This is a genomic window from Yeosuana aromativorans, assembly GCF_014646655.1.
GTDB lineage: Bacteria > Bacteroidota > Bacteroidia > Flavobacteriales > Flavobacteriaceae > Yeosuana > Yeosuana aromativorans.
The window spans coordinates 190,077-305,419 of the sequence record NZ_BMNR01000001.1; the positions used below are offsets into that span (position 1 = coordinate 190,077).

Sequence of the window (115,343 nt, forward strand, 5' to 3'; positions counted from 1 at the left end):
GTCTGTAAGTGTATCAAATTTCAATTGCACGTTTAACCCTCTTGATAAGCTTTTAGAGGCTCACGAAGAAAACAAAAAACTCTATGAACGCTTATTGCAAGCTGAACAAGATAAAATTGAATATTTAGAAAAGCTTTTGAAAGAAAAATAAATTTGCCTGATTTATATACTATTTAAAAAGGGAATCATTTAAAACGGCTCCCTTTTTTATGTTTTAAACTTTGATGGTTGTGATTTAAGATTTCAACTGGAACAGTTGCCTTACCTCAAGATGGATCCGTTCAAAATTCGCCTGTATCTCGGCATCATTGTAACGGTGTCTCGGTGGTGGCAACTCCCGGGTTATGTTTGGCATTTTAAACCGTACCTTACGATCCTTTCCATCTGCAAACGAGATGAACTCACCTTCCCTTAACCGAAAGAACACATCAGATCGTATCTTGCTGACCTCCTTCTCCCCGGTGCTGATCCTGGCATCAAAGTCCAGACTGTTCTGGCTCTTGCTGATCGTGGTCGTGGGTTTCTTGACGATCTCAAAAAAGCGCTCATAGTACTTGGCGGTGTCCGGGTCGTTCGCCTTTCCAAAGAACTGGTAGGACAGGTTGCTCAGTATGGCACGGCTTGCCTTGTCACCGTACATCATATCGTTCTGGGTCTTGTCCTGCATCACATACACCGTTGAGATATCATAGCTGCGCAGGGTCGCCGGGATTCGGTGCATATTGAGCAGCCTGATGGTGGGCGCCTCCTCAATAAGGATAAAAGAGCATTCCCTGTGCCTAACGCTCATCTGTTTGGTCATGGTATGGATGATGGTGGCGATCACAGGGGAATAGGCCGTTTCAAATTTAGGGTTGTTCACGATGGAGACCACGGCGGGATTTTTTGGGTCGTTGATGTCCAAGGGCACTTCATCCGCAGAGAGCGCCATAAAGATGCGCTGCGTGCTTATCTTCTTCAGGGCATTTGCCAGTGTGCTCATCACCCCTGCCGTTTGGCGTTCCGAGTCCCTTCCCGAGATAAAGGCATCCGCCATGGCCTTGGAAGTATAATCAGAGCTCAAAAAACCAATGAGGCTATTGGCATCCAGATATTGGTAAGTGGCTATCAAATGGGGAAGCGTACAGTATTTGGGGTAGGCCGTCTTCAGTTTCCAGATAAGACCTCCCAATAGGCCTTCCACGGCATCGTTGAAGAACTTGGAAGAGCCCGCCGGGTTGGATTCCCGTTGTTCCAATAGGTTCTCCAGCAGCACCCTGGAAACCTCATTGACACTTTCCTCGTCCTCCATGTACCTCGGTGCAATGGGGTTCACCTTGGCATAGATGTCATCAAAGGAGATGATATGGAACGGGCGGCCGGATTCCTTAAAAAACGGGAACGCCATTTCGGTGATCTCAAAATGCTTGTAGTCATGGATGAGCCCACAAAACTGGTGCTCTTGAAAATGCCTTAACACATTGTAGACCACCGATTCGGTCTTGCCACTGCCGGCGGATCCAATAACGGAGATCCCCCTGCGGACGTTCTGGAGCCTTATCGAGCCGTTCTTTACCTTGATCTTCATGGAATACCTGCGTTCTGTTTTAGGTTGTTCCCAAACTGGATTTACCATAACAAAGAGCAGGTTATTGATAAATATAGTGGGCAATAGCCATTGACCCAATAGTTTCATGGACAGGTCCGGGTGCATGAGGTAGAGCAGATAGCAAATCACCAGGAGGCATCCTGAATTGAACCCATATGCATACCGCACATAGCGGAAGTTAACGGCCATCAAAACGGTCATGGAGAGATAGATACTGATTGTTAAGGTAAGTGGTGTCATATGATTGCTTTTTTAAATGCCGATGGAGCCAGCGTCCCTGGCCACATCGATGGTTCTTTTCAGTTGTTTGAAGGCCTTTAGGGCCAATTGCACTTGGTTCGTTGGGATATTAAGGTTGGGAACATGCATGCCGGACTTGCCCATGATCTTGAAGGCCGCGCTCTTTTCGTTTGTTGGCAGTGACATCAGGTGGGCAAAGAACCTGTAGGTGTCCTTATTGTACATTTTATGGGCATTGTAGCTTTCCACAAAGTTCCGCTCGTACTTGAACAGGGTGTCAAAGGTCCTCTCCGCCTTTTCAAAAAACCCATCACGGTCAAAGCCCCGCTTGACAGGGCTGCCGTTCAGGATGGCCTCGGAGGCCTTGTGGGAACTCCCCGGGGACAGGCTCAGCGTATTGGTGGCGTCCCTACGGCTGACAATGATATGGACGTGGGTCTGTAGCCCCGGTTTTTTCATCCCCTGCACAACCATTTGACCACTGACTTTATGTGGCGCCCCTGCCCTCAACCTGTCAATGGTCTTTTGGATGGCTTGGTCATTGCCCTCCAGTTCCCCTCTTCTGATCTTCACCAGGTCATGTTCCAGTTTGACGATCTCTTTCCTAAAGGGTTGGTTCTCCTTGATCTCCTTGTCAAAACCCTTATAGGTACGTTCGTACTCGATCTTGGCATAGTATTTTATGCTGTCCACGGATACGGGGACATCCCTGTAAAAGGAACCGGCGTAGTCCTTCATGGCCTCCCTGACATACTTCCGCAGTTTTTCGGGATCATTGCCTATATGCTCCAGTTCCCTTTGGCTTGGGCTTATGGTGAGGGAATAGAACTTGGGCTCATTTTTTCTGAGCTTGGCGGTATTGCCATCGATATCCTTGGTGACATGCTTGGGGGACACGTGGTCGTTGTACTGGTCAAAAAAGTGCTCCTGGAGCTCTGGTTCTTTGTCCCTGTTTTCTTTTTCAAGGTAGTCCACAAAGTCACCACAGCTTTTTGAAAATGTTTTGTCCAGATGTTGTTTGGTAATGGAGATGTACATGGTTATGCGTTTTTGATTTTTTCTTTAAGCGCTTCATAGTCCTCCAAGGCCATGTCCAAATGGAGCCTGGGCTTGCCAAAACTGCTTTTCACGATTCGTATCTTGGAAAACAGGATATCCTCAAACTGCTGTTTTGTTTCTCTTAGATCCCGCTTGAGCGCGTTCTTTTCCTTTCTCAGTTCGATGGCTTCCAATGACGTGGCAAAAAAGGGGTCATTTGCTGGCTTGTTGCTCCTTTTGACCTCTACTAGCCGGGGCTGTTTTTGTTTGGCAGGTGTTTTCTCGAACAGCAATTGTAGCATGGCCGTGGTGGGCCTTGTCTGGTTCTTTTCGATGTCCTTTACAATGGATACCAGGCCATTGATCCGTTTTTTGATGTTGGCCTCCAGGGTCCGCGCATTGGGTCCCAGGGTCTCCTTTGGAGATATCTCATTGTAAAGGAAAAAATCCAGCATGGTGTCCAGAGCTTCCGTATGGGTCTTAAAGAACCGTTTGGAGAACTCCTGAAATCGCTGTACGGTTTTCTTTTTGAACCGTATGTTACCGAATGTCTTCATTGTCGATTTGTTGCCTTTCATCCGTTTTGCCGCAAATTTTTGTCTGTTTATGCGGCCTTTAGGGGCATTTGCCGCAAATTTTGATTTTCTAATTCAGCTTATTCAAAACACATTTATTTTAAATAACTGATTTACAGTTATTTATAAAAAATCAAATAACGCAATGCCGCTTTAGCGCATTGCCCTCTTGCTATTCATTTTCGTCCAGCTCGCTGGACAAATTTTTCAAAGCTACCCGATCAAAAAATCGGCTGCTTTCTTTCTGTTTTGGCTTCGCTGAAACCCCAAGGTTACCAGCTCTTTTAAAGTTATTGGTTTAGATGTTAAAACTGAAATGCGGAATGGTCTGAAATGGTTCGCTTTGGAATCGCAAAAAATGGTTTTTTCCAATGTTGCGAATTTGGACGTCAGATTTTCAAAATGGTCTTGGAAAATTTGCAAGAAAAAAGACCTTCGAAATTCAAAGGTCTAGTTGCGTTTTATTTTGGCTTTCCTCAAATATTGAACACATATTGGTACGTGTAAAGGTTTTTGATGGCTTCTTCATCCAATAATGCATCATAATCCACATGGTGCTCTTTGGCGTATTGTTTCAAATCATTTCCAAACCTGTTTTCAACATCTTCCTTGGATATTGAAAACAAACGGTTTTGGGTTTCTTCATCGAGGTTGTTATAGTTCAAATAAACCATGGTTCCAATTTTTAAGCTATAACAGTCCGTTATCTGAAAAGCTGTAATAGTCTCCATTTGGAACAACAATGATGTGGTCCAATACTTTCACGTCAAAAAAAGCAGCTGCCTTCTTTATTTTTTCGGTAAGCTGTTTGTCCGCTTCACTGGGCATCAGTTTCCCGCTCGGATGGCAGTGGGATAAGATCACGCCCACCGAAAGAGATTTTAAAATGACCGCAAATAAAATGCGTATGTCCACCAATGTGCCTGTAATACCCCCAGTTGATAATTGATAAATGCCCTTGATTTTATTGGAGTTGTTCAATAACAGCACTTTAAAGGATTCCTGTAATGCAATGGTGTTTTTATCCCATGTTTGAAAAAGCAGTTTTCCTGCATCTGCAGAACTTTTGATGGCAGGGGATTTTGAAAGGGCGATGTTTTCTTTGTAGCTTATTTTTATTTCATTAACTTTACTTTTCATTGTTATACTTTTAAAGGTTAATAATGAAAAGAGGGCACACACTAATTGAAAACTGGTTTTTGCGCCCTCTTTATTTTTGTTTAATGGTCTGTTTTTGAAGTATTATTTTTAGCATCCAATAACAACACTTCATTGACAACGATTTCAGTAATCGTGCGTTTATCTCCCTGTTCGGTTTCATAAGAGCGTGATGTCAATTTGCCCTCAACGGCAATCTCTTTGCCCTTTTCCAACATGTTTCCCAATGATTGAGGCTACCTTGCCCCAAGCCACCATATTGTGCCAGTCCGTTTCTGATTGCTTTTCCCCTTTGGAATTTTTAAAATGCTCATTGGTCGCCAATGAAAATCTTACTAATACTTTGCCATTGTCCAAAGTTGTCATTGTTGGGTCTTGCCCAACGTTTCCGATTAACTGTACATGGTTCTTTAATGTTCCCATAATTAAATTGATTTAGCATCTACTAAAAAGTAGATTGGATTAATATTCAGTGATTTACTTATTGTATCCAGAAGCGTTTTTCTTTTTTGATTTTTTTAGTGCCACTTCCTTTTTGGATATTTTGATATGGTTTCATGATCTGATATTTTGATTTACTTCCCGTAGAGCCTTCAGCTGTTATCTTTTTTTGATGCTTGGTGCGGTCCAATATTCAGGCTTGGTAAGACGTATAAAAAAGGGGCGTGTGCGCCCCTGGCTTTATGCCGTTGTCCAAGAATGAATGTTGTTGTTTTGCTGTCAAAAAAAGTAGGACAGTGATAGCTCGGAAGTGGATTGAAAAACTATGTGAAATTTAAAATGTCAGGAAGTGGGACTCAATGGAATGATGGAATTCCGATGAAGCGGACTTAAGCTTAAAATTTGATAATGAGTTCTTTTCCATGAATGGGTTTTACGGCATGTAGTAAGAATGGGCTGAACGAAGATGAAAAGGGTACTTATCAAAAATGAGTATGCTTAAAAAGAAAATTCACATCAATATAGGTAAATGCAAATAGCAATTATTATGATTATTGCAAAAAATGGTCAAAATGAAGATTCGTGTCATTTTGTCATCTTATTTAATTTAATTAGTTGATTTAAATAGAATTACAAGCGAAAAAAACCCTTAAAATATATAAGGAACAATATTTGATGTACTAAAAATCTGTATAAAAATAAAGGAACGACATGTCAGACTTAACTAACCAAGAATTCCCCAAATTCATATCTAGCACACCTACTGGTGATGATATTTTTGAAGGTCAATCTCAAGAAAAAATATCAAGTACAATATTTAAGTTAATTAAGGAAAAGTCTCTTACTAATAATGTAATGGGGTTGGAAGGTAAATGGGGGTCTGGCAAATCCAATGTTATAGAAAACTTAAGAGGAAAATTTGATAATTGTGATTTAAATTATGACTTCTTTACTTATGATGCTTGGGGTCATCAAGAAGACCTTACTAGAAAAACTTTTTTAGAAGAACTAATTTTTCAACTAAAAATCAACGATAGATTTAATGAAAATATCGACTGGGAAGAAGAGCTTAAAAAATTACTTGCAAAAAAGTCCACAAAAAACACCTATAAATTTCCAAAAATCAAATTCTATTGGATACTCATTACAACTTCAATTCTCTTGTTCTCTTTTTTTGACATAGTCCATGAAGACTTTCTTTCATCAATGGACATTATTAAAAGTTATAGCAATCCAAAACTAAAGCTGTTTTTAGTAAAATATCTATTTCCGGCAATCCTATTTGTTTGGGGCATAGTTGAACTATTTAAAGGATATTTCGAATATGATAAGGATGAAAAAACAAAGAGTTTGAAATGGAAAGAACGTTTAAAAAGGTTATTCTATGTCTTTAGTGGCAACGATATAGAAACTGAAGAGCTTGAAAATATTTTTGAAGAGGAACCCTCCGTTAGACAGTTTAAAGTTTATTTTGAAAAAATCATAAACGATCTTAAATCAGAAGGCTTGATTATTGTTTTTGACAATATGGATAGACTTTCACACAGTACTAAAGTCTTATCATTATGGTCATCAATTTATACCTTTTTCTCTGAAGAGAAAAAAGCAAATGTTTGGGTTATTATCCCCTATGACAAAGAACATTTATCAGGTCATTTTGGAGAAGGAAATAATGAAGATATAAAAACAGATAATTTTATTGGAAAAACATTTTCAACAATTTTTAGAATCTCTCCTCCAGTACTCTCCGATTGGAAAAGGTTCTTTGACCTTAAATTTAAAGAAGCTTTTGGATCGATATATAATGATGAAGAAATTGAATTTATTTCCTCATTATATGAAATAGTATTCGACCTAAAAAACCGAAGGCCTAGAGATATTATTACGTTTGTAAATAATCTTGTATCTCTTTCTCTTCAACATAATTCATCTGTAGACATAAAATATCTAGCTTTATTTCTGCTAAGAAAAAAAGAAATTTTAGAAAATCCATTGACTGCTATTTCAACTAAAAGTTTTATGCAAGGTGAAAAATATCTTTTTATGGATGAAAAAGAATTAGAACAGAATATTGCATCAATCGTATATAATGTTGACAAAGAAAAAGCCAATGAGGTTCTCTTAAGAAACAGCATTGAAGATATGTTCATAAGACCTGACTTAGAGGTTTTAAAACAAATAAAGGATCATAGTGATTTTAAAACTTATCTGGATAATGTCATTCAGAAATCGGATTTCTCTCGTTTCATGTGCCAAAACGTTTCGTTAATCTTAGAGGAAGTAAAAGACACTTTAGGACAAACAACTATAAGAGGATATTGGGAAAAATTCGCAAATAGTATTGACAATAAAACTGAAAGTGAATTTATTACTTTCAAGGATTGGCATAAAAACACATTATTGAATGTTTCTAAGAAAACAGGATTAAAATTATCTAATCGTATTGTTCAGACGTCATTTGAAAATTATAAACAGAAAAAATCAACGGATTACTATGTTACGATACATGATTTACTTGATTTTATAAAGAAGAAGTCTTTGGATATAAATCCAAATGTGAAAAATATGGAATTTTCTCCTACTGATTTCTTAAGCTATATTGATGACTTTTCTCATTTTTCAAAAAATGTTTCTTTACAAGAAATGAATATTTCTTCAGATCTAAAAGAACTGGACGATTATTTCATACATGCCGAAACAGGAATGATTAATGTAACTCACGAATGGTTACATGTTATTGATTATTTAATAAAAAAAGATAAAAAGGTTTATAAATTCAATGATCTATCAAGAAAAATTGAAGAACAAATCCCATTGATTGCTTATAACAAAAAAGATGATATCGATAAAATAGTTGAAATTTTGAAAGTTCTAAATGGGAAAAAAGAACATAAGGCTTTTGAAACAAATTTTCTAAATAACTATTTGAATACCTACGGAAATGAAGATGACGGGGTATATTTTAATATTATTGCTAATTACATTAGCTTATTAGGTGCTACAACTCCAACAAATCAATATTTGCTTGTTGAATTGAATAGGATAGACAATTCGGACAAGATTGCCGAAATCATTCAATACTATATTAATTATGGAGATCTATTAAAAATAATAATTGATAGCGGTAGAAATTATGCCTTGCTTAAAGAGCTAGCAAAGAAATTAACGACCAATTCTTATGGATTTACCCAAACTCTATCCTCTCTATGGGTATATGAAAATATAGGTAGGTTGCAGGACAATTTGTTTAATAAAGATATTGAGATTTTTTTAAGTTCGTTTGAGGGTTGGAGCCAACATTTTCAAAAGAGAATTACTGATAAAAATGTATTTGATATTGGAACACCAATAATCGACTTAGTTTATGATTTTGGTGTTGAAAAGTTTAAATCTTTAAAACACTATTATGAAGTAGCTTCAAATAAACTAAAAACTCTAGATGAAGATACTTGGGCGGCAAACTTTAGTGAACCTGACCATAGCGTTATGTCAGCTTTAGATTGTTTTATGACCAATGGTTTACTAAACACTTCAATTACTAAATCTCCAGCATTCATGAGTGCCTATGAAAAATATTTAAAGAATATTTCTAAAAGAGAAATAGATGTGCCAGCTAATAAGGATTTTTGGAATGGATTACTAGAAAATGATTGTTTAGACAATAGAAAACTTAAACGAATTTATAATGATATTTTGGATTTGCTCCTTGATAATTCTGAACTTGATATTTCAGAAATTATGTTTTTTAGTTATGGCCTTTTTAATTATGCTACAAACATTTCAGAAACACATAAAGCAGATGAGTTCATTAGAAAAATTATTCTTCCAATGGAAGATAACAATATACTAATAGAAACATTTCCAAATCAAATAATTAAGGTGATAAATTCAGCTTCGTCTCAATATCATCAAGAATTATATGATTTATTAATCAAAATAAATGATATTGTTCGATCAAGCTCCATCAATTTAATAATTTCAAAAACAAAGCTTAAAGAACTAAAGGAATCAATAATTGAAAAAGAAAGTGAAAATGAGATACACGAAGAATAAACTCCTTAAATAAAATTAAAATTTATCTTAAAAACCATTTCTCATGAGTAAACAAAGCTCAAAAGATAACAAATAATTGCAATTCTTATTTTAAATATGAAAAAAGCATTATTCTGTACCTATTCTGTACCCATTGAAAATAAAAAAGGGTCTCAATCTCTTGAAACCCTTGTTATTCCTAGTAGCGGGAACTGGACTCGAACCAGTGACCTTCGGGTTATGAGCCCGACGAGCTACCTACTGCTCTATCCCGCGATATTGGACTGCAAATATACAATCCTTTTTAATTTCTACAATAGGAATTTTCAAAAATATTATTGCTCAATGCTATCCGCCTGAAAATGTATTAATTCTAAATCTTGAAATTGAACTGTTAGTTCTATTGGATTACAACAAACCTCACAATCCTCAATATATTTTTGACTTGGTAAGGTGTTATCTAATAACATGGATATGGTTTCCCAACAATACGGACACGTAAAATGATGTTCTAGCATACTAGTGTAAACAAAAAAACAGGCAACATAGTATCTTGTTGCCTGTTTTTTTGTTTATAAACTCTAACTAAATCAAACTATTCTTTTTCTAAATCCATTGTAGCTGTAGCACTATCTAACTGTAATTTCATTAAGCTTGGTGGATTTTTACCAGATATACTAATGTAATCCTGATTTAATTTATTATCACTGACCATTATGGTATTTAACTTGGTTAAATTCATAAACTCCATTGGCACATCACCAGTGAGTTGATTGGTAGATAATATTAATTCTTGAAGATTTGTTAATTGTGCTATCTCAACAGGAATCTCTCCATCTAATTTATTATCCATAAGACTTAATTTTTCCAATTTTGATAAGGCATAAATTTTGTTTGGAATATGGCCTGTTAAATAATTACTGCCCAATAAAAGTTCTTTTAAATTCGTTAAATTCAATATGGCTTCTGGAATTTCCCCAGAAAACTTATTGCTATATAATTTCAAGGATTCTAACTTTGTTAACTCACCAAGCTCAGCAGGGATATTTCCTTCAAAACCGTTCATGAACAATTCTAAAGAAGTCAGTTCATGTAAGTTTTTAATTGTATTTGGTAAGGTTCCTGTTAATTTATTAAACCCTAAATTCATTTTCTTAAGATTAACCAAATCACCTATTTCATTGGGCAAAGCGCCTTGTAGATTGTTAAATTGCAAATTTAATTCAACAACTTTATCATCTTTGATTTTTATGCCATACCAAGAATCTTCTGATGCTGTTAAATCCCATGTAGAATTCCACTCACTTCCGTTTGTTGAGTTGTACAGAGCTATTAAAGCTTCTTTTTCTTTAGGGGAAATATTGGCAAATGAAAAATTTGTTACCAAAAATAAGGCTACTACGTAGTAAATAGGTTTCATGTTGAATAAATTTGGGATTAATTCACTTACGAAATTAGACGAAAAGAGGATTAAAAACTATTTTATTCGATGAAATGCACAAAAATTTAACAAATACTAATCGGTGAACTGCTCCATTTCAAGCTGTATATTTTCCCATTTTTGCATTAGTTCCTGCAAAGTGCTTTTCTTTTTTTGGTAATGTTCAAAAAAGTTGGGCTTAGAAGTTACTTCTGTGTAGTTAGTTTCCAATGAAAAATCAATCTCCTTAATCTCCTTTTCCAACTGATTTATTTGTGCTTCAACATTGCTCAATCTGTTGTTTAAGGATTTTAGTTTTTTTTGGTCCTCATAGGATTGTTGCTTCTTTTCTTTTGGAGTTTCCTTAATAACATCGCGTTTTTCTACTTCTCTTAAATTGAGCACGTTACGCTGCTCTAAATAAAAATCAATATCCCCCAAATACTCTTTAATCTTATGATCTTTAAACTCATACACCTTATTGGTCAACCCTTGCAGAAAATCACGGTCGTGTGATACCAAAACCAAGGTTCCTTCAAACTTAATCAAAGCGTCTTTCAAAACTGCTTTTGATTTAATATCCAAATGGTTTGTGGGCTCATCCATGATCAGCACATTGAAAGGCTGTAACATCAACTTTGCCAAAGCCAAACGGTTGCGCTCTCCCCCTGAAAGCACTCGAACATATTTTTCCACTTCGTCGCCTCTAAACAAAAATGAGCCTAAGATGTCTCTAACTTTACTTCTATTGGTTTCATTAGCGGCATCAATCATGGTATCCAAAACCGTTTTATTGCCGTCCAAATATTCCGCTTGATTTTGGGCAAAATATCCTATTTGCACATTATGCCCTAACTTGAGATGCCCGTCAAACTTAATATCTCCAACCATGATTTTGGCCAAAGTGGATTTCCCTTGTCCGTTTTGCCCTACAAAAGCGGTTTTACTGTCGCGTTCAATGACTATGTCAATATGCTTTAAAACATGATTGTCTCCATAGCTTTTTGAAATATCATGGGCTTCAACCACTACTTTTCCAGGCGTAACAGACACTGGAAACTTAAGGGTCATGACGCTGTTATCATCTTCATCAACCTCTATTCTATCAATTCTGTCCAGTTTTTTAATAAGCGATTGTGCCATGGTAGCTTTTGAAGCTTTGGCCCGGAATTTCTCAATCAGTTTTTCAGTTTGCTCAATTTGTTTTTGCTGGTTTTTTTGCGAAGCCAATTGCTGTTCTCTTATCTCTTGCCTTAAAACCAAGTACTTGGTATAGGGCTTAGGATAGTCATAAATTCTACCTAATGAAATCTCTATGGTTCTATTGGTTACATTATCCAAAAACATTTTATCATGCGACACAATAACAACAGCACCCGAATAATTCTTTAAAAAACTTTCCAACCAGATAATGGATTCAATATCCAAATGGTTGGTGGGCTCATCCAGTAATAAGATATCATTGTTTTGAAGCAGTAGTTTTGCCAACTCAATGCGCATGCGCCAACCTCCAGAGAATGTATCGGTGAGTTTATCAAAATCTTTACGTTGAAATCCTAACCCTTGAAGAATTTTTTCGGTTTCACCTTGGTAGTTATAACCGCCCAAAATTTCATATTGATGATGGTATTCATTTACATCAACCATTAATTGGTGATAGGCTTCACTTTCGTAGTCTGTTCTTTCGGCCAATTGCTTGTTGACCTCCTCAACCTTGGCTTCTATGTCCTTTATTTCAGTAAAAGCCTCATATGCTTCTTCAAGGACAGTTCTTCCAAAATCAAAATCTATATCTTGCTTTAAAAAACCTATTTTCAGTGTTTTATCTGAGGCAATCTGGCCAGAATCCGGTTCCAGTTCCCGTGATAAAATTTTGAGCATGGTTGATTTACCTGCACCGTTTTTACCAATTAACCCTACCCTATCACCATTGTCCAACTTAAAGGTAATATCTTCAAAAAGATAATCACCTTGAAATGAAATTGATAAATTATGAATGTTCATCATAGAAATGTAACTTAAATTACAGAACCTTATTATTAAAAACTTACTTTTGCCCGTAATTGAGAATGCAAAAGTACACTAAATTATATGTTTAAAAAAGGAACCGCATTATATAGTATTTTAACTGGAAATTGTCCGAAATGTCATGGAGAATCCATGTACACTTACAAGAACCCTTATGATTTGGGAAACACGTTAAAAATTAATGAACGTTGCTCAAAATGCAACACGAAATATCGTTTGGAACCGTCGTTTTTTTATGGCGCCATGTATGTAAGCTATGCAGTAGGCATTGCTTTTGCCGTTGCCGCTTATGTTATTACCAACGTAATTTTTCAGGCGAATTTGAAGATAACATTTATAGCGATTGTATGCACGTTGGTTGTTTTTATGCCCATTATTATGCGCCTTTCCAGAAACATTTGGATTAATATGTTTATACATTACGATAAATCGGCTGTTAAAAAATAATTCCAAAAAACACGTAATTAACTGAATCGAGCTATATCTATTTCTTTTTCCAGAGGAATTCCAAGGGCTATCAACTTAAAAAGTTGGTCTGCTACATACGGCCCAATCATGACACCTCGTGTTCCCAGTCCATTGAGCACAAACATATTTTTATAAATACTATGCTGACCAACCAACGGCCGTCTATCTTTTACCGTTGGACGAATGCCTGCCACTTGGTCTACAACTTCAAAAGAACATGAAATCAATGTTTTTAGTTTGCCTAAAAGTTCTTCTTTGCCTTTATCTGTAACAGTATTGGAGGTATCATTCCAATCATAGGTAGCTCCTACAGTATACAAATCGTTACCTAACGGAATTAAAAACACAGGACCTTTTAAAACAAAATCAACTTTTAAATCTGGAGCATGAATAGTTAATAATTCCCCTTTTGTTGGCACTAACGGCAAGGACTTAAAAAACGGGTTTTTATGAACTCCAAACCCTTCAGAAAACACAATGTATTTTGACTCAATAGACTCATAAAAAATGGTTTCATCATTTACCTGTAATGCGTTATACTTGAATTCATCTTCATAAAACAAATTGTTTTTCAATAAATACGTTTTATAAGTTTCTATCAAACACTTAACATCAATCCTACCTGTTTCTAAGACTTCACCAAAACCAAAAGGTGCTTCAATATAAGCGTTTGTATTCTTAATGAGGTTTGTTGAGAGCCATTCAGAAAGTAACGGTTTATCTGAAGCAGTAAACCAATCGTTTTGTTCTTCAAGAGATGAAAATTTTCTGTAAACAGGAATCTTGTGGTCTAGTTTTACATCAAATTCAGCTTCCAAATTTTGGTACATTTGCAAGGCCATTTGTAATTGCTCCTTACTTTTCCAAACTGGCGTAAAACGTTTTAAAACAACTGGATTGTAGAGTCCTCCAGCAACTGTTGAAGATTGTTGTGATTTGTTATCAAAAACCACAAATGACTTATTATGGGCTCTTAATTGCTCACAAAAACTAATTCCTGCTAAACCGCATCCTACAATAATAAAATCTACTTGCATTGTAAAGCGAAGATACACTAATCAAATACAATAAAAAAGCGCCCAATCTTTCAATTGGGCGCTTTGAAATTATTTATTTGATGACATTAATATGTCCACATGTCAAGTTCAAAATCCCTGATTTTATCTTTGATTCTTTCAGATTCCAACAGCTGCATTAATGCATTGTGTGTTACGTACTCATTGATTTTTCTATCACCTTGTACATTTTCTTCTTTATAAATAACACCATGAAAACGTCTTGAGTTAAGAATATGGTCATATGAAAATGGCATATTACTGTTTTCATTATTAAATGCTTTTGCCTCGTGCAAAACGTTTCTGGCATCAGGCAAGAATACCCAGAAAAGCTCTACTAAATCTGGATTATCAGTATCAATGAAATTCACATCGGGAGCTACAGGAGCTATTCCAAGCAATCTATATTTCATCTCAGATTGTCGCTTATCAAAATACCAAAGTCCTTTGATACGATATTCCTTGATGTCCGCAGCGGTAATATCCCTTCTGTTAATGTATTCAGCTGACAATTCTTCACCAGCATTGATTTGTTCAATACCTAGTTCTGTTGTGTCTATTTTAACCAAAGCCGATTGAATATCGTTTAAGGTACGCTTTGATGTAAAGTAAGAATCATCATAAATGTTTTTTATTCTACCATTTTTAATGTTCTTGATAAGTACATCATATAAGGATCTTCTGTTTTTTCCAATATTGTTTGTGTCAATTGGATAATATAATGGAAAATTAACGCGTTCATCAAGAACGATTTTTTCCCATGTCATTTTAGAATACAAAATATCCCTATCATCAACATAACCATATTCCAAAGGTTTATCATTGTCAATAGCCTTTTGTGCAGCTGTTCTAACTCCAATTTCCTCTGGACTTTTAGCATTGAGTATATTGGCTTGTGCAAATACACCTGATACTGCAAAAACAGTTGTAACGGTTAATAAAAAACTTTTCAATTTCATGTGTCTATTTTTATTATTATTCAATTGTCACATGTTACATCCATATCTTCTTATTTAGCTAAACATAAACTAAATTAAAGCTATGGATGTTTCATCTGTTATACATTTTAATTTGTCAGCTCAATAAATACTGGCGATACTTTTTTAAGTATAACGCTAACACCTTTGGCTTTTGCTTCGATATCAAAAATTTGAACACCAGAACCACGTTTGGCTTTGCTCAGAGCTTGTTTGGCTCTTGCATCAAGCTTGCTGCCATTTACTTGAATGGTTGGCTGCCCTGGCACTTTAAATTTGAATCCTGTTACTGTTAACGGCAACTCAAAATCAAAGTCATCAAATTTAGCTCCAATAGTTGATATTTCAAGACTGTTACGTTGCATACTTAAAGATCCATCTTCACCTCTCACAGTTCCTGTTGGTTTAGGCAAATCCTTAATTCTGAAAGTAGCATTGTCACTTACTGTTTGTCCGTCAATTTTACCAGTAACATTGATTGTTACCTCTCTACCTTTGATCATGGTAGCATCCATAACATAGCTGCTTCCGCTTACTCTACTTAAGCCTTGAGCAGATGCGCTAACATTGTTATCAGCTATACCAGCAAATGAAATGGTCATCGGGTTTTTTACACCACGGTAAACCACATTCATCTTGTCAGCAGAAATAGTGGCTGCATTAGGTTTAGGTATAGTTGCGAATGAACTAGATACTGGTACTTCAACTTCTTTCCCATCTTGGGCAAATATTAATTTACCTTCAATTTTATGTTCTCCAGGATTACCTGAATTCACTTTTAATTTGACTTTTCCTCCTACAAAATCATATTGATTTTCAGTAAGTTTTCTGCCATCTAAAGTCAACTCAACTCTGCTTGGTTTTGTGGTTTCATCAGTTCTTCCTAAAACTATTTCTCCATCATACGTTTCTCCATTAAAATAAGCAGATTTATCAGCTCTAAGGAGCGTTGTATAGTTGGTCATTGACACTTCACTGGTAAGCGTTCCTTTTAACATGGTTGACATCACTTCAGATTCTGTAGTTTTAATATCAGATTGTAGTTGTGTCATTTTTGTCAATGATGCTACCAATGGGAATCCCTTGTAATTATGGTCTAGCCATCCTACGGTACCAGCCCCTCTTTTTACAGGATCTGTAGCAAATTTAGCTTGAACATCTTTTACAACGTTTGCCATTTCTGGATTGTCTTTTAAAACTTCTGCCACACCCTCTCTAAAGGTTTTCATTTGTTTTAAAAACTCTTGTCCGTCTGGTTTTATGATGTCTCCTTTAAAGAAATGCTCATCAAGATAATCACCTTTATCCATGATTTCATAATCTGTAGGATCATCGATTTTAGCGGTCATTTTACTTTTCAAATCATCTAAATAAGCATTGAAATTATTTGCCAATTCTTTGATTTGACTTGCTTTATCCTTTAAAGGTTCATACTTCTCAGGCTGGTCATTAGCCTTTTGAACTAAACCGGCCATAAAAGCGGTATTGCGTTCAGCAGCAGCTTCATTAGACTCGGTTAGTCTTTCGTTCATTAATCCGAAGGCTGAAAGCACTTCTTTTGACATATTTAATGCTAGCATAGCTATAAATATCAAATACATCAAATTGATCATTTTCTGTCTGGGTGATAAATTTCCTGATGCCATGGCTAATTAGGTTTTTGGTTAATTATTAAAATTTGGGTAAAAACCATAATTAGTTTTTGTTCATTGCAGAAAGCATACCACCGTAAACACCATTTAATGATGATAGGTTTGATGCTAATGATTTCATTTGCTCTTTAAGTTTAGCGGCATTTTCTACAGATTCTTCATTAATGGCAGCTTGACGATTAATGCTTTCTAATTGCACTTTATACAAGCTGTTTAACGATTCCATTTGGGCTGCTGCCAATGATAATTCTTCACCATATTTTTTAGTGGCTTCAATAGAATTAACAGTTGGTTGCATACTTTTTGCCGCACCTTCAAAGTTTTTAATGCTATCGCCTAAACTAGCCATTAGCTCGCCATCTATTTTGGCTTCTTTTAATAATTCATCTAATTTTTTTGATAGTAGACCTTGGGCGTCTTTAGCTTCTTTTTTCTTGTTGGTAGATTCTCCACCAGCTAATTCTGGGTAAACAAGTGACCAATCTAATTCGTTGTCAACTGGTTCAAATGCTGAAATAGCAAATATTATTGCTTCTGTAACTAGACCTATGGTTAACATCACGTTACCTGTTAGAAATCCAATTTCAAAATGAATGATTTTAAATAGGGCTCCAACGATTACAATTGATGCTCCTAATCCATAAGCTAAATTCATAAACTTTTTGTTTGCTCTTGACTGTGCCATAATTTTCGGTTTTTAATTTAAGTAAAATACTTAAGTAGGTTAATTAATAGTATTAAATTGTTGTTATTTATTCTTTGCGTTTTTTGTTACTTGTGTCCCCATATAGTCTTGTACCGTTCTAAATCCTATGTAGCATCTTGCAGAATCTGCATACTCATAATCTCTTGAACTGACTTGTAAAAAATACGCAACGTCTTTCCACGATCCTCCACGAACTACTTTCCGTTGATTATCGTCATCGTTTAAACTTGGATTGACAGTTGAAACATAATCATAGGATGATGGATCATAGGATGCATTTACCCATTCTGAAACGTTTCCTGCCATATTGTATAAATTATAATCATTTGGTTCATATGATTTGGCCTCTACCGTATACAATGCCTGATCGGCTGCATAATCACCCCTCACAGGCTTAAAGTTGGCCATAAAACAACCTCTATCACTCTTGGTGTAATAATCTCCCCAAGGATAGGTTGCTGCTTGCAGACCACCACGTGCCGCATATTCCCATTCTGCCTCCGATGGCAATCTGAAAGAATTTACCAAGGCAGCGCCTTTTCTGGATTTTTGATATGAGTTTTTATATAACGTTCTCCATTGGCAAAATGCTTTGGCTTGTTTCCAAGTCACCCCAACTACAGGATAGTCACTGTAGGCATCATGCCAGAAATAATCATTGTGCATGGGCTCATTATATGAATATGCAAAATCGCGTATCCATGTAGTTGTATCCGGATATACCTCAATTTGTTCTTTGATTAAAACATCTTTTCGTTTTAAGTTTCTGTTTTTTGCAGCCTTTTGAATATCCATATAGGTATATTGAAACTTGAATTTGTTAACGTCCCAAGTACGTTGGCCGTTGTAAGACTCTTCAATAGGCAGGTGCATGGTATCCATAACTTCTGCATAATACATGTCTGGATAGTCATCGGTATCAAAAATCAAATCAACATCATGATTTAGTTTTCTTCCCTCATATCCAGTAGGACCTAAACCTGTATAGTTTTCAAACATATACTTTTCATAAACAGACATGTTTGCGGTATCTGCATCTTTAAAAGCAAATTCACCAATACCTCCATCTTCTTGTGTCATTCCAACCTCATCTGCCAAAATAGCCAATTTAGTTCTGATAATAGAATCTCTTACCCAATTAACAAATTGTCTATACTCACTATTAGTGATTTCAGTCTCATCCATGTAAAAAGCTCTAACAGTCACAGTTTTTGCTGGTGCATCATGCACACCTGCTAAGTCATCATCAGCTTTACCCATGATAAAGGCTCCACCAGGAACCAGTTCCATTCCATAAGGCTTTTCTGGATGCCATTTTTTTCCTTTAACACCAACTAATTCACCTCTATCATTAGAGCCACAACTAGCAAGCAATGTTAATAATACGGTTAATAAAACAAACTTCTTCATATCCATAGAAAACTCGAGGTTAATTATTTATGCTACATTTTGAGAGCGTAAACATATTTATATATTTTTTAAAAAACAACTTTTTTTGAAAAAAAATTACATTTCATCGTAAAAAAACTGCATTTTACCGATGAAATTAGGGTTTTAACTTATTTTTATTTATTTCAGATACAATTCTTTTGAAATGCTTTATACCAACGGTCTGGAACTATATTGTTACAAGCGTCCAGATAATCTTGGTGCATGCAAGGTAATAACGTGTGTCTCTTTAATTTATTATTGACCTCAGTCAAAAAAGGAATCTCAATCCACCAGCGTCCTGTTTTATTACTTTTATAGAATATCAATTCTTGATCGTCAACTAAGGTAATGTATTTTTGATAATTATTTTCATTTGTGAAATCATCATCCTTGACCCTAAAATTAACGCCTTCTATAAAATACCATATTATTTGTGCTATGAGCATGGAAGTTATCTCATCATCTTTTGATGGGCTATATTCATAAATCCCAATTGAGGAAACCTTATTGCTTATCCCTGCGTAACGCGAAATGGCACAAATTTCCTTTCCATCAAATCCGTTGGGAGAATACTTTTGGTTCAAACTCACTTCTGAACTCTTAACTGAATTTAAATCTATGCTAACTATATTAGCATCTCTTAAAACCGGTTCTACAAGGGTGATATCCTTTGATATTTGGCCTAAGCGATAGGATTCAAAATACAGTTTATCCATCAAATCTATTTCTTCCTGTGAATTGAAATAGGTTTGATAACCTACAGTTGCATAATTAAACAAGTTATAAGGCTTATCTAAAATAATCTTTCCAACAAAGCTATTGTTTTTTATAGGCTTGGTGGAATCTCCCAAATCAAATTTGCAGTCTACATTCACCACGTTTACCATGGGTATTATAGCGTCATAAGCTCTGTAATTGGCATACGTCAAGTCTTGGCTACCACCAATAATAATAGGAATGATTTGTTTGTTGATTAATATAGCCAGTGTTGTTTTAAGGGCAAAATAGGTGTCTTCAACCGTTTCACCTTTATTGATGTCACCAAGATCAGCCACAATAGTAGTCCAACTTCCTGGAAATAAGGCATACAATGATTTTCTGATTTCATTTATCTGAAATTCCTCTCCTATATAATTGGAGTCATTTCTGTTTTCCAAAACACCTATGATAGCAATGCCAACTCCTTCAAGGTCTGGCAAACCATTTCGTTTTGAATGGATTCGTAATTTTCTGCCCAGTGCTTGCTGGGAAAGTAATTCGTTATGAGCCAACACCATGTCTGAAACCGGAGACAGAAAATTGAAATTCATCTGTTAATTAGTGTTTATTGTTTTAGAGGTCAGATGCATTGTCCTTGTTAAATATTTAGAATTGCCAAATTAGTAGATAAACATTTCATAACCTACTTCTTTTTAGCTGTGGATTTTTTCTTAGCGGTCTTTTTCTTGGGCGCCTTTTGCTCTAAAAGCGCTTGTGCCTTTTCCAGTGTCATTTTAGACACATCCACGGATTTATCCAGTTCTACTTTTGTCTTTCCTTTGATGATATTATGGCGTCCCCAACGGGCTTTTTCCACACGTATGCCTTCTTCTTCCCAGTTGTGCACTACCTTTTCAATATCCTTTTGGATTTTATTTTCAATAAGTTCAATAATATCACTTTCTGACAAATCATCCCAATCATATTTATTATTGACATTAATAAACATGTTGTTCCATTTAATAAAAGGCCCGAAACGTCCTTTTCCTTTTTGAACGGGTAGGTTTTTATAGGTATAAATAGGCGCGTCTGCTTCCTCTTTTTCTTTTATCAAATCAATGGCATCATCAAGCTCTACACTGAGTGGGTCAACTCCTTTTGGCAGTGACACAAACTTTTTACCAAACCTAACATAAGGTCCAAAACGCCCATTATTCACTTCTATATTTTCACCTTTGTAGGTTCCCAAACTTTTTGGAAGCTGAAATAAATCCATTGCCTCCTCATAGGTTATGGTGTTTAGTTGTTGGTCTGGTGACAAGCTGGCAAATTGAGGTTTTTCATCATCATCCACCGTGCCTATTTGAACCATAGGACCAAATTTTCCTAAACGTACACTGACTTGTTTACCTGTTTTAGGGTCGGTCCCCAAAACGCGTTCTCCAGATTCCCTATCGGCATTCTCCTGAACATGCTCAACTTGCGGATGAAAGTCTTTGTAAAAACTCTTCATCATTTTGGTCCAGTCTTCTTTTCCTTCAGCTATGTCATCAAAATCTTCTTCTACCTTGGCTGTAAAATTATAGTCTAAAATATGTTCAAAATGATTTACCAAAAAGTCTGTCACAATCATCCCAATATCCGTTGGAACCAACTTACCTTTATCAGAGCCTACTTTTTCAGTTAGCACCTTATCCTTTACAGTTCCTTTTTTTAGGGTCAGCTGTGTGTAATTGCGTTCAACACCTTCCACACTACCTTTTTCAACATAATTTCTATTTTGTATGGTTGAAATAGTTGGCGCATACGTTGACGGACGACCAATACCCAATTCTTCCAATTGTTTTACCAAAGAAGCTTCTGTATATCTATATGGAGGGCGGGTGTAACGCTCTGTTGCAGTAATATAATTATTATGGAGTGTTTCATTGGTTTTCATGGCTGGCAACATACCTTCTTGCTCGGCATCTTCATCATCACTACCTTCTAAATACACCTTTAAAAAACCATCAAACGTAATAACCTCTCCATTTGCCGTAAACAAATCTTTATGGTTTGAAGCACTGATTTTAACATTGGTGCGTTCCAATTCAGCTTCACTCATTTGTGATGCAATGGCACGTTTCCAAATCAAATCATATAAACGCGATTGATCTCTATCAATATCAACAGAATGTAATGAAAAGTCCGTTGGCCTGATAGCCTCGTGGGCCTCTTGAGCCCCTTTTGATTTTCCTGAGTAATTTCTCGGTTTGCTATATTTTGAACCAAAAGCACTTTCAATTTCTTTTTGGGCTCCTTTTCTGGCTTCATCAGATAAGTTTACACTATCTGTTCTCATGTAGGTTATTAAACCAGATTCATACAGGCGTTGTGCCAAGGTCATGGTTTTACTAACAGAAAAGTACAACTTTCTGGACGCCTCTTGCTGTAACGTTGATGTTGTGAATGGTGCTGCTGGCGATTTTTTTGCAGGTTTCTTTTCTAAATCGGCTACTTTAAAGGTTGCCGCAGCATTTGACTCCAAAAACTTGTAAGCCTCTTCTTTGGTGGAAAAGGTTTTTGGTAACTTAGCCTTAAACGATTGCCCTGCTTCATTGGAGAACTCAGCATCAATTCTATAGGAAGCAACAGGTTTAAAATCCTGGATTTCACGCTCCCGCTCTACAATTAATCTAACAGATACAGATTGTACACGTCCGGCAGACAGACCTCCTTTTACTTTACGCCAAAGCACTGGAGACAATTCATACCCAACAATTCTGTCTAAAACCCTCCGGGCTTGTTGGGCATCAACTAAATGATAATCTATGTCGCGTGGATTTTCAATGGCTTTTTGAATGGCCGTTTTAGTAATTTCATGAAAAACAATACGTTTGGTCTTTGCTTTGTCCAAATTTAAAGTCTCGGCCAAATGCCATGCAATAGCTTCTCCTTCACGGTCCTCATCACTTGCCAGCCACACCATATCGGAGTTTTTCGCTAAATCCTTGAGTTTTTTTACAACTGCTTTCTTGTCTCTTGAAACTTCATATTTTGGTTTAAAATCACCTTCTACATCAACACCTAACTCCTTTGAAGGAAGATCTGATATGTGCCCAAAACTAGATTCAACTTTAAAATCCTTTCCTAAAAATTTTTCTATAGTTTTGGCCTTAGCTGGTGACTCTACAATTACTAAATTCTTCGCCATACGTCTTTTTTTGAAGGTACAAATGTATATGAAAAAAAGTTTATGTACCTAATTTATAGATTATCTGTTAGCTGACCATATTAAAAAAACCATAATTAAAACCATAAAACGCACCTGTTTTTGAAAAATAAAAGCACTCTAAAAAAACAATAATCTATTCATGGATTTCAACGGTAGTTTCTTCATCAAACCCTACAACTTGTTTGTAAACAAAATACAATGGTAAGTATATAAATGGTGATAAGAACAATGCCCCTATTCCACAAGTCAATAAGGTCAATACAATGACCAATAAATTAGCAACTACAAACAACCCAAAAGAAATCAACCATTTTTTAGTGCCTAATTTAAAACTGATATTTACAATGTCACCTATCTGCATTTCTGGGTTAAAGGCAAACACAATGGTAAAAAACGATATAGGTATAATGGTATAAATCAAAGGTATATAACACAATAAGGCTGATATCAATGAAATTAAAATTACCATAAACGTCAGCATGGTGACCCTGCCAAAATATTTTCCTTTTAAAAAATAAAACAAATCTGAAGCCTTAACTGTTTCGCCTTGGTCAATAGCCCTTAAAATTCTGTAAAAACCTGCATTAAGTGCAGTTTGAAAAACAGTGGCCGCTAAAATGCCCAAAACAAAAAGCACCAAGTAAAAAACAGTAAACCCGGCAAATAAAGAGTCCAAGCCATCAGGCATTTTTCCCTGTTTAGAGTCTGCAATAATCGACATTACAAAGGGAACATACAATACAATAATGAACGGCAAGGTGATAATCAAAATAAAAATTTCCAACAAAAAGCCATACAACCAGCTCTTTTTAAACAATTCCATTGATTTGTCAAAAATATCTCCAAATTCCAACGATTTGGCATCACTTATTTTTTCTGAAATACTGCTAAGATTATTCATTCTTTTTAAATGTTAGTTTGGTTTTGCTAAAAGTAAATACTTTAATAGTTTTATCACAATTTTAATACAATTTTACATCTGACACTTTGTCAGAAAACATAAATTTGTCGTATCTTTGCACACTTATTGACAATAGTTGCTTTCAATAACAATATGGAAAAGATTATAGACGAAAACAAACAAGGCGAATCACTTGTTTTAGAACAAAAAAAAGATAACACTAAAAAACTATTCATTGAAAGTTATGGTTGCGCCATGAACTTTAGCGATAGTGAAATTGTAGCATCTATTCTATCTGATCAAGGCTACAACACCACACAACACCTTGAGGATGCCGATTTGGTCTTGGTAAACACCTGTTCCATTAGAGATAAAGCTGAACAAACCATTAGAAAACGTTTGGAAAAATACAATGCCGTAAAAAAAATCAATCCAGGCATGAAAGTGGGTGTTTTGGGCTGCATGGCAGAGCGGTTGAAAAGCAAATTTCTTGAAGAAGAAAAGATTGTTGATTTGGTTGTAGGTCCTGATGCCTATAAAGATTTACCCAATCTGTTGAGTGATGTTGATGAAGGACGGGATGCCATTAATGTGATTCTTTCAAAAGAAGAAACCTATGGTGACATATCACCCGTACGATTAAATAGTAATGGCATAACCGCTTTTGTGTCCATTACCCGTGGTTGTGATAATATGTGTACATTTTGCGTGGTGCCGTTTACCAGAGGGCGCGAGCGCAGTAGAGACCCACAAAGTATCATAGAAGAAGTCAATGATTTATGGAACAAGGGGTATAAAGAAGTCACTTTACTTGGCCAAAATGTGGATAGCTACTTGTGGTATGGTGGCGGATTGAAAAAAGATTTTGATAAAGCCACAGATATCCAAAAGGCAACGGCCGTTTCTTTTTCTAACTTGTTGGAATTATGCGCCAAGGCACAGCCTAAAATGCGTATACGGTTCTCAACATCCAATCCACAGGATATGACGCTAGACGTAGTGGAAACCATGGCTAAATATGATAATATTTGCAATTACATTCACTTACCAGTTCAAAGTGGCAGCAACCGTATTTTAAAGGAAATGAACAGACAACATACGGTTGAAGAATACAAAGCACTAATTGACAACATCAGACGGATCATTCCAGATTGTGGCATCAGCCAGGATATGATAACAGGTTTTCCAACAGAAACCGAAGCAGACCATCAAGACACCTTGAGCTTAATGGACTATGTTAAATATGACTTTGGATACATGTTTGCCTATTCGGAGCGCCCAGGCACCTTGGCAGAACGAAAAATGGAAGACGACGTACCGCATGAAATCAAAAAAAGACGCCTTGCAGAAATCGTGGCTTTACAACAAAAGCACAGTCAATACAGAACCGAACAGTTTTTAGGTAAGACGGTAGAAGTTCTCATAGAAAAACCATCAAAAAAATCAGATGCACATTGGTCGGGGAGAAACCCACAAAGCACGGTGGTTGTTTTTCCAAAAGAGAATTATAAAGTAGGTGATTTTGTTAATGTAAAAGTAACTGACTGCACCAGCGCAACCCTTATTGGCGAAGCGGTTGGGTATTCAAAAAACAATTAAAACAAAAAATAACCAAGATTATAGAACCAAGAATAAAGATGGTATTTTAAAATCTTGAATATAAAAAAATAATGGAATCAGTTCAAGCCATCAAACAACGTTTCGGGATTATTGGTAATTCTCCCGCGCTTAATAGAGCCATTGAAAAAGCCATTCAGGTAGCACCTACTGACATCTCCGTTTTAGTAACCGGTGAAAGTGGTGTTGGTAAGGAAAGCATCCCAAAAATAATCCATCAATTGTCACACCGTAAACATGGCAAGTATATTGCCGTAAACTGTGGTGCCATTCCCGAAGGAACCATTGACAGTGAGTTGTTCGGACATGAAAAAGGCTCGTTTACAGGAGCCACACAAACCCGTGAAGGGTATTTTGAAGTTGCCAATGGTGGCACAATTTTTCTGGATGAGGTTGGTGAATTGCCTCTAACAACCCAGGTACGTTTATTGCGGGTTTTAGAAAATGGTGAGTTTTTAAAAGTAGGTTCCAGTAAAGTCCAAAAAACCGATGTACGTATTGTGGCTGCCACCAATGCCAACATGTTTGAAGCCATAAAAAAAGAACAGTTCCGTGAAGATTTATATTACCGATTGAGCACGGTAGACATCCATTTGCCACCTCTACGGGATCGTCAAGAGGATATCCATTTACTGTTCAGAAAATTTGCCAGTGACTTCGCCTTAAAGTATAAAATGCCCACCATTAAATTGACTGATGAGGCTGTCCAAGTACTTTTAAAACATCGTTGGAGCGGAAATATCAGACAACTCCGAAACATAGCCGAACAAATATCAGTCTTAGAACAAAATAGAACCATTACCGCAGAAACCCTCAACAGTTATTTACCCACAACAGGCAGCAATTTACCAGCTGTGATTAAACACACAAAATCGGATAGTGACTTTAGCAGTGAACGGGAAATACTGTACAAAGTCTTGTTTGACATGAAAAGTGATTTAAACGATTTGAAAAAGCTCACTTTAGAGCTCATGAAAAAGGGCAATGTAAAAGATGTTGAAAAAGAACACGAAGGATTGATACAGAAAATTTATGGCTCACAAGATGATGAAACGGAGTTTGAAGAAGCTATAGATGATTCTGAATTATTATCTATTCCTGAACACGGCATTGCCCCAAAAGACATCAACAACACACAGGATAAATATCATTTTGCCGAAGAGATTGAAGAAGAAGAGACCTTGTCGTTACATGACAAAGAACTGGAATTAATCAAAAAATCCCTTGAGCGTCACAACGGAAAACGTAAATTAGCAGCCGAGGAGCTTGGTATTAGCGAACGCACACTTTATAGAAAAATCAAACAATATGATTTATAATTTTAAGTTTATCTATTGTATTTACAGTCTCAAAATATGAAAATCACCCATTATATTGTTTTGTTTTTTTCAGCCATATTGGCTGTAGGTTGTGGCGCATACTCGTTTACAGGTGCTTCAATTTCTTCAGACACCAAAACCTTTCAGGTCAATTATTTTCAAAATAACGCTCTATTGGTAGAGCCTGGTTTGGACAGGGATTTTACCAATGCCTTGATTGATTTATTACAGAACCAAACCAATTTAAGCCTTGTAAAATCAAATGGAGACATTGTGTATGAGGGAGAAATCACGCAATATAGAATTTCGCCAACCACGGCAACCTCAGACAACAAAGCCGCACAAAATAGGTTGACCATTGGCGTTAAAGTGCATTTTTATGACAAGCATGACGAGGAAGCCGAGTTTGACCAATCGTTTTCTTTTTATTATGATTACCCCGCAAACGCACAACTTGTTGGCGGTGTGAAAGATAGTGCCATAGCTGAGATTTTTGAACGTATCACGCAAGATATCTTTAATGCATCACTTGCCAAATGGTAACCAATGAACAATAAAAATTTCACATATATACTGCAACATCCAGAAGCGGTTATGGACACCCAAACCGAGAAAGTGAAATCCATCATTGACCAGTTCCCTTATTTTCAATCGGCACGAGCCCTCTATCTAAAAGTACTAAAAAACCAAGAGAGTTTTAAATATAACCAAGAACTTAAAACAACTGCCGCCTATACTACAGATAGGAGTATTTTATTTGATTTTATAACCTCTGATGTATTTCTTCAGAATGAAATTTCAAAATATATAAAAACAAATACGGAGCATTTACATGATTTAGAGGTCACTGTTGAAGATATTTCAGTCAACAAAAAAATCGTGATTGATGAGTCTTCACAACAAGACATCAAAAGCAGATTGGATGCTTTGGACCCTGCATTGTTCCAACCAAAATTTGAACGCCCTAAAATTGCCAGTTTCTCTTTAGACGAATCAGAAAACATTGAATCTGTAACGTCCGAAACCAAAACACAAGAAGCCTCAGCAGAAGATATTTTACATTTAGGAAAACCGTTACAATTTGACAGAAGTGAAAAACATTCCTTTAATGAATGGTTGAAATTAGCCGGGTTTAAAACCATTAAGCGAGATATTGAAAATGACAAACCAGTTGTGACAAATGAAAATCCATCCCAACTGGAGCGCCAGAAGAAATTTGAGCTGATAGATGAATTTATATCCAAAAACCCAAAGATAAACCCAACAAAATCTACAGGGCTCAAAGGCAATCTGGCCAAAGTACAGTTAATACAGCCAGAAGAGCTGATGACAGAAACTCTGGCAAGAATTTATGTTGAGCAAAAAAACTATAAAAAAGCGATTCAATCTTATCGGGTTTTAAGTTTGAAATATCCAGAAAAAAGTAGTTTCTTTGCAAACCAAATTAAAGCAGTAGAACAATTACAAGAACAAAATAATATAGAATAATGAGTACGTTCACCATATTTTTAGCACTAATTGTCATAGTGGCCTTTTTATTAATCGTCGTAATCATGGTACAAAACCCTAAAGGGGGCGGATTGTCATCATCATTTGGCGGTGGCGGAACACAACAAATTGGAGGAGTAAAGAAAACAACCGACTTTTTGGATAAAAGTACCTGGACCTTGGCCGGTTTATTGTTGGCGTTGATTTTACTATCAAATGTTGCCATCAACAGAAGCACTACAACAGCGGATTCAAAAGCTTTGGACCAAGACCAAACAGCGGTTCCAGCTCCACAAGTTCCTGCACAAACCACTAACAATACAGCAACAGTCAAGGATTCTGTAAAGTAATTTTATGCTGTTCAAAATACATTAATGCCAACTTAAATAAGTTGGCATTTTTTGTTACTGCAAGTTTGTCAGTAATCTACTATTGGCACAATTTTAGAAAGATACATCACCTGTTAAACATAATTTAATTAATTAAAAAATTACATAACAAATGAGCTTAAACATTAAACCATTGGCAGACCGTGTTCTTATAGAACCTGCTGAAGCTGAAACAAAAACAGCATCAGGAATTATTATTCCAGACAACGCTAAAGAAAAACCACAACGGGGAACTGTTGTTGCTGCCGGAAAAGGCACCAAAGACGACCCTATTACCGTAAAAGTTGGCGATACTGTTTTATATGGTAAATATGCAGGAACTGAGCTTAAACTTGACGGTAAAGACTATTTAATCATGCGCGAAAGCGATATACTAGCAATTATATAATAGCTGTTAACAATAACACAATTAGATTACTAACCCGCCAATAGCCAATGGCTAAAGGCAAAAAAATAAATACAAAAAAAATGGCAAAAGATATAAAATTTGATATTGAAGCACGTGATGGTTTAAAACGTGGTGTTGATGCATTAGCCAATGCAGTAAAAGTAACTTTAGGACCAAAAGGTAGAAACGTTATTATTGGAAAAAGCTTTGGGGCACCTCATGTAACCAAGGATGGTGTTTCTGTTGCGAAAGAAATTGAACTTGAAGACGCACTTGAAAACATGGGTGCGCAAATGGTAAAAGAAGTCGCTTCAAAAACCAGTGATTTAGCTGGTGATGGAACCACTACTGCTACCGTTTTAGCACAAGCCATTGTTAAAGAAGGATTAAAAAACGTAGCTGCTGGCGCGAATCCAATGGATTTAAAACGCGGTATTGATAAAGCTGTAGCCGCTATTACAAAAGACCTTGAAAAACAAGCCAAAAAAGTTGGCAACTCATCTGAAATGATTAAGCAAGTTGCTGCCATTTCTGCCAATAACGATGACACCATTGGCGATTTAATAGCCAAAGCTTTTTCTAAAGTTGGAAAAGAAGGTGTCATTACCGTTGAAGAAGCCAAAGGTATGGAAACCTATGTAGATGTGGTTGAAGGTATGCAATTTGACCGTGGGTATTTATCACCTTACTTTGTGACCGATGCCGATAAAATGATTGCCGATCTTGAAAACCCTTATATTTTATTGTTTGACAAAAAGATTTCCAACTTACAGGAAATCCTGCCTATATTAGAACCAGTAGCACAATCTGGAAGACCATTATTAATCATTGCTGAAGATGTGGATGGTCAAGCATTGGCTACATTGGTAGTAAATAAATTACGTGGTGGCCTTAAAATTGCTGCCGTTAAAGCGCCAGGTTTTGGTGACAGACGTAAAGCCATGCTAGAAGATATTGCCATCTTAACAGGTGGTACCGTGATTTCTGAAGAGCGCGGATTTACTTTAGAAAATGCCGACATTAGTATGTTGGGTACTGCTGAAACCGTTACTGTTGACAAAGACAATACAACCATTGTAAACGGTGCCGGAAAAGCTGCCGACATTAAAGCTCGTGTGAACCAAATAAAAGCGCAAATAGAAACCACAACCAGCGATTACGACAAAGAAAAACTGCAAGAGCGATTGGCTAAATTAGCTGGTGGCGTTGCCGTATTGTATGTAGGTGCTGCTAGTGAAGTGGAAATGAAAGAGAAAAAAGACCGTGTGGATGACGCTTTACACGCAACCAGAGCCGCTGTGGAAGAAGGTATTGTTGCCGGTGGTGGTGTAGCATTGGTACGCGCACAATCATTGTTGGAAAAAATAACAACAGAAAACCTTGATGAAACAACTGGTGTTCAAATTGTAGCACGAGCTATTGAATCACCGTTGCGAACCATTGTTGAAAACGCAGGTGGTGAGGGTAGTGTTGTAATTGCTAAAGTTTTGGAAGGCAAAAAAGACTTTGGTTTTGATGCTAAAACCGAAACTTATGTAGACATGCTTAAAGCTGGTATCATTGACCCTAAAAAAGTAACCCGAATCGCCTTGGAAAATGCGGCTTCAGTTGCTGGTATGATATTGACTACCGAGTGTGCGCTAGTTGATATTAAAGAAGATACGCCAGCTATGCCAGGTGGTATGGGTGGTGGTATGCCAGGTATGATGTAGACATCACCACTGATAAATTATAATTACAAAAAAACGCTTCAAAGTTAATTGAAGCGTTTTTTATGAATTTACTTAACTTATTTGTTGAGGGTTCATTGCCTTCAGTAGATTTTAATTTATTAAGGCATCGGGATTGGTTCAACTGTCAATTTCTCTCCTTTCTTATCAAGATAGGTTACAGTCATTTCAATCATATGGGTTCTCCATTTTTCAACTCCAGCATCAGCTGCCTGTTTACAAAACGTTGGATAATCTGTTTGTCCTTGTTGATGAATAGAAATAGCATGCTTTAAACTATCTGATGAACTAATATCATTCACTTGCATTTCTGGATATTTTGATTCTGCATTAAGAGAAAAGCCATTTGATCCATAATATTTAGTTCTACCATCAGAAACAAAATTGTCATAAAAAATTACGCCAATTCCTTTTAGGTCTTGTACAAATTGTGGAAAGTCAGCACCACTTTTAACTTTGGTAAATGCTTGATGAATTTGTTCTATTGTAAACATATTTATAATGTTTTATATCAGAAGTTATGCTAAGTTAAAAGATTTTTCAAAAAAATCAACATAACAAAAACATTTCAAAAACCCCAAAGTTAATCTTTGGGGTTTATAGATATTTTTAAAAAAATTTTATTTTCCTCCCGGTGGGCAATGTGCCCTAAGATAATTAGTGTATAATGTTCTTAAATGTTCTGTAGTGCCTTCGCCTTCATTAATACTGTGTGTCCGGTTTGGATACTCCATAAATTGAAATTGCTTGTTGTACTTAACTAACTCATTAATCAACATTTCAGCATTTTGGTAGTGTACGTTATCATCACCTGAACCATGGATATATAACAGATTTCCTTCCAGATTTTTGGCATATGTTAATGGAGATCCTTTAATGAAGTCCTCTTTATTTTCCTGTGGCAAGCCCATGTAGCGCTCTTGGTACACATTATCGTATGTTAATTGGTTGGCTACTGCTGCAATGGCTATGCCTGTTTTATAAATTTCAGGATGCTGGAACATCAAGTTTAAGGTAGCCGATCCACCTCCACTCCAGCCCCAAACGCCCACACGGTCTGGATCTACAAAATCCCATTTTAAAACTTCCTTGGCCGCCATAGCTTGGTCATGAATATTTATCTGGCCTATTTTTCTGTAAATACTTTTACGCCATTCACGTCCTTTAGGTGCTGGTGTTCCCCTATTATCAACCGATATATAAATGTACCCATCCTCACTCATGTTGCCATTATACAGAAAATTATAACCTGCCCCATAGGTGTCTTTAACGGTAGCAGAAGCGGGTTCACTGTAAACATAAAACACAACTGGATATTTTTTAGATGGGTCAAAATCCTTTGGTTTAACCATCCAAGCATCCATATCAACGCCATCTTCGGTCGTAATTTTAAAGAATTCCACCTTAGGTGTTACTTGCAATTTTGCTAGATTAGACTCAATACTCCTTGTTTCATCAACGGGCTTTTGGGTGGTGAATGAAATCAATTCTGAAGCAGGCCTCGTAAAGTGATTTGAAAACGAATGCACGGCATAGGTTCCTGTGGGAGACACATCATAATCGTGCGTTCCTTTTAATTCTTCTGGACTTACCAATTGTAAGGCGCCTTTACCATTTAATTTGGTTTTATACAGATAGCTTTGGGTTGCATTATCTGGTGAAGCCATAAAATACACATAGCCATTTTTTGTGTCAACATACTTCAAATCGATAAAATCATAATCCCCATGGGTGATTAGTTTCTCCTTTTTACCTTCCAAGGATACTTCAAACAAATGACGCCATCCATCTTTTTCAGAAACCCATAGTACACTTTTGCCTTGGTTCAACCAAATAAAATCATTGGTGAAATAGATGTCATACTTATGCTCATTTTGATAGATGTCTACCCAAGCATTATCGGTTTCTTCTTCTATGACTTTTGACGCTCCTGTTTTTGGTTCAGCAATAAACAATTTGCTATCATTCTGTCTTCTGTTGAGTTGTTGAATCAGTAACTTTTCAGAAGATGGGATATATTCCATACGTACCAAATAATGCTGACGCGGATCTCCTGGAATATCCATCCAAGTGGTTTTGGCATCATCAACCGTCACCACCCCTACTTTACAAGACGATGGCGTTTCGCCTACCTTTGGATATTCAATTGGAATGGGTTTTGAGTAAATGGAATCGGTATTATTTATCAAATAAAACTTCTTGGTATCACTGGCATCAATTTGCCAATAGGCAATGGATTTACTGTCAGGGCTCCAACGAAATCCATCTCTACAGAAAAACTCTTCTTCATACACCCAATCAAACGTACCATTAATCAAGGTTGTTGTTCCATCGGTTGTCAAAGCCTTAATTTTTGATGTGCTTAAATCTTCAACATAAATATTGTGCCCGCTTACATAAGCCACCGATTTACCATCAGGCGAAAATTTAGCAAACATGAGTGACGATTCAGGCAAGGATTTACCCAATTGCTGTAACGATCCAGTTGCTACATTTAAAACCCAGTAATCGCCTTTGGTATGTAACCGCCATACCTTTTTGGTATTTGTAAACAACAATACGCGTTGTGCATCATCCGAAAAGGTAAAATAATTGATTTCAAGTGGGTTGGCGGCGCCTTTTGGGGTTAGTTCTGCTGCTGAAATCAATATCTTTGGCTCATTTTGAGGCAATGTGTATTGAACAATGGAATTGTTTTGAACAATGTAGTACGAGTTCCCGTCATTGGACCATTTTAATCCAGCGCTTTGGGAAAAACCTTGATAAGACACTAATATCGCAATTGCAATAAACAGTAGTGATTTGAATGGAATCTTAAAGTTGTTAAACTTTCTGAAAATGTGCATAAAACAAATATTTTAAATTTATACGTGTTAGAAAAAGAGGTTAAATCTACTATTAAATTTCAATTTTAAAGCTGATTTTTGATAGGTTTAACATAATATCCCATTGAAACTTATTCAATATTGGCGTTACGTAATCGTAACGCATTTGTAATTACGGACACCGAACTAAAACTCATGGCCAAAGCGGCCAACATAGGTGACAACAACAAGCCAAAAAACGGAAATAAAATACCTGCTGCAATGGGCACGCCAATACTATTGTAAACCAATGCAAAGAAAAGGTTTTGCTTGATGTTACCCATAACCTTGGTACTTAAATTATGGGCCTTTACAATTCCCTGTAAATCACCTTTTACCAATGTAATACCAGCTCTTTCTATGGCAACATCGGTTCCTGTGCCCATGGCTATACCCACATTGCATTTTGCTAGGGCAGGCGCATCATTTATGCCATCACCAGCTACGGCCACTTTTTTACCCTCATTTTGAAGACGCTCCACTTCACGCAGTTTGTCTTCTGGTAACATATCTGCTTTAAAGTCTGCTAAATTCATTTCTTCAGCTACTGCTTGAGCGGTATTTTTGTTGTCCCCTGTGAGCATGACAACATCAATACCTCTATTTTGCAATGCCGCAATCGCTTCTTTACTGCTTTCCTTAATTTTATCGGAAATCACAACAAAACCAACCACATGTTCATCGATAGCTAAAAAAGAAACCGTTTTGCCAGATGCCTGTTGATTGGCCGCTTCCTTTTCAAGTGTTTCAGATATAGAAGCTTTTACCTCATCCATCATTTTTCTGTTTCCTAAGGCAACTTTTTTTGACTCTATAATACCCGTGACACCTTTTCCTGTGACTGAATTAAAACTATCTACTTTTAAAGAATCCAACTTTTGTTCTTTTCCATATGCAACAGTGGCTTCGGCCAAAGGATGTTCACTATGGGCATTTACAGACATACTATATTGAAGCACTTTTTCCTTATTAAAATCACTAGATTCAGCAATAACGGTATCCACTGAAGGCTTCCCTTCTGTGATGGTTCCTGTTTTATCAATTATTAGCACGTCAATGTCGTTTAATGTCTCCAAAGCTTCTGCATTCCTGATAAGCACGCCAGACTTGGCGCCTTTACCAACACCCACCATAACCGACATGGGCGTTGCCAATCCTAAGGCACAAGGACAGGCTATAATGAGTACCGCAATAGCATTTACCAAGGCATAAACATATTTGGGTTCTGGGCCAAAAATAACCCATGCAATAAAGGTTAATACCGAAATAAGCACAACTACAGGTACAAAATAACCTGATATTTTATCGGCCAATTTTTGTATGGGCGCCTGACTTCTACTGGCTTTATTGACCATATCAATAATTTGCGACAGCAAGGTATCGGACCCTATCCGTTCTGCTTTCATGATGAAAGATTGCTTGCCATTGATGGTTCCGGAACTTACTTTGTCTTTTACCGATTTATGAACGGGCATGGGCTCGCCTGTTATCATGGATTCGTCAATGGAGCTTTCTCCTTGTTGAATGGTTCCATCAACGGGGATTTTATCACCGGGCTTTACACGCAATAAATCACCAATTTTAATAGCATCTATTGATATGGTTTCTTCCTGTCCGTCAACAACCCGAATGGCTTGATTGGGAGCCAACTTCAATAGTTCCTTAACTGCACTATTTGTTTTGGTATGGGCACGGGCCTCCAAAACCTGTCCCATCAACACCAAGGTTAAAATAACCGTGGCCGCTTCAAAATAGACATGAACAGTGCCAAATTCGGTCTTAAATTCCGGTGGGAAAAAACCTGGAAAAATCATACCAAACACGCTAAACGTCCAAGCAACACCTGCTCCAATGCCAATAAGCGTGAACATATTTAAATTCCATGTTATAATGGATTTGTAGGCACGTTGAAAGAACATCCAAGTTGTGTAAAACACTACCGGAATGGATAATGCAAATTCAATCCAATTCCAATATTTTAAACCTAACACATCATACAACGGATTGTTTGGAATCATGTCTGACATAGCAATCAAAAAAATGGGCAATGTAAACGCCACGCTCCACCAAAATTTTTTCAGCAATTTTTTATAATTATTTTCTTCTGCTGAGCTTTCTGAATGTGAAGAAACTTCTTCAACCAAATCCATACCACATACTGGGCAATCCCCTGGTTTATCATAGGTTTTATCGCCTTCGCAATGCATCGGGCAATAAAACACACCTGTTCCCTTTCCCTCTTGTTTTTTGGGACTAGGGTGTTCATGCTTATGCTCGTTTTCTCCCGGCATGGAAATGCTATATCTGCCGTTACTGTCTGACTCAAGCGCTTCCCTAAACGTTTCTAAAGAGATATGGGATTCCATTTCAATAACGGCTTCTGCTTTTTGTAAATCCACTTGGGCGTCAATAACGCCTTCTACATTATTAAGTGTTTTTTCAACATGCGACCGGCAGCCGTTACAGCTCATTCCTGAAATTTTATAGGTATGTTTCATCTGATACAATTTTTTAGTGCTATTAGAAGTAAAACCATAATATTTTACCTTAAGTAATGAACAAAGGTCTTTATAAACCAGAATATAATTGTGTACAATTTTGGTTAAATTGTATCTAATTTTTTTCGTGTCCGTATGTTTTTAAAAACCGATGGTGTCATCCCAGTAATTTGTTTGAACTGTTTTGATAAATGTTGTGGACTGCTATAATTGAGTTGATAGGATATTTGGCTCAAGGTTAATTCGTTGTAAACAATCAACTCCTTAGCACGTTCAATACGTTGTTCTATAATATAATGCTCTATGGTGTTGCCTTCTATTTCAGAAAACAATTTACTTAACTGGGAATAGTCCATCCCGATTTCTGAAGCTATATACTCAGAAATTTTTTGGTTCTCAGGCTTTTCTTTTCCATAATGAATAAGTTGAACAATGATTGTTTTTATTGTTTTTACAATAACTGACTCTTTATCTTCAACCAACTCAAAGCCTTCTTTTTCAAGAATGGCTTTTAGCCTTTCTTTCTCCTTTTCTGAAATATCCCGATTAAAATAAATAGACCCTAAATCAACATCATTAAAGTCTATTTTATGCTTGATTAGTTCTTCTTTTACCACTTTGATACAGCGATTGCAAACCATGTTTTTAACTGCTATTTCAATGTTTTGCTTTTTCATATCATTAAAGATTCATATGCGTTTAAAAAAATCAGTTCACTAAAAATTTAACAATTAATCCGCCAGCAAGCCATATATAACAAGCTAAAGCGATATACTTCAAACTGCGTTCCAATAATTGGCTTTTTGGTGCCATTTCCTTCATGTGTTTGACATCTTTCCGTTTAAAAAATCCGAGATAGATTAAAAATCCGGAAAGCGCTACAAATGCCATATTTAAAAAGAAGGTATAGTTTATTTGAAAAAATGCATTGTCCATAATTTTGACCTGTGATGGATTAGGCAAAACATTCAACAAATCGAAAGAATAATACAAAATCAAAGAGGCGCCTATGAGTGCCATGAACAACAAAAACAATATAAACAACGACATTTTCCAACCATAGTATTTGGCATTGATACGAAGAATTGGAAAGACCACTAAATCACTAAATATAAATGCCATAACGCCAGCAAAACTAACCCCTTTACCAAATAACAACGCTGCCAAAGGGATGTTTCCCATGGATCCAATAAAGGTAAAAAATGCAGCAATAGGACCGACAATTGTATGCTGTAAAATTTCAAAAAATGTAAAATCTGTATGCCCGTTACCACTATGAATGAACAAGGTTTGAAAGAAGGAATCCGGCACAAAAGTCGCTACAATTCCAGCAATGGTAAAGCCCACAGTTACATCTTTCCAAACCATTTTCCACTCCATGCCATATTGTTTTGAAACTTTTGCCCAACCCCTTTCAGTTTGTATTTTCTCCTTCCATGATTGGTGCCCATCCATTCCATCATGATCCTTGTCCATTAGATTTTTGCGAGCATTTTCAATGAGTTTTTTTGGATTTATCAAGCGAATCAACAGCCAAGAAATAAGTATCAATAAAATTCCGCCTACATATTCTCCAACCACAAACTGCCATCCTAGGAAAATTGAAATGATAATTCCAAGTTCAATAACCAAATTAGTAGACGCCAGTAAAAAAGCCATTGAAGAAACAAAACTTGCTCCTTTTTTAAAAAGTGACTTGGTAGACGCCAAAGCAGAAAAACTACACGAACTGCTAATAAAACCAAAAAATGTCCCTAGCAAAACACCTTTGACTTCATTATCTCCCATGGTTTTTTGCATCTTTTTTTCGGTTACAAACACCTGGATCATACTACTTATAATATATCCCAAAGCGAATGCCCACAGTGCCATCCAAAAAAAACCAATAGTGGTATAGGCTGCTTCTGCCCATTGTTTTAAAAAATTATCCATTAAGATAATTTATTTCATCTGATTCATCGACATCTCATGGTCATACTGGCAACAACTAGGTAAGTTATTATAGGCATCTGCATTTGCTGATACTTTTTCGGTATCATAACCAGAGGCTGCTATGGCATTTTGGATAGCCATTTCATTGGTTTTTGAACCATCAAAGGATACATCAATTTTCTTTTTGTCTACATCCCAAACCGCTTTAGAAACGCCTTCAACACTATTGGCCGCTTTTTCAATGGTCTTTTTGCATGTTTCACAATTACCCCTTACCCCAAAGGTAATATTAGTCATTGCCATTTTAGTAACCTCTTCGGTTTTTACTGAAGAATCTGAGTCTTTTTTTATTTCATTTTTACAGCTAAACAACCCAATTGTTGCAATTACCGCTACGCTTAAAACTAACTTTTTCATGATTTTAAAATTTAATTGTTTATTAATTATTATTTATTTTTATTATTCATATCCATGTCTGGCATTGTTCCCGTGCCTTCATTTGGATTCATCATACTTTTTTGTCCTGATAATTGTGCAGAGGCATCAATCCTGAACACGCCATTTGTTGCGACAACCTCACCAGCCTCCAATCCGCTTTTTACCATATAGAAATCTCCCATATCTTGACCCAATACAATTTCCCTATACATAAATGAAATGGTTTTTTCATGGGGCACTTTAACATACACCACTGCTCTCTTACCAGTCCAAAGCACAGCAGATTTCGGTATAATTAATGCGTCTTTTTCTGTTTTTAATGTTGCTTTGATAACACCTGTAGCATACATTTCTGGCAATAATTTTTTTTCGCCATTGTTGACCTCAACCCTTACTTTGGCTACTCTGGTGCTAGAAGACACAAAAGGATCAACATAATCTACCTTGCCCTTAAAATTTCTGCCTGGAATGGCCTGAATGGTGAAGTCTACTTCATCTCCAACATGAATCCATGGAATATCCGATTCATAGGCTTCAAACATGACCCAAACACTGTTCAAATTGGCAATATCAAATAAATTATCGCCTGCTTTCACATGGTCTCCCAACTCCACATTGCGTTTCATAACATACCCTGAATAATCAGAATAGATATCAACCTGCTCACTCACTTTTCCTAATTTTTCAATGGCATCAATTTGAGCGTCAGACAGTTTCCATAATTTAAGTTTGTTGCGAGACGCCGTATACAATTGTGGATAGACATCCCTAGACCGGATAGCTTCAAACAATTCTTTTTGGGCCGATATTAAATCTGGTGAATACAAGCGAACAATGCGTTGACCTTGTGACACTTTTTCGCCTGTAAAATTCACGTATAACCGCTCTATTCGTCCCGGAATATGGGACACTTGAGAATACAAGCGTCTTTCGTCTGGTTTTACTTTCCCTAATAAACGAATATCTTTTTTTGCGTTGGAGCGCTCGACCGTAGTGGTTTGAATATTCGCTAATTGTACAGCTTCTGGGGTCATTACAATTTCGTTTGACGCAATAGCTTCTGAACTATCACTTGATGAATCCAATGGAATTAAGTCCATCCCACAAATAGGGCATTTACCCGGTTTTTCCATTCTGATTTGTGGATGCATGGAGCAGGTCCATAACTTGGTTACAGAATCCTGAACAAGCTCGTGTTCACCATCTTTATGTGTGCCAGATGAATGTCCTCCAGAAAACACATTGCCTAATATAATTCCTAGAATTAATATGCCGACAGCTATAATATAATGTTTGTATTTTTTCATTTTTAATATGTTTTAATTCCCTAATAAATAGTCAACAAATGCAGTGGCTGCATTTTTATCGGTTAATGCTTTTTGATATTCCAATTCATACTTCAGTAATTCGCGTTCCATACGCAATACTTCTTCAAATCCTTTTGAATCGGTTGAATAGGATGTCATTAAAACATCCAATACTTTTTTGGCAATTTCTGTTTGTTTTTGGTTTAACAGGATGCGCCTATTACTGTCACTAAAATCTTTATAGGTATCTTCATAAACCGTAGACAGCATATTCTTTTTGTCTTCTTTTTTTGAACGTTCTGCTTCTTGCAAATAGGTTGCTTCCTTAATACGGGCTTTGTATTTATTTCGATACAACGGGATTTTAATTCCGATGGAAGGAAACATAAACGCATCCCGGCCATTATCAATAGCTGTTGACATGGGATTTTTTTCCACTATGGTATAATCCAATCCTAAAGTAAACATGGGCAAGCCTTCCTTTTTTGCCACAATCTCTTGATTGGCAAACGCATTCAGTTTGTGGTCTATACTTTTCAGTTCGTGGTTGGCACTGTAAATGGAATCCAACATAGATTGTTTATCCAGAGGCAATTCCTCTTGCCATAAGGTTTCGGGAACCTCTATAGTTTCTGAGATTTGAGTGTTCAACAAATTATAGAACTTTACTTTCAATACATGTTTCGTGTCTGAAAGCAACGCCATTTGGTTTTTTAAATCATTCAATTCCAACTCAACCCGCAATTCGTCAACTATCGAGGCTTTTCCTGATTCTATTTTCACTAAGGAAAGGCGCTTAAAAACCTCAAGGATTCCAATATTCTCTTCGGTGATTTCAATGGCTTTTTCAATAAAATAATAATTGTAATAGGCCGTTTTTACTTCAAAGAACAAATTTGATTTTAAATTTTCAAACGCTTCATACTTTGCTTTTGCCATTTCTGTTGCCACATCTTCTTTAGCGTTTAATAATCCAAACCAAGGAAAGCTCTGGGTTAAATTGAATTTCCATTTTTGCGGTCCTACCCTAGTTTCTACTGGTTGGATAAAATAGCTAAAAGCAAAACTTGCTTCTGGCAACGTTCCTACTTGTGGAACTTGCTCCATTGCAGCCATATAATCATTAAATTTTGCTTGTAACCCCAGATTGTTTTTGGCTGCTATCTCTAAATAATGCTTTAAGCTTTGTTGACCAAAGACATCTGTTGTACCAATCAATATCAAACTAATAACTAATATATAATAACTTATTTTTTTCATCTCTAACAGTTTACGCATGAATACTCTTAAGCTCTCTTTTTAAACCATGTTCTTTCCACATGCAATACAACACAGGTACCACAAACATGGTCATGACCTGTAGCAACATACCACCAAAAGACGGAATAGCCATAGGGACGACCACATCGGCTCCTTTGCCGGTTGCCGTCAACACAGGAATTAGCGCAATAACCGCTACAGCTGCTGTCATCATAGCTGGCCGTACCCGTTTGGCTCCTGCATGTAGCACAGACGTTCTTACATCTTTTATGGTCTTTGGTTTTTCGTCTTTAAACACTTGGGTTAAATAGGTTCCCATAATAACGCCATCATCGGTGGCAATACCAAACAGCGCGATAAATCCTACCCACACAGCAACACTTAAATTAATGGTATGCAATTGAAATAAATCCCGCATATAAACCCCTGCAAAGCTGAAGTTTAAAAACCAGTCTTGTCCATATAGCCAAATCATGATAAAGCCACCTGAAAAGGCTACAAAAATACCCGTAAAGACCATCAAGGACGGTACTAAAGATTTAAACTGAAAATATAGGATCAATAGAATCAGGATTAATGAAATGGGAACCACAATCATGAGTCGCTTTGAAGCTCTGATTTGATTTTCATAGTTACCTGTAAACCGATAGGTTACGCCATCCGGTAATGTAAACTCTCCGGAATCGATTTTGTCTTTAATGAACTTTTGGGCATCTTCAACTACATTGGTTTCTGCATAACCATCTTTCATATCAAAAATAACATAACCAGTCAAAAAGGTATCCTCACTTTTTATAACCTGGGGCCCTCTAACATAATCTATGGAAGCCAATTCTCCCAATTCCACCTGAACACCCGATGGCGTTGGAATCAAGATTTTTTTCAAATCATCGGGATTGTCCCTAAACTCCCTGGCATACCGCACCCGAACTGGAAACCGCTCTCTTCCTTCAACTGTTGTTGTTAGTTGCTTACCCCCTACCGCAACCGATAGTTGCATTTGCATGTCTTTTATGGTTAGTCCATATCTAGACATGGCTTCCCTATTTAATTTTATTTCCAAATAGGGTTTACCAACCACTCTATCGGCAAAGACCGTAGATGGGTTCACGCTAGGGACTTCCTTCAAAAGGCTTTCAAGTTCAAAACCTGCCTTTTGAATGGTCTCCAAATCGGGGCCAAACACTTTAATTCCCATGGGGGCACGCATACCCGTTGACAGCATAATCAACCGTGTTTGGATGGGCTGTAACTTGGGCGCTGATGTCAATCCCGGGAAATTAGAATGCTTCAAGATTTCTTTCCAAATATCATCTGCTTTTTTAATCTGAGGCCGCCACTGTCTAAAATACTCACCATCTTCATCTTCTGTTAACTCATCTTTTGTTATTTTTCTGAAAGGATCCTCGTTATATTTGTAGGTCGAACCGTCTTTTAACACAAAAGCATCATCTTTATCAACCTTAAAGCGAACTTTTCTTCCATCTTCATCCAAAATATATTCGGGGATATAGGTAATGGTATTTTCAAACATGGATGTTGGCGCAGGGTCTAATGCTGAATTGACACGTCCCCATTTACCAACCGATGTAGCAATTTCTGGAATGGAATTCATCCGTTTATCAATACTGGCAATAACTTCCATGTTTTCGGTAATTCCTGAATGGGGCATGGTAGTTGGCATTAACAGAAAAGAACCTTCATCTAAAGATGGCATAAACTCTTTCCCTACGCCAGGAAATGTTTGTTCCAATCCTGCCCAAAGGCTGTTGCTTTTAACAGCATTGGGCATAAACCCAAAGGCTTTACCAAAACCTAACCAGATGACCATTCCAAAGCAAATCACAATAATTGGAATGCTTAAAAATTTCCATTTATTGTCCAAACACCAAGCAAGGATTCTAGTATAAAAATGAACGATGGTCATTAAGATTCCTAAAACCGACCCTACAATAATAATGACAAAAATAAAATTGATTAAGGTTGAATTGGAAGCTCCTAATGGCATCCACTCAACCGTTAAAAAATAAAGAACAACAAGCAAGGTGATAGCAATATTGATATAGTTTGCTATTTCTTCGGAATATGGTAATTTAATCTTATTGTTGAACAGACTCCGTGGTGCGACTTTGGTCAATAAATTATTGACACCAAAGGCAATAAGAGCGAGTGCAATGACGCTTCCGTAAGCTATTGTAAAAACCAAGCCGAATCCTATCAAAAGGGCATTGAATATTCTGCTGGTTTTCTTTTTATCAAACCGGATTGAAAACAGTACTTGGGCCATGGCAGGAATAAACATGATCCCAATAAACAAGGAGGATACCAAAGCAAATGTTTTGGTAAAGGCCAAAGGCCTGAACAATTTACCTTCTGAAGCCTGCATGGCAAATACGGGCAAAAAGCTTACAATAGTTGTTGCCAATGCGGTCATAATGGCCGAAGCGACTTCAACAGTTGCAAGATAAATTACCTGCACCAATTGTTTTCCTTTAACATCTTTATTTTCGGGCATTTCAAGATGTCTGATAATATTTTCGGTAAAGACAATGCCAACATCTACCATAACCCCAATAGCAATTGCAATTCCTGACAGCGCTACTATATTGGCATCTACATGAAAATATTTCATTAAGATAAAGGTCATTAACACCCCGACTGGTAATAAGGTTGAAATTAATACGGAGGCCCTTAAATTGAGTACCAACACAATAACCACCAAAATACTGATCAATATTTCGTGGGAAAGCGAAGACTCTAAGGTTCCCAAAGTTTCCCGGATCAATCCTGAGCGGTCATAAAACGGTACAATAGTTACTTTTGACACCGTACCATCTGCCAATGTTTTAGAAGGTAAACCAGGTGCTACTTCTTCAATTTTATGTTTAAGATTTTGAATGACTTCCTGTGGATTGGCACCATATCTTGCTACAACCACTCCCCCAACGGCCTCAACTCCGCTTTTGTCAAGACCACCTCTTCGGGTGGCTGGACCAAACTGTATTCTTGCTACATCCTTTAAACGAATGGGCACATTATCGCTTACCGCAACAACACTTTCTTCTAAATCAGACAGGTTTTTAATATAACCTAAGCCCCTAACCAAATACTCAACTTTGTTAAACTCTATGGTACGGGCACCGATATCTAGATTACTGTTCTTAACAGCGTTCATGATCATATTGACATTCACGTTGTTCGCTTTCATGGCATCTGGGTCAATTTCTATCTGGTATTCTTTTAAAAAGCCTCCAATGGATGCCACTTCAGACACACCACTAGCTGCCGTTAAATAATACCGTACATAAAAATCTTGGATGGTTCTTAATTCTTGCGGATCCCATCCACCTGTTGGTTTGCCGGTTTTTGGGTCGCGTCCTTCCAAAGTGTACCAATAGACTTGTCCCAAAGCGGTCGCATCTGGTCCTAAAGCAGGCTTTACCTCGTCTGGAACCGTACCTGGCGGTAAGGAATTCAATTTTTCCAGAATACGGGTTCTGCTCCAATAAAAGTCTACATCATCATTAAAAATGATATAAATACTGGAAAGACCAAAAATAGAATTGCTTCGAATGGTTTTTACGCCTGGAACTCCTAGTAAGGCAGTTGTTAACGGATAAGTGATTTGATCTTCTATATCCTGGGGCGATTGCCCCATCCATTCGGTATATACAATTTGCTGGTTTTCACCAATATCAGGGATGGCATCAACAGGCACGGGATTTCGTTCTATTAATGATGTGTCCCAGTTAAAAGGAGCTGTAACCAACCCACCCACTATAAATGCAGCGAGTAGTATAAATGTGATTAACTTGTTCTCAAGAAAATATTTTATGATTTTATTTAGCATGTAATTTGATGATTAAACCGTTAGACATTGGTGTTGGAAAACACCGAATACAATCAGTCATCCTTAGAAAATAAGGACACTAAGTCTAAAGTTTAAAAATCAAATTAAATACGTCTCGTCAAGCTTGTAGATACTCTTGACAATAATTGGTGGTGGGTATTCTGAAAATGCCGTTTTGTTTTCTGTATAACCTTCAAAAAGATTAACATAAGTATAAGCAAATGTTGCTACAAACTGCTGTTGTTGTAGCGTTAAGTTATCAAAAGACAGATTTAACTCATCTTGCCCTTGAACGGTGATATGCTTATCTGTGCAACATCCTTTTTTAGAAAACGTACTATCTGAAAGCGGTGTAGATTCATTCATTTCCATACCACAAGTCTTGGCTTGTTTGAAAATTCCAATATCAACTAAATCATCTCCACAGTAATGCATATTTATAGTGAACGACATGGTAGAAAAGACCACTATCGTCGCCATAAACAAAGCCATTATTTTGTGGAACACTTCTTTCATAAAGAACAAAAGTACAAAAATATTATTTAGCTAAACTGATTATTATCATGAGATTAACAGTTAGTGTTTCAATTTGTAATAGTAAAAAGCTGGTAATAAAACCAATAAAATTATGGGTTGAATTAAAAACCGCCGCATATTGAAAAACAAATAATAGTCTTCTTGTCTTGGATTTACAACAAAATACAAATAAATGGCTATCAATATCACAAATGAAACAGCATAAATAAATACCGAGAATTTTATCATGCTTTTATCTTTAAAAACAACAAATAAAATAGCTAAAGAAATAACGGTATTTAAAGCGTACCGTAAGGTTGTAAAAGCAACCAATTTAAAAACTTCCCGTCTTGGATTATCAATATACAAATAGTCATTTTTAAAAAAAGTCAAATAGGGATCATAAAACAATTCGTTTTCAAAAACCCGAATCAAGACCAATAGTCCAAACAATACAAAAAGCCAGATATATTTAGTTTTATTATTCATTCTTTTTAATCATGTTTGAAAACCTATTGACCCAAATTATCCACAATAAAAAAACCATCCCGTAAATAATACCGGGAAAAATAACAGTGTGAAGGATCTCTCGTCTCCACGGATAATGATACAATCCAATGGACAAAATAACGATACGCATTAAGTTGACCACATAAATTAAAACACTTCCTGATAGGATATATAAAAACGTGGTTTTTGGTTTGCCAGAAAACGCAATGATAAAGGACACAAACAATATGATGATACTTACAGAATTGCAGCCTTCAATGACTCTTGCAAGATACTTGTCGTTAATAATAAGTTTCATAGAAGGTTCATCAGGATGAGGCAAAACCTGTGCATGATACCCAAGAACATCAATCAAATCAGCACTTTGCCTAGCCACTAAATTCGTAACATAGTCTGGATAAAACTTGGAATCTTTGGAAAAGTCCAAATAAAACTTGTAAGCAACCGACAACGAAATATATACTAACAAAAACGTGAGTATAAACTTAATGACCGATTTATATTTGATAATAAGTGTTTTCAAAAAATAATTACCACAAAAATTATAAATGTAAGGGTTGTCGAATTTACACCTTTTTGAATACTTTTACCAAAACTTTTAAAAGATGATTTTTGAAACCTTAAAACCACAGATTGAATCGATTGTTTCTGATGATAAAAAACCGGTAAATGACCGATTAATGGCCATCTGCAAATTATTGGAAAACAGTGTTTCTTATTATAACTGGGTTGGGTTTTATTTTAGAAATGGCGATAAGGAGGAACTTGTATTAGGCCCTTATGTTGGTGCGCCCACAGACCATACAGTCATTCCTTTTGGAAAGGGTATTTGTGGTCAGGTGGCCGTAAGCAATCAAAATTTTGTAGTGCCCGATGTGTCTGCCCAAGACAATTACATAGCCTGTAGCATCACGGTTAAAGCAGAAATAGTGGTGCCCATTTTTGTGAACGGTAACAATATTGGACAAATAGATATAGATTCCAACACACCAGACCCATTTACTGAAGACGATGAGCGTTTTTTAGAATTTGTTTGTGCCCAGGTTGCAACTTTATTATAATCTGACTTATTAAAAACCACTTCTGATAGCTTCAACCGGATCCAGTTTTGCTGCCGAATTAGCTGGTAAAATTCCAGCAATCAACCCAATAATGGTTGACACTGAAAACCCAAGAAACATATTTTTAAAAGACAACACGAACTCGAAATCGCCAGCAAGCTGAGTACCAATAATGGTTCCTATCCAAACTAACACTAAGCCCACAAGACCTCCAATAACTGCTAAAATAATTGCTTCAAATAAAAACTGGAAGAGTATAAATCGGTTTTTGGCTCCCATAGCTTTTTGAATACCAATAATGTGCGTGCGTTCCTTAACACTAACAAACATGATGTTGGCAATTCCAAATCCGCCTACCAACAAAGAAAACCCACTAATAATCCATCCTATCGTGTTCATAAAACTGATGATACCATCAATCAAATCGGTAAATCCTGACAGTTTGGTTATAAAAAAATTATCAATATCTCCTTGTTTAAGCCCTCTAAATCGTCTGTATTTCTGTCTTAAAACCTCCTCAAAAGCAGCAACATCAACACCTTTTTTTGGTTTAATGGCAATCATGGTCAAAGCTCCTTTTTCACCAATGTTCATAAACCGCCTTGCAAAATTTGCTGGCACAAATCCTTTCTCATCAGGCGAGTCCATATTAAGACCTCCAAACTTTTGCAACACACCAATGACAGTTAATTTTCTACCATAAGCCCGAATTACTTTACCTATGGGTTCTTCGTCTTCAAAGATGTTTTTCGCTAGATTATACCCTAAAACAATAACAGCCGAACCGTTATTGGACTCTGTTTCATTATAAAACCGGCCTTTGTACAGTTTCAGGTTATCAATTTCATAAATCTCATTTGAAACGGGAGTCACCTGAACATTGGTTACTGTATTGTCTTGATATTTTATAGTTTGTGGATTTCCCACAATGGCAAACGCACATGCGTCAATATCGGGCACATTTCTTTTTATAAACTCATAATCTTCACTTCCCGTTTGGGGGAAATTGTCGCGTTTCCATCTTGGCACGTTGGTCGGTCCAAAAGAAAATCGGGTAACATACATGGTGTTTTTATCAATACCTTCCAATTGTCCTTTTATGTTCCTGTCCAAAGAATCAATGGCCGCCAAAACCGCTATAATAGAAAATATCCCAACCGTTACGCCTATTTGCGATAAAAACGTCCGCAACTTATTACTCCGTAAAGCATTGATGGCAAATGAAAAACTTTCTTTAAAAAGGCGTAAATAAATAAGCATAACAGGGTTTTTCTAAAACTCAAATAATCATATAAAGATATGACGTTTTAATAAAATATTAGTTACAAAAAAATGATAACAAAAACGAATTCTATCCTTATATTTTTGGTTGAAATAATTACTTTTGCATTTTAAAAACCTACACATCAAAAAATTAACAAAAATCAAGGCTTTTTAAAATACTTTTTCCATTACAAAAAGAATATAAACAACACAACAAAAAGAATATAAACAACACAACCTAAAATGAGTAACGAAAAAAAGATCAAATCTGCACTAATATCAGTTTTTAGTAAAGATGGATTAGAACCTATTGTAAAAAAATTAAACGAGCAAGGTGTCACCATTTATTCAACCGGTGGTACCCAAAAATTCATTAACGATTTAGGAATTGGTGTCATTCCTGTTGAAGATGTTACATCGTACCCGTCCATTCTTGGCGGACGTGTAAAAACATTACACCCGAAAGTATTTGGTGGTATTTTAAACCGCCAAAACATCGATTCTGATATTGCTGAACTAGCAGAGTTTGACATCCCTCAAATTGACGTTGTGATTGTTGATTTATATCCGTTTGAAAAAACCGTTGCTTCTGGGGCCAGTGAGCAAGATATTATAGAAAAAATCGACATCGGTGGTATTTCATTGATTCGTGCTGCAGCAAAAAATTATGCTGATGTAGTTTGTGTGGCTTCCGTGGATGATTATGCTGAATTTTTGCAGCTTATAACCGAGAAAAACGGAACACTTTCTGAAAGCGACAGAAAACGTTTTGCTTCAAAAGCGTTTAACGTGTCTTCACATTATGATACCGCTATTTTTAACTACTTCAACAAAAACCAAGAAGAAACGGTGTTGAAAATTAGTGAAACCAACGGAAAAGTACTGCGTTACGGTGAAAACCCACATCAAAAAGGATTTTTCTTTGGCAATTTTGACGATTTGTTCACCAAGCTTCACGGTAAGGAATTAAGTTACAACAACTTATTGGATGTAGATGCAGCGGTTAACTTAATGAACGAGTTCAAAAAAGATGCGCCCACATTTGCCATTTTAAAACACAATAATGCCTGTGGTTTGGCACAAAGACCAACTTTAAAACAAGCCTATTTGGATGCTTTGGCTGGCGATCCTGTTTCGGCATTTGGTGGCGTATTGATTAGTAATTCTAAAATCGATAAAGACACGGCTGAAGAAATCCATAAGTTGTTTTGTGAAGTTATCATCGCGCCGTCTTATGATGATGATGCTTTGGATATTTTACAAGGCAAAAAGAACAGAATCATTTTAATCATTCACGACATTGAATTGCCTAAAACAAGTGTAAGAAGCTGTTTAAATGGCACCTTGGTTCAAGACAAAGATAACATCACCGATACCGTTGAAGATTTAAAATACGTGACAAACAATAAACCCACAGAAAATGAGTTAGAAGACTTATTATTTGCATCAAAAATTTGCAAGCATACCAAATCTAACACCATCGTACTAGCAAAAAACAAACAATTATTAGCAAGTGGCACCGGGCAAACAAGCCGAGTAGATGCCTTAAACCAAGCCATCCATAAAGCTCAAACCTTTAATTTTGATTTAAATGGTTCTGCCATGGCCAGTGATGCCTTTTTCCCATTTCCTGATTGCGTGGAAATCGCAAAAAACGCTGGTATAAGTTCCGTTATCCAACCAGGTGGCTCCATAAAAGATCAGCTAAGTATTGATTATTGCAACGATAATAATGTGGCTATGGTACTGACTGGTACGCGCCATTTTAAACATTAATATTAAAAATAAGTGGTTATATTATTTCTATTATATATATTAACTTTTATTACATTTACAAGATTAGTTAACAAACCTTTAAAAACAACGTATAGCACATGGGCTTTTTTGACTTCTTAACCGAAGAAATTGCAATAGACTTAGGTACTGCAAACACCCTTATAATTCATAATGACAAAGTTGTGGTTGATAGCCCATCTATTGTAGCACGTGATAGAATTTCTGGTAAAATTATAGCCGTTGGTCAAGAAGCCAGTTTGATGCAAGGCAAAACGCATGAAAACATCAAGACCATCAGACCATTAAAGGACGGTGTTATAGCCGATTTTGATGCCTCTGAACAAATGATCAGCATGTTCATTAAAAACATTCCTGCATTAAAAAAGAAGTTTTTTACTCCGGCATTACGAATGGTTATTTGTATTCCATCCGGAATCACAGAAGTTGAAATGCGGGCCGTAAAAGAAAGTGCTGAACGGGTAAATGGTAAAGAAGTCTATTTAATACACGAACCCATGGCTGCCGCCATTGGTATTGGTGTTGATATTATGCAGCCCAAAGGGAACATGATTGTTGATATAGGTGGTGGTACCACTGAAATAGCGGTCATTGCCTTAGGAGGTATTGTCTGTGATAAATCCGTTAAAATTGCAGGTGATGTCTTTACCAATGATATTGTGTATTATATGCGCACGCAACACAACTTATATGTTGGAGAACGAACCGCTGAAAAAATTAAAATCCAAATTGGTGCGGCAACCGAAGACTTGGAATTGCCACCAGATGATATGAGTGTTCAAGGGCGTGACTTGTTAACAGGAAAACCAAAACAAGTTCAAATTTCGTTCAGGGAAATAGCCAAAGCTCTGGATAAATCCATTTTAAGAATTGAGGATGCCGTTATGGAAACCTTATCACAAACACCTCCAGAGTTGGCGGCCGATATTTACAATACGGGTATTTATTTAGCCGGTGGTGGTTCTATGTTAAGAGGTTTGGACAAACGTTTATCACAAAAAACAGACCTTCCAGTTTATATTGCTGAAGACCCTTTGCGCGCTGTTGTAAGAGGTACTGGTATCACACTTAAAAATTTACCTAAATACAAAAGCGTATTGATTAAATAGCCATACAGATAAAGCATGCAACAGATTATTAATTTCATCATACGGAACAAAACGTTTTTGTTGTTCTTGTTGCTGTTATCTCTTTCGTTCACATTTACAATACAAACGCACTCGTACCACAAAAGCAAGTTCATCAATTCTGCCAACTTCTTGACAGGAGGCGTATATAATTCTGTAAATAACATTTCTGAATATTTAAATTTAAAAACCCAGAATGAGCTTTTAACCGAAGAGAACAAACGCTTGCGAACCCTGTTGTACAACTCAACAAATAACCACGATTCCATTCAATTGGATAGCACGTTAATTAACAGTCCCTATCACTTTACAACAGCCAACATAATAAAAAACACCTACTCAGCATCAACAAACATCTTGCTTTTAAACAAAGGCACAAAAGATAGCATTAAGGAGGATTTTGGCGTTATTACCACTAAGGGCATTGTTGGCATTGTTGATAATACCAGCAAACATTTTGCAACCATTATATCCATTTTAAACACCACCAGTAAAATAAGTGCCCAGCTCAAGAAAACCAATCATTTTGGAACGTTGACATGGAATGGAAAATCGCCTTATTTTTCCCAACTGGTCGATATTCCTAAAATAGCTCCCGTTAAAGAGGGAGATACCATTATTACATCAGGGCGTTCATCCATTTTCCCAAAAGGAATCCCTATTGGGACCATTCATGATTTTAAACTGGATGCTGCCGAAAACTATTATGAAATCAATATTAAACTGTTCAATGATATGACCAATATTGAGCACGTTTATATTATTGAAAATAAAGATGTGCCTGAAATAACCAATCTTTTAAAAAGCAGCAGTTCCAATGAATAATGTTCTCTACAGAAATATTACTCGCTTTGTTGTACTGGTACTCGTTCAGGTTTTGGTACTGAACCAAATTAATTTTTTGGGCTATATAAACCCATATATTTACATTTTGTTTGTTTTTTTATATCCTGTAAAAAATAGCCGAACCCTATTTATTTTATTGAGTTTTGTTTTAGGGTTATGCATAGATTTGTTTTTGGATTCAGGTGGTATTCATGCAGCAGCCTGTGTTACTATTGCCTATATAAGGCCCGTGGTGTTAAAATTTTGCTTTGGCACAGTTTACGAATATCAAACTATAAAATTTGACAATGTTGAGTTTGGATCAAAACTCATGTATATTACCATTCTAACCGTTATTCACCACTTTATTTTGTTTTCATTGGAAATCTTTAACATTTCAAAAATAATTTTAATACTCCAAAAAACGTTATTCTCAAGTATATTTACTATTATACTGTGCATATTGGTAACCATTATTTTCAGTAGAAAAACTAAATGAGAAAATTTTTACTCTTTGTATCTATTATTATTGTAGGTCTTATATTTATTTCCAGACTGTTTTACCTTCAAATTTATTCAGCGCATAATCATGATTTATTTGAAGACAACGCTATTAGAAAAGTATATGACTACCCAAAACGCGGCTTTGTGTATGACCGCAATGGCGAACTTTTGGTTGCCAACCAGCCATCGTACGATGTCATGTTTATCCCTAGGGAAGTCAAACCATTAGACACGCTTGAGTTTTGCTCAATGCTCAAAATCAGTAAGGAAAAATTTAAGGAAATTTACGAGAAAGGTTACCACTATTCACCTTGGCTTCCATCGGTTTTTATTGCTCATTTATCAAAAGAGGATTATGCGGTTCTGCAGGAAAAAATGAGGAAGTTTGAGGGTTTCTATATCCAAAAAAGGTCCTTGCGTTTATACCAAACTAACATTGGCGCCAATGTTTTGGGTGATTTGGGTGAAGTAAACAATGCCATTATTGAAAATGACCCGTATTACAAAATGGGTGACCTTATTGGAAAACAAGGCGTGGAAGCATCTTATGAGGATGTTCTGCGCGGTAAAAAAGGAATTAAGTTCATTCAAAAAGACCGATTTAACAGAGACATTGGCCCATATAAAGATGGGGTTTATGATACATTGCCCGAACCTGGGAAAGATATCAGGATCACCATCGATTCAAAATTGCAAGAGTACGGCGAGCTCTTAATGAAACACAAAAGAGGTGGCATTATTGCTATAGAGCCAAGCTCTGGAGAAATTTTAGCTATGGTATCGGCCCCTAGTTATAATCCTAATTTATTGGTAGGGAGAAACCGCTCCAAGAACTACTCTAAAATGCATTATGACACCATTGCAAAACCATTGTATGATAGAAGTTTATTGGCGCAGTACCCACCCGGATCGCCCTTTAAAGTTCTGAATGCCTTGATTGGCTTGCAGGAAAAAGTTGTCACTACCGAAGATAAATTCAGTTGCAGAATGGGCTATTATTTAGGCAGCAGGCGTCTAACCGGCTGCCATAGTCATCCCAGTCCATTGAGCATGAATGATGGTATTGCCCAATCATGCAACTCCTACTTTTGTAATGTTTACAGACGCATCATTGACAAATATGATGACCCAGCTAAAGGCATGGATGTTTGGAGCAACCATGTAAAAAGTTTTGGTTTGGGAAATTATCTGGGCTATGATTTAAAAATTGGTAGTAAAGGGCGTATTCCCGATGGTGATTTTTATGACAAATGGTACGGAAAAGGTCGCTGGTCATCAACCTATAACATATCAAATGCCATAGGTCAAGGTGAGATTGAAGCTACACCTATTCAACTGGCAAACATGGCAGCTGCCATTGCTAATAGAGGATATTTTTACACGCCGCATATTATTAAAAGCATTGAAAATGACACCATAGATAAAAAGTTTACAACAAGAAAATACACTACCATTGATAAAGAGAATTTTGAGCCTGTTATACATGGTATGTTTGATGTTTACAATAAAGGAACTGCAACGGCCTTGAGAGTTCCTGGCATAGATATTTGTGGAAAAACGGGTACTGCTGAAAACTTCATCAAAATAGATGGTGTAAAAACCCAATTAACAGATCATTCCATATTTGTGGCATTCGCCCCAAAAGACAATCCTAAAATCGCTATTGCAGTATTTGTTGAAAATGGTTATTGGGGCAGTCGTTTTGCTGGTAAAATTGCCAGTTTAATGATTGAAAAATATATTAAAGGCTACATTACCAGAACAGATTTGGAAGACTGGATTTTAACACACAGCTTAGAAGATGAATATGCGAAACCATATTCAGGTGAACCATTTGGCATTAATGGCGCAACAACACTACAGACCATACCACTTGATGAATCATTACGATCTAAAAAACCAACTGACCTAGAGGACAAATAATGATACGAGAGACCCACAGATATTTTAAATTTGATTGGATAACCATCATTCTATTTTTACTGCTTGTTGGCTTTGGTTGGCTCAATATCTTATCTGCATCCCATTCTGGTGAAACCGTTGATTATTTTAATTTTTCTGAGCCCTACGGTAAACAACTGATATTCATTTTAATGACTATTGGGCTGATAATTCTTATTCTTTCCATAGAATCCAAGTTTTACGAACGGTTTTCCAGTGTTATCTACATCATTTCAATGCTTACATTAGTTGGGCTTTTTGTCTTCGGAAAAAATGTAAATGGTGCCACATCTTGGTACGCCATTGGCGGCATGACACTACAACCCAGTGAATTTGCAAAAGCAGCAACGGCATTGGCCGTTGCCAAATACATTAGTGACTTAAATACGGATATCAATAAGTTTAAAGACCAAATTCAAGTTTTTATAATTATTGTTATTCCTGCTTTTTTGGTACTCTTACAAAATGACGCAGGAAGCACCATAGTATACGCGGCTTTCTTTTTTGTACTGTACAGGGAAGGTCTTCCAAAAATTTATTTAGTGGGCGGTGTTGCCCTGGTAATCCTATCACTTTTTGCATTAAAGTTTGGTGCCATTGCCACATCCATCATAGCGGGTCTAGTTATTTTTTTATTTCATTTTTTAAGCAAAAAACGACCTACAATACTTCAGCCTATACTAATACTCTTAGCTTGTATCGTCATTTCTTCAGGAATAAAATTCTTTTATCAAGATGTTTTGCAACCACACCAAAAAGACCGCATTAGCCTATGGTTGCGTTTGGAAAAAGATCCACATAAGCTGGAAGTGATGAAGAAAACCTTTGCCTATAATCTAAACGAATCTGAAAAAGCAATTGGTTCTGGTGGCTTAACCGGAAAAGGATTTCTGGAAGGAACAAGAACCACTGGGAAGTTTGTGCCAGAACAGCATACTGACTATATATTCAGCACCGTTGGTGAAGAATGGGGCTTTTTGGGAAGTTCCATGGTTATTCTTGTTTTTGTGTTGTTGTTGATTCGTATTCTACACTTAGCCGAACTACAAAAATCACAATTCAGTCGTGTGTATGGGTATTCCGTTGCTGCCATTATTTTTATGCACTTTATGATTAATATAGGCATGGTCATGGGCTTGATTCCCACTATAGGCATTCCGTTGCCGCTGTTTAGTTATGGTGGTTCTGGCCTATGGGGATTTACTATTTTAATCTTTATTTTTGTTAAATTGGATTCCAATAAAATCAATGAGTGGTAGCTATAGCTTTCACTTTTTTATTGTTAAATTATGAAAAAAACCATCCTTATTATTTTAGCTTCTGTTTTTATCATTGGTTGCTCAAGCACCAAAAATATTGGCGGTACTTCCTTTTCTTCGGAACAAGCAAACTTGATTATGGCAGCTGATTCGTTAACGCCCATGCGGGTTTATAAAATCACCAAAACCAGTGATTCGCTTCTCTTAAGAAAACACAGTAGTTATATTAAACCCGATGCCAAAAACCCTGTATTGCAGACATTTGTCAAGCGATTGTACAAAACCGTTACCGATAGTATGTCGCTTGGCGTTGGTATTGCGGCACCACAAGTGGGCATTTTAAAAAACATTATTTGGGTGCAACGTTTTGATAAAGATAATTTTCCGTTTGAAGTGTATCTTAACCCAACAATTGTCCAATATTCCATAAAAAAGCAAACTTTTCGTGAAGGCTGTTTGTCCATTCCAAACAGAAGTGAGGTTTTAAACGACCGATCTTATGCCATTTTAATTGAATACGATACCATGACTGGCGAGCATAAAACCGAAATGGTTGAAGCCTTTACTTCGGTCATCTTTCAACATGAAATTGACCATTTGAATGGCATTCTGTATTTAGACCATCTTGAAAAAGAAGTGAAAGACGCTAAAGAGGGAAATTAAATTATTTTTTCAACTCTAGCTTTTCAGCAAAATAATCACAGAAATCTTTCATGGTAGCGGTCATTTTTTCATCCTGGGTCGCTTTATAAAAGGTATTGCTCATGGCCACCAATGTTTGATGAAAAAACACTTTCATATCATCAACCGGCATATCCTTGGTCCACAAATCGATGCGCAAGGTTTCTTTTGCATCAGCGTCCCAAACAGACAGCATCAGGGCTTTTGCTTCTTCATTAGAAATGCCTCCATCTTCGGCTGTCCAATATAATTTTTCTGGGACCCTATTGGCATCCAATTCAACTTTCAACTCTATTTTTGATTGTATTTCAGACATTATTTTCTTGGTTTAAACTTTGAGTTATTAAAAATTTCTTCAGGAGATTTGGCAAGCATATCCTTTAGAGACACTTTATTGTTTTCCATATAAGCCCTAACAATTTGCCAGCCTATATACTGTCCCAATCGCCCTGGTGATTCACTATCTATATCTTCTAAATAAAACTTTGTAAATGGCGCTGGATTAATAAATCGGCTAGGTAATTTTGAATCGGTACTGTACAACAATTCATGCTCAACAAAATATCGCCAAATATAACTTTCGTTCACATGTGCCCAATCTAGTTGTGCTTCTGTATAGCTAATCCGTTCTGCTTCTGTTTTAAACGGAATGATCTTATCATTAAAATACAGCTGTTTTCCAAAGTAAATCATTTCATCAAGCAAGGTGGTATTTGGCTTTTGATAGATGTACTTTTTGGCATATTCATTGGCTAAATCCACTACAATATGCTCTGGGTTAAAATCTGCCCTAATGTATTTTTGAATACCTTGATAAAACTCATGGTCACTTCCCAAATAATTGTCAATGGAGATCAAGGCTATGGTATCGGTCACTATAACACGGTTTCTATAATCCACAAAAGACGTTGTGGTGATGACTCGAGGTGGTTTGAATTCTGGAAAATAGTATTTGATATGTTGAAACAACGCCTCAATATCTTGTTGTTCTTCATTAAAATCAGGAAACTTTTTTGCAACCTCCTTAAACAACTTTATTTGCAATGTATCCTGCATTCGAGCTACCCAAAAGGAGTCCGAATATTTTTCTGAAAACATAAAAGGGTACTGGCTTTTAAGTTTGGGCAAATCGTTTGCAGACGCTTCAGAAAACAATTTGTCAAATCTTTCAATATTTACATGCATTGGGATTTTAGCAATTTCTGCCTCTACTTTATCTTCCTTTTTGCAAGCGGTAATCAATATTAAAACAGATAAAAGTGATATTATTTTTTTCATATAAAACTTAAACGTTCTAAATTTTTATTAATTGAGTGATTCCCTTATTTTTGTTTTGCAAATGTACCATTCTTTGGTTTAAATTCATTTAAAATGCAAACAGAAAAAGTTGTTGATTATATTGTAAACTGGTTAAAGGACTATGCTAAAAAAGCCAATGTAAACGGATTTGTAATTGGTGTTTCTGGTGGCATTGACTCTGCCGTTACCTCGACGCTATGTGCCAAAACCGGATTACCTTTACTGTGTTTGGAAATGCCCATTCATCAAGCAAAATCACAAGTGACCCGTGCTTTAAACCATATAGATTGGCTAAAAGCTAATTTTAACTCTGTCTATGTTACTCAAATAAACTTAACACCCGTTTTTGATAGTTTGATAGCAGCTTTGCCGCCTGTTGTAAAAGAAGAAAATAGATTCATGTCATTGGCAAATACTAGAGCTCGTTTACGTATGACCACTTTGTATTATTTTGCTGCCATCAATAAATATTTGGTTGTTGGAACAGGCAACAAAGTAGAGGATTTTGGCGTTGGTTTTTATACAAAATATGGTGATGGTGGTGTGGATTTAAGTCCTATAGCCGATTTACTAAAAACCGAAGTTTATGCCATTGCAGAATATTTAGGCATCAATCAAGATATCATTGATGCACCTCCAACTGATGGCCTTTGGGGAGACGACAGAACTGATGAGGATCAAATTGGAGCTTCTTATCCAGAACTGGAATGGGCTATGAAAATGGATGGTGAAGGAAAAAAAGCAGAAGATTTTACAGGGCGGGAAAAAGAGGTGTTTATAATATATAAACGTTATAACAACGCTAACAAACACAAAATGAATCCGATACCAATTTGTGAAATTCCTATTGATTTTATGAAAAAATTGTAATACTATCAAATTTTACCTATATTTATAAATAGTAATACATAATTTAATTATGTAGCATTGCATTCCCTAAGAACTCTCAAATTTTTAAAAAACAATTGTTATGATTAAATTATTAATAGCCGACCACCACCCCATTATCAGAAAAGGACTGGAACTTCTTTTCTCAGCATCGTCAAATATCCAGATTATGGGTAGCGTTGATGATGGCGAAGCCATTGTTGACTTTATTAAAAAAGTTCCTGTAGATATCATTTTAACAGAAATTGATTTACCTAAACTCAACGGTTTAACCCTGTTGCGGATTTTAAAAAATGAATATCCAAACATCAAAACCATTATTTTTAGTGGCCAACCAGAGGAAGTCTATGCCATCAATGCCATTAAAGCAGGTGCTTCTGGATATGTTTCAAAAACGGTCAATATCATTACCATTAATGAGGCCATACTAAAAGTAAATGACGGTGGCATTTATTTAAGTGATGAAATAACCAAGCAACTAAACCTTGGAAAAAAAGTAAACAGATCTGGAAACTTTTATAAAAAACTATCAACACGTGAAGCAGAGGTTCTTAAATTGCTGTGTGTAGGCAAGAAAAACAAGGAAGTTGCAAAAGAATTGAATGTTAACGAAAAAACGGTCAGCACTTACAAAGCACGATTGATGAAAAAACTTAAGGTGAACAATTTAGTTGATTTAGTAGCCCAAGCTAAACTAGCAGAATCACAGAGCTCTATTTAATTTTCTAGACAAAAGCATCTTTAAACCAGAGTAGTCCTTTACTTCCTCTAGGACACTTTTGTTTACATTATTTTTGTTCTCTATGGTTTTTTGCTGAACTTCTTTGACTTTTTGGTCAATCAAGAAACATCTTAAACTCAAAATGGTTTCGGTCACCAACTGGGCAACATTTTGGGTTTTTTCTTTTGGAAAAATATGCATCCGTTCCCAATCATCCAAAGCGTAACGTTCATCTTCCATTAAAATAGTAGTGATTTCATTGGCCATATCAGTATCAACCGAATTAATGAAATTTTTAAGTTGAAACTCTGGGTTTTGGTTTAAAGTATCAATAATGGTGTAATACAGTGTTTTAAACTTAGGGTTTGTAAATTCCATTTCATCATCCTGTAAATCCAGAAATATTTTTTCAAAAACCTTTGCTCTATTGATGACTGGCTCTAAAATCAGTTGACCTTTATCGTTTTCCTTTAAAATCAAATCCTCAAAACCCTCAGTTCTGTTACCATACAGCAACAATACCTCAATGATTTTTCGTTCCAACACATACTGAACATCAACTTTTTTCACGGGTTGCTGTTTAATGACTTCAAACGCTCGTTGTTCTGTTTTGTATTGCTTGTCGGCTTCCTTAAAATCCTTTTTATTAATCTGTGCCAAGGTACTAAACAACACCTCTTCACTGATGTCCATGATTTTTGAACACTCCTGAATATAGATTTCTTTTTTGATTCTATCCGGGATTTTTGAAATGCTGTTTACAATATCCCTAATGGTCTCGGCCTTTTTAATCGGATCATTTTTTGACTCTTCATACAACACCGATGCCTTAAACTGAATAAAGTCCTTAGCATTTTCAATGAGATAAACGGACAGTTCTTCCAGTGTATTTTGCTTTGCAAAACTATCAGGGTCTTCACCTTCGGGAAATGTACAGACTTTTACATTCATGCCTTGCTCCAAAATCAAGTCAATACCGCGTAACGAAGCTCGCATTCCTGCTGCATCACCGTCAAACAGAACCGTAATGTTTTTTGTCAACCTATTAATAAGGCGAATTTGTTCTGGTGTTAAGGCGGTACCTGAAGACGATACCACATTTTTTATACCTGTTTGATGGAACTGAATCACATCGGTATAGCCTTCCACCAAATAGCAATTATCCTCTTTGGCAATACTCTGTTTGGCATGGTAAATACCATACAGCACTTTGCTTTTGTGATAAATGTCGCTCTCAGGAGAGTTTACATACTTAGCGGCTTTTTTATCATTAATCAAAATACGACCTCCAAATCCCAGTACGCGCCCACTCATGCTTTTTATAGGAAACATGACACGCCCTTTAAACCGGTCAAAACGTTTGTCTTCCTTAACAATGGTTAGTCCAGTCTTTTCCAAAAACTCCAATTTATAGCCTTGCTTTAAAGCCTCATCTGTAAAGGCTTGCCATTCATCAAGCGAATAGCCCAAATCAAACTTTTTGATGGTGTCTTCAGTAAAACCGCGCTCTTTAAAATAGCTCAGACCTATGGCTTTTCCTTGGTCTGTTTTATGTAGTATTTTTTGGAAATAGCTGTTTGCAAATTCACTCACCAAATACAAACTTTCGCGTTCATCTTGCTGTTCCTTTTGCTCATTGGTCTGTTCGGTTTCCTCTACTTCTATATTATATTTTTTTGCCAAATATTTTATGGCTTCCGGATACGTAAAATGTTCATGCTCCATTAAGAACGCCACTACATTGCCGCCTTTTCCACTACTGAAATCCTTCCAGATTTGCTTAACCGGAGACACCATAAAACTTGGAGAACGCTCATCGCTAAACGGACTCAACCCCTTAAAGTTACTGCCTGCTTTTTTGAGCTGCACAAAATCACCAATGACCTCCTCAACACGGGCGGTTTCAAAAACTTGATCTATGGTTGTTGGTGATATCATCTAAAAAATTAAAATAGTAAAAATGAGACTGTAAATGTAGCATAAACTATTCATTTTAAAAATTGAAACCTTTGTGTAAGTTTCCTTTTGATTAAAAAAATACCGAACTTCGTTTGACCACATTTCAAACACGCAAATTCACAAACATGAAAAACATCTCTTTTCTGGTATTAAGCTTATTTATTTTAAATGCTTGTAGCAATAAAAAAACTAAACCTTTTACTGCTTCAAATTCAACAATTGACTACACCCAATTTGTAAGCCCGTTTATTGGCACCAGTAAAATGGGACATGTTTTTCCAGGTGCTACTGCCCCTTTTGGAATGGTACAATTAAGCCCTCAAACCAATTTTGAAACCATGTTTGAAAATGGCCACTATAATCCAAAGACGTATGATTACTGTGCGGGCTACCAATACAAAGATTCCACAATCATAGGGTTTTCCCATACAAATCTAAGTGGCACAGGACATTCTGATTTAGGCGATTTCTTAGTAATGCCAACAATAGGAGACTTAGTGCTTGACCCCTTAAAAACGAATGATAATAAAAAAGGTTTTTACTCAACTTTCTCACACGACAACGAAGAGGCTTCTCCTGGTTATTACAAAGTTATGTTAGACAGCTACGATATTAAAGCCGAGCTTACCACAAGTGATCGTGTAGGGTTCCATCAATACACATTTCCAAAATCTGATAACGCCCATATAATTCTAGATATGGTTTATAATGTTTATCAATATGAAAATAAAAACGTTTGGACTTTTATTAGAGTAGAAAATGATTCAACCGTTACTGGCTATAGACAAACCAAAGGTTGGGCAAGGGACCGGAAAGTCTTTTTTGCAATGAAGTTTTCAAAACCTTTTAAAAGTTACGGGCATAAAAAATATGACCAGATTATTTACGATGGTTTTTACAGAAAATTTAAGCAGTTTGAAAACTTTCCTGAAATGGCGGGCAAAAACATTCGCGCTTATTTCAATTTTGACACTAAGGCTAATGAGAAAATTCAAATAAAAATGGCTTTATCCTCTGTAAGTTCAGCGGGAGCATTAAAAAATTTACAGACTGAAATCCCTGGATGGAACTTTGAAAAAACTAAATCCAAAACCAAAGAAAAATGGAACAAGGAGCTTTCAAAAATTGAAATCAAAACCATTGCAGAATCTGACAAAACAACCTTTTACACAGCCTTGTACCATACTATGTTAAGCCCAATAATCTATGAGGATGTTGATGGCCAATATCGAGGATTGGACCAAAACATACATGTTTCTGATGATTTTACAAATTATACCGTATTTTCACTTTGGGACACTTATCGTGCCTTGCACCCGTTGTTCAATATCATTCAGCCTAAACGAAATAATGATATGGTAAAGAGCATGTTAGCACATTATGATCAAAGTGTACACCACATGTTGCCCATTTGGAGTCATTATGCCAATGAAAACTGGTGCATGATTGGTTATCATGCCACATCAGTAATTGCGGACGCTTTAGTAAAACATGTTGGTGATTTTGACAAAGAACATGCTTTGCAGGCTTCTTTTAACACCTCAAATGTTGATTATTATGATGGTATTGGAGACTATAAAAAATATCATTTTGTGCCAGAAGACAAAAACAGCTCATCTGTTTCCAAAACATTGGAATATGCTTATGATGATTGGTGTATTGCACAAATAGCAAAACAAGTTGCAAAGCCTGAAATAGAATCTGAATACTTAAAACGATCTGAATATTACAAGAATGTTTATGACGTAAGTATTGGTTTTATGCGTCCTAAATTATCTAATGGTACCTTCAAAAAAGAATTTGACCCACTGGATACAGAGGGACAAGGTTTCATAGAAGGGAATGCCTGGAATTATGGATTATATGTACCACAAGACATTGACAATATGATTGCTATGATGGGAGGAAAAGAGCGCTTTAGCCAACATTTAGATTCTCTGTTTACGATGAATTTGGATGATAAGTATATTGAAAAAAACGAAGATATCACTCGTGATGGTTTAATAGGCAATTATGTACATGGCAACGAACCCTCACACCATATTCCATATTTATATAATTGGACAGGTCATCCAGAAAAAACCCAAGCAGTTGTTCGTATGATTATGAATACCATGTATGGTCCAACAGTTGATGGTTTATGTGGCAATGACGATGCCGGCCAAATGAGTGCTTGGTATGTATTTAGTAGTTTAGGGTTTTACCCTGTAACTCCTGGTTCACCAAATTATGCTTTAGGAAGTCCGTTGGTTAAAGAAGCCAAAATCCACTTAGATAACGGAAAGACACTAATGATAAGGGCTGAAAATCAAAGTAAGGATCATGTGTACGTAAAACGTGTGATGTTAAATGGCATACCAATTACCAATAATCAAATTTCACATCATAATATTGAAAATGGAGGCCACCTTGTTTTTGAAATGAGTGGCCATCCTAACAAGTAATTTTAAAATGACTAATCCATATCAAACCTTACACCAATAGAAATATTGTGCTGGTCAACGGCCTGGTTATTAAAAATAGGTGACAGATCATATTTAACGTACAAAGCTGTGTCATCAAAAGCAATATATCCGCTTAAACCGTACACCAAGTTTGTGGTATTAAAACCGCGCTTTTGTTTGTCCTTAACACGCTCGCCATCCAACATATATTTTAGTTTTTGACGGGTACCTATATTAAAACCGGCATAACCTCCCAGTCCTATTTTAAACTGATTGTTAGTGGAATATCTGAAATAGGTGTCTCGGTCAATTTTTTTGGATGGACCAAATTCAAAATGTACTGGAAATACCAAATTTGAAATGGACAACTTAGATTTTTTCAGGTCAATAGGATATTCCTCTAAATATGTTGTATTGTTATCTTGAACAAAATAACGATTGTCTGTCGGCTTTAAACCATTAATTTGTACTGATACGCCATACTTTAAGCGCATAAAATTGGTGTTTTCAAATACACGTGTTTTCCAAGCCCAACCAATTTCAAAAAAACGTGAGCCTCCAAATTTATAAGGCGATTCGTTTAGGTTTTGCCCATCAATAATGGCATTGTTAAATCCAAAGGCCAAAACCATATCACTAGTGGTTTTTCGGTCATACTTTTTGGGTTTGTTTTTAGCATTAATTCTAAAACCTCCAAAACTACCATCTTCCCCGCCAATACTAATTCCAATAGCTGAATTATCTAGATTGTCATTGTTGTTATAATCGTCATCATTGCGCTGCAACAATGCGATTTTATTATCAACTATGGCCAATCTGTTTTCAATGTTAAGCGCTCGTTTTTTGGCAGCTTCCATTTTTAAATTCTCTGCTTCTTTAGCTGTAATGTCGCCTTTCTCCAAACGCATATTGATAGCTTCAACCTCAGCTTTTAAAAAGTCTCGTTCTTCTGTCTTGATGCGTTCTTTGAGATTTCTTAAAGACTCAATCTTAGCTTGGTTTTTAATATTTTGAATGGTGTCTTGTGCCGTGATGAGTTGCACATTTAAGGTAAGCACAATGAGTGCTACATACTTTGTAATGGTTTGCATAACTGTTCGTTTTTTGATTTTAAAATAATATTGATTAATTGATGATTTATGTTAATCATTGCGCTTAGCAACGGCTGTTTTTATAAAATTGAAATTGGCTTTTAAAGCCTCAAAGGCTTTCTCTCTAAAGGATTGATCCAAATCGGTTTCAACATCTTCTAGCAATAATTGAGCATCAACAACCCCTGAGTTTTCATCATACATTTGTTGTTGCCTGATGTCCTTTTGGGCTTGTTGCAATAACAATTCAATCTCGTTATCTGTTACCGTATGGTTTCGGTCTTTTAACGATTGAACCTGTGCGATTACATCCTGTATTTTTTCGTCTTCTAAACTTAACTTGTTTTGCTTTATTTCAACATGGTTTATTATTGGATTTTCTGGAACAATATCTTTATCTGAAACCACTGGCTCAGACAATGCTATTGGCTCCTGCTCTTTAGGATGTATTTTAAGCACCGGAGTTTTTGTAATTATAGCTGGCTTTATTTTATAATCTGATTTTTCAGATACTTTATTCTGCTTGTTGTCATCCATTTTTTCAACTGCTATTTGTGTGGGTTCATCTTGTGTTTCAATTTTTGGATTGTTAACGATAACTGGTTCAATGTTATCCATTTGATTGTCATTGAAAAATTGCGATACCACCAATAATATCCCCACAATACTGGCCGCTATGCCTATCCACATAAAATAGTTGCTTTTTTGGTGGTTTTCTGAAGCATTCAGCTTGTCTTCCAATTTATTCCAAGCATCTTTTGATGGCTGAATAGTTCGCTTTTCAAGCGTATTCTTTATGTGTTTTTCAAATTTATTTGGTTCCATAGCTTGTCTTGTTTAAGTCCTTTATTTTTTGTTGCAACAGATTCCTTGCTTTAAATAATTGTGATTTTGAGGTACCTTCCGTTATATTAAGCATCTGTGCAATTTCATGATGTTTATAGCCTTCAATGGCATACATGACAAACACCATTTTGTACCCTTCGGGAAGTTCATCTATAAGCTGTTGTATTTCGGCTACTTCAATTTCAGTGTTGATAATATTAGTAAAATCGTTTTTGAAACCAAGCTCTTCCATTGGAAATTCAATCTGTTTTTGTTGCCTCAAAAACGAAATACTTTCCCGCACCATAATGCGCCGTATCCAACCTTCAAAACTCCCTTCTCCCCTAAAATTTTTTAAATTGGAAAACACTTTAAAAAATCCATTTAACATTGCTTCCTCAGCGTGCTGTAAATCCTTTATGTAATATCTGCAAACACTTAGCATTTTGGGAGCGTACATTTCAAACAATACGTGCTGTGCGTCACGATTATTTTTAATAGCCTTTGCTATAAGGTTTGTTTCATTTTTATACAGTTGAATGACTTTCAAAAGTGATTTCATTTTGTCTTCTGTTTGTATAGACGCAAATAGTGTACAAATGGTTGCCTAAAGGTGAAAAAAAATTGATTATGCTTTATTTTCTGGGCATAAATAATTAACTTACGATTCACACCCCTATATGTAAATTCATATTTATCAAACACTTAGCTTGCCTGCATTTTTAAAATACCGAAAATCATAATTTTAAATTTTTATTAATATTTTTTCTTAATATGTAAATTATTTTTACAAAAAAAATGAAATTGATAATTTATTATTTGTAAATAGTTTAATTTATTGAATATTATTTAACAATCGTTATATTTGATACATACACACCTGTTATATGAGCAAAGATCAATTATTTTCATCCTACGACCAACTCTCTAGCACTTGGGATGAAATGTTCAATACCAATGCTGAGATTAGAGGTCAATATGAAACGATTATAGCGTTTTTAAAAAACACGTCAAAAGAAACCCTTAGCAAAAAAGAAGAACTATCCAAACAGCTTTTTATGAGCCAAGGTGTGACATTTACTGTATACAACGACAATGAGGGTATTGAAAAAATATTCCCTTTTGATATTGTGCCAAGAATCATCACAGGTTCTGAATGGGATAAAATTGAACGGGGTATCAAACAACGCATTAAAGCTTTAAATTTATTTATAAAAGATATTTACAATGAACAATTCATCATTAAAGATGGCATTGTACCAGCCGATTTAATCTATTCCTGTCCCAATTACATGCGGGAAATGAAAGGTATTAAAGTGCCCCATGATGTGTATGTTCACATTGCAGGTGTAGACTTGATACGCAATAACGATGGAGAATTTTATGTTTTGGAAGATAATTTAAGAACACCGTCTGGGGTAAGTTACATGCTAGAAAACAGGGAAATTTCCAAACGTCTTTACCCAGGCATATTGCCAAAAAACAATGTCCGTTCTGTATCAAACTACCCAAACATGTTGTATAAAAAGCTACAAGAACTTTCCTATAACAGCAATCCAAATATTGTACTATTAACACCTGGAATTTACAATTCGGCCTATTATGAGCACACCACATTGGCTCGTCTTATGGGCATTGAGTTGGTTGAAGGCTCTGACTTAGTTGTAAAAAATCATTTTGTTTATATGAAAACCACCAATGGCCTAAAACAGGTAGATGTAATATACAGACGTGTTGACGATGATTTTTTAGACCCACTTGAATTTAATGCCACAAGCGTTTTGGGTGTTGCCGGCATCATGGCAGCCTACCGAAAAGGCAACGTCAATATCATCAATGCCCCTGGAACGGGTGTTGCAGACGATAAAGCCACATATGTTTATGTGCCAGATATGATTTCATACTACTTAGGCGAAGAGCCTATATTAAAAAACATTGAAACATATCAATTAGGAAGACCTGATGAGCTGGAATATGTTATAAAAAACATTAAAACCATGGTCATTAAAAAAACAGATGGCAGTGGTGGTTATGGCATGCTTATGGGCCATGAGGCATCTGAAGAAGAGATTAAGGATTATTTAGACAACCTTAAAAAAAAGCCTGAAAACTTTATTGCACAACCCATTTTAAAACTATCAACAGCTCCTTGCTATATTGATGGCCAGTTATCACCACGTTGTATTGACCTTAGGCCATTTGCTTTATCAGGAAAAGACGGCATTGATATTTGTCCGGGTGGTTTAACCCGTGTAGCCCTTAAAAAAGGTTCCTTGGTGGTCAACAGCTCACAAGGAGGAGGCAGCAAAGATACGTGGGTCATCAATTAAATTTAGACTATAATATATGTTAAGTAGAGTTGCAAACAATCTTATTTGGTTAGAACGGTATATGGAGCGTGGAAATGGCATCTTAAGCTTGCTTAAGGTAAACTTTTATGCTAACCAAGATTCCCCGGAACTGTTCTCTTGGACCCCAATTATTCAAAATTACAATGCTTCAGGAGAAGATTTTTATACGGAAGATGCTATTAAATGTATTGAGTTTATGGTTTTTAATTTAAACAACCCTAACTCCATTCTAAATTTAGTCACCAAAGCAAGGGAAAATGCTCGCAGCGTTCAAGAACACATCTCAAGAGAGCTATGGCTTTGTATCAATAATTATTACTTGTACTTAACCAAAAAAAATTTAGTTGAAAAACTATTGGAGGAAGATCCTATTGTCTTTTTGGACGAGTTAAAAAAATACCATTTAATGTATAATGGAACTATGGATATGACTCAAGAAAGAGGGCCTTCCTATTACTTTATGAATGTGGGTAAATTTTTGGAGCGTGTCATACAGATTTCAGATTTTACCGCTATGAAACTCATGGAAATTGCAAAAACATCAGATAGTTTAGAACAAAGTTTCTATTGGAAAAATCTCCTGTTATCTGTTGGTGGATATCAGCTGTATTTAAAAACACATAAATCATCATTCCAGGAAAACCATGTAATTAGGATGATCTTTCAGGATAAGTTATTTCCCAGATCCATGTATTATTGTGTAAATAAATTAAGCAGGCACATCAACCAGCTTATAGAAAGCAATGAACTGGAACGAAACAATACAGAATTTTTATTGGGAAAACTTGAAAGCACCATAAAATACACTACTATTGAGGGGATCAATGAACTCGGCCTTAATAATTTTATTTTAGGCATTAAAGAGGACATTAAAAACATCTCGCTAAGTATTAACACGGTTTATTTTTCCCATTCCAATTAAAACAGATAATGGCAACATTTTATATAAAACATCTTACTCAATACAACTATAGTGATACCGTTATTGATGCGGCCAATCAAATCAAGCTATATCCTATTGCAGACAATTTTCAGAAATTAATATATCAAAAGGTAACGGTAAATACCAATCCATTTATTGACACATATCTCGATTTTTATAACAATGTGGTCGGTACATTCATGATTATTGAGCCTCATGACCTCTTATCGATAGAATCTGAGACGGAAGTAACAACCTTTGCAAAACCATTTCCAGAAGACACCAAAAAGGCTGCTTTGCAGTGGGAGGAATTAAAACTGTTACGTCATCATATCAATTATATAGATTTTTTAAAGCACAGACCTTTTAATGGCTCCCAAGATATTACCGATTGGATTGAAAGCAAAGATTTTAACAAAATAACACCTTATAAAATCCTTCAAGAGCTTTGTGACTATATTTACAATAATTTTAAATATACCAAAGGAATTACCACCATACAAACCACTCTAGATGAAATTTGGGATTTAAAAGCAGGCGTTTGCCAAGATTTTACCAATGTAATGTTACAAATGAGCAGAATGCTTGGCATTCCAGCTCGTTATGTGAGCGGTTATATTTTTGCCAATGATGAATTCACTCGTGGAGAGGGTGCCACACATGCTTGGATAGAAGCTTACATTCCATTTTATGGCTGGTTGGGTTTTGACCCTACCAATAATATTATAGCCAATGAAAACCATGTACGACTCGCAGTTGGAAGAAATTATAATGACTGCTCACCTGTAAAAGGTGTTTTTAAAGGAAATGTTGATGACCAACTAGTGGTAAAAGTAACTGTTAGTACTTCTAAAGATACTTCAAGTATAAATCAATTCACAGCTCAGACTGAAAAATCGGAAGATGTTAACAGTTATCGCAAAAATCAGGAAATCGTTCAGCAACAACAGCAACAGCAGTAGTTTTTAAAAGAATTATTTTTTTCTGTCAATCACATAATTCACCATCAATTCCAGTGAATTTCTGTACTCTGAAGTAGGGTATGTTTGTAAAATATTCAAAGCCTCTAATTGAAATTGCTTCATTTTTTTTATGGCATATTCCAAACCACCATTCTCCTTGACAAATGCAATCACTTCCTTGACACGATTTTTATCCTTATTATGGTTTTTTATGGAGTTAATCAACCAGTTTTTATCTTTTTTAGAAGCTTGGTTCAACACATATATTAAAGGCAATGTCATTTTTTGTTCCTTAATGTCAATACCTGTTGGTTTTCCGATTTTATCTTCGGTATAATCAAACAAGTCGTCTTTAATTTGAAAAGCCATCCCAATCAATTCTCCAAACTTACGCATGGTCTCTACATGCTGTGACTCTGGCTTTACTGATGCAGCTCCCAAACTGCAACAGGCCGCAATGAGGGTTGCCGTTTTTTGGCGAATGATTTCATAATAAACGTCTTCTGTAATATCAAGTTTACGTGCTTTTTCTATTTGAAGCAACTCCCCTTCACTCATCTCCCTAACCGCAATGGATATGATTTTAAGTAAATCAAAATCGTTATTGTCAATGGACAATAACAATCCCTTTGAAAGCAAATAATCGCCTATTAATACGGCAATTTTATTTTTCCAAAGTGCATTAATGGAAAAAAAACCACGCCTGCGATTGCTGTCATCAACCACATCGTCATGTACCAAGGTAGCCGTATGGATCAGTTCAATAACCGAGGCCCCTCGATAGGTGCGTTCACTAATTTCCCCATTGGACACCATTTTTGAAACCAAAAACACAAACATAGGGCGCATTTGTTTTCCCTTACGGTTGACAATGTAATGGGTGATTCTATTGAGCAAGGCTACTTTACTGGACATGGAGAGTTGAAACTTTTGTTCAAAAAGTTCCATCTCAAAAGCGATTGGTTGTTTTATTTGCTCTACAATCTTCATGCGTAAGCCCAAAGATACTATTTACATTGAAATTTATGATGATTGTTTTGCAATCCTTGAAAAATTGCTAATTACGACTTATTTGCAAGTTGTCCACAGGCCGCATCAATATCTTTTCCCCGGCTATGGCGCACATTAACCACAATCCTATTTTTTTCTAAAGTCTCAATATATTGCTCTAAAGCAGCATTGGATGCTTGTTGAAACTGCCCATCATCTATGGGATTGTATTCAATGATATTGACTTTACAGGGCACATACTTGCAAAACTTTACAAAGGCATCGATATCCTTTTGAGTATCATTAATCCCTTTCCAAACGACATATTCATAACTGATTTTCCGTTTGGTTTTGGCATACCAATATTCTAAAGCTTCTTTTAAATCTTCCAAAGGAAACGTTTCATTAAAGGGCATAATGGACGTTCTAACCTCATCAATAGCTGAGTGTAATGAGACGGCCAAATTAAATTTAACGTCATCATCTGTCATTTTTTTAATCATTTTTGGCACACCAGACGTAGAGACCGTGATACGTTTTGGCGACATGCCCAATCCTTCTGGAGAGGTGATTTTGTCAATGGCCTTAATGACATTGTTGTAGTTCATAAGCGGTTCTCCCATACCCATAAATACAATATTGCTTAAGGGTCGATTGAAATACAATTTGCTTTCTTTATCAATGGCAACTACTTGGTCATAGATTTCATCCGGATTTAAATTACGCATGCGTTTTAAACGGGCCGTAGCACAAAATTTACAGTCTAAACTGCAACCCACTTGACTGGACACACAGGCTGTTGTACGTGTTGGTGTGGGTATTAAAACCGACTCCACAATTAAACCATCATGCAATCTTACAGCATTTTTTATCGTGCCATCATTACTGCGCTGCATGGTACTGACTTCGATATTATTGATAACAAAACGATCATCCAACATTTGCCTGGTTTCCTTTGATAAGTTGGTCATATCATCAAAGCTATAGGCTGCCTTTTGCCAAAGCCATTCATACACCTGGTTGCCACGAAAGGCCTTATCTCCTTGTTTTGCAAAGAAATCCCTTAATTGCTCTTTGGTTAAAGCACGTATGTCTTTTTTTACTGTTGCCATATGCTTTGCAAAAATAGTGAAAGGAATTTCGATTTACGGTTTTTGGTATGAAAGATTACTGAAAGCACTAGTCTTTAAATAATGTCCTATAAAAGAAAAGCCTTGTTTTCACAAGGCTTTTGATAAGGTTATAGAATTAACATGGCATCGCCATAACTGTAAAACTTATACTTTTCCTTGACTGCTTCGGCATAGGCCTTTTTAATAAAATCATGACCTGCAAATGCAGACACCATCATTAACAGTGTTGATTTTGGAGTATGGAAATTGGTAATCATGCAATTGGCAATACTGAAATCATATGGTGGAAAAATAAACTTATTGGTCCAACCTTCCATTTCATTTAGCATACCGCTTGATGACACAGCGCTCTCTATGGCACGCATGGCAGTAGTACCAACAGCACAAACGCGTTTTTTATTTTTGATACCTGTATTTACAATCTCCACAGCTTTGGAATCAATACGCAATTCCTCACTGTCCATTTTATGTTTAGACAAGTCTTCAACTTCAACTGGATTGAAAGTTCCAAGTCCTACATGAAGGGTCACCTCAGCAAAATTAACGCCTTTTATTTCCAAGCGTTTCAATAAATGTTTTGAAAAGTGCAATCCTGCAGTTGGAGCTGCCACGGCACCTTCATTTTTCGCAAAAATGGTTTGGTAGCGTTCTTCATCTTCAGGCTCTACTTTTCTTTTTATGTATTTTGGGAGCGGTGTTTCTCCTAATTCATTTAATTTCTTGCGGAACTCTTTATAAGAGCCATCAAATAAAAACCGAAGGGTACGTCCTCTAGAGGTTGTATTGTCAATAACTTCAGCCACCAAGGTGTCATCATCACCAAAATATAGCTTATTACCTATACGTATTTTACGTGCTGGATCTACCAATACATCCCAAAGGCGTTGTTCTTCATTTAGTTCTCGTAATAAAAACACTTCAATTCTAGCGCCTGTTTTTTCCTTATTTCCATATAAACGCGCCGGGAACACCTTTGTGTTATTAATAATCATGACATCATCTTCATCGAAATATTCAATAAGATCCTTAAACAATTTGTGCTCAATGGTTTGTTCTTTTCTGTTTAAGACCATCAGGCGAGATTCATCTCTGTTTTCTGATGGGTATTCTGCTAATAGTTCGTCTGGTAAATTGAATCCAAAATGCGATAATTTCATGTGTTGTATTTTAGTGTTTTTTTGAAAGGCTGCAAATATACAATCTGAAAGTAGGCTTTGTCAAGTATTTGGGTGATTATTATTGGGTTATTTCAAAACCAATGGATATGAGGTCATCCCAGAAGGTTGGATATGACTTTGAAACCACATACGCGTGTTCAATAATGATATCATTTTTTAAAGCCAAAGGCGCAAAGGCCATAGCCATTCTGTGATCATTATAGGTTGCAATAGGAACACTCTTTTTTATTGATTTAGATTCATGAAGATGTAATGATTTATCAGTAATATCAATGTTTCCACCCAACTTTTCAATTTCTGTTTTTAAGGCAACCAATCTATCAGTTTCTTTGATTTTAAGTGTATGAAGCCCAGTTAAATTACAAGAAATACCTAAACCAAAACATGTTACCGCAATAGTTTGCGCAATGTCTGGAGCATTTTGCAAGTTCAAGCTCAACGGTTGCAATATTGAGGATTCTTTAATTAAAGTAACCGTGTTATTGTTGAATGTTGAAGTTACTCCAAAATGCTCATAAATATCAACCAAAACCGAATCACCTTGCAGTGAATTGTTTTTATAAGACGACAGTGCTATTTCTGTTCCAACTGGAGACAAGGCCACAATGCTATAATAATAAGATGCTGAAGACCAATCAGATTCTACCGTTAAGGTTTTATTTGATTGAATATCAGATATTGGTTTTACAGTTATTACATTATCATTAAAGGAAGATTCCACACCTATTTCATCCAATAAGCTGAGAGTCATATTAATATATGGAACTGAGGTAATCTCGCCTTCAAGGGTTAGTTTCAATCCGTTTTCAAGTTTTGTGGCAATAAGCAGTAATGCAGAAATATATTGACTGCTCACATTAGCTTGAAGTGACACTTTATTGTTACTTAATTTTTTTCCCTTGATTTTCAATGGCGGAAATCCCTCATTTTCTAAATACTCAATATGAGCTCCTAAAGATTGCAAAGCTTCAACCAAAATTTTAATAGGGCGTTCCTTCATACGGTCAGACCCAGTGAGAATAACCTCTCTTCCCTCTTGAATGGAAAAATAGGCAGTCAAAAACCGCATGGCAGTACCGGCATGATGAATATCAATCACAACTGACTCAGTTTTTAATGCTTTGGCCATTAATTGGCTGTCATCAGAATTGGAGATATTTTCAATAGTCAGATTTGGGAACAAGGCTTGTAAAAGTAACAACCTATTAGATTCGCTTTTTGACCCAGTAATGTTAACAACTGATTGCTTTTGAATGGTTGATTTTTGAAGTGTAAGATTCATATAACAAATTAAAAACGCTTCTTAAAAGAAGCGTTCAAAGATACTTATAATTTATTTTAATTTTTTGTTATTATGATGCCTATCATGGTCTCTTTTGCCTTTTTTGTCCATGCGCTTATCAAAAGCGTCTTGCAAATCAACCCCGGTTTGATTGGCTAAACATAACAGCACAAACAGCACATCGGCCAGTTCTTCTCCAAGGTCTTTGTCTTTATCGCTGTCTTTTTCGCTTTGTTCGCCATAACGGCGAGCGATAATTCGTGCCACTTCACCTACTTCTTCAGTGAGTTGCGCCATATTGGTCAGCTCATTAAAATACCGAACGCCATGTTCGTTAATCCAATTATCAACTACTTGCTGTGCGTTTTGAATGTTCATAATGTTTTTGTTAAAACTATTTGTTCGTTTTCCTTTTCAATTAATTGCTTGAAATACTCTTTTAAAGTTTCATAGTAAAACGGCAATATAATTGCTTGGTTTATTTTATACTCAACTGTTAATTGAATTGATGTTTTTTGCGACGCAATTATATATTTAAAGGATCCTAAGTCATCAGGCAATGCTATAATTTTTGGTTCAGGCAATGTCTCAACTTGGTATCCTTCTGGCAAATTTACTGAAACTCTGTAAACACTTGAGGACGGATAACCAAAATCAACCGGGAACTCTCTTTTTTCCAACTTGAAAGGATTGACAGTAGTTTTGAGGTGGAACAACGGTGAAAAATAGATTTTGTTACCAATAATATCGGCTTGGCTTTCTTCAAAAAGTTTGTAAGATTCCATAATTGGTTTAGACAACTCATCCGTATTCACTACTTTAAATTCTGAAACCTCTAACCCATCATATTTATTTTCAAGCTTTTCCAAAAAATCAGCTTGGTCAACATCATCATAACGCTGTCTGAACAACATAGCGTCATGATTGGTTTTTATACTTCTGAAACCACCTTCAATATCTCCATTTTCGTGTAAATCTACCATCATGGTAATTTGATCTTTAGAATCAATTTTGGGATACAGATCAATTAATTCTGAATTACCATGTTCTGTAATAATTCTGCCTTGCCAGTTCAACGCTCTAAAGGGCAAAACATTAGGCATGCTAAATTTATTTGTGGCATCTAGCAACATACCGCCTTGAGGAAACTTAACATAGGTAATTACGTAATTGTAACCATCTCTAGTTGGAAATAATGGAATGCCATTATCTCTAGTGCTCACTAAGACAGGATAAGCATTTAAACCTGCATAGCGTAACATAGATGTTAGCATTAAGTTAATTTCGGCAACATTCCCCACATGGTCTTTAAACGCTTTTCTAACACCATCATTTGTGTATTTACCATTATAGCCATTCCATTTTACCTGAGATTTAACAAAATTAAATATTAATCCTGTACGACTCAAAGGATCAGATACCGAAGCAATGAGAGCGTCTACTTCATCGTCATAATAACCTGTTTTATCTAACTCTCCTCCAAAATTTGGACTTTCATAAATAGTCTTGACAACATCCTCCCAAGTGGTAGAAAAATATTTTAAAGGTGCCTGAGGAAACTTAGTATAAGACAACTCATATTTTACTGCAGAACGATAATTATCTATATTGTTTACATATGGCTCTTCTTTTAAGGCAGGAATGTTTGATAAATCATAAGATGACACATATTTTACAAAATCTAAATCTGAAGAACTAAATGTTGTCCCACCTCCCATAGAGGTATTTCTTTCTTTATAATTAAACGTTATTTTATCATTTTTGGTTTCATTTTTAGGAACTACACTCAAAAAGCCCTTAGTATTGGATTTAAAATTAAAATATTCTGGTGCTTCAAAATAAGCTTCTAATTTTTTAACCGGAATATCATGCTGAAAAACAAATTCATCTACATTCCAATAAAATGGCGATTCTATACTATATTTATATTCAATAACCGAACCCTCTTTAATATTGGGCATGGTAAATTTTGTTTGTTCATAATACTCATTGTACTTAGTTTTAAAAATACCATCGTTTTTTAGCTTATCTTCTTCAACCTTTCCATCAATCAAATTATAAGTATATGCCTTAAATCCCGATATTTTTTCGCTATCCCCTGCATAATCATATAACAAAATGGCTTTGGTAGCTTTATCAAAACCTTCTTGATTATAAATTTTAATTCTTTCTTGGACGTCTGTTACTAAAGAAAATCCTTCTTCTTGTCTATACACAAAATAGGTTCTTCTATTCTTATATAAATAAGTGGCGTTAGCTGATGAATCTAAGGGATTAAATTTTTCTTGTAATTCTTCTTTTGATACTTTTCCAAAACCATAATCTTGTGCAGATATGGTTAAAGAAAAACTTAAGCTTAATAAAATTGCTAAAATTCTCATATGTTTATGTTTTAATTAATGCCACTTTAGCGTTGTCATGTTTAGACACCTCTTTATAAAAATCCCTGAAAGCTTCATAATCTTCTTTGGGAAAGTCCCCTTCATTAACCTTAAACTCTCTTTTATAAACCAATGTTTTATCATCTTTGGTAATCAATTCGGTTTTATAGCTTCCAAATTTATTTTCAATAGCCACGCCCTTGGGCAAGAATTCAACCTTGTAATCTTGTGGCAGCCTCACTTCAACTTCATCAATATCTTTAAAGCCTCTGTTAATTTTAAGCGGTAGTTTTCTGTCTTTATAGTGATCGGGAATACTTAAATTCCTGTTTAGTGCATTGATGCTCAAAAGCATTCTGTTACCAGCTTTTTTTGTATAATTTGTTGCTTTAAAACTGATGTCTTCTATAAATTCTACAGCTGATTTATCATTGGTAATATGCAAATCAGTTATGCTCATACCATTTATGTACCGCCATCGCTTTTTATAATAGGTATCTAAATCCCTTTCTGTTTTTCCATCCAGGAAAAACTTATTATCATACTGAATGCCCTTTGAAGTTTCACTTACTTTAACTTCAATATTACCCTCATTTGATACTGTATATCTTCCTTTTATATACTGAACATTTTCATTAGCAGTATATTTTTTGGTATGCTCAATTTTACCGCCCTCTGGTGTTACTACAAGCACGTCTCTATCATCTGTAAAATCACCTATAAACCCAAAAGGAATTTGTTGATTGGTACATTCTAGCCAAATGGTGTCTTTTTCAGTTGGAATATTGAGTATAACATGATTGCCTTGCATGGCAGTAAAATCGGTTTCTAAACTTCTTTGAGAGCTGCCAGCATAAACAACCGTATAATTTGACTTGATTCCTGCTGCTTTTAAAAGTGACAAGGTATAATTTGTCAACGCTTTACAGTCTCCATATCCTAATTTATCAACTTCAGACGCATTAAAGGGTTTCCAGCCTCCAATGCCAACCTGCACACTGATATAACGGGTTTTATCTTGCACGTATTCGTATATTTTTTTTGCTTTTGCAATATCGTCTGTTTCATCTTTAACAAGGTTTTGAATATGAGCAATTGTACTGGCAGGCAAATCATAAGTATCTTTCAACAAATCGTTGTACATCCATTTGCCAAAATCAGCCCAATCGGTAACTTCTGTTTGAACGCCTTCTAATGTAAATTTATTTGAAGACACCAATACTCTTGGAGCGACATCAATCAATGACGGACTATATTCTTCTGGTTTTATAGCTATCAAATTTTTGGCCGTATAACCAATTTTATTGGGAAGCTCTTCTTTTGTTATAGTGGCACCATTGAGGTTTTTCTCTTTTGTCCTGATAACAATATCACTTGGAAAATTGATATTATAATTACTGTTTTCAACACTTACAAAATAATCATCAATAGGACTAAAAGATTCAATAAATGCTGTGTTCTCAGTATTTATTTCACAATTAAACTCTATAGTGTACGGATATGAAATGGGCGTATATTCTAAATACTTGACTCTGGAATCTGAGTATAAGGTCCCTCCATCAACAGCGCTAACATCTCTAAAATCCTTTTTTCGAACTTTTTTTATTAATGCACCAAACTTATTGAAAACCAAAGCCTCCAATGCTACAATTTTCACATTGTTATCATAATGCACGTAGGCATCAACATTATCATTACCCTCCTTATTTAGCACCGTAACAATCCTTCTTTCTTTAATTGACATATCACTTGAAGAGTTCAATGAAATATCAATATCATGTAACCTAATGACGGTGTTGGCATTCTTTTTAAGGTCTTCAGGAATGGTTGAAGTTAAATATAAACTGTCTTGGGAAAAAACCGCTAAACTTAAGAAAAGCAGTAAAATGCTAAATGTATTTTTAATATTCATGCTCACTATATATGTTTAATATAAACATCTAAATTATAATTTGTGAGAGACGCAATTGACAGAATTTTAAAAACCTTTAGCTCGTTTTATGGCGTAATAAAAATCTTATAACAAATATAATAAAACATGGTAAAACAATAAACTTAAATTCACTAAAAATGACCTGCAAGCCCCATTCCGAAAAAAAACGCTCAAAACCCAGCGGAGATACCTTAATTACCCGTAACGGAAAGAAAAAGCGCTCATTATCAAATGGAATAAAAAACCCGACACCTCGCCCTCCTGTGGTCATAGCATCTAATATACCATGTGAAACCGTGCAAAGAAAGATAACAAAAAACCAAAGTTTTTTGCTTTTTTTACCTAATGTGAATGTTAACAATAACGCCCACAGCAGGGCAAATAAAATAGAGTGTGTAAAGCCTCTGTGACCCAATGGATGCGAATATGGAATTCCTAATTTAAAACCTATTACATCAAAATCTGGTAGAACAGTTGAAACAATTGCTGCCAACAATAACCACTTGGTGTTCTTGTTATCAATAATTTTGGTTAGCGTATAACCAACCACACTATGTCCAAATATGGATGCCATTATTCTTTGTTTTTTGAATCAATGATTATGGTCACCGGGCCATCATTAATCAATTCAACCTTCATATCAGCCCCAAACTCGCCAGTTTGCACATGTTTGCCTAAATCTATTTCTAACTGTTTTACAAATGTTTTATAAAGCGGAATGGCAATATCGGGTTTAGCGGCTTTTATGTAGCTGGGTCTGTTTCCTTTTTTTGTTAAGGCATGCAAGGTAAACTGGCTTACTACAATGGCGTCTCCTTCAATGTCTTTTAACGATTTGTTCATCACATTGTTTTCGTCATTAAAAATGCGAAGATTCACAATTTTGTTTGACAACCAATCAATATCATCTTGAAGGTCGTCTTCAACAATGCCTAGAAGGATTAAAAGGCCGTTTTGAATAGAAGCCACTTGATTAGCTTCAATAGTGACACTCGCCGAAGACACTCTTTGTATAACTACTTTCATCAGTTAACACGTATTTGTTATAGCGGTCTGATGTAACATCCAAATTGTCATTGTGTTATATGTGACTATTTTATTCATTGATGTTTCATCTATTCTTTTTCCCAGTTATCAGTTCTGTAATGCTCATCCTCTCCTTCCAGAATTTGTAAATAACTGCGATATCGTGAAAAGGCTATTTCATCATTATCCAAAGCCTTTTTTACGGCACAATGTGGCTCTTGAACATGCAGACAGTTGTTAAATTTACAATCTTGTTTTAGTTTAAAAAATTCAGGAAAATAATCGCCCACTTCTTCCTTGTCCATATCAACCACTCCAAACCCCTTTATTCCGGGCGTATCAATAATTTTAGCCCCAAAGCTCAAATCAAACATTTCAGCAAATGTTGTGGTATGTTGCCCCTGCATATGCAAGGTTGAAATCTCCTTGGTTTTGATATTCAGGCCAGGCTCAATGGCATTAATTAAAGTAGATTTTCCAACGCCTGAATGCCCAGAAAACATATTGACCTTATCATGCATTAAGGACTTTACTTTATCAATATTCTTTCCCGTTTTTGCTGATACAGCAATACACTCATAACCTATCTTTCTGTATACATGGGCTAAATATTTTACTTCAGAAAGTATCTCCTCATCATAGGTATCAATTTTATTAAAAAGCAAAATGGTTTTTATGGAATACGCGTTGGTTGTTACCAAAAACCGATCAATAAAACTGGTCAACGTAGGTGGGTTATTGATGGTAATCATTAAAAATACCTGATCAATATTGGCAGCAATGATATGGGTTTGTTTAGAAAGATTAACCGATTTTCGTACAATATAATTGGTTCTTTCATGGATGTTATGAATAATTCCGGAGACTTGATTGTTATCAGTTTCCAATTCAAAATCAACATAATCACCTACTGCTATGGGGTTTGTACTTTTGATGTCCTTAATACGGAACTTACCTTTTATACGGCATTCATACGTTTCACCCAAATCGGTTTTAACGGTGTACCAACTTCCAGTAGATTTATAAACCAATCCTGTCATTCAATGATTAATTTGTTTTTTACAAATTAACAACTTTTCAAATTAACAAAAAGTGTATATTGTGGACTTAATCTAAAAACTCAACAACATGAAAAAATTAGTATTGGTCATTGCATTATTGACTTTATCATTTATTGACACCAAAGCACAAGTAGAATACAAAGTTATTACCAGCGTAGAATCAATTGTACCAAATGGCTTAGGTCGCTCCAGAATTATCAGCGCCAATGAAGACAAAAATTACAAAGATTTTACTTCTACCCAAACCGAAGATGATAATACCCGTAATAAATCTGACAGAAGCGAAATACGCGTAAAGGATTTTGATGAAACCAAACTATTGAATTTCTACAATATTGGTGGTATTCGTTTTCAAAACATTGCTGCCAATGATGCGGTCATTACTTCAAAAATTAATACTATGATAGAGGAAGGCTGGGAATTGGCTTTTGTGAACAGTGCCGTTGAAAGTGAATGTGGCAAAGGTGATGGACAAGGCATTTTTATTACCCGTTATATCTTTAAAAGACCTAAACAATAATTATAGTCATATTTAAAAAGCCCCGCAGATGCGGGGCTTTTTGTTGTTATCCATTAATAATCTTTTCTTGATGGTTGATGGATTCTTGATGAATGGCCTTAAACATTTTTAAGATAAATTCTTCACTTAATCCATGATCTTGTCCTTCTAAAACCATACGCCCTAAAATTTCATTCCAACGTTTCGATTGCAATACGGCCACATTCTTTTGTTTTTTCAAGGATCCAATGCCATCAGCTGCTTTCATACGTTTTCCAAGCAAACTGATAATTTGATTATCCACCACATCTATTTGCGCTCTCAAATTATCCAAAGACCTGTTATATTCTGCCTCTGCATCAGTTTCTTTTCTGATTTTTAAATCTTTCATGATTTGTACTAACGTTTGTGGCGTTACTTGCTGTGCAGCATCACTCCATGCGTTATCTGGGTCAAAATGAGTTTCAATCATCAAGCCGTCAAAATTCAAATCCAATGCAGTTTGCGATACGTCAAAAATCATATCTCGTCTACCTGTAATATGTGACGGGTCATTAATGATTGGCAAATCAGGGAACTTGGTTTGTAGCTCAATGGCCATTTGCCACTCTGGGTTATTTCTGTATTTGGTTTTTTCATAAGTTGAAAACCCTCTATGAATAACACCAAGCTTTTTAATATCGGCCGTTGCCAAACGCTCAATGGCACCTAACCATAATGCCAAATCAGGATTTACAGGGTTTTTAACCAACACAATTTTATCGGTTCCTTTTAAAGCGTCTGCAATTTCTTGAACAATAAACGGACTTACCGTTGAACGTGCACCTATCCATAATAAATCAACATCGTGTTCCAATGCCAATTTTACATGGGCTGCATTGGCAACCTCGGTTGCTGTTTTTAATCCGGTTTCTGCCTTAACTTTTTGCAACCATTTTAATCCTAGTGCACCAACACCTTCAAACATGCCTGGGCGTGTTCTAGGTTTCCAAATACCAGCTCTAAAGTAACTAACATCTGTATCTTTTAATTGGTTTGCAATTTTTAAAACTTGTTCTTCTGTTTCTGCGCTGCATGGGCCTGCAATTACTAATGGATGTTCTAGTTTTAAATCATCTAACCAGGCTCTTAACTCTTTTTTGTTTTCCATAATCTTACTTCTTAAGCAATTCCGTTTAAAATATCTTTTATGTGGTTTGTGTTTTTCATCTCATTGAAAATAGCTTCAAAATCATCTTGTTTCATCAGCTCTTTAAATTGAGTGAGGTTGTTTATATATTCTTCCAATGTTTCAATAACATTCTCTTTGTTCTGTTTGAAAATGGGTGTCCACATTTCCGGTGAACTTTTTGCCAATCGTACTGTTGATGCAAATCCACTACCGGCCATGTCAAAAATATCACGTTCATTTTTCTCTTTGTCTATAACTGTCTTACCAAGCATGAATGAACTGATGTGTGATAAATGCGACACATAAGCAATATGTTTGTCATGTGCCTCAGGATTCATATACCTAATACGCATACCAATCTTTTCAAATATCTTCAAAGCTTTTTCCTGAAGCTTGAACGTTGTTTTCTCTACTTCACAAATAATATTTGTTTTGCCCACAAACAATCCGCTTATAGCAGCACTTGGCCCAGAATATTCGGTTCCGGCTATGGGATGCATAGCTAAAAAGTTTCTTCGTTTGGGATGGTTTTCAACCACTTTGCATATTTCCGATTTTGTAGAACCTGCATCTATCACTAAAGCGGAATCCTGTATTTTATCTAAAACTGTTGGTAACAACTTAACGGTGGCATCAACAGGAATGGATATGATTACCAAATCAGCTTTATCAACATCATCCAATGTGGCCTTTTTATCAATTAAATTAAGCGCTAATGCTTCGTTGAGGGTGGTCTCTTTTCTGCTGATGCCATGAATGACCACATTCGGATCATTCTTTTTAATGTCTATGGCAAGGCTTCCACCTATCAAACCAACTCCTATGATGTATATATTCTTCATATAACTCTAGATAATGCTTCCTCTAAAACATCGGTTGATGCACACAAGGAAAACCTAATATAACCCTCACCTTTACTTCCAAAAATAGTTCCAGGCGTAATGAAAATATGATTGTTTTTGAGCACTGAATCTATAAATTCCTCTGATTTTAAATGTGCCGGCAATTTTGCCCAAACAAACAAACCAGTTGCTTCTTTATCATAACTGCAACCCAAGGCTTCTGCTAATTTCCATACCAAATCCCTTCGTTGTTGATACACGCTATTTAAGGTGCTAAACCACATGCTTGAGCACTTGAGCGCTTCAATAGCACCTTTTTGAATGCCATAAAACATTCCGGAATCCATATTACTTTTTACTTTTAAAATATTGCTAATATGTTTGCTATCACCCACAACCATGCCCACTCGCCAACCTGCCATATTAAACGTTTTGCTCAAGGAATTAAGCTCTAGGCAAACATCTTTGGCTCCTTTTACGCTTAAGATGCTTTTTGGTGAATTGTTCAATATAAAACTGTAAGGATTATCATTTACCACCAATATGTTATGCTTTTTGGCAAAGGCCACTAATTCTTCAAACAAAAATTTACTGGGCTGTGCACCTGTTGGCATATGCGGATAATTTACCCACATGAGTTTCACCTTGCGTAAGTCCATTTTAGACAATGCTTTTAAATCCGGTGCCCAGTTATTGGCTTCATCCAATTCGTAAAAAACAGATTTTGCTCCTACTAATTTGGTGACCGATTCGTAGGTTGGATATCCAGGATTCGGAATTAACACCGCATCGCCTTCATTTAAGTATGCCATGGAAATATGCATAATACCTTCTTTACTTCCCATTAATGGCAAAATTTCAGAAGTAGGACTTAAAGGCACTTTAAAATGCTCTTTATAAAATGCTGCCATAGCATCCCTTAGTTCTGGCAAGCCTTGATAGCTCTGGTATTTATGCGCATTAGGATTTGAAAAACTATTGGCAATGGCATCAATTACCTTTTGCGGCGGTTGCATATCAGGACTTCCAATTCCTAAGTTGATAATGGGTTTCCCGTTTGCAATAAGCAAATTAACTTCTCGTAATTTTTTCGAGAAATAGTATTCTTCTACCGTATGCAATCTATTAGCTACTTCAATCATAACTTTGCATTTTTGTATTCGCCTAAAATTTTCAAACCTTGGGTCATAATATTTAAAATAGACTTTGCCTTGGCAAAATCTTGATACGTTTCAAAAGTCACATCCACAAAAAAGGCATATTTCCAAGGTGTCTCAATGATTGGCAACGATTGTATTTTGGTTAAATTCAATTTGCAATCACTCATTACATTCAGCACCGTTGCTAAACTTCCCCGTTTGTGATCGGCTACAAATTTCAATGACGCCTTATTGATCTCTGCTTCTGGATATTCTGAATTGGTGCGCTTTACAACCACAAACCGTGTTTCGTTGTGTTTGATGGATTGAATACTATGGGCTAGAATATCCAACTCAAAGATTTCAGCTGCATAGGCACTGGCTATGGCACCAATATGTTTTAATTGATTGTTGTGAATACGCTCAGCAACCTCTGCAGTATCTTTATCCTCAACCAATTTAATATGTGGATAGTCTTTAAAAAACTCCTTACATTGCAACAAGGCCATCGGGTGCGAATACACTTCTTGGATATCTTCAATGGTCTGGTTTGGCAAGGCCATCAAACAATGTTGGATATCTAAATAATGTTCTCCAACAATATGCAAATTATGGTTGTCTATCAAGGCATAATTTGGAATGATAGAGCCTGCAATGGAGTTTTCCAAGGCCATAATTACGGCATCACTTTCTTTGCTTATTAAGGATTCAACCACTCTGTCAAATGTCAAACATTCTATGACATCAACAGGTTTTTCAAAAAATTGCTGCGACACAATATGATGAAACGATCCTTTTATTCCTTGTATGGCTACTGTATGTATCATATAAAAAAAGTCCCGATTTCCATCGAGACTTATACTTAAATTTATTTTCTATAAATTACACATACAACGTCTCGATCTCTTTGCTAAAAAAGAAATAAAACCAGTTGCTAAAATATGTGTAACCTACTGTTGTCTTCATAATTATGCGGCTAAAGTAATTATTATTTTCTCAAATCAAAATTGTAAAAACATTTTTTTACAATTTATTTAAAAGTTTTAAAGATTTTAACGCAAAGCTTCAAATAAATTATATAATCATTATTTTTGAACAAAGAATTTTAATATGTCAATAGAGGTAACAGGCGTTTCAAAATTTTACGGAACACAAAAAGCGCTCAACAAGGTGTCTTTTCATGTTTCAAAACCAGAAATTGTTGGGTTTTTAGGTCCTAACGGAGCGGGAAAATCAACTATGATGAAAATTTTGACCACTTATATTGCTGCTTCTGAAGGAGTTATTAAAGTCAATACATTTGATGTTAATGAAGACCCCATAAACGTTCAAAAAAGTGTAGGGTATTTACCAGAGAACAATCCGTTATATTTAGAGATGTACGTTAAAGAATATTTAAGCTTTAACGCCCAAATATTCAAAATAGGCAAACAACGCATTGATGAAGTAATTGAGCTTACGGGATTAACCCCCGAAGCTCATAAAAAAATAGGCCAGCTCTCAAAAGGATACAGACAACGTGTAGGATTGGCCAATGCGTTATTGCATGACCCAGACGTGTTGATTCTTGACGAACCCACAACAGGTTTAGACCCCAACCAATTGGTTGATATTAGGAACTTGATAAAAACCATTGGACAGACAAAAACGGTGTTTTTATCCACACACATTATGCAAGAGGTTGAGGCTATGTGCGACCGTGTTATTGTAATCAATAAAGGTGAAATTGTGGCCGACAAAAAACTGGAAGAACTAAGAGACGGTAAGGAACAAACGGTTATTGTTGAATTTGATTATCGCGTTGAAGATGCCTTTTTAAAGGATTTACCTAAAGTTAGTACCGTGGTAAACACACATGGTTTTGTATATGAAATCACGTTTAAAACCTCTGAAGATATGCGCCCTAAGGTTTTTGATTTTGCCTATGATAACCAACTTAAGATTTTGCAATTAAACCAAAAGAATGCAAGTTTGGAAAGTTTGTTTAGGGAGTTGACCAGTAATTAATTCTCAAAAATAAGGCGTCCTTTGTATTGTTGTTCAACATTAACAATTGGTGGATGGTTGACACAAATCACATTGCCTGTGCCAGAAATTTTACCGGTTATTTCTTGAATGGGATTGAGTATCATATCGTTTGAACTTCTGTTCCAAATAGTCACTTTTTGGGCAACCAAATTTCTGCCTTCAAACCTGGAATCGCCAGATGCAAATGTAACATTTAAGTTTGTTGTACTTCCAGAAACATAACAATTGGATAGATTGTTAAACACAACCCTAAAACTTGTGTTATTAATCTGAAGCCTAAAATTTCCAACGGAAAAGGTATCTGGTGCGTTATAATCTTCCGATAAAATGGTCAAACTTGGATAGGTCAATACCCCATCGGAACTGATATCATATTGTGTAGAACTTCGTATTTCCGTAATATTTGGCGAAGTGACATAGACTTTGGTAACGCCATAATCACGCACAAAATTACAGTTGTTGTTATCGCTTAAAATCAATTTACCATCAAGCACAACGGCTTCCACATCATTCAATAAGTTTTTACCAGTTTCAATGACCACTTTTTGCTCTGCCCCTTCTTTAACTATCAACTCCACATCACGATTGACCAATATTTTATCAAAGGCATCCAAAGAAACTTCTTCTTGCACAACAGCCCCTGTTGTTTGAAAACAATCACTGGCGTTTTCACTGTTACAGGAAGCCAGCAAAACCATACATACAATGTAAATTAATTTTCTCATAACCTCACTCCTATTCCAAATTCAACCGCTTCGGCCTTGGCTGCATGTGCTTTTAAAGTCAACGCACCAAACCATTTTGTTCCAAAATAACGTTTCAATCCAACTCTTATATAGGTTCGTCCTTCAAAATCAAACGGATAATATACATAATACCCTAATTGGGTTACCAATGACAATCTATTGACAAACAACTCATGTCCCACAAACATTCCAACACGTTTATAGTCTTCATCCCCAGTAACAGGTTCTTCAGGAAATGCAACCGAACGATAATAAATATATTCCTTTAAAAAGTTTGAGAAAAACACATCGGCTCCAAACTGCAAGGCACTTTTTTGATTGATGCGCTTATCGGCATAGGCCGACACAATATAAAACGGAAACTGGCCGCTGCCTATCACGTCACTTTCATTGATACCACTTCTAAAAACAAGATTATATTTAATAGGTTCTGTGAATTTTGTGTTCAGTTCCGTGCTATCTGGCACCATATAATTGGGTGCTTCAGCATCTAAATTGTAGTTAACACCAATATTTAAGGTTATGGAATTAATGCTGGTATTAGGGGCCTTAACATTGGCATTGGAATAATGAATCATTGAAAGACCGGCCTGTAGCCCAAATTGGTCAATAATGCGTTCCTTTTTATAATTTAGCATCACGAAGGTACTGCTCATAATTCTGGAACCAAAGGCATTGTTCCGGTAGTTGGTTTCCTTGTCATACGGATTGGTAGTTAAGGCCAAACCCTGACCAATACGAAACATGAGATTGCGTTTTAAAAAGTAAAAGTTATAATGGGCATACAAGGAATAATTGTTGCCCAACACATCATTTTTTAAATTTTGGTAAATAAATAAAAACCCATAATCTGGATAATTATAGCGTTGTTCCCAATCTTCCAGTCCATAGGTTTTGTTGTTCCAACTTAAAATAACACCTTCGGGATGTCCCTTTATCAAGTGAAGAATATCATTGTTGTGTAAGGCGATGTTTCCTTTAAAATAGTTGACATCTATATAAGAAGACCGTTTGTTTTCCTGAGAAAATATTAGACTGTAACAAACACAAAAAAGAACACTAAAAAATAATCTCATTTATAGATTTTATGCCACAAAAATAACAGAATATTTAAAACAACTGTGATGCAATGGCCTTTATATTATCACTCTTGCCCATAGAATAGTAATGCAAGACCGGAACACCTGCGGCTTTTAGTTCTTTTGATTGCTGAACGGCAAACTCAATGCCTACTTGTCTTACAGCGTTATTATCCTTACAAGCTTCAACAGCATCAACCAGCTCTTGGGGTAAATCTATTTTAAATACCTGTGGCAAGATTTGCAAATGGCGCTTAACGGCAATGGGCTTGATACCCGGTATTATTGGTACCGTAATGCCCATTTCCCTAGCTTTGTCAACAAATTCAAAATATTTTTTATTATCAAAAAACATCTGTGTTACCACATAGTCTGCGCCAGCGTCCACTTTATCTTTTAAGCGTTTTAAATCACTTGCCAAAGAAGGCGCTTCCATGTGTTTTTCAGGATAGCCGGCCACACCAATACAAAAATCAGCGTTTTGTTCTACCAAAACATTATCATGAAGGTATTTTCCCTTGTTTAAATCAGTTATCTGGGCCACCAATTCACTGGCAAAGGCATTACCACCTTCGGCCGGTTTAAAATAGGGTTCATCTTTCATGGAATCGCCACGCAAGGCCATCACGTTATCAATGCCCAAATAATGGCAATCCACCAGAACATATTCAGTTTCTTCTCTTGTAAAGCCGCCACATAGTAAATGCGGAATAGCATCAACACCATACTTATGCATAATTGAGGCACAAATACCAACTGTTCCAGGACGCATTCTTGTCATACGTTTTTCCAAAAGGCCATTACCTTTATCAATATACACATATTCCTCTCTTGAGGTTGTCACATCAATAAAGGGAGGATTAAACTCCATTAATGGGTCTATATTGTTGTATAAGTCCTGAATGCTTTTTCCCTTTTGCGGTGGAATGACCTCAAAAGAAAATAACGTGTTTCCGTTAGCTTTTTTTATGTGTTCTGTTACTTTCATTTATGCTTAATTTCTCTGCACACTCTTATTTTAAACGAAATTAGCAATTATCAGCGCAATAATACCAAGCATTAAAAGCTGGATGAAAAACACTATCTCTGTTCTAAGTTTTTTCATTGTTATTTTTTGCTGCAAAACTGCTATTTCCTTCATCTTTAATTGTTATATAAAAGAGAACAAATTGTTACCTTTTTACTGTTTGATTTTATAATATTTACTTAGAAAACACTCACATTCTAGAGGTAATTCTTCAATTAAAAAAATTTGACCAATAAACGCAAATTAAAGCAATAACTTTTTAACATCATTATAGTCTTCTTCATATTCCCAGTAAATCCATCTACCATCCACATAATCGGTTAAAATATATTTTTCGCTAACCGATTTAATTCTGGAAACAGGAATGATTTTCTTTGAAAACGTATCCGATGTTATGGGCTCCATCATTTCTTTATTTTTGCTATAACCGTGCGAAATAATGTAACTTCCTAATGTTAATTCTATAAATTTTGGTTTCATCTTCTTATTTGTTATTCCTCAGCAATACTAGGGTGCAACCACTTTCTAGCTTTGTCTTTGCTAATGCCTTTTCTTACTGCATAATCGGTTACTTGGTCATCAGTAATTTTTCCCAAGCCAAAATACTTAGCTTCCGGATTGGCAAAATAGTATCCCGAAACCGCGGCAGATGGCCACATAGCCAAGCTTTCGGTTAGGGTTACCCCTATTTGTTTTTCAACATCCAACAAGCTCCAAATGGTTTCTTTCTCTAAATGGTCAGGACAAGCGGGATAGCCTGGTGCGGGACGAATGCCTTTATACTTTTCTTGAATTAAATCGTCGTTAGAAAGGCTTTCGTTGGTTGCATAACCCCAATGTTTGGCTCGCACTTGTTTGTGCAAATATTCGGCAAAAGCTTCGGCAAACCTATCGGCAATGGCCTGAACCATAATGGCGTTGTAATCATCACCCTTAGCACGGTAACTTTCAGCTAGTTCTTGTGCTCCAAAAATACCCACACAAAAAGCTCCCATATAATCGGTTAATCCACTGTCCTTTGGTGCAATGAAATCAGCTAAAGCCAAATTGGGTATCCCTTCGCGCTTTTGTAATTGCTGGCGTAAGGTTCTAAACACGGCAATTTCTTTTCCTTTTTTCTGAATGGAAATATCATCGTCATGTATTGTGTTTGCTTCAAACAAACCAAAAATGGCCTTCGGCTTTAATAATTGCTTGGCTATAATGCCTTCAATCATTTTTTTGGCTTCTTCATACATAATCGTTGCTTGCTCGCCAACAACCTCATCAGTTAAAATATCAGGAAATTTTCCATGTAAATCCCAACTTCTAAAAAACGGACTCCAATCTATAAAAGGCTCCAATTCTTTTAAACTCAATTGTTCTAAAGTCTGGATTCCCAAAGCTTTTGGTTTGAAAATCTCTGCTTGTTCCCAATCGATTTTAAATTTCCTTTGACGCGCTTCATGTATTGAAATGTATGATTTCTCCTTACCTCGTTTTAAAAACTTGGTACGGAACTCGTCATAATCTTTCTTCATGGCCGCAACATATTCTTTTGTTGTTTTTTTATTCAGTAAATCACCAACAACAGTAACAGCTCTTGAGGCATCATTAACATGAACCACCGCATTTTTATATTGCGTATCTATCTTAACAGCTGTATGGGCTTTTGAGGTTGTTGCGCCACCTATTAACAACGGAATGGTGAACTTTTGACGCTGCATTTCTTTTGCCAGATACACCATTTCATCTAGCGATGGTGTTATTAAACCCGATAAACCAATTACATCAACCCTTTCCTTTATGGCCGTTTCAATAATTCTTTCAGGTGGTACCATAACCCCTAAATCCACTATTTCATAATTGTTACATGCCAATACTACACTTACAATATTTTTACCAATATCATGCACATCGCCTTTTACGGTAGCCATCAATACTTTTCCAACGGGCTCTTGCAAATCTCCTTTTTCTGCTTCTATAAATGGGTTTAGATATGCCACTGCTTTTTTCATGACTCTAGCCGATTTCACTACTTGAGGCAAAAACATTTTGCCTGCTCCAAATAAATCGCCCACAACGTTCATCCCAATCATTAAATGGCCTTCAATGACATCAATTGGTTTTTCGGCTTCCAATCTGGCAGCTTCAACATCTTCAATAATAAAGGCATCAATACCTTTTACCAGTGCATGGGTAATACGCTCTTGAAGCGACCCTTCACGCCAGGATAAATCAACACCCTTTTCAACTTTAGAGCCTTTTACGGTTTCGGCAAAATCCAATAAACGCTCGGTAGCATCGTCACGCCTGTCCAAAATCACATCTTCAACATGTTCCAATAAATCCTTTGGAATATCATCATAGACCTCTAAAAGCGCGGGATTAACAATTCCCATATTCATCCCCGCTTGAATGGCATGGTATAAAAACACCGAATGCATGGCTTCACGAACGCCATCATTTCCCCTAAATGAAAATGACACGTTACTCACACCACCACTCACACTTACATTTGGTAAATTTTGGCGCACCCAACGCGTGGCTTCAATAAAATCGATAGCATTACGGCGGTGTTCTTCCATACCTGTGGCTACGGGGAATATGTTTAAATCAAAAATAATGTCTTCGGAAGGGAAATGGACCTCGTTCACCAATATATCATACGAACGCTTAGCTATCTCTATTCGTCTTTCATAGTTATCCGCTTGGCCAACCTCATCAAACGCCATGACAATCACGGCGGCTCCATATCTCTTAATTTGTTTGGCTTCCCAGATAAATTTCTCTTCGCCTTCTTTTAAGGAAATGGAATTAACCACGCACTTTCCTTGTACCACTTGCAAGCCAGCTTCAATGATTTCCCATTTGGAACTGTCAATCATGATTGGCACTCTAGAGATATCCGGTTCGGCAGCAATGAGATTTAAGAACTTAACCATGGACTCTTTTCCATCAATTAATCCATCGTCAAAATTAACATCGATAATCTGTGCGCCACCATCAACTTGATGACGGGCTATATCAAGCGCTTCATCAAATTTTTCTTCTTTAATCAGTCTTAAAAACTTTCTTGAACCCGCCACATTGGTACGTTCACCAATATTGATGAAATTACTGTTTTCATTAAGTACCAAGGGCTCTAGCCCAGAAAGTTTCATGTATTTTGTTTGCTTAATTTTCATCAAAAAATTTTAATGTGACGCTGAAACTGGTTCAGAATAACGACGGGGTTTATATTTGGCAGCTATTTGGGCAATAACTTTAATATGCTCCGGTGTGGTTCCGCAACAACCCCCTATAATATTGATTAAATTCTTTTTTAAATACTCCTCAATTTGTTCGCCCATATCTTCTGGAGACTCATCGTACTCACCAAAGGCATTGGGCAAGCCTGCATTAGGATGTGCTGAAATGGCAAAATCTGTTTTATTGGCAATGGCCTCTAAATGGGGCTGCAACAAACTAGCTCCTAAAGCACAATTAAATCCGATGGATAACAACGGAATATGTGATACGGATATTAAAAACGCTTCGGCCGTTTGCCCTGATAAGGTTCTGCCAGACGCATCTGTAATTGTACCACTTAACATAATAGGAATGTCAATATTTCTCGCTTCTTTCACTTCTTCAATAGCGAACAAGGCTGCTTTGGCATTTAAGGTATCAAACACGGTTTCTACCAACAGCAAATCAACACCGCCATCAATCAAGGCTTCAACCTGTTGTTTGTAGGCTATTCGCAATTCATCAAACGTAACGGCTCTGTAACCTGGATCATTGACATCGGGCGACATACTGGCCGTACGATTGGTCGGACCAATAGAACCCGCCACAAAACGTGGTTTATGTGGTTCTTTAGCTGTAAACTCATTGGCAACCTCCTTTGATATTTTTGCCGATTGATAATTGAGTTCATAAACCAAATCTTCCATTTGGTAGTCGGCCATAGCTATGGTAGTACCAGAAAATGTATTGGTTTCTATAATATCGGCACCAGCTTCCAAGTATTTAGCGTGTATGGTTTTTATGGCTTGGGGTTGTGTAATGGACAACAAATCGTTATTGCCTTGCAAGGGTGTAGGATAGTCCTTAAAACGTTCCCCTCTATAATCTTCCTCAGAAAATTTATAGCGCTGAATCATGGTACCCATGGCACCATCGAGTACTAAAATACGATCCTGTAAAGCTTGTTTTATGTTTGACATGTTGATTTTTTTTATATCTGTATGTCATCAAGAAAAGTAAGGGAAACACTTTTCGTTATCTTTCCAATATTCATTGAAATATTAGTAGAACGTAGCACCTTCTTTACTAGATAAAGGGTTGCCAAGGCTTCAACGGGTCTATTCCCTCTACCTTTCTTGATAACATTATTTTTATGTTTATGAACTGGTGAGCAAAAATACTATATATATTGTTTTTATTGGTAATAAATTGAAAAAAATCCCTGATTTATTCAAATAAGGAAGACGATAAATACCGGTCACCTCTATCACAAATAATTGCTACAATGACACCTTTATCAATGGTCTCGGCAATTTTTAATGCACTAAATACGGAACCACCACTGCTCATTCCCGCAAAAACCCCTTCTTCCCTGGCCAAACGTTGTGTTGTTTGTTTGGCATCTAATTCACTGACATCTACAACAACATCAACTTTAGAACGGTTAAAAAACTTAGGCACATAATCTGGCGACCATTTTCTGATGCCTGGTATTTTGGCCTCATCTTCTGGTTGGGCACCTACAATAGTGATGTTTTTATTTTTCTCCTTTAAATAGGTTGAAACGCCCATAATGGTTCCGGTAGTTCCCATGGCAGACACAAAATGGGTTACTTCTCCATTGGTGTCATTCCATATTTCAGGCCCTGTGGTTTTATAATGTGCTTTCCAGTTGTCTTCATTTTCAAATTGATTGAGTAAGGTATAGCCTTTTTCATCACGTAGCTGAAATGCCAAATCCCGTGACCCTTCAATGCCTTCATCAGCAGGTGTTAAAATTACCTCGGCTCCATAAGCACGCATGGTCTTAACACGCTCTTCAGTGGAGTTTTCAGGCATAATCAACACCATGTTCAAACCCAACAATTGGGCAATAAACGCCAATGCAATACCCGTATTCCCACTGGTTGCTTCAACCAAAAAATCTCCTCTTTTGATATCACCCCGTTTTAAAGCTTCATTAATCATATTGAAAGCAGGGCGGTCTTTAACGCTTCCTCCAGGATTATTACCTTCCAGCTTTAAATACAACTTGACATCTTTATTTGAAATAAGATGTGTCGCTTCAACAAGTGGTGTATTACCGATTTGATCTATGATACCTTTAATGGATGCCATTTTTTTTAGGTCTGATTTTGATTTCTGTTTGATAGGTTACCAATGAGTTTTCAGGAACTGACTGAGTGATCCAAACGTTAGCTCCAATGGTTGTATTGGCACCAATGACTATGTCCCCGCCCAATATGGTGGCATTGGCATAAATAGTAACGTTATCCTCAATAGTTGGGTGCCGTTTGGTGGACTGCATATCCTTTTTTACCTGAAGTCCTCCAAGGGTAACACCTTGAAATATTTTTACATTACTTTTTATAACTGAAGTTTCACCAATGACAATTCCCGTTCCATGATCCAGAAAAAACGAATCGCCTATAGTTGCTCCTGGGTGGATATCAATACCTGTAATGCCGTGCACATACTCACTCATCATTCTGGGCATAATAGGAACCTTTAAAAGATGTAATTGATGGCTCAATCTGTAAATTGATATGGCATAAAAACCGGGATAAGCCAAATACACTTCTTGTATGCAAGTAGAAGCTGGGTCGTTTTTTAAAAACGAGGCAGCATCTAAATCCAGTTTTTTCCTGATGGTTAAAAACGTTCCTTGAAACTCATTCCAAATACCCGCTCCGTTTTCGATATTAAGATTTGATGTGATTTCCAGAAACGTATCTTTTAAATAAAGCGTTTCAGATTCTTGCTCATCAAACAAATTATAAAACAATCGTTTTGTAAACGGTTTTATAAGCTCTTTTAAACGGATATTATATTTCTTCATGGTTAAGTGTGCTATAGGAACGTAAAATTACACAATAAAAAAATATTATTGTATAGATTGTACCACAGCTTTTGGGGCTTCTTTACGGGTTCCGTCAAAACCATCCACGCCACTAACCGTTGTATATTTTAAAACATACTTCTTACCAGGATTGATGATTCTATAGGCAGCTTGGCACATCAATGTGGCTTCATGAAATCCGCACAAAATCAATTTAAGCTTTTCCGGATAGGTATTTACATCGCCAATGGCAAAAATCCCTGGAATATTGGTTTCGTAGTTTCTGGTATGATCTACCTTAATGGCGTTCTTTTCAATTTCCAGCCCCCAATCTCCGATTGGCCCCAGTTTTGGTGACAATCCAAACAATGGAATAAAGTAATCCGCGGCTAGTAATATTTTTTCATCTCCTTTAGTAACAGTTACGCCTTCTAACTGTTTGTTACCATACAAAGCCGTTACCTCGGCAGGAGTAATGAGGTTTATTTTACCCAAATCTTTTAATTCCTTGACTTTTTCTACTGAATCCAATGCGCCTCTAAATTCATTTCGTCTATGAATCAAGGTTACTTCTGAAGCTACATTTGCCAAAAAGATACTCCAATCCAAAGCTGAATCTCCCCCTCCTGAAATGACTACTTTTTTATTTCTGAAAACTTCAGGATCCTTAATAAAATACTCTACACCATTATCTTCAAAGTAAGCAATATTATCAATCAACGGTTTTCTCGGCTCAAAAGACCCTAAACCTCCTGCAATGGCCACAACAGGCGCGTGATGTTGTGTGCCTTTATTGGTTGTTACAATAAAAGAGCCGTCTTCTTGCTTTTCAATGGTTTCTGCACGCTCTCCCAATGTAAAACCTGGCTCAAACTGTTTACCTTGTTCCAATAAGTTTTTTGTTAAATCGCCCGCCAAGATTTCAGGAAAACCAGGAATATCATAAATTGGCTTTTTTGGATATATTTCAGAGCATTGCCCACCAGGTTGTGGCAAGGCATCAATTAAATGGCATTTCAACTTTAATAATCCTGCTTCAAAAACCGTGAACAAACCTGTTGGTCCTGCACCTATAATCAGTATGTCTGTTTTAATCATTTTAATCTTCTTTTTTAGCAATTAATCCTTTAGTAAATTCGTTTAAAGTCTCTACTTTTTGTTCAAAATCACCTTGTATTGTTTTTCTATATTCATTTAAATTTTTAACCAAATCATCTACATTTTCAGGGATAACGTCCTCAAAAAACTGGCGCAATCGCTTAGCCGTAGTAGGTGACTTTCCATTAGTCGAAATGGCAACCTTAACATTACCTTTTGTAACGATTCCGCCCATGTAAAAATCACAATATGGTGGATTGTCAGCCACATTTACTAATTTTCTTTTTTTTCTACAATGCTTATAAACCTTGAAGTTTACTTCTGGTATATCTGTTGTTGCAATAACAATTTGACTGCCTTTTAAATATCTTTTATGGTAACGGTCTTCAATCAAAGTTACATTGCCTGTTTTTGCCAGTTCTTTAGTACCTTCCCTAAACATTGGCGACACCATAATTACATGAGCATCTGGACTGGATTTCAACAGAAATTTTAATTTCTCTTCAGCAACAAATCCTCCTCCTACAATAAGTACATTTAGCTTATTAAGCTTTAAGAAAACAGGATATAGATTGTTACGTTCCATTAAAAATTAAATGTTTTTAAGCTCTTTTACTTCGGTTAATACTGATGTTAAAACTACGCGCTCTTTTACCACATCGCCAATAACAATGATTGCTGGCGATGATAATTGATTTTTCTCAACAACATTTACAATGGTATCAATCGTTCCAAAACCAACTTTTTCTTGTTCAGTAGTTCCATTTTGAATAACAGCAACTGCCATATTATGCTTGCTTTGTGCTTTAAAAACCTCTACAATTTCAGCTAATTTACCCATTCCCATTAAGATGACAACCGTAGCCGTAGACTGTGCCGCTAAGATAACATCGGTTGATAATTGATGTGATTTTGTAGTACCGGTAATTACCCAAAAACTTTCGGAAGCTCCACGTTTTGTTAATGGGATGCCTTGATAGGCTGGTACTGCAAATGATGAGGAAATTCCTGGAACCACATACGTTTCTATATCAAATTGTCTAACATAATCAATCTCTTCGGCGCCTCTTCCAAAAATAAACGGATCGCCACCTTTTAATCGTACCACATGCCCATGACTGTATGCCCTACTCACAATTAGTTCATTGATTTGTTCTTGCTGATAGGCATAGCAACCTTTACGTTTACCCACAAAAATAAGTTCAGCTTCTGGAGATGCATACCCCAGCAATGCTTCATTTATTAAAGCATCATATAAAATAACATTTGCAGACTCAATGGCTTTTATAGCCTTGAGCGTTATCAAATCCGGATCGCCAGGACCAGCACCTACAACTGTCAGTTTCGGATTTTTATGGTTTAGTTCCATGGACAATTAGATTTAATACTGCTTGGTTTTTAATCCTATTCGATTCGTTTTCTGATTCTCTGTATGTTTTAACTTTCTCTAAAAACAAAACAGCATTATCAATATAACTTGAAGCAAATTCCTGCGTAGGTGCAAATTCTTTAATTTGGTAAATCAATTCAGAAAACGTAGTCCCTAAATCCAGTTTTCCATTTGAAATAAAGGTTTCATCAAACTGGCTAATAATGCCTGCTTGTGTATTGGTACTTATATTTTCTGCCAATAATAAGGCTTTGGCTGAATTTACCATAGAGCTATAGGCATGATAAATAGCACTTGAGTAGACCTTATCTTCAAAAGAAGTTTTTGCATTTTCTATTTTCTCTTCACTTTCCAAAAACAAGGTTGAAATTAAATCAATGACCACGCCGGCACATTCACCAACACCAATGGCTTTTTTGTATACTTCATCCGTTCCCCAATCAATAAAATCGGCTTGGGTTAAATTGGTTACATCCTGAAGATCATTCAACAAATCATAGAAATAGCGTTCCCCTGTAACTTTATAATATTCAACAAAAGTTTTGCCTTGGGCATTGGCTTCAAAATCATTCAATATTCTACGCAATGCTTCTGGGCCTCTTCTACTAGGAATTTTCACCACTTTATCAGCAAAAAGACCATTACCATCACCTAAATTACCGCCACCTAAAAGGACTTGTAACGCTGGTGCCACCAATTTATCTGGTGTACGGACTGACATCCCTTGAAAACCAATATTGGCCATATTGTGTTGTCCGCAGGCATTCATGCACCCGCTTATTTTAATGACCAAATCATTGTTATCTAAATATTGTGGGTACTCGGTTTTTATAACACGCTCCAATTCTGCAGCAATACCAGTACTACTAGCAATACCCAAGTTACAAGTATCAGTTCCTGGACATGCCGTAATGTCAACCGCCTTATTGTATCCTGCTTCTGCAAACCCAAGCTTATCCAATTCGGTGTAGAAAAATGGTACCAAATCTTCTTTTACAAATGGAATCAATATATTTTGACGAAGTGTTAAACGGATTTCCCCTGCAGCATATTTTTCAACCAAATTAGCCAATAACCTGGCTTTATCAGTATAAAAATCACCTAACAACACTTTAATACCAATGGCCACATAACCCTCTTGTTTTTGAGGGATGAGATTTGTTGACTTCCAAGTTTCAAAAGCCTTTTGGTCTTTAATTTCAGTTTGAGGAACCTCAACATTCACTGGCTTTGATGCCACATAAGATTCATGGTCAATTGGCACCGATTTGAATTCAATAGCATTTTGTTCGGCATCAACCAGTTCCTTAAAAGCGTCTAGCCCAATATCCTTGATTAAGAATTTCATTCGTGCTTTGGCTCTGCTTCTGCGTTCGCCATAGCGATCAAAAACCCTAAGCACACCTTCCATAACGGGTATAATTTTATCAGAAGGCAAAAAGCTGTACAACTCATCCGCATGACGTGGTTGCGAACCCAATCCGCCACCAAGCATCACTTTAAAACCTCGAACACCATCTTTAATTTTTGCAATAAATCCTAAATCGTGCATGTAAGCAAGTCCGGTATCTTCATCAGATGATGAAAACGACACCTTGAACTTTCGTCCCATTTCTTGACAAATAGGATTTCTTAAAAAGAATTTAAAAACCGCATCGGCATAAGGTGATACATCAAATGGTTCATTAACGTCAATCCCAGCCGTTTCAGAAGCTGTTACGTTTCTTACCGTATTACCACAGGCTTCGCGTAGGGTCACATCATCTTTTTCCAAATCGGCCCATAATTCTGGCGTTCTGTTTAGATCAACATGATGAATTTGAATATCCTGACGGGTTGTGATGTGCAACCGTCCACGTGAATATTCATCCGACACATCGGCAATTCTTAATAGTTGATTGCTCAATACTTTTCCAAAAGGTAATTTGATTCGAATCATTTGCACACCTTCCTGACGCTGACCGTAAACACCACGTGCCAACCGAAGACTTCTAAATTTTTCTTCATCAATTTTACCTGTATTGAATAGCTCAATTTTTTTAGCTAATTCAATGATGTCCTTTTCGACAATAGGATTTTCTATTTCCGTTCTAAAACTTTGCATCTCGTACCTGACCTTACTTTATAGCAAGAATTTTTTAATTATTTTTATTGAATAAATCCTGCTCCAACAGTATTATTCGTTTGTGTGTCTATTAAAATAAACGACCCGTTTGTTCTATGGTTTTTAAATTGATCATAAAACACAGGTTTGTTTAATTTGAATGTGACTTGTGCAATATCATTGACTTTTAATCCTGTAACATCTGTTTCAATACCAGAATAATCGGGATGGATTTTATGATGGATTTTATCAACCTTAGCCAATACTTTGTTCACACCATGCTGAACAACATATTTTGCCCCTGGTGTTAATTGTGTGGAATCCATCCAACAAATATTAGCTGTAAATTGCTTATCTATTGTTGGCAAATCCCCTTCCTTAACAATCATATCGCCTCGGCTTACATTGATGTCATCTTCCAAAGTAATGGTGACCGATGAGCGTCTTGAAGCTGTTTGATATTTTTCATTATAGAAATAAATATCCTTTATTTTGGATTTTGTTTGTGATGGTAACACTACAACATCATCACCAACGCTTAATTCACCGCCATATACTTTTCCGGCATAGCCCCTGAAATCATGGAACTCCTCCGTTTTTGGACGAATAACATATTGCACAGGAAATCTTGGAGTCCCAACATTAAAAATGTCTTTTTTATCCAATGCTTCTAAATGCTCCAATAAACTTTGCCCTGTGTACCAAGACATGTTTTCGGACCTGTTTACCACATTATCACCTTTTAATGCACTCACCGGAATGAAGGTTATTTTTTGATCTTGATAATCTCTTTTGCTCATCAACTCAGAAAAATCCGCTTTGATTTTATTGTAAACATCCTCAGAATAATCAACCAAATCCATTTTGTTGATGGCAACCACCACGTCTTTTATGCGCAATAAGTTATTGATAAAGAAATGACGATTGGTTTGCTCAATCACTCCTTTTCTGGCATCGATTAAAATAATGGACGCCTGTGAGGTTGAAGCTCCGGTAACCATGTTACGTGTATACTCCACATGACCTGGTGTATCGGCTATGATGTAGCTTTTTTTAGCGGTTGAAAAATAAATATGAGCCACATCAATGGTGATGCCTTGTTCTCTTTCGGCCACTAAACCATCGGTTGCCAAAGAAAAATCCAAGTAATCATATCCTTTTTGCTTACTGGTTTTCTCAATCGCTGCTAATTTATCGGTGGTCAATGATTTTGTGTCGTAAAGTATTCTACCTATCAGGGTACTTTTTCCGTCATCTACACTTCCTGCTGTTGCAATTTTTAATACTTCCATCTTTATTGCTGTTGGCCGTAAGCTTTTAGCTGTTAGCTATCCACTTATGACAATTTTATTATTAAATTTTAACTTGCGCTAAAGGCTAAAAGCCAATAGCTAATGGCGAAAATTTACTTAAGTAAATTTTCTAAAAATATCCTTGTTGTTTACGTTTTTCCATTGCGGCTTCAGAACGTTTATCGTCAATACGCGCGCCACGTTCTGAAATGGTGGAATCCCTAATTTCCTGAACCACGCTAGCAATATCAGTAGCTTCTGAAAATACGGCCGCTGTACAGCTCATATCACCAACCGTTCTAAACCTTACCATACGTTCCAAAACTTCCTCATCATCTTCTTGATACACAAATTCTGAATGCGACCAAATCAACCCATCTCGTAAAAACACTTTACGTTTGTGGGCGAAATATATGGATGGTATTTCAATATTCTCTTTTTCTATATAAGACCAAACATCTAATTCTGTCCAGTTTGAAATAGGAAAAACACGTACATTTTGGCCATGGTCAATTTGACCGTTTAGCATATCGAACAATTCTGGGCGTTGGTTTTTTTCATCCCATTGGCCAAAATCATCACGAACTGAAAAAATACGTTCTTTGGCTCTTGCTTTTTCTTCGTCACGTCTGGCACCACCAATACAGGCATCAAACTTAAATTCTTCAATAGCATCCAGTAATGTGGTGGTTTGCAAGGAATTTCTACTTGAATATTTACCAGATTCTTCCTTAACTTTTCCTTCATCAATAGAATCCTGTACGTGTCTTACTATCAATTCCAATCCAAGTTCTTTAACCAGCTTATCCCTAAACTCAATGGTTTCAGGAAAATTATGACCGGTATCTATATGCATTAAGGGAAATGGTATTTTAGCTGGATAGAATGCCTTAACAGCCAATCTAACCAAGGTTATTGAATCCTTTCCGCCAGAAAACAACAACACAGGTTTTTCAAATTGTGCCGCTACTTCCCTCATAATATAAATGGCCTCGTTTTCAAGCGAATTTATATGTGATGTGTCTTTTTTCATTATTGTCATGTTATCAATTATCCTAAGCGTGCAAACCACACTCTCTGTTTTCTAATGCTTTTGTTGGATCAAAATATTTAAATTCATTTGGCAATTTATGTTCTTCTAAATACACATCCAAATCTGTGTCTGACCAATGGTAAAACGGACTTACTTTTAAAACCCCATCTTTACTAACACTAAAAATATCAATACTGTCCCTAAATGCTGTTTGTCCTTTGCGCAGGTTGGTAAACCAAACTTTTGGTTGGTGCTCTTCCATGGCGCGTCTAAATGGCTCTAGCTTAACCTGCTCAGTAAACAAGGCATGTTTAGGATCATCAATACTAGGAATTCCCATCACAACATCTCTATGGGCTGCCGTTTGTTTAGGAACGTACAAAAACACGTTTAAGTTTAAATCTTTAATTACGGTTTCTGCATGTCGGTACGTTTGTGGCGTATTATATCCCGTATCACACCAAACCACAGGAATATTGGGTTGAACCGAATTAACAGCGTGTAAAATAGCTGCTTCGTAAGGCCTGAAGTTTGTTGTTACCACCGCTTTTTGACTAAGTTCAAAAGCTTTTTGAATAATCTCAGCTGGTTTTGCACTTTCAAAACGTGCATTTAATTCTTTTATTTGATCTTGTGCTATCATACTATTACCTCCCCCATTTTATTGAATTCCAAATACGCTCATGGAAAAAATACAACACCATTTTTGTTACTAACTCAATAGAGCCTATTGAAAAGGCCAAATCCAGTTTCCCTGTTATTAACCAAGAAATGATTATTGTATCTATGGTTCCTACAATTCTCCAACTAATTGATTTTGCCACACTGCGTAAGGGCTTTTCAGTTGTTATATCTGTTTTGTAGGATGTTTTTTCTTTTTCTGCTGAATTTGTTAATACTTGTCCAATCATTTTAAATTGTATTATATTAATCCTATCGATTTAATAGGAATTACAAAAATAAAACTTTTTGTTAGATAAAAAAGAATATTACAAAGTTTTTATAAAATTGAGTTTAATAGGGACAAAACCAAAGAATAAAAACAAAAAGAGCGGTTTATTTTAAGAAATTGACAATTATGATTTAGCTGATAAATCTTCTAAAGTGGTATTTCTAAGAACTTTAAGGGTACTATCCCGCACCTGAATCATCAATTTATTGACAGTGCATTGGTCTTCATTTGGACAATCTTCGCACTTCTCATAAAAATTCAAGCTGACACATGGAACCATGGCAATGGGACCTTCAAGGATACGCATCACATCGGCCATAATAATTTCAGACGGTTGCTTTCTTAAATAATATCCGCCATGTTTGCCTTTTTTGGAACCTAAAAAACCGGCTTTTCTCAAAGTGAGTAATATGCTCTCCAAAAATTTTTGGGGAATTTGTTCGCTTTTGGCAATTTCACCAACCTGAACGGGCATGTCATCTTCAGACCTAGCAATATAGGTGAGTGCCTTTAAACCGTATTTTGTTTTTTTGGATAGCATGCTGCTAATATAGATAATTTAAGGCTATTATCTCAATCCCACTCAATCAAAAGCTCACTCATAATCACGCAATCCCCTCTTAAGAGGACCCTCTCATTACCAATAACCTCACAGGCAATTAACCCGCCTCGCTTAGAGGCTTGATAACCAACCAAGTTATTTTTTGATAGTTTTTCACTCCAATAATGTGCCAAATAACAATGTGCAGAACCCGTAACAGGATCTTCATTGATACCAAAATCAGGCACAAATACCCTTGACATAAAATCGAAGGCCTTGTCAGAAGACTTTGCTGTTACAATAAACTTCTTTTTTCTATGTTCCAACAATAAATTGAAATTGGGAATTAAATCCCTGACAGAATCACTCGATTCAATTTCAATGAGGCACCAATCACCACTGGTATGCACAGCAATAGGCTTTTCGTTTAGGAATTCCTCCAATAGCTTATCATGTTGATTATCAGCAACGGTCCTGCCCAATGGAAAATTCATCTCCAAAAGATTCCATGCCCTTTTTACCTTTAAAATACCACTTCTGGTATTGAATTCAAGAACATCATTGGTTACATTAAACTTTTCAAAAAGAATTTTAGCCGTGGCCAATGTAGCATGCCCACATAAATCAATTTCACTCGTTGGGGTAAACCATCGAAGTTGGTATATTCCATCATCTTTGTAAACAAAAGCCGTCTCCGAAAGGTTCATCTCTTGGGCAATATCTTTATATTCTTCTTCTGAAAGGGGGTGATCCAGCACACAAACTGCCGCAGGATTTCCCTTAAAAGGTACACTTGTAAACGAATCAACAGTAAATAGTCTCATGGTTATTGTTCTAAGGCTTGCTTTAAATCTTGAATAATATCGTCAACATGTTCCAATCCAACCGAAATTCTAACCAAACCATCTGTAATGCTTACTTCCAATCTATCCGCTTCAGTCAATTTACTGTGCGTTGTAGAAGCTGGGTGGGTTACAATGCTTCTCGTATCACCTAAATTTGCTGACAGTGAACAAAGTTTGATTGCATTTAAAAATTTTCGGCCAGCTTCAATACCACCCTTGACTTCAAATGCCACAATATTGCCGCCCAATTTCATTTGCTTTTTTGCTACTTGGTACTGTGGATGTGATTTTAAAAACGGATATTTCACCCAATTCACGTTAGGATGTCCTTCTAAAAATTCGGCTACTTTTAATGCATTTTCACAATGCTTATCAACCCTCACCGCTAAGGTCTCCAAACTCTTGGATAATACCCAAGCATTAAACGGCGATAACGCTGGCCCAGTATTTCTGGAGAACAAGTAGATTTCCCTTAACAAATCGGCTTGACCAACCGTAACGCCTCCCAATACACGTCCTTGACCATCAATAAGCTTCGTAGCAGAATGTATGACCAAATGCGCTCCAAACTTAATGGGTTGCTGCAAATATGGTGTAGCAAAACAATTATCAATGATTAGAATTAAATTATGCTTCTTGGCTATATTACCCAGCAATTCCAAATCCAGAACATCCACCGCCGGATTGGTTGGCGATTCTGCATATAAAATTTTTGTTTTAGGTGTTATTAAGCTTTCAATACGATCAACCTCTTCCACTTTAAAGTAACTCGTTGTGATATTCCACTTAGGCAAATATTTAGTGAACAAGGTGTGTGTGGAGCCGAACACAGAACGCGAGGATACAATATGGTCACCGCTGTCCAACAACGCAGCAAAAGTTGAGAACACAGCAGCCATTCCCGTAGCAAATGCATACCCTGCTTCTGCCCCTTCCATGTTGCAAATTTTTTCAACAAATTCCGATGTATTTGGATTGGTAAAGCGACTGTAAATATTGCGTTCCTTTTCTTCGGAAAATGATGCACGCATATCTTCGGCATCTTCAAATACAAAACTGGATGTTAAGTACAGTGGAGTGGAATGTTCTAAAAAATCGCTACGCTCCAACTGCGTTCGAATGGCCTCTGTTTCAAATTGTTTTCTTTCCTCGCTCATTGTTTATTATTTTTCTAAGCCACGAATTCACTAATTATTTATAACTAATACAATTCGTGTATTTGTGACTGAATTTATTTTGTTTCAAACTGAAAAGGTCTTGACTGCGCTAGACCTAACAATTAATTTATATGTTTTGACAATCTTAGAATATCTCCAAAAACACCTCTAGCCGTTACTTCGGCGCCGGCGCCGGCACCTTGAATAACAATGGGCTGCTCCCCGTAAGATTCTGTAAATATTTCAAAAATAGCATCAGATCCTTTTATTTGACCCAAGGTACTATCTCCCGGAATGGATACTAACTTGACTTCAAGATTTCCTTTATCCTGTGACAAATCGCCTGACAAGTCGCCTACATACCGCAACACATACCCAGGTTTTTGATTGTCTTTTATATTTTGGAATTCTGCATCCAAAACATTTAATTGTTTTAAAAATTCAGTCACGGCAATATTCTGATACTGTTTTGGAATTAAATTTTGAATAGATACATCTTCAAATTCATTTTGTAAATCCAATTCCCTAGCCAAAATTAATAATTTTCTGGCCACATCATTACCTGAAAAATCTTCTCTTGGATCTGGCTCAGTAAAGCCTTTATCAATGGTTTCCTGCACAATGGCACTAAACGGTTTATTCTGTACCGAAAAATTATTGAACAAATAACTTAAAGTGCCAGAGAACACCCCTCTAATTCTTGTGATATTCTCACCAGACTCATGTAACAATTTAATGGTGTCTATTAACGGCAATCCTGCTCCAACAGTGGTTTCGTATAAATATTGTTTTTTGTGTTCCTGTAAATGGATTCGTAAATCCTTGTAAAAAGTATGCGAAATGGTGTTCGCTATTTTGTTAGATGATACCAAATCAAAACCAGCCTCTACCAAAGGTTTGTAATTTTTGTAAAACGTTGAACTGGCGGTATTATCCACAGCTATTAAATTTTCCAAATGATTGGATTTGGCAAAATCAATAATGGCTTCAATGTCACTTTCTTGATTGGTAGATTGTATGGCTTGTTTCCAGTTAGCATCAACCCCTTTTTTATTTAATAATAGTTTTTTGGAATTGGCAATAGCAAACACGTTTAGATTGATGCCCTTGCGTTTTTCAATATCATCTTTAGATTTTAATATCTGATTGATTAAAGCGCCTCCAACACCTCCGTGTCCAAAAATAGCAATATTGATTTTTTTGGAAATTCCGAAAATCTCACCGTGAATGACGTTTAAGGCTTTGTGCAATTGATTTTTCTTTAAAACCAAACTCACATTTCTGCCCGTAACCGTATTGTTGAACAACAACGGCGTAATCTGGTTTTTAATTAGGGCGTTGAACGGTTTGTGGAAAGAACTGAGTTCTATCCCAATAATGGAAATAACAGATACATCATCAACCACACTGATCTTATTGACGTCTTGCGAATAAAAATCATTTTCAAACTCACGCTCTAAAGCAATCACCGCTTGGGTAGCATGTTTAGCATCGATAACCAACCCGATACCACGTTCTGATGACCCTTGGGAAATGATGCTCACACTAATGCCGTGATTACCCAAAGCCCTGAATATTCTGGCATCAACACCCACTTTACCCAAAAGTCCGCGCCCTTCTAAATTCAATAAAGCCACGTTATCCAAAGTCGATAAAGAGGTAACCTCTTTTGAACTTGGCTTGGAGGTGATTAATGTACCTTCATCATCCGCATTAAACGTGTTTAAAATACGAAGGTTGATGTTTTTTTCAACCAATGGAATAATGGTCTTGGCATGCAACACCGTGGTGCCAAAATTGGCCAACTCATTGGCTTCACTAAAGGATAGTTCCCTTATTTTTTGGGCATCCTCAACCAAATCGGGGTTAGCGGTGTAAATACCATTGACGTGCGTATAATTTTGTAATTCTTCGGCATCCAAAAAGTTTGCCAATAACGCCGCTGTGTAATTACTGCCATTTCTGCCTAGCGTGGTGGTTTCATTTTTTAAATTGGAGGCAATAAATCCGGTTACAATATGAACTGCATCAGCCTTTTGATTTTTGTAATAATTAATCACATTGTCTTTTGAGACTTGTGCAATAGGTTGTGCGTTACCAAACACATCATCTGTTTTTAATAATAGTCTGGAATCGGTGGCAAGCGCGTTCACACCTCGTTTTTTCAATAAGCTGGCTAACAACTTTACCGATAACAACTCCCCTTGCGCTAAAATCTCGTCCTTGGTTTTCTGGCTGTAATCCCGTAACAAGCTAACGCCTTCAAATAGTTTGTCCAAAACCGAAAATTCCTCTGAGAAATCTATGGATGGTAATGGTTCTTTTTGATAGGCTTTAAAAGCTTCTAGATCCTCTTTATAAGACAATCCTTTTGAAGCTTTTACAAGAATGTTCTCCAACTCATCTGTGGCGGAATTTCTTGCAGAAGCAACGACTGTCATTTTTTCTCCGTTTTTAACTTTTGTTTCAATGATATTTAAAACGGTATTAAGTCCCACACCATTTGCCAACGATTTGCCACCAAACTTTAATACTTTCATTCTTTTCTTTTTTGAATCTGGCACAAAAATGCCTTCTATAATTTTTTCCAATTGTTCATATTCCATTAAAAAGGCATCATGCCCATGTACTGAATGTATCTCATTATATGTTACATTAGGATTGCTTACCGCTAATTGTTTATGGGTTTGCCTGTTTTCCTCAGCCGTGAAAAACAAATCAGAATCTACCCCAACAATATGGATATTGGCATGAATGTTTTCCAGTACATTAAAATCGGTTGGCCTGTTCTTGGTTACATCAATCGTTTTTAACAGTTGATTCATTAATTTATAAGCTGACAACTGAAAGCGCTCCTGCAACTTTTTGCCATGATGCATTAACCAGCTCTCCACATTGAAAATCTCCAATTCTTCATTTTTTGATCGCTGAAACCGTTCTTTAAAAGATTCTGGTGTGCGGTAACACAACATAGCATGCATTCTGGCATCATGCACCGGATTTTTGGAATTGGTCAAAAAGGCTTCCTGAATTTGACAATTAGCTATGAGCCAGTCCGTCGATTTCCAATCGGTGGCCACCGGTATCAAGTGCTCGGTAATATCCGGACTCAAAACGGCCATTTCCCAAGCAATGCCTCCGCCTAAAGACCCCCCAATAATCGCAAAGACCTTATCTATATTCAATTCTTTTAGACCAATCAAAAACAACTTAGCTATATCTCTGGCCACAAAATCTTTGTAGTTATCTATAACAAAACCATCAAATCCATTCCCAGGGATATTAAAGGCCAAAACGGTATATAACTTGGTGTCTATAACTTTATCATCACCAACCAAATCTTTCCACCAACCATCTTTGCCAGCCACATTGCTGTTGCCTGTTAAAGCATGGTTAACCAAAACCACAGGAGCCGTGCCTAAAGGCTTACCAAATACTTGATAGCTGAGTTTTATTTCAGGATTGTTAACGTTACTTTCCGTAAGAAAATCACTGATGATAATATGTTGTAATGGCTCTTTCAAGGTTAAATTATTATTTTTAAATTTTACTGAATGCCTCTTTTAAATCGGCCTTCAAATCGTCAATATCTTCAATTCCTACAGACAAACGTATCAAATCTTTCGGAACACCTGCCGATTCTTGTTCGTCGTCGGTTAATTGTTGATGTGTTGTACTTGCTGGATGAATAATAAGTGATTTTGTATCACCTATATTTGCCAACAATGAAAATAGCTTGGAATTATCTGCAATTGCCTTAGCTGCATCAAAACCTCCTTTCGCCCCAAAGGTAACAATTCCACTTTGACCTTTAGGTAAATACGTATCAGCCAAAGAATTATATTTACTGGATTCCAGTCCTGGATAATTTACCCAAGCAACCTCATCTTGCTTTTCAAGCCATTTGGCCAACTCCAACGCATTTTGGCTATGCTGTTTTATTCTAACTGGCAATGTTTCTAAACCTTGAATAATATTGAAAGCGTTGGTCGGGCTCAACGCACCACCAAAATCCCTTAAACCTTCTAAAATTAATTTGAAGGTGTAAGCCGCTGCACCAAGAGCCTCATGATATACCAAACCATGGTACCCATCTGAAGGTTCTGTAAATTCAGGGAATTTCCCATTGGCCCAATCAAAGGTACCAGCATCAATAATGGCGCCTCCTAACGATGTTCCTTGTCCGCCAATATACTTGGTTAATGAGTGTATGACAATGTTGGCTCCGTGTTCAATAGGATTCAACAAAAATGGTGTTGCCACGGTATTATCTACAATAAAAGGGACACCGGCTGCTTTAGCATGCACCGAAATAGACTTTAAATCCAACACATCTAATTTTGGATTTCCTAAAGACTCCACAAAAAATGCTCTGGTATTATCTTGAACAGCCGCTGCAAAATTGTCTGGATTATCAGCATCTACAAACGTGGTTGTAATCCCTAATCTAGGCAAGGTGACTTTTAGCAAGTTATAGGTTCCGCCGTATAAACTACTGGATGCCACAATATGGTCACCTGCTTTTAATAAGGTTAACAACCCTGTTGAAATAGCTGCTGTTCCTGAAGCAAAAACAACCGCTCCAATACCACCTTCAACAGCTGCCAAACGATCCTGTAAAATTTGGTTTGTTGGATTGTTTAACCGCGTATAAATAAAGCCAAGCTCCTTTAATGAAAATAGGTTTGCCGCATGATCTGAATCATTAAAAACATAAGATGTTGTTTGGTAAATTGGAACGGCTCTGGTTCCTCCATTAGCAGCAACATTATGTCCTGCGTGTAATGCTTGTGTTGCAATTTTTTGTGTGCTCATTTTTCTAATTTTTTGAATTAATACATAATTAAACCAAAAGCCAAATGCATCAAAATTTGATGTACTTAATAGAAAAATGTTAAAAAGAATTTTTAAAACTACAGAAAGTAATTTCGTTTGGTTATCTATCTAAAACCAATAAATTGATTTAAGTAGAATTTAGCACCTTCTCTACGAATAAAGGGTTGCTAAGGCTTCATTGGGTCTAATCCCTCCGCCTTTCTTGATAACATTTCAATAAGTTTTTGAACTTTGTGAGTGCAAATATTCAGTTAGAAAAATTTAAAAACCTAATTTTTTTAGCAAAAATTTTTATTTCCTCACTAAATTATCATGAAACTTGTTTTTAATTACCAAGTCTATCGGTCTATTTTGAATTTTAGATTCCAACCATGAAATGATATCTAAATACAAAAAGGCCCTGCTTTGATAAGGATCATTTTCATACTGTTTTAGTTTTTCATGAAGTTTTATAAACTCCCCTTTTACTTCATGTGGATAAATATCTCCCAGCCCTCTTAAAAACTTGATCATTTCTTTTTGTACCTCATATAAATCTTCCATTTTTATTAAAAACTTATAGGTACTCTTAATAAGTGCTTCCAAATTATAATCCAAACCAGCCTCATAATGTGCAACCAAATTTAAAACCCTGGCAAAACACAATAAATCCTCTCGCATTTCCAGAGATTTATTATCAATAATTTTTTCTAAAAAGAAAATACATTTTTTGTTTTCACCGGCACCAAAATACAAACTGGCTATTTTGTAGTAAAACACCATAATGTGGTGCTCATCAATCCTGTCTTGGTATTTTTTAAGTTTATTCAAAACCTGTTCTACCATTGGCAAGCCTTCATGAAAACTGCCTTCAATAAAATGAAGGTTGAATTTATTGTTATAGACATACAAAAAAGTCAAGCCTTCAACATTGTCATCTATAGGAAACCAATCTTCTTGGGTGATGGTTTCCAATTCTTTTAACGTTGATTTGAATTTCTGATAGTGTCTTAAATAAAACAAAGATTCCAACAAATAATGGTTTCCTTTCAAGAAAAACACCGGATTTAAAACAATTTGGTCTCTGTTATCATAAAACAGGGTGACCCATTTTGATGAATATTTATAGCATGCCAAAAAATCCTGAGTCAAAAAACTATACCACAAATGCGCTTTATACAACCACAATTTTTCTCTAAAGCCTAAAGTACTGATATCGTACTTAGGCAATCTATCATTGAAGTATTTGGTAATTCTTTTATTTTCTTTATCGTTTTTTACATAGCCTGTTTTTAAAAACAAGCCATACAATTGCAGTGACAAATTTGACAGTTTGCTAGCCAATACATTTTGTTGGCTCAATTCTTTGGCTTGTATGGTTAACTCGTCGGCTCTATTACTGATACTTCTGGTGATGTATTGCGATTCTATTACTTTTTCAAGCTCTACAATCTCATAGGCAATGTTTTTTTCTTCATGTGAAATGGCCAAACTTTTGGCTTTATCCAATATTTTAAGACTCTGCCTGTAGAGACCCTTGTGGTATAAAATGGTAGCAAAATCCAATTGCTCCCGTATTTGGATCCGTATGTTTTGATGGGATGGGTTTAATCTTAAACTGATAAGAATTTGCTTGTACAAATGTGCTTTAAGGTTTGAAAGTTGCTGCTTTTTAACAATGCCCTTTTTTAAAATAGCAGCTTCATCATAACTAGGAAGTTTATCAAGAATATTGAAGAGCAACAAAAACTTGGAGTCTTCATTAACACCCAAACGACCCACATAAAGCTTAAATTGTCTCTTTTCAGATTTTGATAATGATTTTACCAAGACAAACAAGTTATCTTTTTGTTCTTTTGTCATAGTTTCAAAAATAGCATTAAGTAATTGAAAAACAAATGTTTAATACTATGTTGATTAGGTTAAACATCGTAAAATAAACATGATGAATTCTCCATTTTGGAAACCAAAATATACATTCGTACTACAATACAAAAATTTATTTGAATAAATGTTAGATAAGAACGTACAAATTTTTGACACAACGCTTAGAGATGGAGAACAAGTTCCTGGATGTAAATTAAATACAGACCAGAAATTAGTCATTGCAGAACAGCTTGATTTGTTGGGTGTGGATATTATTGAAGCCGGGTTTCCGGTATCCAGCCCTGGTGATTTCAAGTCGGTTGAAGCCATATCAAAATTGGTTAAGCATGCAACGGTTTGTGGTCTTACAAGATCGGTTGAAAATGACATAAAAGTTGCCGCAGAAGCTTTGAAATATGCTAAAAAACCCAGAATACATACCGGTATTGGAACATCTGACTCCCACATCAAATTTAAATTCAAATCCAACCAAGAAGATATTTTAAAACGGGCTCATGCTGCCGTTGCTTATGCAAAATCTTTTGTTGAAGATGTTGAATTTTATGCCGAAGATGCCGGAAGAACCGATAATGAATTTTTAGCCAAAGTTTGTGAGGCTGCTATTAAGGCTGGCGCAACGGTTTTAAACATCCCGGACACTACTGGGTATTGTTTGCCACATGAATACGGTGCAAAAATCAAATATTTAAGAGAGAACGTAAAAGACATTGATAAAGCTGTTTTATCTTGTCATTGCCATAATGATTTGGGATTGGCCACGGCCAACTCCATTGAAGGTGTTATCAATGGTGCCAGACAAATTGAGTGTACCATTAACGGTATTGGTGAGCGGGCAGGAAACACGGCACTTGAGGAGGTTGTAATGATCTTAAAACAACATCCATACTTAAATTTAGATACCAACATTAACACGTCTATGCTATATGGAATCAGTCAATTGGTATCAGAAAGCATGGGTATTTATACGCAACCTAACAAAGCCATTGTGGGCGCTAATGCATTTGCGCATAGCTCTGGAATCCATCAAGATGGTGTGATTAAAAACAGAGAGACCTATGAGATCATTGATCCAAAAGATGTTGGCGTTACAGAATCATCCATCGTGCTAACAGCACGCAGCGGACGGGCAGCTTTAGCTTATAGAGCTAAAAATATAGGGTATGAATTAACAAAATTGCAATTGGATGAAATTTATGCTAACTTCTTGGATTTTGCAGATAAAAAGAAAGAAGTTGACGATTCAGATATTCATCAAATTATAGAAACCAGTAAAGTTTATAGAGATATAATTTCTGCTTAATATTACATAGTAAATGAAACTACATATTGCCGTTTTACCAGGTGATGGCATAGGGCCAGAAGTGATTGCCCAGGGCGTAAAAGCCTTGAAAGCCATTGCTATGGAATTTGGCCATGTATTTACTTTTGAATATGGCTTGGTTGGAGGAACCGCCATTGATGCTGTTGGCAATCCATTGCCAGAAAGCACACTTGAACTGTGCAAAAAAGCTGACACAATTTTGTTTGGTGCCATTGGTGACCCTAAATACAATATGGATCCCGATTCAAAAATAAGACCAGAGCAAGGCCTTTTAAATTTGCGCAAATCATTGGATTTATTTGCCAATATCAGACCGGTTATTGCCTATGAGGATCTCTTAAACAAATCATCCTTAAAAAAGAAATTTATCAAGGATGCCGATTTTGTCATTTATCGTGAACTTACGGGCGGTATTTATTTTGGAGATAAAATAATAAGTGAGGATGGCAATTATGCCTCTGATAGTTGCGGATACCATCGTTTTGAAATAGAACGGATTGCACATTTGGCCTTTAAAGCAGCTCAATCCAGAAAGCACAAATTAACCTTGGTTGATAAAGCCAACGTATTGGAAAGTTCCAGACTTTGGCGCAAAGTGCTAATGGAACTAGCACCTCAATATCCGGATGTTAACTTAGACTTTTTATTTATTGACAATGCGGCCAAGCAGCTCGTGATGAACCCAAAACAGTTTGATGTTATTTTAACAGAAAATATGTTTGGAGATATCCTCTCTGAAGAAGCTAGCGTTATTGTCGGTTCTGTAGGATTATTGGCCTCAGCATCCATAGGTCCTAAATACGCCATGTTTGAGCCTATTCACGGCGCCTATTCCAAAGCTACCGATAAAGGTATTGCCAACCCAATTGCATCCATTTTATCAGCCGCTATGCTGTTGGATCATTTTGCTTTATTTGAAGAAGCTGCCTTAATACGAAAAGCCATTGATAAATCCATAAAACTTCATATCACCACACCCGATTTAAACATGAAATACGATAATATTTCAACAAGTAAAGTGGGTGATTTTATTGAAGATTTTATAAACAATCCAGAAGAAACAAACTTAAACTTTACAAACATACATCTAGGACAGTCCACAATTATTTAATTATTTTGAGTTAGTCACCAACAAATTAAACGTATTGGGATTTAAAGAGCATCGTAACGGTGCTCTTTTTTATGGTTGAAAACTATGTAAGAAAAAAAACACTATGATCCAACAATCATTCTTGAGTATTTACCAAACACTTTCCTAAAGACAAAAACAACCGCCATACTAACAGAAATTGAAAATACAATCAAAAAAATGGAGCCAAAAACAATATTAAGAGGAGCAATGGTTTTATTTTCAATGACGAACCTAAATAAATAACTTGATGCATATAAAATAGAGCCATGCATAAAATATATGGAAAATGAATCCCTAGCAATAGGCTTTAACCATCTTGGTTGGGCATCTCCAAGTCTCTTTAAAAGCATCATAAAAATAATGGCAAATGCAATTTTCTGAATGTAAAAAACCGATTCTCTTACTGATATCGCCCCAACCATATCCATTTTTACAATATACAGATAAAATAACAGTCCTGTGCTTGCAAAAGCAGTAACAACTATAGCTATCTTGCACTTTTTAATTGATTGGAATTTAGCTTCTAAATCCGTTCCTAAATACATTCCAAGCGCATAAGCTCCCAT

The 115,343-nt window shown here is 36.2% G+C and carries 99 protein-coding genes, 1 tRNA gene, 2 pseudogenes and 2 riboswitches (1 of these 104 only partly in view); of the genes and pseudogenes, 28 read left to right on the plus strand and 74 right to left on the minus strand.

The window, feature by feature from the left end; genetic code table 11:
- A pseudogene (locus IEW94_RS16870) lies at positions 1-151 on the plus strand (transcriptional regulator); the annotation flags it as partial.
- A gap of 84 nt (positions 152-235) precedes the next feature.
- On the opposite strand, the gene IEW94_RS00715 reads toward IEW94_RS16870, so the two are convergent.
- From IEW94_RS00715 to IEW94_RS00740, 6 genes and pseudogenes are all read right to left on the minus strand, one after another.
- Entirely contained in the window at positions 236-1,828 is a 1,593-nt protein-coding gene (locus IEW94_RS00715) for a type IV secretory system conjugative DNA transfer family protein (RefSeq protein WP_188649346.1), read from the minus strand.
- A 12-nt stretch (positions 1,829-1,840) separates the two neighbouring features.
- Positions 1,841-2,866 (minus strand): MobB family relaxase, encoded by a 1,026-nt coding sequence (mobB, locus tag IEW94_RS00720; protein WP_188649347.1) that lies wholly within the window; start codon positions 2,864-2,866, stop codon positions 1,841-1,843.
- A gap of 2 nt (positions 2,867-2,868) precedes the next feature.
- Positions 2,869-3,444, minus strand: coding sequence for a BfmA/BtgA family mobilization protein (locus tag IEW94_RS00725; RefSeq protein ID WP_188649348.1), 576 nt, complete (start codon positions 3,442-3,444; stop codon positions 2,869-2,871).
- A 473-nt stretch (positions 3,445-3,917) separates the two neighbouring features.
- Positions 3,918-4,115, minus strand: coding sequence for a hypothetical protein (locus IEW94_RS00730; RefSeq protein ID WP_188649349.1), 198 nt, complete (start codon positions 4,113-4,115; stop codon positions 3,918-3,920).
- Positions 4,116-4,131: 16 nt separating this feature from the next.
- Positions 4,132-4,581, minus strand: coding sequence for a JAB domain-containing protein (locus IEW94_RS00735; protein WP_188649350.1), 450 nt, complete (start codon positions 4,579-4,581; stop codon positions 4,132-4,134).
- Between the two features lie 80 nt (positions 4,582-4,661).
- Positions 4,662-5,022: pseudogene (locus IEW94_RS00740) on the minus strand (single-stranded DNA-binding protein).
- Between the two features lie 729 nt (positions 5,023-5,751).
- Between IEW94_RS00740 and IEW94_RS00745 the strand changes: the two are divergent.
- Positions 5,752-9,093 (plus strand): P-loop NTPase fold protein, encoded by a 3,342-nt coding sequence (locus tag IEW94_RS00745; protein WP_188649351.1) that lies wholly within the window; start codon positions 5,752-5,754, stop codon positions 9,091-9,093.
- Between the two features lie 182 nt (positions 9,094-9,275).
- On the opposite strand, the gene IEW94_RS00750 is transcribed toward IEW94_RS00745, so the two are convergent.
- The 4 genes from IEW94_RS00750 to IEW94_RS00765 all read right to left on the minus strand — a co-directional run bounded on the left by IEW94_RS00750 (position 9,276) and on the right by IEW94_RS00765 (position 12,499).
- Positions 9,276-9,348 (minus strand) — tRNA-Met (locus tag IEW94_RS00750).
- A 59-nt stretch (positions 9,349-9,407) separates the two neighbouring features.
- On the minus strand, positions 9,408-9,590 hold the full coding sequence (locus IEW94_RS00755) for a CPXCG motif-containing cysteine-rich protein (RefSeq protein WP_188649352.1): 183 nt from the start codon (positions 9,588-9,590) through the stop codon (positions 9,408-9,410).
- 77 nt (positions 9,591-9,667) lie between these two features.
- Positions 9,668-10,492 carry a leucine-rich repeat domain-containing protein gene (locus IEW94_RS00760; RefSeq protein WP_188649353.1) on the minus strand — a complete coding sequence of 275 codons (825 nt, stop codon included), beginning with the start codon at positions 10,490-10,492 and terminating at the stop codon, positions 9,668-9,670.
- Positions 10,493-10,588: 96 nt separating this feature from the next.
- Positions 10,589-12,499 (minus strand): ABC-F family ATP-binding cassette domain-containing protein, encoded by a 1,911-nt coding sequence (locus tag IEW94_RS00765; RefSeq protein ID WP_188649354.1) that lies wholly within the window; start codon positions 12,497-12,499, stop codon positions 10,589-10,591.
- A gap of 84 nt (positions 12,500-12,583) precedes the next feature.
- Between IEW94_RS00765 and IEW94_RS00770 the strand changes: the two genes are divergently transcribed.
- The gene (locus IEW94_RS00770) at positions 12,584-12,967 is read left to right on the plus strand and encodes a DUF983 domain-containing protein (protein ID WP_188649355.1); all 384 of its coding nucleotides are present in this window, start codon (positions 12,584-12,586) and stop codon (positions 12,965-12,967) included.
- 17 nt (positions 12,968-12,984) lie between these two features.
- Here the strand turns inward: IEW94_RS00770 and IEW94_RS00775 are convergent, their stop codons facing one another.
- The 8 genes from IEW94_RS00775 to IEW94_RS00810 all read right to left on the minus strand — a co-directional run bounded on the left by IEW94_RS00775 (position 12,985) and on the right by IEW94_RS00810 (position 23,623).
- On the minus strand, positions 12,985-14,025 hold the full coding sequence (locus IEW94_RS00775) for an NAD(P)/FAD-dependent oxidoreductase (RefSeq protein WP_188649356.1): 1,041 nt from the start codon (positions 14,023-14,025) through the stop codon (positions 12,985-12,987).
- Positions 14,026-14,111: 86 nt separating this feature from the next.
- On the minus strand, positions 14,112-15,002 hold the full coding sequence (gene porN, locus IEW94_RS00780; RefSeq protein ID WP_188649357.1) for a type IX secretion system ring subunit PorN/GldN: 891 nt from the start codon (positions 15,000-15,002) through the stop codon (positions 14,112-14,114).
- Between the two features lie 107 nt (positions 15,003-15,109).
- Positions 15,110-16,666: a type IX secretion system motor protein PorM/GldM gene (porM, locus tag IEW94_RS00785; RefSeq protein WP_188649358.1), complete on the minus strand. Its 1,557-nt coding sequence runs from the start codon at positions 16,664-16,666 to the stop codon at positions 15,110-15,112.
- A 49-nt stretch (positions 16,667-16,715) separates the two neighbouring features.
- On the minus strand, positions 16,716-17,357 hold the full coding sequence (porL, locus tag IEW94_RS00790) for a type IX secretion system motor protein PorL/GldL (protein WP_188649359.1): 642 nt from the start codon (positions 17,355-17,357) through the stop codon (positions 16,716-16,718).
- 63 nt (positions 17,358-17,420) lie between these two features.
- On the minus strand, positions 17,421-18,788 hold the full coding sequence (gene porK, locus IEW94_RS00795) for a T9SS ring complex lipoprotein PorK/GldK (protein WP_188649945.1): 1,368 nt from the start codon (positions 18,786-18,788) through the stop codon (positions 17,421-17,423).
- Between the two features lie 164 nt (positions 18,789-18,952).
- Positions 18,953-20,119, minus strand: a complete 1,167-nt coding sequence (locus IEW94_RS00800; RefSeq protein ID WP_188649360.1) for a formimidoylglutamase — start codon at positions 20,117-20,119, stop codon at positions 18,953-18,955.
- A 92-nt stretch (positions 20,120-20,211) separates the two neighbouring features.
- Positions 20,212-22,701 carry a type I DNA topoisomerase gene (topA, locus tag IEW94_RS00805; protein ID WP_188649361.1) on the minus strand — a complete coding sequence of 830 codons (2,490 nt, stop codon included), beginning with the start codon at positions 22,699-22,701 and terminating at the stop codon, positions 20,212-20,214.
- Positions 22,702-22,855: 154 nt separating this feature from the next.
- A complete protein-coding gene (locus tag IEW94_RS00810; RefSeq protein ID WP_188649362.1) occupies positions 22,856-23,623 on the minus strand; it encodes a hypothetical protein in 768 nt (255 codons plus the stop codon).
- Between the two features lie 153 nt (positions 23,624-23,776).
- Between IEW94_RS00810 and miaB the strand changes: the two genes are divergently transcribed.
- The 7 genes from miaB (at position 23,777) to groL (ending at position 30,536) form a co-directional block, all read left to right on the plus strand.
- Entirely contained in the window at positions 23,777-25,222 is a 1,446-nt protein-coding gene (gene miaB / locus IEW94_RS00815) for a tRNA (N6-isopentenyl adenosine(37)-C2)-methylthiotransferase MiaB (protein WP_188649363.1), read from the plus strand.
- A 71-nt stretch (positions 25,223-25,293) separates the two neighbouring features.
- Positions 25,294-26,559, plus strand: a complete 1,266-nt coding sequence (locus IEW94_RS00820; RefSeq protein ID WP_188649364.1) for a sigma-54 interaction domain-containing protein — start codon at positions 25,294-25,296, stop codon at positions 26,557-26,559.
- Between the two features lie 36 nt (positions 26,560-26,595).
- Positions 26,596-27,102: an LptE family protein gene (locus tag IEW94_RS00825; protein ID WP_188649365.1), complete on the plus strand. Its 507-nt coding sequence runs from the start codon at positions 26,596-26,598 to the stop codon at positions 27,100-27,102.
- Between the two features lie 3 nt (positions 27,103-27,105).
- Positions 27,106-28,047 carry a DUF8458 domain-containing protein gene (locus tag IEW94_RS00830; protein ID WP_188649366.1) on the plus strand — a complete coding sequence of 314 codons (942 nt, stop codon included), beginning with the start codon at positions 27,106-27,108 and terminating at the stop codon, positions 28,045-28,047.
- Entirely contained in the window at positions 28,047-28,397 is a 351-nt protein-coding gene (secG, locus tag IEW94_RS00835) for a preprotein translocase subunit SecG (RefSeq protein WP_188649367.1), read from the plus strand. The genes IEW94_RS00830 and secG overlap by 1 nt, the downstream gene beginning before the upstream one ends.
- A gap of 151 nt (positions 28,398-28,548) precedes the next feature.
- A complete protein-coding gene (locus IEW94_RS00840) occupies positions 28,549-28,824 on the plus strand; it encodes a co-chaperone GroES (RefSeq protein ID WP_188649368.1) in 276 nt (91 codons plus the stop codon).
- Positions 28,825-28,904: 80 nt separating this feature from the next.
- The gene (gene groL, locus IEW94_RS00845; protein ID WP_188649369.1) at positions 28,905-30,536 is read left to right on the plus strand and encodes a chaperonin GroEL; all 1,632 of its coding nucleotides are present in this window, start codon (positions 28,905-28,907) and stop codon (positions 30,534-30,536) included.
- Between the two features lie 119 nt (positions 30,537-30,655).
- Here groL and IEW94_RS00850 read toward each other — a convergent pair whose 3' ends face one another.
- The 12 genes from IEW94_RS00850 to xrtF all read right to left on the minus strand — a co-directional run bounded on the left by IEW94_RS00850 (position 30,656) and on the right by xrtF (position 46,252).
- The gene (locus IEW94_RS00850) at positions 30,656-31,048 is read right to left on the minus strand and encodes a DUF1398 domain-containing protein (protein WP_188649370.1); all 393 of its coding nucleotides are present in this window, start codon (positions 31,046-31,048) and stop codon (positions 30,656-30,658) included.
- 126 nt (positions 31,049-31,174) lie between these two features.
- Positions 31,175-33,400: a S9 family peptidase gene (locus IEW94_RS00855; RefSeq protein WP_188649371.1), complete on the minus strand. Its 2,226-nt coding sequence runs from the start codon at positions 33,398-33,400 to the stop codon at positions 31,175-31,177.
- 110 nt (positions 33,401-33,510) lie between these two features.
- On the minus strand, positions 33,511-35,916 hold the full coding sequence (locus IEW94_RS00860; RefSeq protein ID WP_188649372.1) for a heavy metal translocating P-type ATPase: 2,406 nt from the start codon (positions 35,914-35,916) through the stop codon (positions 33,511-33,513).
- 104 nt (positions 35,917-36,020) lie between these two features.
- Positions 36,021-36,593 carry a helix-turn-helix domain-containing protein gene (locus IEW94_RS00865; protein ID WP_188649373.1) on the minus strand — a complete coding sequence of 191 codons (573 nt, stop codon included), beginning with the start codon at positions 36,591-36,593 and terminating at the stop codon, positions 36,021-36,023.
- Between the two features lie 31 nt (positions 36,594-36,624).
- On the minus strand, positions 36,625-37,848 hold the full coding sequence (locus tag IEW94_RS00870) for a permease (RefSeq protein WP_188649374.1): 1,224 nt from the start codon (positions 37,846-37,848) through the stop codon (positions 36,625-36,627).
- Positions 37,849-37,857: 9 nt separating this feature from the next.
- Entirely contained in the window at positions 37,858-38,265 is a 408-nt protein-coding gene (locus IEW94_RS00875; RefSeq protein WP_188649375.1) for a heavy-metal-associated domain-containing protein, read from the minus strand.
- A 29-nt stretch (positions 38,266-38,294) separates the two neighbouring features.
- Entirely contained in the window at positions 38,295-39,593 is a 1,299-nt protein-coding gene (locus tag IEW94_RS00880; RefSeq protein ID WP_188649376.1) for an efflux RND transporter periplasmic adaptor subunit, read from the minus strand.
- A gap of 12 nt (positions 39,594-39,605) precedes the next feature.
- Complete coding sequence (locus IEW94_RS00885; RefSeq protein WP_188649377.1) at positions 39,606-40,853, minus strand: TolC family protein; 1,248 nt, start codon at positions 40,851-40,853, stop codon at positions 39,606-39,608.
- 10 nt (positions 40,854-40,863) lie between these two features.
- Entirely contained in the window at positions 40,864-44,703 is a 3,840-nt protein-coding gene (locus tag IEW94_RS00890) for an efflux RND transporter permease subunit (protein ID WP_188649378.1), read from the minus strand.
- A gap of 99 nt (positions 44,704-44,802) precedes the next feature.
- The gene (locus IEW94_RS00895; protein WP_188649379.1) at positions 44,803-45,219 is read right to left on the minus strand and encodes an HYC_CC_PP family protein; all 417 of its coding nucleotides are present in this window, start codon (positions 45,217-45,219) and stop codon (positions 44,803-44,805) included.
- A gap of 60 nt (positions 45,220-45,279) precedes the next feature.
- The gene (locus tag IEW94_RS00900; protein ID WP_188649380.1) at positions 45,280-45,708 is read right to left on the minus strand and encodes an exosortase F system-associated membrane protein; all 429 of its coding nucleotides are present in this window, start codon (positions 45,706-45,708) and stop codon (positions 45,280-45,282) included.
- Positions 45,701-46,252, minus strand: a complete 552-nt coding sequence (gene xrtF, locus IEW94_RS00905) for an exosortase family protein XrtF (protein WP_188649381.1) — start codon at positions 46,250-46,252, stop codon at positions 45,701-45,703. Before xrtF ends, IEW94_RS00900 begins: the two co-directional genes overlap by 8 nt.
- An 82-nt stretch (positions 46,253-46,334) precedes the next feature.
- On the opposite strand from xrtF, the gene IEW94_RS00910 reads away from it, so the two are divergent.
- The gene (locus IEW94_RS00910) at positions 46,335-46,790 is read left to right on the plus strand and encodes an XrtF-associated fRMsr-like GAF protein (protein ID WP_188649382.1); all 456 of its coding nucleotides are present in this window, start codon (positions 46,335-46,337) and stop codon (positions 46,788-46,790) included.
- A 9-nt stretch (positions 46,791-46,799) separates the two neighbouring features.
- Here IEW94_RS00910 and IEW94_RS00915 read toward each other — a convergent pair whose 3' ends face one another.
- Positions 46,800-48,050: an ABC transporter permease gene (locus IEW94_RS00915; protein WP_188649383.1), complete on the minus strand. Its 1,251-nt coding sequence runs from the start codon at positions 48,048-48,050 to the stop codon at positions 46,800-46,802.
- A 246-nt stretch (positions 48,051-48,296) separates the two neighbouring features.
- Between IEW94_RS00915 and purH the strand changes: the two genes are divergently transcribed.
- The 7 genes from purH to def all read left to right on the plus strand — a co-directional run bounded on the left by purH (position 48,297) and on the right by def (position 56,166).
- Positions 48,297-49,829 carry a bifunctional phosphoribosylaminoimidazolecarboxamide formyltransferase/IMP cyclohydrolase gene (gene purH / locus IEW94_RS00920; protein ID WP_188649384.1) on the plus strand — a complete coding sequence of 511 codons (1,533 nt, stop codon included), beginning with the start codon at positions 48,297-48,299 and terminating at the stop codon, positions 49,827-49,829.
- Between the two features lie 98 nt (positions 49,830-49,927).
- Positions 49,928-50,956 carry a rod shape-determining protein gene (locus tag IEW94_RS00925; protein WP_188649385.1) on the plus strand — a complete coding sequence of 343 codons (1,029 nt, stop codon included), beginning with the start codon at positions 49,928-49,930 and terminating at the stop codon, positions 50,954-50,956.
- A gap of 15 nt (positions 50,957-50,971) precedes the next feature.
- The gene (gene mreC / locus IEW94_RS00930; protein ID WP_188649386.1) at positions 50,972-51,799 is read left to right on the plus strand and encodes a rod shape-determining protein MreC; all 828 of its coding nucleotides are present in this window, start codon (positions 50,972-50,974) and stop codon (positions 51,797-51,799) included.
- Positions 51,792-52,298: a rod shape-determining protein MreD gene (locus IEW94_RS00935; RefSeq protein WP_188649387.1), complete on the plus strand. Its 507-nt coding sequence runs from the start codon at positions 51,792-51,794 to the stop codon at positions 52,296-52,298. The genes mreC and IEW94_RS00935 overlap by 8 nt, the downstream gene beginning before the upstream one ends.
- Positions 52,295-54,226, plus strand: a complete 1,932-nt coding sequence (gene mrdA / locus IEW94_RS00940) for a penicillin-binding protein 2 (RefSeq protein WP_188649388.1) — start codon at positions 52,295-52,297, stop codon at positions 54,224-54,226. The genes IEW94_RS00935 and mrdA overlap by 4 nt, the downstream gene beginning before the upstream one ends.
- Positions 54,226-55,503, plus strand: a complete 1,278-nt coding sequence (gene rodA, locus IEW94_RS00945) for a rod shape-determining protein RodA (protein ID WP_188649389.1) — start codon at positions 54,226-54,228, stop codon at positions 55,501-55,503. Before mrdA ends, rodA begins: the two co-directional genes overlap by 1 nt.
- 30 nt (positions 55,504-55,533) lie before the next feature.
- Positions 55,534-56,166: a peptide deformylase gene (def, locus tag IEW94_RS00950; protein WP_188649390.1), complete on the plus strand. Its 633-nt coding sequence runs from the start codon at positions 55,534-55,536 to the stop codon at positions 56,164-56,166.
- Between the two features lies 1 nt (position 56,167).
- On the opposite strand, the gene gldC is transcribed toward def, so the two are convergent.
- Entirely contained in the window at positions 56,168-56,500 is a 333-nt protein-coding gene (gene gldC / locus IEW94_RS00955; RefSeq protein WP_188649391.1) for a gliding motility protein GldC, read from the minus strand.
- Positions 56,500-57,462, minus strand: coding sequence for a gliding motility lipoprotein GldB (gene gldB / locus IEW94_RS00960; protein ID WP_188649392.1), 963 nt, complete (start codon positions 57,460-57,462; stop codon positions 56,500-56,502). The genes gldC and gldB overlap by 1 nt, the downstream gene beginning before the upstream one ends.
- Positions 57,463-57,555: 93 nt before the next feature.
- Between gldB and nadE the strand changes: the two genes are divergently transcribed.
- Positions 57,556-58,353: an NAD(+) synthase gene (gene nadE / locus IEW94_RS00965; RefSeq protein ID WP_188649393.1), complete on the plus strand. Its 798-nt coding sequence runs from the start codon at positions 57,556-57,558 to the stop codon at positions 58,351-58,353.
- A 100-nt stretch (positions 58,354-58,453) separates the two neighbouring features.
- Positions 58,454-59,092, plus strand: a complete 639-nt coding sequence (locus IEW94_RS00970; protein WP_188649394.1) for a response regulator transcription factor — start codon at positions 58,454-58,456, stop codon at positions 59,090-59,092.
- Here the strand turns inward: IEW94_RS00970 and dnaG are convergent.
- Positions 59,075-61,030, minus strand: a complete 1,956-nt coding sequence (dnaG, locus tag IEW94_RS00975) for a DNA primase (RefSeq protein WP_188649395.1) — start codon at positions 61,028-61,030, stop codon at positions 59,075-59,077. The genes IEW94_RS00970 and dnaG overlap by 18 nt on opposite strands.
- Before the next feature lie 146 nt (positions 61,031-61,176).
- On the opposite strand from dnaG, the gene IEW94_RS00980 reads away from it, so the two are divergent.
- Positions 61,177-63,495 (plus strand): GH92 family glycosyl hydrolase, encoded by a 2,319-nt coding sequence (locus IEW94_RS00980; RefSeq protein WP_188649396.1) that lies wholly within the window; start codon positions 61,177-61,179, stop codon positions 63,493-63,495.
- An 11-nt stretch (positions 63,496-63,506) separates the two neighbouring features.
- On the opposite strand, the gene IEW94_RS00985 is transcribed toward IEW94_RS00980, so the two are convergent.
- From IEW94_RS00985 to IEW94_RS00995, 3 genes are read right to left on the minus strand one after another with little or no spacing between them, the layout of a single operon-like run.
- Positions 63,507-64,586: a hypothetical protein gene (locus tag IEW94_RS00985; protein ID WP_188649397.1), complete on the minus strand. Its 1,080-nt coding sequence runs from the start codon at positions 64,584-64,586 to the stop codon at positions 63,507-63,509.
- Between the two features lie 51 nt (positions 64,587-64,637).
- Positions 64,638-65,411 carry a hypothetical protein gene (locus tag IEW94_RS00990; RefSeq protein WP_188649398.1) on the minus strand — a complete coding sequence of 258 codons (774 nt, stop codon included), beginning with the start codon at positions 65,409-65,411 and terminating at the stop codon, positions 64,638-64,640.
- Entirely contained in the window at positions 65,398-65,973 is a 576-nt protein-coding gene (locus tag IEW94_RS00995; protein ID WP_229669412.1) for an RNA polymerase sigma factor, read from the minus strand. Before IEW94_RS00995 ends, IEW94_RS00990 begins: the two co-directional genes overlap by 14 nt.
- A 325-nt stretch (positions 65,974-66,298) precedes the next feature.
- On the opposite strand from IEW94_RS00995, the gene IEW94_RS01000 reads away from it, so the two are divergent.
- The 3 genes from IEW94_RS01000 to IEW94_RS01010 are packed head-to-tail and all read left to right on the plus strand — an operon-like array spanning position 66,299 to position 69,646.
- Complete coding sequence (locus IEW94_RS01000) at positions 66,299-67,741, plus strand: circularly permuted type 2 ATP-grasp protein (RefSeq protein ID WP_188649399.1); 1,443 nt, start codon at positions 66,299-66,301, stop codon at positions 67,739-67,741.
- 16 nt (positions 67,742-67,757) lie between these two features.
- Positions 67,758-68,684: an alpha-E domain-containing protein gene (locus IEW94_RS01005; RefSeq protein ID WP_188649400.1), complete on the plus strand. Its 927-nt coding sequence runs from the start codon at positions 67,758-67,760 to the stop codon at positions 68,682-68,684.
- Positions 68,685-68,692: 8 nt separating this feature from the next.
- On the plus strand, positions 68,693-69,646 hold the full coding sequence (locus tag IEW94_RS01010) for a transglutaminase family protein (protein ID WP_188649401.1): 954 nt from the start codon (positions 68,693-68,695) through the stop codon (positions 69,644-69,646).
- Between the two features lie 12 nt (positions 69,647-69,658).
- On the opposite strand, the gene IEW94_RS01015 is transcribed toward IEW94_RS01010, so the two are convergent.
- The 10 genes from IEW94_RS01015 to rsgA form a co-directional block, all read right to left on the minus strand.
- Complete coding sequence (locus tag IEW94_RS01015) at positions 69,659-70,636, minus strand: polyprenyl synthetase family protein (protein WP_188649402.1); 978 nt, start codon at positions 70,634-70,636, stop codon at positions 69,659-69,661.
- A gap of 71 nt (positions 70,637-70,707) precedes the next feature.
- Entirely contained in the window at positions 70,708-71,748 is a 1,041-nt protein-coding gene (gene rlmN / locus IEW94_RS01020; RefSeq protein ID WP_188649403.1) for a dual-specificity RNA methyltransferase RlmN, read from the minus strand.
- A gap of 128 nt (positions 71,749-71,876) precedes the next feature.
- On the minus strand, positions 71,877-72,926 hold the full coding sequence (gene queA, locus IEW94_RS01025; RefSeq protein ID WP_188649404.1) for a tRNA preQ1(34) S-adenosylmethionine ribosyltransferase-isomerase QueA: 1,050 nt from the start codon (positions 72,924-72,926) through the stop codon (positions 71,877-71,879).
- 79 nt (positions 72,927-73,005) lie between these two features.
- Positions 73,006-74,229 (minus strand): 3-phosphoshikimate 1-carboxyvinyltransferase, encoded by a 1,224-nt coding sequence (locus IEW94_RS01030; RefSeq protein ID WP_188649405.1) that lies wholly within the window; start codon positions 74,227-74,229, stop codon positions 73,006-73,008.
- A 51-nt stretch (positions 74,230-74,280) separates the two neighbouring features.
- Positions 74,281-74,607, minus strand: coding sequence for a nucleotide pyrophosphohydrolase (locus tag IEW94_RS01035; protein ID WP_188649406.1), 327 nt, complete (start codon positions 74,605-74,607; stop codon positions 74,281-74,283).
- Positions 74,604-76,610, minus strand: a complete 2,007-nt coding sequence (locus IEW94_RS01040; protein ID WP_188649407.1) for a DUF3858 domain-containing protein — start codon at positions 76,608-76,610, stop codon at positions 74,604-74,606. Before IEW94_RS01040 ends, IEW94_RS01035 begins: the two co-directional genes overlap by 4 nt.
- Before the next feature lie 4 nt (positions 76,611-76,614).
- Positions 76,615-78,522, minus strand: a complete 1,908-nt coding sequence (locus IEW94_RS01045; RefSeq protein WP_188649408.1) for a DUF3857 domain-containing transglutaminase family protein — start codon at positions 78,520-78,522, stop codon at positions 76,615-76,617.
- A gap of 76 nt (positions 78,523-78,598) precedes the next feature.
- A complete protein-coding gene (locus IEW94_RS01050; RefSeq protein ID WP_188649409.1) occupies positions 78,599-79,117 on the minus strand; it encodes a metal-dependent hydrolase in 519 nt (172 codons plus the stop codon).
- Positions 79,117-79,569 (minus strand): D-aminoacyl-tRNA deacylase, encoded by a 453-nt coding sequence (gene dtd / locus IEW94_RS01055; protein ID WP_188649410.1) that lies wholly within the window; start codon positions 79,567-79,569, stop codon positions 79,117-79,119. The genes IEW94_RS01050 and dtd overlap by 1 nt, the downstream gene beginning before the upstream one ends.
- 89 nt (positions 79,570-79,658) lie before the next feature.
- Positions 79,659-80,609: a ribosome small subunit-dependent GTPase A gene (rsgA, locus tag IEW94_RS01060; protein WP_188649411.1), complete on the minus strand. Its 951-nt coding sequence runs from the start codon at positions 80,607-80,609 to the stop codon at positions 79,659-79,661.
- 88 nt (positions 80,610-80,697) lie between these two features.
- On the opposite strand from rsgA, the gene IEW94_RS01065 reads away from it, so the two are divergent.
- Entirely contained in the window at positions 80,698-81,150 is a 453-nt protein-coding gene (locus tag IEW94_RS01065) for a hypothetical protein (RefSeq protein WP_188649412.1), read from the plus strand.
- Between the two features lie 46 nt (positions 81,151-81,196).
- Here IEW94_RS01065 and IEW94_RS01070 read toward each other — a convergent pair whose 3' ends face one another.
- Genes IEW94_RS01070 through IEW94_RS01085 form a run of 4 tightly spaced genes read right to left on the minus strand, consistent with a single transcriptional unit; the run spans position 81,197 to position 85,108 of the window.
- On the minus strand, positions 81,197-82,279 hold the full coding sequence (locus IEW94_RS01070; RefSeq protein WP_188649413.1) for a bifunctional 3-deoxy-7-phosphoheptulonate synthase/chorismate mutase type II: 1,083 nt from the start codon (positions 82,277-82,279) through the stop codon (positions 81,197-81,199).
- 11 nt (positions 82,280-82,290) lie between these two features.
- Complete coding sequence (locus IEW94_RS01075) at positions 82,291-83,142, minus strand: prephenate dehydrogenase (RefSeq protein ID WP_188649414.1); 852 nt, start codon at positions 83,140-83,142, stop codon at positions 82,291-82,293.
- The gene (locus IEW94_RS01080) at positions 83,139-84,284 is read right to left on the minus strand and encodes a pyridoxal phosphate-dependent aminotransferase (protein WP_188649415.1); all 1,146 of its coding nucleotides are present in this window, start codon (positions 84,282-84,284) and stop codon (positions 83,139-83,141) included. The genes IEW94_RS01075 and IEW94_RS01080 overlap by 4 nt, the downstream gene beginning before the upstream one ends.
- Positions 84,281-85,108, minus strand: a complete 828-nt coding sequence (locus IEW94_RS01085; protein ID WP_188649416.1) for a prephenate dehydratase — start codon at positions 85,106-85,108, stop codon at positions 84,281-84,283. Before IEW94_RS01085 ends, IEW94_RS01080 begins: the two co-directional genes overlap by 4 nt.
- 283 nt (positions 85,109-85,391) lie before the next feature.
- On the opposite strand from IEW94_RS01085, the gene gldA reads away from it, so the two are divergent.
- Positions 85,392-86,288 carry a gliding motility-associated ABC transporter ATP-binding subunit GldA gene (gene gldA / locus IEW94_RS01090; protein ID WP_188649417.1) on the plus strand — a complete coding sequence of 299 codons (897 nt, stop codon included), beginning with the start codon at positions 85,392-85,394 and terminating at the stop codon, positions 86,286-86,288.
- Here the strand turns inward: gldA and IEW94_RS01095 are convergent.
- From IEW94_RS01095 to IEW94_RS01200, 22 genes are all read right to left on the minus strand, one after another.
- Entirely contained in the window at positions 86,285-87,034 is a 750-nt protein-coding gene (locus tag IEW94_RS01095; RefSeq protein WP_188649418.1) for a head GIN domain-containing protein, read from the minus strand. The genes gldA and IEW94_RS01095 overlap by 4 nt on opposite strands.
- Positions 87,031-88,131 (minus strand): acyloxyacyl hydrolase, encoded by a 1,101-nt coding sequence (locus tag IEW94_RS01100; protein WP_188649419.1) that lies wholly within the window; start codon positions 88,129-88,131, stop codon positions 87,031-87,033. Before IEW94_RS01100 ends, IEW94_RS01095 begins: the two co-directional genes overlap by 4 nt.
- A 34-nt stretch (positions 88,132-88,165) precedes the next feature.
- On the minus strand, positions 88,166-89,122 hold the full coding sequence (metF, locus tag IEW94_RS01105) for a methylenetetrahydrofolate reductase [NAD(P)H] (protein WP_188649420.1): 957 nt from the start codon (positions 89,120-89,122) through the stop codon (positions 88,166-88,168).
- A 282-nt stretch (positions 89,123-89,404) separates the two neighbouring features.
- A complete protein-coding gene (locus tag IEW94_RS01110; protein WP_188649421.1) occupies positions 89,405-89,641 on the minus strand; it encodes a hypothetical protein in 237 nt (78 codons plus the stop codon).
- A gap of 11 nt (positions 89,642-89,652) precedes the next feature.
- Positions 89,653-92,328, minus strand: coding sequence for a methionine synthase (gene metH / locus IEW94_RS01115; RefSeq protein WP_188649422.1), 2,676 nt, complete (start codon positions 92,326-92,328; stop codon positions 89,653-89,655).
- Positions 92,329-92,337: 9 nt separating this feature from the next.
- Positions 92,338-93,351: a homocysteine S-methyltransferase family protein gene (locus tag IEW94_RS01120; protein WP_188649423.1), complete on the minus strand. Its 1,014-nt coding sequence runs from the start codon at positions 93,349-93,351 to the stop codon at positions 92,338-92,340.
- Positions 93,352-93,403: 52 nt separating this feature from the next.
- Positions 93,404-93,517: riboswitch (SAM riboswitch) on the minus strand.
- 81 nt (positions 93,518-93,598) lie between these two features.
- On the minus strand, positions 93,599-94,489 hold the full coding sequence (cysM, locus tag IEW94_RS01125) for a cysteine synthase CysM (RefSeq protein WP_188649424.1): 891 nt from the start codon (positions 94,487-94,489) through the stop codon (positions 93,599-93,601).
- Positions 94,476-95,210, minus strand: a complete 735-nt coding sequence (gene epsC / locus IEW94_RS01130) for a serine O-acetyltransferase EpsC (RefSeq protein WP_188649425.1) — start codon at positions 95,208-95,210, stop codon at positions 94,476-94,478. Before epsC ends, cysM begins: the two co-directional genes overlap by 14 nt.
- 45 nt (positions 95,211-95,255) lie before the next feature.
- Positions 95,256-96,308 carry an NAD(P)/FAD-dependent oxidoreductase gene (locus tag IEW94_RS01135; RefSeq protein WP_188649426.1) on the minus strand — a complete coding sequence of 351 codons (1,053 nt, stop codon included), beginning with the start codon at positions 96,306-96,308 and terminating at the stop codon, positions 95,256-95,258.
- 1 nt (position 96,309) lies between these two features.
- Positions 96,310-96,894, minus strand: a complete 585-nt coding sequence (locus IEW94_RS01140; RefSeq protein WP_188649427.1) for a precorrin-2 dehydrogenase/sirohydrochlorin ferrochelatase family protein — start codon at positions 96,892-96,894, stop codon at positions 96,310-96,312.
- A 6-nt stretch (positions 96,895-96,900) separates the two neighbouring features.
- Positions 96,901-97,677: a uroporphyrinogen-III C-methyltransferase gene (gene cobA / locus IEW94_RS01145; RefSeq protein WP_188649428.1), complete on the minus strand. Its 777-nt coding sequence runs from the start codon at positions 97,675-97,677 to the stop codon at positions 96,901-96,903.
- The gene (locus tag IEW94_RS01150; RefSeq protein ID WP_188649429.1) at positions 97,661-99,802 is read right to left on the minus strand and encodes a ferredoxin-like domain-containing protein; all 2,142 of its coding nucleotides are present in this window, start codon (positions 99,800-99,802) and stop codon (positions 97,661-97,663) included. Before IEW94_RS01150 ends, cobA begins: the two co-directional genes overlap by 17 nt.
- Positions 99,803-99,846: 44 nt before the next feature.
- Positions 99,847-101,094: a sulfate adenylyltransferase subunit 1 gene (locus IEW94_RS01155; protein ID WP_188649430.1), complete on the minus strand. Its 1,248-nt coding sequence runs from the start codon at positions 101,092-101,094 to the stop codon at positions 99,847-99,849.
- Between the two features lie 130 nt (positions 101,095-101,224).
- A complete protein-coding gene (gene cysD, locus IEW94_RS01160; protein ID WP_188649431.1) occupies positions 101,225-102,127 on the minus strand; it encodes a sulfate adenylyltransferase subunit CysD in 903 nt (300 codons plus the stop codon).
- A 22-nt stretch (positions 102,128-102,149) separates the two neighbouring features.
- On the minus strand, positions 102,150-102,770 hold the full coding sequence (locus tag IEW94_RS01165) for a phosphoadenosine phosphosulfate reductase domain-containing protein (protein ID WP_188649432.1): 621 nt from the start codon (positions 102,768-102,770) through the stop codon (positions 102,150-102,152).
- A 4-nt stretch (positions 102,771-102,774) separates the two neighbouring features.
- Positions 102,775-103,038, minus strand: a complete 264-nt coding sequence (locus tag IEW94_RS01170) for a DUF2061 domain-containing protein (protein ID WP_188649433.1) — start codon at positions 103,036-103,038, stop codon at positions 102,775-102,777.
- A gap of 165 nt (positions 103,039-103,203) precedes the next feature.
- On the minus strand, positions 103,204-103,620 hold the full coding sequence (locus IEW94_RS01175) for an RrF2 family transcriptional regulator (RefSeq protein WP_188649434.1): 417 nt from the start codon (positions 103,618-103,620) through the stop codon (positions 103,204-103,206).
- Between the two features lie 32 nt (positions 103,621-103,652).
- The gene (locus tag IEW94_RS01180) at positions 103,653-104,444 is read right to left on the minus strand and encodes a PhzF family phenazine biosynthesis protein (protein WP_188649435.1); all 792 of its coding nucleotides are present in this window, start codon (positions 104,442-104,444) and stop codon (positions 103,653-103,655) included.
- Between the two features lie 2 nt (positions 104,445-104,446).
- Positions 104,447-105,622, minus strand: a complete 1,176-nt coding sequence (locus IEW94_RS01185; RefSeq protein WP_188649436.1) for a trans-sulfuration enzyme family protein — start codon at positions 105,620-105,622, stop codon at positions 104,447-104,449.
- Positions 105,623-105,744: 122 nt separating this feature from the next.
- A complete protein-coding gene (gene thrA, locus IEW94_RS01190) occupies positions 105,745-109,146 on the minus strand; it encodes a bifunctional aspartate kinase/homoserine dehydrogenase I (RefSeq protein WP_188649437.1) in 3,402 nt (1,133 codons plus the stop codon).
- A gap of 16 nt (positions 109,147-109,162) precedes the next feature.
- The gene (locus IEW94_RS01195) at positions 109,163-110,437 is read right to left on the minus strand and encodes an O-acetylhomoserine aminocarboxypropyltransferase/cysteine synthase family protein (RefSeq protein WP_188649438.1); all 1,275 of its coding nucleotides are present in this window, start codon (positions 110,435-110,437) and stop codon (positions 109,163-109,165) included.
- Between the two features lie 118 nt (positions 110,438-110,555).
- A riboswitch (SAM riboswitch) is annotated at positions 110,556-110,670 on the minus strand.
- Between the two features lie 79 nt (positions 110,671-110,749).
- Positions 110,750-112,300, minus strand: a complete 1,551-nt coding sequence (locus IEW94_RS01200; protein ID WP_188649439.1) for a hypothetical protein — start codon at positions 112,298-112,300, stop codon at positions 110,750-110,752.
- Between the two features lie 148 nt (positions 112,301-112,448).
- Here IEW94_RS01200 and IEW94_RS01205 point away from each other — a divergent pair, with 148 nt between their 5' ends.
- Together IEW94_RS01205 and leuB are read left to right on the plus strand one after the other, a co-directional pair.
- The gene (locus IEW94_RS01205; protein ID WP_188649440.1) at positions 112,449-113,624 is read left to right on the plus strand and encodes a 2-isopropylmalate synthase; all 1,176 of its coding nucleotides are present in this window, start codon (positions 112,449-112,451) and stop codon (positions 113,622-113,624) included.
- A gap of 13 nt (positions 113,625-113,637) precedes the next feature.
- Complete coding sequence (gene leuB / locus IEW94_RS01210; protein ID WP_188649441.1) at positions 113,638-114,756, plus strand: 3-isopropylmalate dehydrogenase; 1,119 nt, start codon at positions 113,638-113,640, stop codon at positions 114,754-114,756.
- 101 nt (positions 114,757-114,857) lie between these two features.
- Here leuB and IEW94_RS01215 read toward each other — a convergent pair whose 3' ends face one another.
- Positions 114,858-115,343: the 3' portion of an acyltransferase family protein gene (locus IEW94_RS01215; RefSeq protein WP_188649442.1), read on the minus strand. It continues 597 nt past the right edge of the window; 486 of the gene's 1,083 nt are visible here — the last part of the coding sequence; its start codon lies beyond the right edge, outside the window — the gene reads right to left on this strand; its stop codon occupies positions 114,858-114,860.

Excerpts from the sequence above, each read along its gene's own strand:
- IEW94_RS00715 (WP_188649346.1), bottom strand. The coding sequence starts at position 1,828 with ATGACACCACTTACCTTAACAATCAGTATCTATCTCTCCATGACCGTT.
- mobB (WP_188649347.1), bottom strand. The coding sequence starts at position 2,866 with ATGTACATCTCCATTACCAAACAACATCTGGACAAAACATTTTCAAAA.
- IEW94_RS00725 (WP_188649348.1), bottom strand. The coding sequence starts at position 3,444 with ATGAAAGGCAACAAATCGACAATGAAGACATTCGGTAACATACGGTTC.
- IEW94_RS00730 (WP_188649349.1), bottom strand. The coding sequence starts at position 4,115 with ATGGTTTATTTGAACTATAACAACCTCGATGAAGAAACCCAAAACCGT.
- IEW94_RS00735 (WP_188649350.1), bottom strand. The coding sequence starts at position 4,581 with ATGAAAAGTAAAGTTAATGAAATAAAAATAAGCTACAAAGAAAACATC.
- IEW94_RS00745 (WP_188649351.1), top strand. The coding sequence starts at position 5,752 with ATGTCAGACTTAACTAACCAAGAATTCCCCAAATTCATATCTAGCACA.
- IEW94_RS00755 (WP_188649352.1), bottom strand. The coding sequence starts at position 9,590 with ATGCTAGAACATCATTTTACGTGTCCGTATTGTTGGGAAACCATATCC.
- IEW94_RS00760 (WP_188649353.1), bottom strand. The coding sequence starts at position 10,492 with ATGAAACCTATTTACTACGTAGTAGCCTTATTTTTGGTAACAAATTTT.
- IEW94_RS00765 (WP_188649354.1), bottom strand. The coding sequence starts at position 12,499 with ATGATGAACATTCATAATTTATCAATTTCATTTCAAGGTGATTATCTT.
- IEW94_RS00770 (WP_188649355.1), top strand. The coding sequence starts at position 12,584 with ATGTTTAAAAAAGGAACCGCATTATATAGTATTTTAACTGGAAATTGT.
- IEW94_RS00775 (WP_188649356.1), bottom strand. The coding sequence starts at position 14,025 with ATGCAAGTAGATTTTATTATTGTAGGATGCGGTTTAGCAGGAATTAGT.
- porN (WP_188649357.1), bottom strand. The coding sequence starts at position 15,002 with ATGAAATTGAAAAGTTTTTTATTAACCGTTACAACTGTTTTTGCAGTA.
- porM (WP_188649358.1), bottom strand. The coding sequence starts at position 16,666 with ATGGCATCAGGAAATTTATCACCCAGACAGAAAATGATCAATTTGATG.
- porL (WP_188649359.1), bottom strand. The coding sequence starts at position 17,357 with ATGGCACAGTCAAGAGCAAACAAAAAGTTTATGAATTTAGCTTATGGA.
- porK (WP_188649945.1), bottom strand. The coding sequence starts at position 18,788 with ATGAAGAAGTTTGTTTTATTAACCGTATTATTAACATTGCTTGCTAGT.
- IEW94_RS00800 (WP_188649360.1), bottom strand. The coding sequence starts at position 20,119 with ATGAATTTCAATTTTCTGTCTCCGGTTTCAGACATGGTGTTGGCTCAT.
- topA (WP_188649361.1), bottom strand. The coding sequence starts at position 22,701 with ATGGCGAAGAATTTAGTAATTGTAGAGTCACCAGCTAAGGCCAAAACT.
- IEW94_RS00810 (WP_188649362.1), bottom strand. The coding sequence starts at position 23,623 with ATGAATAATCTTAGCAGTATTTCAGAAAAAATAAGTGATGCCAAATCG.
- miaB (WP_188649363.1), top strand. The coding sequence starts at position 23,777 with ATGGAAAAGATTATAGACGAAAACAAACAAGGCGAATCACTTGTTTTA.
- IEW94_RS00820 (WP_188649364.1), top strand. The coding sequence starts at position 25,294 with ATGGAATCAGTTCAAGCCATCAAACAACGTTTCGGGATTATTGGTAAT.
- IEW94_RS00825 (WP_188649365.1), top strand. The coding sequence starts at position 26,596 with ATGAAAATCACCCATTATATTGTTTTGTTTTTTTCAGCCATATTGGCT.
- IEW94_RS00830 (WP_188649366.1), top strand. The coding sequence starts at position 27,106 with ATGAACAATAAAAATTTCACATATATACTGCAACATCCAGAAGCGGTT.
- secG (WP_188649367.1), top strand. The coding sequence starts at position 28,047 with ATGAGTACGTTCACCATATTTTTAGCACTAATTGTCATAGTGGCCTTT.
- IEW94_RS00840 (WP_188649368.1), top strand. The coding sequence starts at position 28,549 with ATGAGCTTAAACATTAAACCATTGGCAGACCGTGTTCTTATAGAACCT.
- groL (WP_188649369.1), top strand. The coding sequence starts at position 28,905 with ATGGCAAAAGATATAAAATTTGATATTGAAGCACGTGATGGTTTAAAA.
- IEW94_RS00850 (WP_188649370.1), bottom strand. The coding sequence starts at position 31,048 with ATGTTTACAATAGAACAAATTCATCAAGCATTTACCAAAGTTAAAAGT.
- IEW94_RS00855 (WP_188649371.1), bottom strand. The coding sequence starts at position 33,400 with ATGCACATTTTCAGAAAGTTTAACAACTTTAAGATTCCATTCAAATCA.
- IEW94_RS00860 (WP_188649372.1), bottom strand. The coding sequence starts at position 35,916 with ATGAAACATACCTATAAAATTTCAGGAATGAGCTGTAACGGCTGCCGG.
- IEW94_RS00865 (WP_188649373.1), bottom strand. The coding sequence starts at position 36,593 with ATGAAAAAGCAAAACATTGAAATAGCAGTTAAAAACATGGTTTGCAAT.
- IEW94_RS00870 (WP_188649374.1), bottom strand. The coding sequence starts at position 37,848 with ATGGATAATTTTTTAAAACAATGGGCAGAAGCAGCCTATACCACTATT.
- IEW94_RS00875 (WP_188649375.1), bottom strand. The coding sequence starts at position 38,265 with ATGAAAAAGTTAGTTTTAAGCGTAGCGGTAATTGCAACAATTGGGTTG.
- IEW94_RS00880 (WP_188649376.1), bottom strand. The coding sequence starts at position 39,593 with ATGAAAAAATACAAACATTATATTATAGCTGTCGGCATATTAATTCTA.
- IEW94_RS00885 (WP_188649377.1), bottom strand. The coding sequence starts at position 40,853 with ATGAAAAAAATAAGTTATTATATATTAGTTATTAGTTTGATATTGATT.
- IEW94_RS00890 (WP_188649378.1), bottom strand. The coding sequence starts at position 44,703 with ATGCTAAATAAAATCATAAAATATTTTCTTGAGAACAAGTTAATCACA.
- IEW94_RS00895 (WP_188649379.1), bottom strand. The coding sequence starts at position 45,219 with ATGAAAGAAGTGTTCCACAAAATAATGGCTTTGTTTATGGCGACGATA.
- IEW94_RS00900 (WP_188649380.1), bottom strand. The coding sequence starts at position 45,708 with ATGAATAATAAAACTAAATATATCTGGCTTTTTGTATTGTTTGGACTA.
- IEW94_RS00910 (WP_188649382.1), top strand. The coding sequence starts at position 46,335 with ATGATTTTTGAAACCTTAAAACCACAGATTGAATCGATTGTTTCTGAT.
- IEW94_RS00915 (WP_188649383.1), bottom strand. The coding sequence starts at position 48,050 with ATGCTTATTTATTTACGCCTTTTTAAAGAAAGTTTTTCATTTGCCATC.
- purH (WP_188649384.1), top strand. The coding sequence starts at position 48,297 with ATGAGTAACGAAAAAAAGATCAAATCTGCACTAATATCAGTTTTTAGT.
- IEW94_RS00925 (WP_188649385.1), top strand. The coding sequence starts at position 49,928 with ATGGGCTTTTTTGACTTCTTAACCGAAGAAATTGCAATAGACTTAGGT.
- mreC (WP_188649386.1), top strand. The coding sequence starts at position 50,972 with ATGCAACAGATTATTAATTTCATCATACGGAACAAAACGTTTTTGTTG.
- IEW94_RS00935 (WP_188649387.1), top strand. The coding sequence starts at position 51,792 with ATGAATAATGTTCTCTACAGAAATATTACTCGCTTTGTTGTACTGGTA.
- mrdA (WP_188649388.1), top strand. The coding sequence starts at position 52,295 with ATGAGAAAATTTTTACTCTTTGTATCTATTATTATTGTAGGTCTTATA.
- rodA (WP_188649389.1), top strand. The coding sequence starts at position 54,226 with ATGATACGAGAGACCCACAGATATTTTAAATTTGATTGGATAACCATC.
- def (WP_188649390.1), top strand. The coding sequence starts at position 55,534 with ATGAAAAAAACCATCCTTATTATTTTAGCTTCTGTTTTTATCATTGGT.
- gldC (WP_188649391.1), bottom strand. The coding sequence starts at position 56,500 with ATGTCTGAAATACAATCAAAAATAGAGTTGAAAGTTGAATTGGATGCC.
- gldB (WP_188649392.1), bottom strand. The coding sequence starts at position 57,462 with ATGAAAAAAATAATATCACTTTTATCTGTTTTAATATTGATTACCGCT.
- nadE (WP_188649393.1), top strand. The coding sequence starts at position 57,556 with ATGCAAACAGAAAAAGTTGTTGATTATATTGTAAACTGGTTAAAGGAC.
- IEW94_RS00970 (WP_188649394.1), top strand. The coding sequence starts at position 58,454 with ATGATTAAATTATTAATAGCCGACCACCACCCCATTATCAGAAAAGGA.
- dnaG (WP_188649395.1), bottom strand. The coding sequence starts at position 61,030 with ATGATATCACCAACAACCATAGATCAAGTTTTTGAAACCGCCCGTGTT.
- IEW94_RS00980 (WP_188649396.1), top strand. The coding sequence starts at position 61,177 with ATGAAAAACATCTCTTTTCTGGTATTAAGCTTATTTATTTTAAATGCT.
- IEW94_RS00985 (WP_188649397.1), bottom strand. The coding sequence starts at position 64,586 with ATGCAAACCATTACAAAGTATGTAGCACTCATTGTGCTTACCTTAAAT.
- IEW94_RS00990 (WP_188649398.1), bottom strand. The coding sequence starts at position 65,411 with ATGGAACCAAATAAATTTGAAAAACACATAAAGAATACGCTTGAAAAG.
- IEW94_RS00995 (WP_229669412.1), bottom strand. The coding sequence starts at position 65,973 with ATGAAATCACTTTTGAAAGTCATTCAACTGTATAAAAATGAAACAAAC.
- IEW94_RS01000 (WP_188649399.1), top strand. The coding sequence starts at position 66,299 with ATGAGCAAAGATCAATTATTTTCATCCTACGACCAACTCTCTAGCACT.
- IEW94_RS01005 (WP_188649400.1), top strand. The coding sequence starts at position 67,758 with ATGTTAAGTAGAGTTGCAAACAATCTTATTTGGTTAGAACGGTATATG.
- IEW94_RS01010 (WP_188649401.1), top strand. The coding sequence starts at position 68,693 with ATGGCAACATTTTATATAAAACATCTTACTCAATACAACTATAGTGAT.
- IEW94_RS01015 (WP_188649402.1), bottom strand. The coding sequence starts at position 70,636 with ATGAAGATTGTAGAGCAAATAAAACAACCAATCGCTTTTGAGATGGAA.
- rlmN (WP_188649403.1), bottom strand. The coding sequence starts at position 71,748 with ATGGCAACAGTAAAAAAAGACATACGTGCTTTAACCAAAGAGCAATTA.
- queA (WP_188649404.1), bottom strand. The coding sequence starts at position 72,926 with ATGAAATTATCGCATTTTGGATTCAATTTACCAGACGAACTATTAGCA.
- IEW94_RS01030 (WP_188649405.1), bottom strand. The coding sequence starts at position 74,229 with ATGAATCTTACACTTCAAAAATCAACCATTCAAAAGCAATCAGTTGTT.
- IEW94_RS01035 (WP_188649406.1), bottom strand. The coding sequence starts at position 74,607 with ATGAACATTCAAAACGCACAGCAAGTAGTTGATAATTGGATTAACGAA.
- IEW94_RS01040 (WP_188649407.1), bottom strand. The coding sequence starts at position 76,610 with ATGAGAATTTTAGCAATTTTATTAAGCTTAAGTTTTTCTTTAACCATA.
- IEW94_RS01045 (WP_188649408.1), bottom strand. The coding sequence starts at position 78,522 with ATGAATATTAAAAATACATTTAGCATTTTACTGCTTTTCTTAAGTTTA.
- IEW94_RS01050 (WP_188649409.1), bottom strand. The coding sequence starts at position 79,117 with ATGGCATCCATATTTGGACATAGTGTGGTTGGTTATACGCTAACCAAA.
- dtd (WP_188649410.1), bottom strand. The coding sequence starts at position 79,569 with ATGAAAGTAGTTATACAAAGAGTGTCTTCGGCGAGTGTCACTATTGAA.
- rsgA (WP_188649411.1), bottom strand. The coding sequence starts at position 80,609 with ATGACAGGATTGGTTTATAAATCTACTGGAAGTTGGTACACCGTTAAA.
- IEW94_RS01065 (WP_188649412.1), top strand. The coding sequence starts at position 80,698 with ATGAAAAAATTAGTATTGGTCATTGCATTATTGACTTTATCATTTATT.
- IEW94_RS01070 (WP_188649413.1), bottom strand. The coding sequence starts at position 82,279 with ATGGAAAACAAAAAAGAGTTAAGAGCCTGGTTAGATGATTTAAAACTA.
- IEW94_RS01075 (WP_188649414.1), bottom strand. The coding sequence starts at position 83,142 with ATGAAGAATATATACATCATAGGAGTTGGTTTGATAGGTGGAAGCCTT.
- IEW94_RS01080 (WP_188649415.1), bottom strand. The coding sequence starts at position 84,284 with ATGATTGAAGTAGCTAATAGATTGCATACGGTAGAAGAATACTATTTC.
- IEW94_RS01085 (WP_188649416.1), bottom strand. The coding sequence starts at position 85,108 with ATGATACATACAGTAGCCATACAAGGAATAAAAGGATCGTTTCATCAT.
- gldA (WP_188649417.1), top strand. The coding sequence starts at position 85,392 with ATGTCAATAGAGGTAACAGGCGTTTCAAAATTTTACGGAACACAAAAA.
- IEW94_RS01095 (WP_188649418.1), bottom strand. The coding sequence starts at position 87,034 with ATGAGAAAATTAATTTACATTGTATGTATGGTTTTGCTGGCTTCCTGT.
- IEW94_RS01100 (WP_188649419.1), bottom strand. The coding sequence starts at position 88,131 with ATGAGATTATTTTTTAGTGTTCTTTTTTGTGTTTGTTACAGTCTAATA.
- metF (WP_188649420.1), bottom strand. The coding sequence starts at position 89,122 with ATGAAAGTAACAGAACACATAAAAAAAGCTAACGGAAACACGTTATTT.
- IEW94_RS01110 (WP_188649421.1), bottom strand. The coding sequence starts at position 89,641 with ATGAAACCAAAATTTATAGAATTAACATTAGGAAGTTACATTATTTCG.
- metH (WP_188649422.1), bottom strand. The coding sequence starts at position 92,328 with ATGAAAATTAAGCAAACAAAATACATGAAACTTTCTGGGCTAGAGCCC.
- IEW94_RS01120 (WP_188649423.1), bottom strand. The coding sequence starts at position 93,351 with ATGTCAAACATAAAACAAGCTTTACAGGATCGTATTTTAGTACTCGAT.
- cysM (WP_188649424.1), bottom strand. The coding sequence starts at position 94,489 with ATGGCATCCATTAAAGGTATCATAGATCAAATCGGTAATACACCACTT.
- epsC (WP_188649425.1), bottom strand. The coding sequence starts at position 95,210 with ATGAAGAAATATAATATCCGTTTAAAAGAGCTTATAAAACCGTTTACA.
- IEW94_RS01135 (WP_188649426.1), bottom strand. The coding sequence starts at position 96,308 with ATGATTAAAACAGACATACTGATTATAGGTGCAGGACCAACAGGTTTG.
- IEW94_RS01140 (WP_188649427.1), bottom strand. The coding sequence starts at position 96,894 with ATGGAACGTAACAATCTATATCCTGTTTTCTTAAAGCTTAATAAGCTA.
- cobA (WP_188649428.1), bottom strand. The coding sequence starts at position 97,677 with ATGGAACTAAACCATAAAAATCCGAAACTGACAGTTGTAGGTGCTGGT.
- IEW94_RS01150 (WP_188649429.1), bottom strand. The coding sequence starts at position 99,802 with ATGCAAAGTTTTAGAACGGAAATAGAAAATCCTATTGTCGAAAAGGAC.
- IEW94_RS01155 (WP_188649430.1), bottom strand. The coding sequence starts at position 101,094 with ATGGAAGTATTAAAAATTGCAACAGCAGGAAGTGTAGATGACGGAAAA.
- cysD (WP_188649431.1), bottom strand. The coding sequence starts at position 102,127 with ATGAAAAAAGACACATCACATATAAATTCGCTTGAAAACGAGGCCATT.
- IEW94_RS01165 (WP_188649432.1), bottom strand. The coding sequence starts at position 102,770 with ATGATAGCACAAGATCAAATAAAAGAATTAAATGCACGTTTTGAAAGT.
- IEW94_RS01170 (WP_188649433.1), bottom strand. The coding sequence starts at position 103,038 with ATGATTGGACAAGTATTAACAAATTCAGCAGAAAAAGAAAAAACATCC.
- IEW94_RS01175 (WP_188649434.1), bottom strand. The coding sequence starts at position 103,620 with ATGCTATCCAAAAAAACAAAATACGGTTTAAAGGCACTCACCTATATT.
- IEW94_RS01180 (WP_188649435.1), bottom strand. The coding sequence starts at position 104,444 with ATGAGACTATTTACTGTTGATTCGTTTACAAGTGTACCTTTTAAGGGA.
- IEW94_RS01185 (WP_188649436.1), bottom strand. The coding sequence starts at position 105,622 with ATGAGCGAGGAAAGAAAACAATTTGAAACAGAGGCCATTCGAACGCAG.
- IEW94_RS01195 (WP_188649438.1), bottom strand. The coding sequence starts at position 110,437 with ATGAGCACACAAAAAATTGCAACACAAGCATTACACGCAGGACATAAT.
- IEW94_RS01200 (WP_188649439.1), bottom strand. The coding sequence starts at position 112,300 with ATGACAAAAGAACAAAAAGATAACTTGTTTGTCTTGGTAAAATCATTA.
- IEW94_RS01205 (WP_188649440.1), top strand. The coding sequence starts at position 112,449 with ATGTTAGATAAGAACGTACAAATTTTTGACACAACGCTTAGAGATGGA.
- leuB (WP_188649441.1), top strand. The coding sequence starts at position 113,638 with ATGAAACTACATATTGCCGTTTTACCAGGTGATGGCATAGGGCCAGAA.